This window comes from Acinetobacter sp. SWAC5, assembly GCF_003419885.1.
GTDB lineage: Bacteria > Pseudomonadota > Gammaproteobacteria > Pseudomonadales > Moraxellaceae > Acinetobacter > Acinetobacter cumulans.
Map to the genome: position 1 here is coordinate 57672 of NZ_QUWR01000003.1, position 115343 is coordinate 173014.

Consider the following 115343-nt stretch of genomic DNA (forward strand, 5'->3'; position numbering starts at 1 on the left):
AGACCTTCGCCACCGAAAGGTTGTACACCTACGACTGCACCCACAATATTACGGTTAATGTAAAGGTTTCCGACTTCTGCATGTGAAATGACGGTTTGAATCGTTTCATCAATACGAGTGTGTAAGCCCATGGTGAGGCCATAACCTTTAGCATTAATTTGCGTGAGTAGTTGATCAAGTTCGCCGTATTTGTACGTAATAACGTGTAATACAGGACCAAAAACTTCGCGTTTTAAATCATCGAGATTTGGAAGCTCAATTAGGGTAGGTGGTACAAAAGTGCCTTGCTGTAAATCCGTCTCGTCATTATTACGCATGATTTGATGAACTTTATGACCTTTGGTACGCATATTAGCAATATGCTGATCAATAATACCTTTTGCTTCACGATCAATCACAGGGCCAATATCTGTACTTAAGAGATAAGGTTGACCCACTTGAAGCTGTTTCATTGCACCTTTTAACATGGTGATCACAGTTTCAGCATTGTCTTCTTGTACACACAGTACACGAAGTGCAGAACAGCGTTGACCCGCACTGTCGTAAGCAGAATTCACCACATCTAACACAACTTGTTCGGTCAGTGCAGATGAATCGACGATCATGGCATTTTGGCCACCTGTTTCTGCAATTAACGGAACGGATTGGCCAGTTAGGCTTAAACGCTGAGCAACAGTTTTTTGTAAAATACGTGCGACTTCTGTTGAACCTGTGAACATGATGCCATTAATTCGTGCATCTGCACTTAACTTCGCACCGACAGTTTCACCGCGGCCAGGTAACAGTTGTAATACGGCTTTAGGTACACCAGCATCCCATAAAATTTGCACGGCTTGTGTTGCAATCAATGGGGTTTGTTCGGCAGGTTTTGCTATAACGGTATTACCTGTAACTAAGGCCGCTGCGATTTGACCACTGAAAATTGCCAGTGGGAAGTTCCACGGGCTAATACACAAGACTGTACCTAATGGTTCAATCTGTGTTGCAGGTTCAAGGTTCACCATTTGTGCTGCATAGTAACGCAAGAAATCTACAGCTTCACGTACTTCTGCAATGGCATTGGCATAGGTTTTACCACTTTCACGGCACAGTAAAACCATTAATGGCTGTAGCTGCGCTTCCATGCTGTCGGCTGCACGTTGTAAACATGCCGCGCGTTCATTTTTCGCTAAGTTTTTCCAAGCATCTTGAGCGGCAGTTGCAGAACTTAGTGCAATATCGACTTGTTCTAAGCTGGCTTCTGTTACATGACCAACTAAATCTAGATGATTTGCAGGATTTAAGATCGGAAGTGCAGTGCTTTCAGTTTCTGAATGTAAGTTTTCACCCATTGGTAATGCTTGCCATTCAACTTTACTAAGTTCTTGGGCTGTTAAATCGAGCGCCAATAAATCACGGTCATTGGCTAAGTCTAAGCCAGTAGAGTTGTTTCGCTTAGTACCATACAGATGAATTGGGTAAGGAATTGAAGGGTGCTTTAAGCCAGCTTGGCCTTCAAGTTTCGCTGAGTGTTCAATGGTTTGACGTGGATTTTCAATCAAATCATCAATTTTTAAAGTTTTGTCTGCAATTCGATTCACGAAAGAGGTATTTGCGCCATTTTCTAACAGGCGACGAACTAGGTACGCGAGTAGAGTTTCGTGGTTGCCAACAGGTGCATAAATACGGCAAGGAACACCCAGTTTATGGTCTTTTTTATCACCAACAACTTGTTTGTAGAGTGGTTCACCCATGCCATGTAAGCATTGGAATTCATATTGACCCACATAATATTTCGCAGGATCTGCCAATTGGTAGATTGTTGCTAAAGTTTGCGCATTATGGGTGGCAAATTGTGGGTAAATTTGATCAGGAGCTGCCAAAAGTTTACGTGCACAAGCAATATAAGACAAATCGGTATGTACTTTACGGGTAAATACAGGGTATTCATCCATACCATCAATTTGTGCTTTTTTAATTTCGCTGTCCCAATAAGCACCTTTAACCAAACGAATCATTAAGCGTTTATGGCTACGTTTGGCAAGATCAATGACATAGTCAACGACATAGAAACAGCGTTTTTGGTAGGCTTGAATCACAAAACCAATGCCTTTCCAATTGTTCAGCTTTGGTTCGAAGCAAAGGCGTTCAAGCATTTGTAATGAAATTTCTAAACGCTCTGTTTCTTCAGCATCAATATTTAAGCCAATGTCGTATTCTTTAGCCAATACAGCAAGGTTTAAAACTTTGGCATACAGTTCATCTTGTACACGGGCAATTTGCGAACGTTGGTAGCGTGGGTGTAATGCTGAAAGCTTAATGGAGATACCTGGGCCGTCATACACATTTTTATCTGCTGATGCTTTGCCAATGGCGTGAATGGCATTGGTGTAATCATCATAGTAGCGTTCTGCATCATGATCGGTTAGGGCTGCTTCACCGAGCATGTCGTATGAATATCGGAAACCCTTATCTTCAAGTGTTTCTGCATTTTTTAAGGCTTCATTAATGGTTTCACCTGTAACAAATTGCTCACCCATCATGCGCATTGCAACGTCAACAGCTTTACGAATGACGCCACGGCCACTACGTGCCAAAAGACTGGTCAGCATACCTGAGAGGCTATTGGCTTTTGGTGTTTCCATAAGCTTACCAGTAAGCATGAGCCCCCAAGCAGCAGCGTTCACAAACATCAAGTTACTTTGCCCAAGGTGATCTTTCCAGTTACCTTGGTTAATTTTGTCTTTAATTAACAAGTCACGTGTTGCTTTGTCTGGAATACGCAAAAGTGCTTCTGCAAGGCACATGAGTGCAATACCTTCTTGTGAAGATAAGGAAAACTCTTGTAATAAGCCTTGTACAATGCCTGCTTTACCAGACTCGCCTTTGTGCTCACGTAAACTATGGGCCAAATCAAAAGCCAGTTGATAAATTCGATCTGAAAGTTCTTGATCAATTTGGCTATGTGCCAATAAATTTTCAACACATTCACTTTCTGAGCGACGCCAAGCGTCGTTGATTTCAAGCTCAAATTCCGATTTTGAAGTGAAGTGAGTAATATAACCAGTTTGAGAATGATCAGTACTGATAGGAGAAGTTGCGTCTAACATTTTAGTCAACATCCTGTGACATAGAAAATTAAATTGAGTATTGGACTGGATTTAATTTATGATCACAGAAAATATGCAGCACAACTCACTATATTTGGTGTCATTTTTAGGGAATTATTCAGATGACAAACCCAATTATGCTATTAGACCGTACAGACATCAGAATATTGGATATTCTGCAAAAAGATGGTCGAATATCAAATATTAAATTGGCTGAAGCAGTCAACCTTTCACCTACAGCCGCTTTGGCTCGTGTGCAAAAGCTCACCAAAGATGGTTATATCTTGGGCTATGAGGCAAAGCTTAATTCGGACATGCTCAACAAAAGTTTTGTGGTGTTTGTAGAAATTTTACTCGATAAAACCACGCCTAATGCTTTGGAAGAGTTTTCCGATGCCGTGATTCATTATTCAGAAATTGTCGAATGCCACATGATTAGCGGTGGTTTTGATTTCGTAGTGAAAATACGCTGTGCCAATATGGAAGAGTTTCGAAAAATATCAGGGCAGGTGCTTTGGCAACTTCCAGGAGTTAAAGAAACTCGAAGCTATCCTGTGATGGAAGTGATTAAAGAAACCAGCCAAATTAGTATCAAACAACCTGTTAAAAAATCTTAATTTCATAATTTACAGTGAACAAAAAAGGGGCCGAAGCCCCTAAATTTGTATCGGTTTTTATTTTCCAGCTTTTAACTCTTGCATTTCTTTTTCATACAAATCATTGGCTTGATCGAAACGAGCGGTAACGTCTTTCGATGGTGCTTTGCTGAGTAAACTAAATACAATGATACTGATAGTTGCCAAGATAAATCCTGGAATAATTTCGTAAATGCCTGTCGCGGCCATCGTGTTTTTCCACACAATTACCGTTACCGCACCTACAACCATACCTGCAATTGCACCGTTTATAGTCATACGTCGCCAGAACAAAGACAAAATAATAAGTGGACCAAAAGCTGCACCAAACCCAGCCCAAGCATAAGCGACTAAGCCTAAAACCTTACTATTTGGGTTAAGCGCAAGTAAAATTGCAAGAATTGCAATGGCAATGACCATTAGACGGCCGACCCAAACCAATTCATTTTGAGAGGCATTTTTGCGGATGAAGGCTTTATAAATATCTTCTGTTAGGGTGCTTGAGCACACTAAAAGTTGGCAACTTAATGTACTCATTACGGCAGCTAAAATGGCAGCCAAAATCACGCCTGCAACCCACGGGTTAAACAAGATTTTAGTTAATTCCATGAAAATAGTTTCAGGGTTTGCAGTGACCATTGCGGACAGCGCAGGATTTGCATGGAAGTAAGCAATCCCGATATAGCCTACTGCGACTGCACCACCTAAGCAAAGAATCATCCATGTCATACCAATGCGACGTGCCGCAGGAATAGATTTTACTGAGTCAGCCGCCATAAAGCGTACTAAAATATGCGGTTGGCCAAAGTAACCTAAGCCCCATGCCATAGAAGATAAAATAGCAACAGTACTTAAATCTGAAATTAAATTATTCGCATGTGGACGCACAGATTCTACAATTGCACCAACATGTGCTGCATTATCACCAATGGCTATGTAAGTCATAATTGGTGCAAGAAGTAATGCAAAAATCATTAGGCCTGCTTGGAAGGTATCGGTCCAACTAATGGCAAGAAATCCACCAATACAGACATAACTAATCGTTGCGATAGCACCAATCCAAAGAGCAGTAGTGTAGTTCCAGCCAAATAAGCTTTCAAATAGACGGGCGCCAGCAACCATGCCTGAAGCACAGTAAATTGCAAAAAAGATTAAAATAACAACGGCTGAAATAATCCGCAGTACTTTTTTTGAATCGCCAAAACGACTAGTGAAATAATCAGGTAGGGTGAGTGCATTATGCTGAACTTCGGTGTGTACGCGTAGACGACCTGCCACCAAAAGCCAGTTTAGCCAAGCCCCAATAATAAGACCAATCGCAATCCATGCCTCGGATAAACCAGATAAGTAAATTGCACCAGGTAAACCCATTAAGAGCCAGCCACTCATATCTGAAGCACCAGCTGAAAGTGCGGTAACGACACTACCTAGGCTTCGTCCACCTAAAATATAATCGTCAAAGTTGGTTGTAGCCTTATATGCATACAATCCAATGCCAATCATTGCCATGATATAAAACATAAACGTGATTAGCGTAGGGTTTAGTTGGCTCATAGCTATGCCATCCTTTGTCTGTTCAATTAACCATCTTTCCTAAGATGAATTTTTGCTCGATATCACCGAGGTGCTGATTCAAACACAATTTAAAATTTACGCTCTGTTACATTTCGGTGAGTTTTATTATAACTTTGTGAAACTTATTGTAATTTTGGTTACAAAGTGAATAAAGGTGAATTTTTTTATTTTGATGCGTCACTCGTGTTATTTTGGGTTTAAATCTGCCGATTTTTGTGAGCTGATTTTTTATCAATTGGCTATATTTTTGAAAATAAAGGCAAAGGTTTTAGAGGGATGAGAATTAATTTACATAACTTTACATAGATTACCTAAAACAAACAATTGTAATAATATGTTTCATAATGAAGTAAAACGTCTGTGGTTTAACTAAGCCATCCTTATAGTATGGAAATTGCACACTTTTAGTGCATTTCATAAAGAGTATTTATTGTGGCAATGGTTCAGGTAGTTAAAACAAGAATAGAGCACGATTTGTTGGGACAAAAAGAAGTTTCAGCAGAAAGCTACTATGGTATTCATACATTAAGAGCGCTGGAAAACTTCCAGATCTCTTCTAGCAAAGTCGGTGAAAATCTCCCTTTCATTCGTGCTTTGGCGCAAGTGAAAAAAGCATCCGCACAAACCAACTTTAAATTTTCCAAAATCAGTCATGAGCTGAGTGAAGCAATTCAATTCGCATGTGATCAATTGATTGAACAACCTGCGCAGTGGAGCGCGTCATTTCCACTAGATGTCTATCAAGGTGGCGCAGGCACTTCAATTAATATGAATTGCAACGAAGTCATTGCAAACATTGCCTTGGAAAAATGTGGTTTTAACAAAGGTGAATATGCACATATCCACCCGAATGATCATGTGAATAAATCGCAATCTACCAATGATGTCTATCCGACAGCTTTGCGTTTGGCTGTTTTTTATCAGTTAGAACAATTATTGGCAGTGTTACAGCAAATTGTTGCGAGTATTCAAGCCAAGGCAAAAGAGTTCCAATATGTGGTGAAAATGGGGCGTACACAATTGCAAGATGCTGTTCCAATGACTTTGGGGCAAGAATTTCGTGCTTTTGCGACTTTATTAAAAGAGGATATGAAGTTAATTAATAATACCCGTCAGTTATTGTTAGAAATTAATTTGGGTGCTACTGCTATTGGTACAGGGGTAAATACGCCTAAAGGCTATGCGCATGAAACAGTGCAAGCGCTTAAAAAGATTACTGGTTTGCCTCTAGTTGGGGCAGAAGATTATGTTGAAGCAACCAGTGACTGCGGTGTATTTATTATATTGTCGAGTACATTAAAGCGTTTGGCAGTTAAGCTTTCAAAAATTTGTAATGATTTACGCCTACTCAGTTCTGGACCACGTACAGGTCTTGCAGAAATTCGGTTGCCTGAGCTACAAGCCGGCTCGTCTATTATGCCTGCAAAAATTAATCCTGTGATTCCAGAAGTTGTGAATCAAATTGCTTTTAAAGTCATTGGCAATGATTTGGCTGTCACTATGGCGGCTGAAGCGGGTCAGTTGCAGTTAAATGTTATGGAGCCTGTGATTGCTGTATCTATGAATGAATCGATTGATTTGCTATGCCGTGCAATTGAAACCTTAGATACGAAGTGTATTCAAGGGATTCAAGCGAATGAGCAGGCTTGTTATGATGCAGTCATGCGCAGTGTGGGTATCGTTACTTTATTAGACCCTATTTTGGGGCATGCTAAATGTGATGAAATTGGTAAGCAATGTATTGCAGAAAATAAAACCATTCAGCAAGTGGTACTGGAGCGTAATTTACTTAGCCAAGCACAATTGGATGAAATTTTTGCATTTAGCAATTTAGTGTCCGAAGTGGAATCTGGCCTCATTGATTTAGCTGCAGTTTCTTAATACTGCTATATGCTATATATAGTAGTAATAGAAAATGTATGGTATCACTTTAGCTATTGAATAGCGCTCTTTCAAAAATCAAAAAAAGATTTATGAAAGAGGTTTAAAATTTATCAGGCCATCACTTTAAATATGTATGAAGTGGTGGCTTTTTGCATCCTTATTTTATACGCGTCTGCATCATTGGGTAAGTATAATTGTACTCGGCCACGTGTTTAATGAAAATTTGGTTATTTTCTCGGCTTTTACTGAAGAGATTGTCAGGATAAGGTCACGCGAATAGCTAAAACATTTTAGAATATCCAAAATGTCATTCTTGGACAAACCAATATGTTGAATAAACTCACTGCCTTGTTTAAAAGCTCTGAGCCTACGGCAGAGCAACTTTTTAAAGAACAGCATCAAATACAATACGATGAAACACAGGGATATATAGTTGCGGGCGTGGTGTTGAATGAAGTGCTATCAGCAAGATTAAATTACTTTTCTAATCGTCGCGTGAGTTCATTTAATGATTTGGCGGCCGTCTACAATGCAGGCATGATTATTAATGAAAAAATTGACTTAGAAATTGCCCGTCAGAATTTTAATACTGAGCTCGGGAACACTGCCAAAAACTTGCAGGAATTTAAACAATTAATACGAGTACTTAGTGAATACTATCGTAACTTTTTACGCGAGCATAATAAAAAGGGTCGCTAAGATAAAGCGGACTTATATTCAGTTGTAAAGGCATGTAAAGCAATGCGATAAAACACATCATGTTGAAATGCATCGTGTTAAAATAACAGCCATGTTGTTTAGACGCTAAAGCTATATACATGTTCCAACAAGAAATTACTCAACTTAATTTAAAACAGCTTAAAGCAGGCGAAAAGCGCTGGATTGGCAATTTGCAGGGCTCTGCGACGGGTCTGCTTTTTAAAGAAATCGCACAACAGAATAATAAGCAACTGTTTGTTATTGTTGCGCGTAATAATCAGCATTTGGGGCAGTTGGAAAGCGAGCTTGAATTCTATGGCATAAAACCAACGATTTTCCCAGATTGGGAAATTCTCCCTTATGATCGCTTGTCGCCACATCAAGATATTGTTTCAGAGCGTTTAGCAATATTGTCCAATATGCCAAATTCTGGGGTGCTATTAATTTCAGCATCCACCTTGGCGCAGCGAGTTGCACCAAGCTCTTGGGTTTTAGGCGAACATTTTGATATTCAAGTCGGTCAAAAATTTGACTTAGAAAAACAAAAAACACGCTTAGTTCAAGCAGGCTATCACTTGGTCGATACGGTTTATGATCATGGTGAGTTTGCTGTGCGTGGCAGTATTATGGATATTTATGCGTCTGGGCAAAACTCCCCAATTCGTATTGATTTATTTGATGATGAGGTCGATACACTCAAATTCTTTGATCCAGAAACTCAGCGCACCACAGAAACTTTAAAAAACTTTACTGTACTTCCTGCAAAAGAATTTCCATTAAAAGAAGGTCGTGCTGTATTTCGTGATCGTTATGCAGAACAATTTCCAACGGCTAATCCTAAGAAGAATGCAATCTATCAAGATGTGTTGGACGGGATCGCATCACCAGGGCTTGAGTTTTATTTTCCTTTATTTTTTAGTGCAGAAGCGATTCAGACACAATCTAGTCTAACATCGTACTTACCAAAGAATGGCATTGTCATTACAGATTCGCATTTGGATGATGGCTTAATCCAATTTTGGACTGAAGTACAACGTCGTTATGAAGATCGTCGACATAATGTAGATCAACCCATTTTAGCGCCAGAGCATCTCTTTTTATCGCCTAACCAAGTGTTTGAGCAACTCAACCATTTTGGTCGTGTCATTGCTTCGCAAGATGTGTTTGATGACAAAGCTGGTGTGGTCAATATTATTGCAGAAGCTCCCCCGCGTTTAGCTGTAGATCCAAAACGTGAAAAGCCTTTTACGGAAGTTAAAAATTATATTGACCATGCCAATCATCCTGTTTTATTGGTGGCAGAAAGTGCAGGCCGACGTGAAACTTTAAAGGATGCGCTACGTCCAAGTCTTGGCAATATTCCAACTGTAGAAGGCTTTGAAGATTTTGTGACATCGATGCATGCTGTCGCAATAACCAATGCACCTTTGGAACGCGGTTTATTGCTGACAGATAAGCTCAGTGTGATTTCGGAAAATCAGCTGTATGAGCATCGCGTTGTACAACGCCGACGTAAACGCCAGCAAGAAGTTTCTGAAGAGTTTTTAATTCGTAGCTTAACTGAGCTGAATATTGGTGCGCCTGTTGTACATATTGATCATGGTGTTGGACGTTATGCAGGGCTGGTTACACTGAGTATTGATAATCAAGACCATGAATTTTTGCAGCTTGATTATGCCGATGCGGCCAAAGTGTATGTGCCCGTAACTAACTTGCATTTGATCAGCCGTTATAGTGGTGGTGACCCAGATTTGGCGCCATTACATAAGCTGGGAACGGATACGTGGAGCAAAGCAAAACGTAAAGCATTAGAGCAAATACATGATGTAGCTGCCGAGTTACTCCATATTCAAGCACGTCGCCAAGCTAAGCCTGGTTTTGGATTTGAGTTGGATCACAGTATGTATATGCAGTTTGCCAGTGGTTTTGCTTATGAAGAAACACTCGATCAGGCCAATGCAATTGAGGCAACCTTACACGACATGCAACTGGCAAAACCTATGGATCGATTGGTCTGTGGTGACGTTGGTTTTGGTAAAACTGAAGTGGCGATGCGGGCAGCTTTTGTTGCGGTCCAAAATAATAAACAAGTTGCGGTACTAGTTCCGACTACATTGCTCGCTCAACAGCATTATGAGTCATTCAAAGACCGTTTTGCAGATTGGCCTGTGCGAATAGAAGTATTGTCGCGTTTTGGTTCATCCAAAACACATACTAAAACTATAGAAGACTTAGCCGAAGGCAAAGTTGATATTGTGATTGGTACGCATAAAATTTTGCAAGAAAATGTGCAATTCCAGCAATTGGGTCTCATGATTGTGGATGAAGAGCACCGTTTTGGGGTGCGCGATAAAGAGCGCATCAAAGCAATGCGTGCAGATGTAGACATGCTGACTCTGACTGCTACGCCAATTCCTAGAACGCTGAATATGGCATTTAGTGGTATGCGTGATTTATCTATTATTGCGACGCCGCCTGCTCGACGTTTAGCGGTAAAAACTTTTGTGCAAGACCATACAGATGATGCAATTAAAGAAGCGATTTTGCGTGAATTGCTACGCGGTGGTCAGGTGTATTTTCTGCATAATGAAGTGGATACGATTGAACGCTGTGCAGAGACGATTCGTAATTTGGTTCCTGAAGCGCGTGTTGCAGTTGCACATGGTCAAATGCGTGAGCGTGAATTGGAGCAGGTCATGCAACAGTTCTATCATAAAGAATATAACGTATTAGTGTGCTCAACCATTATTGAGACAGGTATTGATGTTCCAAATGCCAATACGATTTTAATTGAACGTGCAGACAAGCTGGGTTTAGCCCAATTACACCAATTACGTGGCCGTGTAGGTCGTTCGCATCATCAAGCTTATGCTTATTTAATGGTGCCTTCGATTAAAGGCCTTAAGGGAGATGCTGAAAAGCGTTTAGATGCCATTAGTCGTGCCGCTAATTTAGGTGCGGGCTTTATGCTGGCCACTGAGGATTTGGAAATCCGTGGTGCAGGTGAATTATTGGGCGAACAGCAGAGTGGTTCAATGCAAGCCATAGGTTATAGCTTGTATATGGAAATGCTAGAAAAAGCGACCAAAGCCATTCAAAAAGGTAAGACCCCCAACTTTGATGCACCGTTATCACTTACTGCTGAAATTTCCCTACACATGCCAGCACTTATACCGGATGAATATTTAGGTGATGTCCATCAGCGCTTATTGTTTTATAAGCGTATTAGTAACACCGACTCTCGTGAAAAACTGGATAATATTCGTATGGAGTTGATTGATCGTTTTGGTCTTCCACCTCAGCCAGTCAAGCAACTATTTGCAGTACATCAAGTTCGTTTGAAAGCAGAGCAGTTAGGTATTACCAAAATTGATATTGGTGGACATGGCGGGCATATTGAGTTTGCGCCTGATACGCCTGTACAAGCGATGAGCATTATTCAAATGATGCAAAAGCATCCGACTTTCTTCCGTATGGAAGGTGGGCAACGCTTAAAAGTGATGGTGATGTTAGAGGAATTTGAAAAGCGCATCCAGTTTATAAACGATTTACTGGACAGTTTGTTGAAAGAGCTAAATTGATCACAGATACATTAAAATATTTATATGAATATTCTTCAAAAAATGCGAGTATGATATTTGTATGTACAAAGAAATACTTGATTTTTTGGAGAAATTTATTAAAGTTAAAAATGTGACTTGCTTCAAAGCAAATCAAAGTTATTTGTACTGAAACACATAGCCTATAATTTTCACACCCAATAGGATGTGATAGTATTAGCCATCATTCTAATTTTTGCATCATTTATAAAGATATGTTTAGTTTACATCCACAACTTGCTCAAGATACGTTTTATGTAGGCGACTTTCCACTGTCAACATGTCGTTTGATGAATGATATGCAATTTCCGTGGTTAATTCTTATACCGCGTGTTCCAGGCATCACAGAATTATATGAGCTGAGCCAAGCAGACCAGGAACAATTCCTACGAGAATCAAGCTGGTTGTCTAGCCAGTTATCTCGCGTATTTCGCGCAGATAAAATGAACGTGGCCGCATTAGGTAATATGGTTCCACAACTACATTTCCATCATGTTGTACGTTACCAAAATGATGTGGCATGGCCTAAACCAGTTTGGGGCACACCAGCTGTACCTTACAGCAATGAAGTACTTGCTCACATGCGTCAAACCCTAATGTTGGCATTGCGTGGTCAAGGTGATATGCCATTTGATTGGCGTATGGATTGAACACCACATTTCTAAATTAAGGAAAATGTGGCTATCTATGTCCGCAAGGAGTAACTGAGTGGCATTGTTAGACGAATGGATTAATAAAGAACCAAGACAGTTCGAGTATCTACATCGCTTGATGGGATACTTGATGCTGTCATTGGTGACCATTGTCTATCATTACACTCAACCCGATACGCATTATCAAATTTACATTCCGTTTTTCTTACTTGTTGTACTTTTAATTACGCCAAAATTTTCGCATTGGTTGATTTATCGTTTTAACAATAAAGTTAAGCGGAATGTGCTTTTTATCATCGATATTATTATTATTTCGGTGATGTTATCGGCAGTACATCTTAATTTGGTGCTGTCATTTTTAGCGCTTTTTGCACTACTATATACAGCAATAAATAACAAAATTTCCTTTTTGATGGTGTCTTTGGCCAGTCTGATTGGGATTTCAGTTTTCTATTTATGCACCATCTTTATATTTGATTTTCACGAGTACTTTGACAACACCAGTAGTGAACTGACGGTCGTTGGTTTCTTATGTTTGATTACTTATTTTGGCGTGGGAAGTTATTACCAAATGTCCCAAGTTCAATATATGGCCAACAAAAAGAATCATTATTATGATCAGATGAACCGCTATATGGAGTTTGCGAATCAGCTCAGTCGTTATGCGCCAGTACAACTGTGGCAATCGATTATGAAAGGCGAGTCTGAAGCTAAAATTGAATATAAGCGTAAGAAAATGACCATTTTCTTTTCGGATATTCAAGGCTTTACTGAACTATCAGAAACACTGATCCCAGATGATTTAGCCTTCTTGCTCAACGATTATTTAAGTCACATGACTGAAATTGCGAAGCAATATGAAGCAACTGTCGATAAGTTCATGGGTGATGCAATTCTCATCTTCTTTGGTGATCCACACAGTCAAGGTGTGGAGCAAGATGCCAAAGTATGTTTGGAAATGGCGATGGTTATGCGTCAGCAAATGAAATTGCTTCGTGAACGCTGGATCAAAATGGGTTATCCGCCGTTGCATATCCGCATGGGTATTTCTACAGGTTATTGCCACGTAGGGAACTATGGTGCAGCACATCGTATGGCTTATACGATTGTCGGGCGTGATGCAAACTTAGCGGCGCGTTTACAAAGTGCAGCAGAAGTCGATGAAATTTTAATTTCTGACGATACGCATAAGCTGATTAAAAATGATTATCTCTGTGCACCTAAAGCGCCAATTTACTTGAAAGGGATTCAAGGTCCGGTACGGACATGGCAGGTGATGGAGCGTTATACTTCGCAGAAAGTGGATTATCAACGCTGGTTTGATTATGAATATAAAGGCTTCCATTTACTGTTAAATTTAGATGAAGTACAAAATTTTGAGTATCCTGAGCTCATTCATGTACTTGAAAAAATGATTAAGCGAATTCAAACACAACAAAAAATGACAAACTCAGAAGGGATTGTGAAACTCAATCTTGAAGACGAAGTGATTGAAAAAATAGAAACCCATAGTTGAAAGGTGTGAGTTCACTGAGCTCATTTCGTCTGAAATCACACAATAAATAAGTAGATTCTTAAACTAAAAAAGACCGCTTTTGCGGTCTTTTTTATGCGATTCTGAAGTGACTAAGTTATCGATAACTTAGTGATTTTCAGATGCGTGGTTAATGGTGTATTTCGGAATTTCAACTTCCAAATCATCATTTTCAATTTTAACTTGGCAAGATAGGCGTGAATCTGGCTCTAAGCCCCAAGCGCGGTCGAGCAAGTCAGCTTCAATGTCATCCATTTCTTCAAGCCCATCAAAGCCTTTACGAACAACAACATGGCAAGTTGTACATGCTTTAGACATATCGCAAGCATGTTCAATTTTAATGCCATTGTCTAAAAGGCTTTGGCATAGGTTTGCATTTGACTCAACTTCAAACTCAGCGCCATTTGGGCAAATTGTTGCATGAGGCAATACTTTAATACGTGGCATAGTCTTAACCTGTAAATTAATTTGAGTTTGACCAGTCGTCGAGCTTTGTACCTTTAAGCGCAGTATCAATATGTTGATTCATACGTGCAGCCGCAAAGGCATCACTATGTATTTTAAGCTGTTCTACGGCGTGTTCAATAGCTTGAATCTCATTTGATTCAAGTTGTGTTTCTAATGCTTGTTTTGCGAGTAGGAGCGCATCTAAGTCAGGAGTAGCTAACAGCTGTTGATCTACTTTAAGTGCTTGAGTAAGTGCTTCTAATTCGCGTTGTGCTTCAATCTTAGTTTCATGCAAATGGCGCAGATGCTTATCTTCTTCAGCAAACTTGAAACCATCAAGAAGTAGACGCTCTGTATCTGTATCGGATAAACCATAAGATGGCTTGATATCAATTTGAGCGTGTACACCCGATGTAGTTTCTTTGGCAGAAACCGTGAGTAGGCCATCTGCATCCACTTGGAAAGTCACTTCAATGCGTGCTTGACCTGCAGTCATTGGTGGAATACCACGAAGCACAAAGCGCCCTAAGCTACGGCAATGCTCGACCAAATCACGTTCACCTTGTAATACATGAATCAACATGGCGGTTTGGCCATCTTGATAGGTCGTAAATTCTTGGCGACGTGCAACAGGAATGGCAGTATTACGAGAAATTAAACGTTCTACCAAACCACCCATGGTTTCTAGACCAAGTGAAAGAGGGGTTACATCTAATAGTAAAGAGCCATCTTTGGTGTTACCAATCAACTGATTGGCAGTAATCGATGCACCAATTGCTACAACTTCATCTGGGTTGATGGTACATAGCGGTTCTTTTTGGAACAGATTACGTACGGCATCTTGTACAGCGTATGAACGAGTTGAACCACCCACCAATACCACACTGTGAATATCGTCAAGTTCTAGTTTGGCATCGCGTAATACGCGTTTACAAACACTCATCGTTTTATCGAGCGCAACTTGAATGATGCTTTCAAAGTTAGCACGGTCAAGTAGAAGTTTTTGTTCGAGTAATTGCAGTTCTGCTGATGGTGCGTCAGTGAGTGCTTCTTTTGCTTTGCGTGCTGCAACAACAAAATGTGCGTATTCTGCATCATCAAGTGTATCAATATTTAGCTGTTTTTTTGCCCATTTAACAATCAAGCGGTCTAAGTCATCACCACCAAGGGCTGTGTGACCACCTGTTGCAAGTACTTCAAATACACCTTGAGAAAAACGTAAAATTGAAACGTCGAACGTACCACCACCTAAGTCATAAATGACATAGTTTTGGTCTTGCGCAAGGTTTGATTCTTGATCTAGGCCATAAGCGACAGCGGCTGCTGTGGGTTCGTTAAGTAAGCGTAATACATTGAGGCCTGCAAGTTGTGCTGCATCACGTGTTGCTTGACGTTGTGCTTCATCAAAATAAGCTGGAACAGTAATTACTGCGCCATTAATTGGATTTTGTAAACTTGCTTCAGCACGGTCTTTAAGTTGTTTTAAAATTTCTGCCGAAATTTCAACAGGGGTTTTACGACCTTGTGCTGTTTCAAATGCAGGCATTTGATTGTCTTCACCCACCAATGCATAAGGGTGTTGAAATTTAATATCCGCTTTTGAACGCCCCATAAAGCGTTTTACAGAGACAATCGTATTTTTAGGATCTGTCGTTAAGTATGCTTTGGCGTCATCACCATAAACTGTTGAATCTGTAGCATAGTGAACAATAGACGGAAGTAACACGCGACTGTGTTCGTCTTGTAGCACTTTTGCTTTACCTGAAAGTACAGAGGCAACGAGAGAATGCGTTGTGCCTAAATCAATACCAATTGCAATACGGTGTTCATGCGGTGCACTTGATTGACCAGGTTCTGCAATTTGCAAGAGAGCCATGTGTTACATCCTTTGAACGTTAAATATAAAAAAATTAAAAATCATCATCTAAATCAAAACTGTCATCATCTAAGAAGCGATCATCAGCTCTTTCGATATCAGCCATGACTTTTTGGAAAAAGCGCAACTTACGAACAGTATCGCGAGCTTCGCCCCAATCTTCATCGGCGTAGTCAATTTTGAATTCGCGAACTAAACCATCCATCCATTGTTGTACTTCAACACGTAAAGATTTTAGATCTTCTGAGCCTTGCGCATTGTCCAGTTGCTCACGAATTTCCATTGCATCTTGTAAAAACTCAAAATCACTGATGGATTGATCAAGATGATAGTCTTGTTTTTTTAGGCTGAGTAAATACGCTGCGCGACTATCTACTTGAGATAAGACTTTATAAGCTTGGTTGATTTCACTAGATTGAATCAATGCTTGGTCTTTATCTTCGGCTTTGTCTGGATGGAATTGTTGCTGCAAACTCAGGAATTGCGCTTTTAAAGCTGCTAAATCGATATCGAGTGCTGCGGGCAGATTGAACAGCTCAAAATGATTCATGGGAGATGTATTCCGCGATTGATGTGCAAAAAAATGTTGCATTAAATGCAATTAAAACAGTGATTTTACACTGTTTTAATGCATAAAGAAGGCATAAAGCTAAGATTAAACAGTGAAAGATTCACCGCAACCACATTCACCTTTTTTATTTGGGTTGTTAAATTCGAAGCCTTCATTCAGGCCATTTTTAACATAATCCATCTCTAAACCTTCGAGATAAACTAGGCTTTTTGGGTCTGTAAAAACTTTAACGCCAAACTGTTCAAAGACTTGGTCATGTTCATTTGTTTCATCAACAAACTCAAGAACATAAGCCAAACCTGAACAGCCTGAAGTTTTCACGCCAACGCGAATGCCTTCACCTTTACCACGATTTTTTAGGTAATTGCTAATATGAGCAGCCGCATTTTCAGTTAAGTGGATCATGAAAACTCCGTGATATCTATTTCAAAAACTTAGAAAATTAAGCTTTTGTTTTTTTGCTACGGTAGTCTTCTACAGCAGCTTTAATGGCATCTTCAGCAAGTACAGAACAGTGTACTTTTACTGGTGGTAGTGCAAGTTCAGTTGCGATGTCGATGTTTTTGATCGCTTGAGCTTCATCTAAGGTTTTGCCTTTTAGCCATTCAGTTACTAAAGAGCTAGATGCAATTGCAGAACCACAACCATAAGTTTTGAAACGTGCTTCTTCAATCACGCCGTTATCATCAACTTGAATTTGTAGACGCATAACGTCGCCACATGCTGGAGCACCAACCATGCCAGTACCAACATTTTCAGCGTTTTTGTCTAAAACACCAACATTACGAGGGTTTTCGTAATGATCAATTACTTTTTCGCTATAAGCCATGATGCTTCTCCAAACCTCGGGGTCAGCCTTTAAGATTTAATATGGGGGTGAAATAACATTAATCAATGAGATAGCCTTTAATTAAAAGCTATCTCACGAGGGTGAATCAGTGTTCAGCCCATTCAACAGTAGAAAGGTCGATACCTTCTTTGTACATATCCCAAAGTGGAGAAAGCTCACGCAATTTCTCAACAGCAGCGATAGTTACTTGTAACACGTGATCAATATCTTCTTCAGTTGTGTATTTACCAAAGCTGAAGCGGATAGAGCTGTGTGCTAATTCGTCTGAAAGACCTAAAGCACGTAGAACGTATGAAGGTTCTAATGTTGCTGAAGTACATGCTGAACCAGAAGATACAGCTGCGTCTTTCAATGACATCATTAACGATTCACCTTCAACAAAGTTGAAGCTTACGTTTAGATAGTTTGCTACGTTGTGTTCTGGATGACCGTTTAAGAACACTTGTTCTAAACCTTGTAAGCCATTCCAAAGCTTGTCACGAAGTACGCGTAGGCGAGTTTGTTCTGCTTGCAAGTTTTTGCCAGCAAGTTCAAATGCTTCACCCATACCCACGATTTGGTGAGTCGCTAGAGTACCAGAACGCATACCACGTTCATGACCGCCACCATGCATTTGTGCTTTTACGCGTACACGTGGTGAACGACGTACAAATAAAGCACCAATACCTTTAGGGCCATAAATTTTGTGCGCAGAGAAACTCATCAAGTCCACTTTTAAAGTTGAAAGATCAATTTCGACTTTACCTGCTGCTTGAGCAGCATCAACGTGGAAGTAAGTTTTATTTGCGCGAGTTAATTCACCAATTGCAGCAACGTCAGTCACAGTACCAATTTCGTTGTTTACCATCATAAGTGAAACAAGAATTGTATCTGGGCGAAGTGCGGCTTGAACCATTTCAGGTGTAATTAGACCTGTTTTTGCTTCTGGTTCAAGGTAAGTGATTTCAAAGCCTTCTTCTTCAAGCTCACGGCATGTATCTAAAATTGCTTTATGTTCAATTTTAGAGGTAATGATATGTTTGCCTTTAGATGCATAGAATTGAGCAACACCTTTAAGTGCAAGGTTGTCAGACTCAGTTGCACCAGAAGTCCATACGATTTCACGTGGATCAGCTTTAACAAGATTTGCAACTTGTTCACGTGCGTATTCAACTTTTTCTTCTGCTTGCCAGCCGTAAGCGTGCGAGCGAGAAGCAGCATTACCGAAAGTGCCATCAAATGTTAGGCACTCCATCATACGTTCAGCAACTTGAGGGTCTACAGGAGTTGTTGCTGCATAATCAAGATAAATAGGACGTTTCATGTCAAATACCTGTAACCGATAGAAGAGCTGAATCAAAGTTTGAAGAATTTTGGCGAATGGCAACGGTTTGTACGTTGTCACGAGCTACAAGGTCTGCAAGTGTGATTTTTGCGAGATAATCGGCAATGTGGTGGGAGAGTTCTTGCCATAAGTCGTGAGTTAAGCACATTGCACCATTTTGACAGTTGCCTTTATGGTCACAACGTGTTGCATCAACAGTTTCGTTTACAGCTTCAATGATTTCTAAAACTGTGATTTCTTCAGCACTACGAGCTAGGTGATAACCGCCGTTTGCACCGCGAATACTAGAAACTAAGCCGTGGCGTTTTAATTTCGCAAATAGCTGCTCTAAATATGCAACTGAAATTGTCTGGCGAGCCGCAATTTCTGCAAGAGTGATCGTTTGTTCAGTTGGCTGCAAAGCTAGATCAAGTAGAGCAGTCACTGCGTAACGACCGCGAGTTGTTAAGCGCATGATTCGATACACATGTTTAGACTAGATGTGTAGATTTTAAGAATCCTGACTAAAATAGTCAAGTTTTTTTAAGTACAGTTGAATGGTTTTATTTTTACTGCAAAATTATGCAGTTAAGCAGGCCAAACATTATACACTAGTAACACGATTAATAGAACAGTAATGATTGTAAAGATTAAATTAATCCGCTTTTGACGACGCTCAATACGTTTAATTCGATTTTTATATTGTTTTACTTCAACTTGTAATGTGTTGATTTTAGATCGTTGTTGATCAATTTTTTCTAAAAGCGGTGCGATACGCTTTTTAGACGCAGTAATATCTTGGTCATTTGGTGCTTCAGAAAGCCAGTGTTTCCAATCTGAAAGTAGTTTTGGTAGGCTAAATAATGAAAGCAAATCACGAAATTCGTCTTTTAATACGATATCGCCATCAATGCGCATCCCTTTAATGCTACGACGATTACCAAAAATAAAAATTTTGATTAAATCCATGAGGGTGGTGCGGACATCAAGATCAACAGCTTTTTCAGGTGCTTTTTCATCAAACAAAATACCATGGTCTGAAAATTGCACATAAAAATCAAAGTAAGGAATGTAACTGTTGATTTTAATCGCAATTTTTTGGTCTATAAACTTTTTAGCTTGAAGTGCCACAACGCGGTCATGTTTTAAAATAAAAGAGAAAACTGTTTCTAAAACAATTAGAGTCATTGTGAGGAGCAGATGAGTTTGATCTTTTCTCTGTTGCGCATCACTCATAAATAATCAATCCTTACCTGAAGAAAGCATCCTGCTTGTTAAATCTTTCAGGTGTAACAAAAACACGTGAATTAAGTTGCTTTGTAGAACAGTTTAGCAAATCTATCAAGTACTAAGTTTGTTAATATGGTATGAAATTGCAATTTGCTGTATACAATTGCATATAAAATAGCTAGGAGCGTCCTGATAGATGGATCAAATAAATATAGAAGAAGAAAAGCACGACGAGCAAGCTGAGCAAAATAGTGTTGAGACTAAGCGAACGAGGCATTCTAGCCGTAAATCAGTACTCGATTTTCGTAAGTATACCAAGCAAATTTGGCTCGCTGGTTTAGGTGCTTTTTCACGTGCTGAGGAAGAGGGAAATAAGTTATTTGACTCTTTAGTCAAGGTGGGGGAAGAGCTAGAATCTAAAACCACTGAAATTGCTGACCAAACCGTAGAGAAAGTTTCAGAGAAAGCCAAAGAGTCCGTAACAGATACAAAAGATAAAGTTGAAAAACTGCTCGACAATAGCGTTAATCACTCTTTAAACCGACTCGGCTTAATTACTCCAAAGGATTTACAGCATTTAGAAAAGCTTCTTTTACAATTACATGCAAAAGTTGATGCTTTGGCAGAAGAGCAGGCTCAAATAAAAGATCAATTAAAGAAAAAATAAGAGTACGATCCACATTATTTATTTATCAAGGATTTTTTCTCTCTTATTTTGCAAAAAAAGAGGATCAGAAGTATTGCCTTTACCCCCAAAGCATTGCTATAAAGGCGCTATGGCGAAATAAACTATTTTCTGGACCTTAAATAAACGATATTAAGAGGACGTAATTTTCATGAATAAATCAGAATTAATTGATGCAATTGCAGAAAAAGGGGGATTATCTAAGGCTGACGCAGGTAAAGCTTTGGATGCGACAATTGCTTCGATCACTGAAGCGCTAAAAGCTGGCGATACAGTAACTTTAGTTGGTTTCGGTACTTTCAATGTGAAAGAGCGTGCAGCACGTACTGGCCGTAACCCACAAACTGGTGCAACTTTAGAAATTAAAGCAAGCAAAGTACCAAGCTTTAAAGCTGGTAAAGGCTTGAAAGATTCAGTAGCGTAAGTTACTAATCTACTAAACGCGCCTCTTTGGCGCGTTTTTTTATGGATAAATGTGATTTATTCGCTCAACACATTCATTCAACTTTGGTTTTCAGTTAGAATCAGTCGCAAATAAAATATTGGATTACTTATGGAATCTTTTCGCAAAGTCATCAAGGGCTGGCTAGGCAAAGTTTTGCTCGTTTTGTTTTTAACCCCTTTAGCATTGGTTGGTATTGAGGGTTATTTTAGTGGCGGGTCAAAAGATGCTGTGAAATCCGTAAATGGAACAGACATTTCGCAAAAAGAATTAGAAAATGTCACGAAATCATTTAAAGATCAGTATTTAGCGTACGTAAATGGTGATGAAACTCTTTTAAATTTAGATTTCATCAACAATAAAGCGATGGATACACTGATTTCACGCCAGTTACTATTACAACAAGCTGAAAAATTGGGTATTAGCTTAAGTGATCAGCAATTAATCCAAATGATTCATCAACAGCCAAGTTTCCAAGAAAATGGTGTGTTTTCGGATGAGATGTTTGCTAAATATTTGGCTTCTATTGGTATGACGAATCGTCAATTTTTAGACAATTTACGTCAAGATCATGCACTTAAAATGCTATCGACGACTTTTACTGATAATCCATTGGTCAGTAAGGTTGATATCCAACAAATTGCAAATTTACAAACTGAACAGCGCAACATTCAGTTGGCGAGCATTCATTTAGATGAATACAAAAAAGCAGTTAAAGTGACTGATGCTGAAATTGCAGCTTATTTTGAAAAACATAAAGCTCAGTTTAAACAGCCAACTTCTGCTGATGTTGATTTTGTTGTTTTGAGCCCTGCTAATTTACCAGCAGTAAATACAGCGCCAAGTGAAGCTGAATTACAGCAAGCGTATAATGATTATGCTGAAAAACTGAAAAAAGATGCTCAGCCAATTGTGAAGCATATTTTGATTACAGCAGGTGATCGTACAGATGCTGAAGCAAAAGCTTTGGCTGTATCTGTAGCTGACAAAATTAAAGCAGGTTTAAGCTTTGATAAAGCGGCAGCACAGTTCTCGGAAGATCCTGCGTCTAAAGCACAAGGCGGTAAGCTTGCTGTATATAGTAAGGGCGCTTATGGTGATACCTTTGATCAAACTGTTGCAACTGCAAAAGTAGGTCAAGTTTCTGCACCTGTAAAAACGAAATTTGGTTATCACTTAATTGAAGTTGAAGGTGCGGTTGCAAGTGTACCTGCATTTGAAACACAAAAAGCACGTTTAGCAGAAGAATTACTTGTTGCTAAAAAAGCCAATGCTTTTGCTGATACGGTCAATACGTTAAATGACCAAGTGGTAAGTAGTGATGCACTTGATGTGATTTCGCAAGACGTTAAAGGCGTATCAGTTCAAACTGTTAAAGGTTTAACTTTAGCTTCGCGTCATCCGGTTTTAAGCGAAAATGCGACAAAATCTAAAATCTTTAATGATGATGTGAAAAACGGTGATCGTAACGTTTCGAGTAGCATTCAGTTAAGTAATGGCGATGTTGTTTGGTTGAAAGTACGTGATTATCATCAAGCTGGTGAGCAGTCTTTAAATGCTGTTAAGCCTTTGGTTAAAGCTAAACTGATTGAACAAAAAGCGTATGATGCTGTAAAAGCTAAAATTCAAACTGTATTAAATGAATTCAAAACAAAACCAGTAGCAGATGTTGTTAAAACAGGTTTGAGCTTTGAAAATGCAGGCACATTTACACGTGCAGATGGTCTACTAAAACGTGACTTGCAGCGCGCCGCATTTAGTGTGGCTGCGCCAAAAGCAGGTTTTTGGTCTGTAACGACAGCTAGTATGCCAAATGAATTGGTGGTGGTTGCGGTAACAAATGTGAATAAAAATGTGAGTGCAATTCCAGCTGAACAAGTGGCAGAGCTACAGAAGTTGTATCAACAACTTCGCGGTCAGCAAGAGTTTGATGATTACACTCGTTATTTGAAGGCACATGCCAAAATTAAATAAAATGTGATCAGCTTCATGTAAAAAACTAGCCTAAGGGCTGGTTTTTTTATTTATATTTCAAAGTTTTATAAAATGCATGTTAGTCTGCTGATGCGTAAAAAATTGCATTTATAAATACTGAATATATTTGGGGGAATAGAAAATGAAAATAAATAAGTTCAATCTGATTGAGCCAGCACAATTCAATTTGATTGATTTATTTGCATTGTATAAAAACTTCCTGAGCGCATTGCAAATACAATTAACTCCAACAACGCCAGAAATAATTGAAAGCCAAGCCTATTTGGTTGGGACTGCAGATCCTTATGCAACCGTCGTGCTTGTGGCAACTGATGTAGAATATCGTGTTCGGGCAGATGCGCATGGCAACTGGAATATCGAAAACCCAATGATCAATGGGGGCAGTTTAACGCTTTATGCTGTAAATTCATTTGGCTTGCGCTCAGAAGAGATTAGCATTGCTGTGATTCCAGCACCTGAAATTGTAACGGCACCTGCTGTGCCTGTAATTTTGGAGCAAGGCGCGTATTTAAGTGGGACTGCAGATGCAAATGTAACGATTGTGATTCATGCTGAGGGTGTGGAGTATCGTATACCAACTGATGCGGATGGCCATTGGAGCATTGAAAATCCAATTATCAATGGTGGCAGTTTAATGCTCTATGCTGAAAGTGACAGCGGGCTTCAATCTGAGCAGATTGGTCTGGCAATTTTAATGCCTGAAATACCGCAAATGCCAGAAATTCCTCAGGTAATGGTAAATGGCGATATTTTATCGGGTACAGCATCTGCCCAGCATAAAGTGATTGTAATTGTAAATGCGCAAGAGTACGTAACATATAGTGATGCATCTGGCCAGTGGGCTATGGATAATCCCATCAAACACGGTGGTTTTGCTTCAATTGTGACTGAAAATGAGCAGGGTGTACGTTCAGCTGAAATTCAAGTTGCAAAATTGGCTTTTTTTGAAAATGAAACCGAAGTGCAAATCACCGACATTTTACTTTTAGCAGAAAACGCTAACAGTAGTGAAGCACCCACATATTCAGATGATGTTGCGACAAGCGTAGATTTATCGGCACTTTTAACAGCCCATCAAGAGGATGTGCTTTATGCGGATCATGCAGTAGCGTCGAGCTCCGTACACTCTCAAAGTATTCCGTTGCATACTGCAACGACGTCAACTTTACTTGATGACGGACTCCAACAAAACAATTGGATTGGCTAGTAAAATGTGACTAAACCAGCTTTTGAGCTGGTTTTTTTTATGGCTGATTTTGGTCGGATAGCGACTTTTGGGCAAATGCTTTTTTATAGAGGATACGAATAAATCAAATATAGAAGAAAACGTGGAAAATATTGAAATGGAGATCAAGGCTATGAAGGCTTATTTGAGTGCTTTGCTGCTGTTTTTCATCAGTGGTTTATTGAATGCAGCTGAAATTAATTTTCAAAATATTTTACAGCAAGAACGCGTTTGGGTAGGACTAGAAAGTAAAACGCTAAAAGTGGGTGAGGTTGAATGGCGCTATAGTGAAGGCGGGAGTCGTTCTAAGCCAACCTTATTATTGTTACATGGACTGTCTGGTACACGAGATAATTGGAATCGTGTCGCACGTTATTTTACACCTTATTATCATGTGATTATTCCAGACTTACCAGCACATGGTGAAACCAAAACGCCAGAAAATTTTGATTTATCCATTCCAAACTTAACTGAAAAGTTGCGTCGTTTTGCAGATGTAGCACAATTTGACCCAAACTTGCATCTTGCTGGCCATTCAATGGGAGGTGCTATTGCAATGTTATATGCGACTCAATACCCAACAGAAGTGAAATCATTGCTTTTGGTGGATGCGGCAGGCGTGTATAGATCAGCCAATACGGCCTATCTTAAAAACCCAGAACAATTAAGAAATATTGTGGTAGAAAAGCCTGGTGATTTTGATCGATTGATGAACATTGCCATGCAAGCGCCTCCGTTTATTCCACAAGAGTTAAAGGTGGCGCAAGAAAAGCTTATGATTGCGCAGTCTAAAAATACCCATAAAATGGTTTCGACTTTGGTGGAAATGTCAAAACTCTATACGCCAGAATCTTTTGCGATGGCGACGCGAATGATTGATGCGCCCGTGATGATTATTTGGGGGCGAAATGATCAAGTAATTAATGTTGAGGTTGCACAGGAGTTACATGGCTTATTTAAAAAGAGTGAAGCACCTTTAATTTTAAATGGAGTGGGTCACATGCCGATCTTAGAGGCAGAGCAATTGGTGGCGCAGCCGTATTTGAAGTTTTTAAACACAGTTAAATAGCCTAAGCTAATTTGGATCTGTTGAAGTTCAGTATTTAAATAGGGTGCACATAGCAAATAAAAAAGCAGGATACGATCCTGCTTTTTTATAACGAATTACGCTTTTATTATTCGGCACGCACTTTGAGTTCATAACCTGTATATTTGCGAATATTAATTACACCTGTATCCATAATCAGGTATTGGCCTTTAATGCCGTGCAATTTGCCACGGACAATAGGGGTTTTATCTAGATTATGAGACTTCACTTTTTCAGGATATTGCTCAACAGGGTAGATAAACTGGCGTGGTTTTTCATTTTCTAAAACTTCAATTCCTTCATTGAATTCAAGTTTTTGACTAAACTCATCGCGAATGATTTGAATTTTAGGCGCAAATTCTTCGAGTAATTGTTCACGAATACCAATTAAATCAATTGGATCAGCTTCGCCCTTAAGGAGTTTACGCCAATCTGTTTTGTCGGCGACTTGCGTACCAAACATAATTTCAAGTTGGCCAGATAAGCGACGTGATCCCACTTTCATAATTGGGAGTGCTTGGGTTGCACCTTGGTCTAGCCAACGCGTTGGCATTTGGCCCAAACGTGTAATACCTACTTTAAGCGCGCTTGAATTGGCCAAATAGACGATATGGGGTTGAAAGCAGACGTCGTGCGCAAAGCTGTCTTCACGGCAAGTTCCTAGATGGTAATGGCATGTTTCTGGTTTCATAATACACATGTCACAAGACGCTTTGGTTTTAAAGCATTTAAAGCAATGACCTTGTGAATAGGACTTTGGTGTTTTTGAACCGCAAGAAACACAATAGATTTTACCTGTCCATTCGAGTTCAATTTCTTGACCCACATTGAATGGAAGCTCAATATCTGAACGATCTAATATGAATTTGTATTCAACATTTGCCTTGTGTATATGTTGATCAGTTACACTAAGGTCTTTAAGGCCTGCATGCATTTTATGGCAAATGCCTTGTAGTTCCATACAAAATACTCACTTTAAACTAAGGATGCAGTAAATGGCTGAACAGAATGTCATCACTTCAATGCTAGACGATTTATCCACCGAACAGCCCATTTCAACTGCATTATGTATTGGTCAGAATATTGAGCAATACGGTCATGATCATTTAATTTCTTGGCAATATTTTAACGTAACTGACTTTTTAAGTCTGCCTTTTACCCAACGTTTTGACTTGGGATTTGTCTTGCTCGATACAGAAGAATGGCTGGGTGTAAGTGAAACGCAAAAAAGCCAAATTTTAGTCAAACTACGCGATTTAATGGCAAAGCGGATTGTGGTGGTCAGTCGTTTACAAGATGAAAAAATGCTTCGCGCTTTGGGTTTTACGCAATTAATTGACAAGACCACTCATGAAAGTGATTTTGCGTTATGGCAGTTTAATATTTTGACCTATAAGCATGTACCAGATTGGTTTAATTCAAAATTTTGGGCAAACCCAGAAAACTGGAATAAGTTCCGTTGGTAAAATTATGACTCTGTTAGTAGGCTAAATAAAATTAACAAAGATCAACAATGTATGAAATAAAAGCGTCGTATGCTGTAGTGATAATTTTATTTGGACTATAAACATGACAAATTTAAGTAATATCGTGGAAATTCTAGCAAAGCAGGCATTAGGCGGGGCAAATAATCAACAGGATACAAACTCAGGCGTAGGTGGCTTGGGAGGTATTTTAGGATCTGTGCTCGGTCAATTGGGTGGTGCAACTAATCAGCAAAGCAATGCGCAAGGCGGGCTTGGAGGTATTCTTGGATCTGTCTTAGATCAATTAGGTGCAGGTCAACAGTCAACTGCAGGTGTGGGTGGTTCTAAGGCATCATCTTTATTAATTGCGGTATTGCCATTGGTACTTGCATGGATTCAAAAGCAAGGTGGCTTGCAAGGTGCTTTGGATAAACTCAGAGGGCAAGGCTTTAGCAGTCAAGTTGATGATTGGGTATCTACGGGCGAAGGTGATAACTTGGCTGTTAATCCACAGCAAGTTCAAAGTCTTTTTGATGACCAAGAAGTTGAGCAAGTTGCACAAGAAACTCAAATGCCAAAGCAAGATGTTTATAGTGCAATTTCTTCGGTATTACCGCAAATTATAGATGCTTTAACACCACAAGGTGAACAAACCAGTAAAACTGAGGCAAATGCCGACATTCAGCAAGTATTGGGCTTGGTCTCAGGCTTTCTTAAAAAATAAATAATTGTTTTGATCGTATTTTAGCTGCCCTTACGGATGGATGCTGTAGGGGCTTTTGATGCTAAATGATTGAAGACGAAGTATTCAGCCTTATGCATCAAGATCGAGTTTAAAAAGCTGATTCGCTTCGCAGATTTTTTTGGCTACGTAATGCGATCTTTTTAAACGGATCAGAATAATTTGCGATTGAAATTCGAGTTCGCCAAATTCAGGTTCAACTTGTACATAGTGGAGTTGACCAAATTCATCGCGTACGCGAGCTTGTGCTGAAAAACCTGGGCGGGCACTGCCACTGGAGATTGTTGCAAGGCGACCAAGTAGATTTACATTTGGGCGTTGATATTTACTTGGAATGACTTGATCCAAGCAATGAATCATAAAAACAGTAAAAAAGATGGCAATAATCAGCGCTGGTAGGGCCAAATAATACCAAGGGAAAAATTCTAGCTCTTGTGCATATATACACAATTGTAAAAAATATCCAGCAAGACTGAAGTTCATGAGTAAAAAGAACATAATCAGCATTTTAGAGAACTTAACATTCAAAATAGGTAAGTCATCGAGCTGTTTAGGGGATATTTTTTTGAGCAACATGCTAGGTCGAAGATTGAGATAGAAACCAATGGTTTCGGCCACACCAAGCAAAACCACAGCAATAAGACTTAAATGAAAGGGAATTAAGTCAATTTCTGTGAATAAGTTTGGCATGGCAAGACCTTTAGGTTTTATTCTTCGTTAAGATAGATTCCGCCATCAGAATGCACGTTAATATCTACTTTTTCAAGTGCTTGACCTTGGCACGGGCCAGATACACATTCACCAGTTTCAACTAAAAATAGAGCACCGTGTGTTGAGCATTCAATCATTTCTTGATCACGATCTAAGAATTGATTTTCCAAAAACTCAAGCTCTACTTGTAAATGTGGACAGAGATTTTGGTAGGCAAAAAAACCACCATCACGTTGTGTAATAAAAATAGTATCGCCATTTGGAAGCTCAAAAGAACGCGCTTCGCGCTCAGGCACATCCTCAGTCATGCAAATTTTATACATTAAGCACATTCCTTTTGAAAGCTATTTAATAGTGTTGCATAAGCATCATTGGCAAGACGTGGGCCAAATTGAGCAACAACTTCACTTGAGATTAAGATCGCAAGTTCGGCAGCAGTTTGAATATTAAAGTCAGCATTTAAAGCATATAAGAATGCGCCTGCAAAAGCATCACCAGCGCCATTGGTATCAACCGCATTAACTTTGCGACCTGCAACACTAAACGTTTCGCCAGCGTGGTGAATACGTGCACCTTGTGCGCCCATTGTAATGACAATGTCCTTACTTAATGCTTTAAGTGCCTCTAATGCTGCATCAATGCTCTCAGTACGCGTATACATTAAGGCTTCTTGCTCATTGCAGAGTAATAAGTCTACGCCGTTGCCTACAAGCTCATCGAGACCTTCACGTGCGTATTGAACCATTGCTGGATCAGACAATGTAAGGGCAATTTTCACATGATTGGCTTGTGCAATTTCACGTGCTTGTTTTACTGCTTTGCGTGCAGTTTCGCTAGTTGATAAATAGCCTTCTAGGTACAACCATTTCGCAGTGGTTAAAGGGCTGAAGTCAATTTGAGCTTCAGAAAGTTCAGCTGTGATACCGAGGTAAGTGTGCATTGTACGTTCGCTATCTTCACTGACGAGTACCATGCATGTACCTGTTGTGCCTTCACTGATTGATTTTTCAGTAGTAGCAATGCCTGCTTCATTGAGGCCTTTAAGATAAATTGAGCCTAAATCGTCATTGCCTACGCGGCAACCATAAAATGCAGAACCACCTAATGCGCTAAATGCAACTGTTGTGTTGGCTGCAGAACCACCAGAAGCTTGACCTTTATAGTCTTGGCTTGCTTGTAGGTTTTGGAAAAGCGTTGCTTGAGTTTGACCATCTGTAAGTTGCATGGTGCCTTTTTGCAAGTTTTGTTCAAGAAGGAAGTGATCAGAAACTTTAAATTCCTGGTCAATTAACGCATTACCAATTGCAAAAAGATCAACAGTTGCCATGTCTTTCGGTCACATCAAAAAAATGAAAACCTAAGTTTACACGAATGCTCAGGATTGCTGTAGTTTGTTGAATAAAATTCATTTTATGGGTTTTGGTTGAAAATTAGACAAAAACAGCGCATTTATAGGTTTTTTTAACGATTTATATTTTATTTGTAGTGCTTTGCTATTGATCAATTGTGATTTTTTTATTTTGATAGGTGCATTGGGTCATGCCATTCGTTTCGGGTGGTATGAATGATAAAAAACGATGAATTATAAGTGTGAGTATATGGAAATTAGTATTCGACAAGCCGATGGTTTGCCAGCGCAAATCGAGCAATTAGCAGCATTGGCACGACAAGAAGGCTATCAATTTATTTACAAACTTATAGAGGAATTCCAAAGCGGAAAAAATCGTTTTGATCAATCAGGTGAATTTTTACTCCTTGCGTATGATCAAGACCAGCTGATTGGTTGTGGTGGTTTAAACCAACAATGGGGAGACGCTGGTGTAGAAGACCGTATAGGTCGTGTACGACGTTTTTATGTGCATCCAAAGTATCGTCAATATGGCGTAGGTAAGGCGCTGTTGCAACATTTGGAAAAGCAAGCTAAGCCATTTTATTCAGCACTTTGCCTGAATACTGAGCAAAAGGGTGCTGCTGGCTTTTATCAAAAGCACAATTATGTGTTTGTCGAAAGTCATCCAAACTACAATTATTTTAAATATCTGATCGCATAATATCTGTTGGATGAATAAAAACCCTATCTAAATAGGGTTTTTTTATGAGTTATTATTTTATTATTCATCGTATTAGCCTCATGTGATTACCAAATAAGATTTAACTTTGAGTGTCATCTGCTGTCACTTTCTTTTAATCTGTTTTTAAGTTCTGCACCTAACAATAAACTTATGTTCTGTAGATGAAGCATCTAAACATGATTGCGACAAATGACACAGCGTATTCAAAAGAATTGCTTTCGAAAGTTCCACAAATTACAGCGTTGTTTTGGCTCACAAAAATCTTTGCGACAACCTTTGGCGAAACTGCGGGTGATGCGGTTTCAATGTCAATGAATTTAGGATATTTGGTCAGTACCTTTATCTTTGCTGCTATTTTTATTGCATTGGTGATTGCACAAATTCGGGCCAAAACCTATCAACCATTTTTGTATTGGGCGACCATTATTGCCAGTACTACTGTCGGTACGACTTTGGCTGATTTTGTCGATCGATCTTTAGGCATTGGTTATGTCGGTGGGAGTACTTTGCTATTGAGTTTGGTGCTCATTTCACTGTTTGTGTGGCATAAAGCTGAAGGCAGTATTTCTCCACATGCGGTTAATCATCCGCGTGCAGAATTGTTTTACTGGTTAACGATTACATTTTCACAAACACTGGGTACAGCCTTAGGAGACTGGTCTGCGGATAGTGCAGGCTTGGGCTATACCGGGGGAATTATGCTCTTTAGTGGTCTGATTATTTTTATATTAGCATTGTATCGTTTTACTTCGGTGTCGCGTACGCTACTGTTTTGGGCGGCTTTTGTATTAACGCGTCCCTTGGGTGCTGTGGTTGGCGACTTCTTAGATAAACCTATCAGTTCTGGTGGATTAGATTTAAGCCGATTTGGTGCCTCAGCGGTGTTGCTCATTGCAATTATCATTTGTGTGATATGGGCCAAAGCGCAGGATAAAAAAACGGTATCAACTTTATAGCAATTGCATTTCGACTGAAGTCAGTCATTTAAATTGTTTCAGTAGATGTCCGCGTAAAGGCTTTAAATTCTCCTCAATAGGAAGCATTTGGAAAGTAGACTAATTTGCTTGGAAAATTATCAATCAATGAGTCGTATTGATGTTTTTCAGGTTATACTCAGAACACTTAAAAAATGCTTTGAATTGAGGAGACCACATGACTGTAGATGTCACTGAAACCATTTCACAAACTGTACATCCTGCGTTTCAGTTGGTACGTCAACACCATGTTGAAGCCCTAGACATTTTAGTGTCTGAATATAAACATAAAGTGACTGGCGCAGTGCATTATCATTTGGCTGCCAATCATGACGAAAACGTATTTTTGGTGGCATTTCGCACCCAGCCTATGGATTCAAAAGGCGAAGCGCATATTTTAGAGCACACAGCTTTGTGTGGTTCAGAAAAATTTCCCGTACGCGATCCGTTCTTTTTAATGATCCGCCGTTCACTCAACACATTTATGAACGCATTTACGGCAGCGGATTGGACAGCATATCCATTTGCGACACAAAACAAAAAAGATTTCCAAAACTTACTTGAAGTGTATATGGATGCTGCCTTTGCAGCGAACTTAAATCCATTAGATTTCGCTCAAGAAGGTATTCGTATTGAGTTGGAAAATGGTGGCCCTGTATATAAGGGTGTGGTATTTAATGAAATGAAAGGGGCAATGAGCTCACCTTCAGATCAGCTTTATCATCAGCTCGCACATCATTTATTCCCAGAAACAACTTACCATTACAACTCTGGTGGCGATCCGAAAGACATTCCAGATTTGAGCTATGAAGAACTGGTAAATTTCTATAAATCGCATTATCACCCAAGTAATGCCGTATTTATGACCTTTGGTAATGAGTCCGCATATAACTTACAAGAACAGTTTGAAACTCTAGCTCTGTCTAAGTTTCAGCAAGGTGAGACTTTATACTCTAAAGCAGAACGCCGTTTAACTGCACCTGTAACAGTGACTGAAAGCTATGCAGTAGATGCAGAAGATTTAAAAGACAAAACGTATCACATCATTTCATGGTTATTACCAGAAGCCAGTGATATTAAATTGCGCTTGGGTATGCGTTTGGTTGAAGGAATTTTACTTGAAGATTCAGCTTCACCTTTACGTCATTATTTAGAAACTTGTGGTTATGCACAGTCTACTGGCCCAATTATGGGTGTAGATGATTCAAACTTTGAGATGACTTTCTACTGTGGTGTACAAGGTTCAAACCCTGAGCATGCAGAAGAATTTAAAGCTGGTGTATTTAAGGTCCTTGAGCAAGTTGCTTCTGCACCTGTAGATGCGCAAATGGTTGAAGCAATTTTGCATCAAATCGAATTGCACCAACGTGAAATTAATGGTGATGGTACACCATACGGCTTAAGCTTAATTTTGAATGGTTTAGGGAGTGCTATTCATCACTCTGACCCCGTACATGTATGGGATGTAGACACGGCCATTGAACAAGTGAAAGAAGAGTTGAAAGACCCAATGTGGCTTTCAAACTTGATCAAAACGCATCTGATTGATAATCAACACCGTGTGCAAATGACTTTGGTGCCTGATGCAGAAAAATCAGCTAAAGAAGCTGAAGCAGAAAAAGCACGCTTGGCAGCGATTGGTGCGCAATTAACAGATGAACAAAAAGCGGAAATTGTAGCGCAAACTGAAGCACTTAAAGTACGCCAAGATACACCTGATGATCTGAATCTTTTACCTAAAGTAGGTTTAGAAGATGTGCCAGCAGAATTGCAAATTGTGCAAGGTCAACTGCGTGAAATTATCAGCAATGGTTTAGATACGCCGTTGAATTTGTACCATGCTGGAACCAACGGTATTTATTACCAACAAGTGTTAGTGCAAATTCCACAAGACATCGTGCAGTCACCATATTTCAACTTACTGTCAATTTTGGTAGGTGAAGTTGGTGCGGGTGAATATGACTATCTTGAGTTGCAACAGCTACAAACAGCTGTCAGCGGCGGTCTTGGCATGGGTGCATCTTTACGCTCAAAACTAGACGATAAAAACCAAATTACAGCATGGTTAACGTTGACCACAAAGTCTTTGGTTAATAATTTAGACGCGATTCGTTTATTGAAAGTAGCCTTTGAACAACTACGTTTTGATGAAAAAGACCGCATTATTGAGTTATTACAACAACGTAAAACGCGTTGGCAGTCGCGTGTTTCGGGCGCTGGTCATAGCTATGCGATGCAAGTTGCGGGCCGTAACCACAGTGCTTTAGCACTACGTGATTATAATAATACGGGTTTAGGCGCACTCAATTGGTTAACAGAGCTTACAGCGAAAATCGAACAAGATGAAACTGCGTATGATGCACTCATTGCAGAATTGCAGTTGATTCATCATCGTATCTTAAAAGCACCTAAACAGTTCTTGTTGGTTTGTGAAGAGCATCAATCTGAACGCTTGGTTGAAGAAGTTCAAACCATTTGGGATAAGTTATCTATTGAACCAAATGATCGTGAACTGACTCAAGTTAAAGCAACTGTTACAGAAAACGATGAAGCTTGGTTAATTCAAGCCAATGTTCAATTCTGTTCAGCTGCTTATCCTGCTGTAGAAGTATCACACCCAGATGCGGCACCGTTAATGGTGTTAGCTGCTTATTTACGTAATGGTTTCTTACATAGTGCGATTCGTGAAAAAGGCGGTGCTTATGGTGGTGGTGCAAGCTATGACGGCAATGCTTGTTCATTCCGTTTCTATAGCTACCGTGACCCGCGCTTAGCAGAAACATTCCAAGACTTTGATGCCAGCATTGAGTGGTTGTTAAATGCACCGCAACAAGAACATCAGCTGGAAGAAGCAATTTTAGGTTTAATTGCGAGTATGGATAAACCAGGTTCGCCAGCAGGTGAAGCGATTACAGCGTGTTATTCATTGCTTCATAAGCGCACGCCTGCATATCGTAAGTTGCTTCGTACGCGCTTACTTGCAGTGAACTTAGATGATTTGAAGCGTGTCGCTACAACATATATTCAATCGCAAAAACCAACAAAGGCCGTGGTTGCACCTGTTGCGAAACGTGACATTTTGATGGAACTTGGTTTTGATATTAAACAAGTGAACTAAATAAATAAAACAAGAAGGGAACTTTATGACGCTTCGTAACTCTATGTGTAAGTCTTTACAGTATGGTGTTGCTTTTACTGCATGCGTGGTTGTAACCGCGCATGCTGATGTACAAACAACATCTGCGCCTCTGGCAAAAGATACGCCTAACCCAGCATCTGCACAGGCCTGTGTAGCATTAGATTCAAATGTTGAGCGTTTGACTTGCTACGATACTTTGTTTAGACCATTACCCACGGTAAATGCGCCTTCATTGGTTTCGGAACGTCAAGCGGCTCAGGAAATTAAACCTGAGGCGACGGCTAAGCTTAGCTTGAAAGAAAAAGTAAATAATGCATTGTCTGAGCATTTATTTGCAGTTGAAGCGCCGAAGTTATCTCCTGATTTGTCTTTATTAGATCGACGCTGGGAGCTTTCACCTGAGAGTAAGTTAGGTACATGGAATATTCGTGCATATCAACCTGTTTATTTATTGCCAGGCTTTTGGAGTTCAGATAAAAATGAACAACCGAACAGCCCAAATCCACTCAATAAAGTAACAGCAGCTGAAGAAACACGCTTAACCTCGATGGAAGCTAAATTCCAGTTGTCATTAAAAACCAAGGCTGTTGAAAACTTGTTTGGTGACAATGGCGATGTTTGGTTGGGTTATACGCAGTCATCTCGTTGGCAAGTTTATAACGAAGACGAATCTCGTCCATTTCGTGAAACCAATTATGAGCCTGAAGCCAGTATTGTATTTCGTACCAACTATGAATTACTGGGTTTAAATTGGCGCATGTTGGGCCTGACCTTTAACCATCAATCGAATGGTCGTTCTGACCCGTGGTCACGCAGCTGGAATCGTGTGATTTTAAATCTAGGTTTTGAGCGTGATAACTTTGCGCTGATGCTCCGTCCTTGGTATAGACTTGAAGAAGATATGCCAGATGACAATAACCCAGATATTAAAAATTATGTGGGCCGTGGTGATATGACTGCGTTTTATCGCTGGAATGATCACGAGTTTAGCTTAATGCTACGTCATTCATTAAAAGGTGGTGATGATTCACATGGTGCAATGCAGTTTGATTGGTCATTTCCAATCAGTGGTAAGTTACGTGGTACCGTACAATTATTTGATGGTTATGGCGAAAGCTTAATTGATTATAACCACCGCGCGACTTATGCCGGGGTGGGTGTATCTTTGATGAATTGGTACTAAATGATTTGATAATAGCGACTTAGCTATCACTTAAAAACCACGCCGAGGCGTGGTTTTTTATATGCGTGATTGAGGTTTTGGATTATGTGAATTATCCAATCTGAATTTCGGCTTGTGGATGTTTTAAGCGACTCTTTTTAGGGGTGGCAATTAAATAGGCCAAGGTTAATGGCCCTAAACGGCCAGCAAACATCAGTAGCATCAGCACCCACAGACTCGCAGGTTGCAAATCATCAGTAATCCCACGTGATAAGCCTACCGTACAGGCTGCTGAGACAGTTTCAAATAATAAATCCAAAAAGTTTTTATTTGGCTCAAGGAGCAATAAACTAAAAAAGCCAAGAAAAATCAGCATAACTGTAATAGAAACCACGGCAAATGCTTTAAATGATGTTACTTTAGATACCGAGTGATTGAACACGCGAAGTTCATCTTGGCGCCTTAAAAAAGTAATAACGCTGAGTATCATAATAATAAAAGTGCCAACTTTAATGCCACCCGCCGTACTGAGTGAACCCCCACCAATGAACATAAGAAGCATAGTTACCAATGCAGATGCATTGCTCATGTGCTCTAACGGTAAGCTATTGAAACCAGAAGAGCGGGGCACGGTCGCGTGGAACCAGGCATTAACCGCTTGATCGCCCAAACTCATGTGTGCCAAAGTTAGCGGATTATTGGCTTCTAAACCCCACATAATCAGAAAAGCCGTGATATTTAAACCTAAAATACTGCTTAAAATAAGTTTGCTGTTGGTGCTTAAGCTACGCCATTTTTTATTGCGTTTGATGTCCATCAGGACTAAAAAACCAACCCCGCCAATGATATACAGCATACTGATCGTAAAGGTAATAATGTATTGGTCGGCAAAACTCATTAAGCTATTAGGGAAGAGGGAAAATCCCCCATTGTTAAAGGCGGAAATACTGTAAAAGGCGGCATAGAAAAATGCTTGGGCAAAGTTGTAATCATCTAGCCATGCAATCGTTAAGACAATGGTGCCAATAGCTTCAAAAAATAAGGAGTAGAGTAAGACGCCTTTAATGGTGTAACTCACCTTACGTAAACTGGTTTCTCCAATGGTGTCTTGCGCTAAAATTTGCTGTTTTAAGCCAATTTTTGGAGAAAGGCTCATAACTGCTAATATGGCAAATGTCATAAAGCCTAAGCCACCACATTGAAGTAAAAGCATAATGATGACTTTGCCAAACACAGTATAAGCTTCACCGACATTCACAACCGATAATCCAGTAATCGTAACTGCCGAAGTTGCTGTAAATAAAGCATGTAACCAGCTTAGCTCTTGATGATGCGCAAAGGGAAGCTTCAGCAATAAGGTGCCAATACAAATTAGACTGAGAAAGCCCAATGCTAATATGCTGGGCGGACTAAGATTGAGCGTCTTGCGCTTTTTATTATGTAGTTTCATTCGGTTTTAAAGTGCTTTGCGAGTCGACGTAATGGTTCGAGTAAACCTTCAACAACTAAAATATCATTGGTTTGCAAAATCATATTTGGGTCAATGCTAAATAAAATCTCTGGACCGCGTTTATGCAGTAGCGTTCGGACTTCATTTTGATCCATTAACTGGTGAAAGCGCATGCCATTTTGAGCTTCCTTAAGTTGTACTTTAACAATGTAATGATCGTCATCTAAGACCATATAGCGACTAACCATTGGATAGCTTAGAGATTGCGCTACACGTACACCCATGTCTTCTTCAGGGTGAATAATTTTAGTCACACCCAAGTGGGTTAAAATCATGTGATGTGCTTTAGATTTGGCTTTCACCCAGATCTTTTTTAGCCCCATATTTTTAAGATGGAGCACGCATAAAATACTGGCTTCAATGTCTTCACCAATTGCCACCACAGCAGCATCACAGTTTTGTATATTTAATTCCTGTAGTACATGCTCATCTGTTGCATCGGCAATAACAGCATGTGTCAGTTGTTCGGAAATACTTTCGACGTATTTTTTGTTGCTGTCTATACCAATGACATCATGATGAAGTCCAATTAATTCCGTGGCAACAGTTGCGCCAAAACTACCCAAACCAATGACTGCAAATTGCGCCATATTCAGTCCTTTTTATTACGATCATATTTATTAACGATTCACTGCTGTTTGCATGAAGCAGATTCGTCTAAGCTTGTTCTCGATATAGTATCTTTTTCTGATCTGTCCAGCTATTCAGCTTACATGCTGTAAAGAAATAAAAGCAAAATACTGGACCACTCTGTAAGGAGCGGGAGATGAGTGCAACCTTGTATGAGTTAATACGTGTGGCATTTCCAGAATTAAAGGAGCTGCCTTTACCTGATGAACCAGAACTGTTTTCAAATTTTGAAGCATGGATAAATCAGCTTTACCCGAATTTAATGCGCTTAGATGGTTTAGATGTTCAGCAAAACGGAATTGCCGAATGTCATCGGCTTCAGCAATTGCAAATCGATTTAGATGAGTTAAAAAGTCATATACAAGATGAGATGTCGACTTTTTATAATATGTACGAAAGTTCAGATTTAGAAGAAGAGTACGAGGAAGATCAATTACATGCTTATGATTTTGAGTTTACTTATAAAGTCATTTTGAGCAATATCCAAATGTTTGTTGAGCCTTATGATTTGGCTGTGCTGGCTATTGAACAAGATCAACCGTATTGGATGTTGGTTCCAGAAAATGATGAATTAATTCAAAATATTATTCATCATTTTGGATTGGTATTTAGTGCATCTGAGCCAATGCTTCGCATCGATTAAATCAAGTTCTCTTGTATTATTTCACCATGGTTGTCTTTTGATGCGATTTAAAACAATTCTGTTCAGCTATTGTCATGAATCTTTCAAATTGCATAGTTATGCTCTGAATGTGTTAATTAAATGGCGCATTGCTGGCGCAAAGGCCTGTTAATCATTTGAAATGGTCAATTGTTCGACCACGTATTTAAGTGCCTTCACGATGAATGATAAAAAAATATATAAGATTCTGCAGGAATGGTTTCCAGAATTAGACTTTAAGAAAGTGCCAAAGGAAAGCCAACGACGCGATTTTGAACATTTTAAAGCATGGATGATGACTGAGAAAAATAAGGGTTACACCCGAACTTATTTAATGGCTTTACATCCCGAACATGCTTTAGAAAGTCATATTCATCAGGCAGCTGTTTTACAAGACTTGGCACTAGACTTGGAAAAAGCCCAATTTGAAATGATGCAGGCAGTTCAACCTACGCTTTATCATTATGAAAAAAACAAAGCAAATATTGGAAAGAATTACCAAGTTCAAGAGCAAGTGATCGAGATGATATTGTCTAAAATTTATGAGCGCTTAGACGCATATAATTTTCGGATGCTACTCATTTATGCGGATCAATATTATTGGATTGCAGTTCCAGCACATGCAGAAAAACTGAATAAATTTTGTAAAAAGTTTGAAAAGCAATTTAAAGCAGAACAATTGAAAATTGAGCTATTTTCAATGTCGGATTGTTTGCAATCTACTTAGGTTTGGCACAACTTAAGATTAGATATTTATAAAATGGCTTATGCAAAATTAGATGCCAACAAAATAAAAAAGCCTGCAATCATGCAGGCTTTTTTATACAAATCGGCTTATTTTAAGAAACGTTGGTAACCCAAGTTATTGGTGATTTCAGCATACGGATAAGTAATGCTTTCTAGTGTTTCAATTAAACCGTCTGGGTTTTGTTTAGCATCAGTTGCCTCCATACCCACCAGTACGCGACCTTCAGCAGCACCGTGGTTACGGTAATGGAAAAGCGTGATGTTGTGGGTAGGGCCAAGACGTTCCAAGAAAGTCAGTAGCGCACCTGGACGTTCAGGGAATTCAACACGGAATAGGCGTTCATTTTCGATATCTGCATGACCGCCAATTAAATAACGGATATGAAGCTTAGCGACTTCATCATCAGAAAGATCATCTACATCGTATTCAAACTTTAATGTTTCATAGATGTCATGACGTTCTTTTTCTCCACCTTTTAGGCTGATACCCACAAAGACTTGCGCCGCAGAAGAATCACTTGCACGGTAGTTGAATTCTGTGATGTTACGGCCTTGCAGTGCACGACAGAATTTAAGGAAAGAACCTTTTTCTTCTGGAATGGTTACAGCAAAGATTGCTTCTTTACGTTCACCGAGTTCTGTACGTTCTGCAATATAGCGTAAGCGGTCAAAGTTCATGTTTGCACCGCAAACAATTGACACCATATTTTTATCTTCTAGGCCATGCTCAGCAACATACTTTTTAATCCCTGCAAGCGCCATTGCACCAGATGGTTCAACAATGCTACGGCATTCATCAAAGGTATCCTTAATGGCTGCACAGATTTCATCTGTATTTACCAGTACAACTTCACGCTCAACAATTGGGCCTGAGTTATCTGATTTTTGTAGCTGAATGACTTCAAATGGCTTTTCACCAATTTGCGCAACGGCAGTACCGTCGGCAAATAAACCTACAGATGGAAGAATGACACGTTCATTGGCTTCGAACGCTGCTTTTAAACATGCAGATTCATCATATTCAACAGGAATAACTTTAACATGCGGTGCTACATCACCTAAGTAAGCTGCTACACCAGCAATTAGACCGCCACCGCCTACTGCAACGAATACGTAGTCGACATCACGCCATTGGCGTAAAATTTCGTTGGCGATTGTACCTTGACCTGCCATAACGAATTCATCGTCATAAGGCGGGATAAAGCTCATGCCTTCATCTTTTGCACGCTGGATTGCATATTTGTTTGCGACGTCAAAAGAGTCACCATGCAGTACTACTTCACCGCCTAAGCGTTTAACGGCTTGAACTTTAATATCAGGTGTTGTCTTTGGCATGACAATAATGGCGCGAATACCCAACTTTTTACCAGATAATGCCACGCCTTGAGCATGGTTACCTGCAGAAGCAGTAATAACGCCACGTTCTAACTGAGATTTCGGTAATTGACTGATACGGTTGTAGGCACCGCGCAATTTGAAAGAAAAGACAGGCTGCAAGTCTTCACGTTTAAAACGGATATTATTCTTGAGCTTTTCACTAATTCGTGGCGCTGCTTCGAGTGGGGTTTCGATTGCAACGTCATAGACCGTTGCCTGTAATATTTGTCGAACCAAACGAGACAGCATGTTAATTTTCCATCTAACAGTTTAAAATAGGCGTTCATTGTAACAAACACCCGTACATTTGGGCTGTAAAATCAGCAACAAATGTCAAAAAATAGTTGAGCCAAGTTATGAGTCTGTATGCTACCCAAGATGAAAAGAAACAAGCTGTCGCAAAAGCTGCGTTAAAGCATTTGCCAAAAGGCGGTATTTTGGGTGTTGGTACAGGAAGTACTGTGAACTTCCTTATTGAGTTATTGCCAGAACTTCAATTGGAAGCGGCTGTTGCGAGTTCTGAAGCAACTGCACAACGCCTTAAAAAATTAGGCATTGAAGTTGTAGATATGAACAGCGTAGGCGGTTTGGATGCCTACGTAGATGGCGCTGATGAAATTGACCGTCACATGCACATGATTAAAGGCGGCGGCGCTGCACTTACACGTGAAAAAATTGTTGCGTCTATTGCGAAAAAATTCGTATGTATCGTAGATGATTCAAAATGGGTAGATCAATTGGGCCGTGATTTCCCACTTCCTGTAGAAGTGATTCCAATGGCACGCTCTGCAGTTGCACGTAAAATCGTTTCTTTAGGTGGTGACCCTGTGTACCGTGAAGGCGTGGTAACGGATAACGGTAACGTGATTTTAGACGTACACAACTTAAATATCTTAAATGCTTTAGAGCTTGAAAAGACTTTGAATGACATTCCGGGTGTGGTGTGTAACGGTATTTTTGCTTTGAACAAAGCTGATATTGCTGTTGTAGCAACTGATAACGGTATTGAAGAGCGTACTGCTGTTTAATAGGCTAATATTTCCCTCTCCTTTTAGGAGAGGGTTAGGGAGAGATTTCTTTTTAATAGCTCCCTCATCCTAACCTTCTCCCAGAGGGAGAAGGGACTCCTAATATATTTTTGAAAACTATTTAAAATTCAATTTTATGCATTATTAATAAGCTTTTAAAAAGAATAAATGACACCAAACCTTCCTGAAATTCAAATCACTCGAAAATTACGTGCCACACGCTTAAGACTACGTGTAGAACCAACTCAAATTAAATTAACTGTTCCCCAGTTTTGCACGCAGCGCCAAGTTGAAGAATTTTTAAAACAATCAGAACAATGGATGATTGAAACATGGCAAAAACAGCAGGAAAAAGCAGGGCAAATTGATAAGATACTTCCAACTGAATTAAAACTCTTTAATTTAGAGCAGCCTTTACAGGTTGTATATCAAACTCAAAAACATTCATTTATCTTGGATGAAGAAAATCATCAACTATTCATCAGTGATCGACAGCCTGAATCTTATTTAAAGTCTTTTGTCATAGCGTATGCAAAGCAATATTTACCAACGTATTTGAACAAGCTAAGTAGTGAAACAGGACTGAGATTTAATCAATGCGCAGTTCGTCAGCCTAAAACCCGCTGGGGCAGCTGTTCTGCCAAGCATGACATTATGCTGAATAGCGGATTGGTACTTTTCCCATTGGAAATCACACGATATGTGGCTGTACATGAGTTAGCACATACTAAGCACTTTGATCACAGTTCAAACTTTTGGGCAGAAGTCCAAAAGCATGATGTTTATTTTCAGCAGCATCTGAAAATTTTAAAAACCACGGCCTTGCCATGGTGGTGGAATAAATAAATCGATTTTTTGAAGATAATGAATGATATCTATTAAGTATTTATACATATAAAAAATAGATTATTTATTTTTATAAAGGCAAACAGCCTTATTTTTAATTTTTTTATATATTTTCTTTTTTATTATTTAGATAAATGTAATTAGAGTATTTACTTTAATATTCTGATTAATTTGAAATCTATTTTTGCTTTAAATACAAGCAAATTATTTTGTAAAATGATAAACAAATCACGTTTTATGTATTGTTTTGTGAATTATTAATATTATTATGTGTGGCTATTGAGGTTGGGTATATTTTAATCACGTTTTTTTAAAAAAGTGATTTTTAGGATTAATTTGAGTACGGGTGTATTTAAATTTATTCAATTTATATATTTTCAATCACGTATTTTTTTCTCTCCCTCAGCGTTAATAATAGACGCTTAAAGTAATTATATATGGTTAGCCAAGATCGTAGCAGTCCCGCTACACGGTTGTATATTTCTGTTCGCGTTAAATTTGTGATCGCTTTCATTGGAGCCTGTCTGTGGACATGGTTTTCTTTATGGATGGCTGAAAATTGGATCCGTGATTTGAGCCAATTGATTGGGTCAGTTGCAGCGATATTCTTTATTTATGGTATTGCGATTATTCCTGGATTTATGAATTCCTTTGCTGCTTTAAGTTTGTTGATGGATAAAAGGCCTAAACGAAAAATCTTAGATGTTTATCCAAATATTACAATTTTGATTGCTGCATATAATGAAGAATCTTCTATTCTAGACACGCTTAAGAGTGTGGATCGACAGAATTATCTGGGTGGACTGCAAGTCATTGTGATTAATGACGGTTCTAAAGATCGTACTGCGCAACTGGTCAAACAGGCTGAAGCTCAGTATTCATGGCTGACTTTATTGGATTTAAACCAAAATGCAGGTAAGGCTCATGCCTTAAATGAGGGTTTGAAATTAGCCAAACATGATTTGGTGCTTACTGTTGATGCAGATTCCTACTTACACCGTATTGCTTTGCAATGCATTGTGGAGCGCTATGTTGCAGATCCGCCGAATACACGCGCTGTTGCAGGTAAAATTTTGGTACGAAATTCACGTCATAATTTACTGACAAAAACGCAAGAGTGGGATTATTTTTTGGGAATTGCTGCGACAAAACGCTTACAGTCTTTATATCAAGGTACGCTGGTGGCTCAAGGCGCATTTTCAATTTATGATCGTAATGCACTGGTTGAAGTGGGTGGCTGGCCTGAGTGTGTAGGTGAGGACATTGTACTTACTTGGGCATTGCTCAGAGCAGGTTACCGTATCGGACATTCGGAGGATGCCTGTGTATTTACCAATGCGCCGACGGAACTCAACGTGTTTGTTAAACAACGTCAGCGTTGGGCACGTGGCATGATGGAGGCTTTTATTAAGCATCCAGGTATTTTAATTAAGCCACGATTATCCACCTTCTTTATTCATTGGAATGTGCTTTTCCCGTGGTTGGATATTGCGTTTACCTTTGGTTTTATTCCTGGAATTATTCTGGCGTGTTTTGGTCATTTTTGGATAGTTGGTCCAATGACTTTGGCACTCTTACCTATGGCTTTTTTGTTGGGTTTTCTCAATTACAGTATTGAAAAACGTATGTTTAAAGCTATGGATCTTAAAATACGTAAAAACCTAATGGGTTTCTTTGTATATGTTTTGGCTTATAGTTTTTTGTTGCAACCAGCAAGCATTTTAGGCTACTTGGACGAAATTTTGAAAACACGTAAAAAATGGGGTACTAAATGAAATCTAATAATATAAATTTTGGTTTCTCATTATGCTTTTTGTGCTTACTTTCAACCGATGTGCAGGCAGGTGAGTCTTCAGCAACCCAACCCTCAGATTGGGCTGCGGGTACTGAGTTTTTCATTAGCCATGATAGTGAAGGTTTTGAAACAAAAAAATTATCAGCTGAAGTTTTTCCTCAATACACCAATGCAAATGATTATTTAGGCGCACGTTTTAGTGCCTATAATTATAAAATTGATGATTGGCAAAGTGATGCTTATAAAGTTTCAATTCTTGCTAAGAATGTAGAAGCGGCGACTGCAAATGGATGGACGCTCGAAGCTGGGGTGTTTGAACAAAATGACCATACCTTAGCCACCTTTGATGGTAGCTATCGTCAACCATTAACTAAAAGTACCGCAGTAGAAGTATTTGCCAATCGAGATTGGGTCGAAACACGACCAGCTTTAGAGCAAGGTATTCATTTTACTTATTTGGGTGGAGCGGTTGATCAACAAATAGGGCCACATGTTACCGTGGTTGGTTTGGCTGCAACACAGCTTTTCTCTGATGATAATCGCCGTGACCATGGTCGCTTAAAATTAATCTATCAGCCATCCTTAGAACATGGCTTAACTTTGCAGGCGCGATACCGTATGTATCGAAGTGATGCTGATGATGTTGCAGGCTTGTATTTTAATCCTAAAGATTATGAAGAAAGTATGCTGGCACTGGGGTGGCGTAAACGATTCAGTGGTTGGACGACGGGTATGACCGTTGGTTATGGCCGAGAAAAAGTGGCTGATGCACCGAGCCAATCAACAAAACTGCTTGAACTGAACATACAGAGCCCAATCCATCAAAACCAATTTGTGCGCTTAAATGCGGGTTATAGTAACAGTGCTTCATATTATGGCGTCGACTATAGCTATCGTTATTTAATGGGCGAATGGGTACTTAAGTTTTAACAATGCTGTCAAAAATTGAATTCACCTTTAGCTTGGCTTTTTAAGTTTAGGTAAAATGATAAAATTCAGCCAACAGCTCGGCAAAACTGTTCAGAAAATATTAACTTCCTGTCATACTACGACCTTATAAATGGATAGTTTAGATTTGAGGTAATGAGCGTGATTTCAGTTGGTATTGTCGGCGGTACAGGTTATACAGGCGTTGAATTACTCCGTATTTTACTGCGTCATCCAAACGCGGAAGTAAAAGTTTTAACTTCACGTACTGAAAATGGTCGCCGTGTCGATGACATGTTTCCAAGCTTACGTGGCCATACTGAACTCAAATATTCAGACCTTGATATCAATGCATTAAAAGCATGTGATGTTGTATTTTTTGCAACACCACATGGTGTAGCGATGAAACATGCTGCTGAATTAGTTGCAGCAAATACCAAAGTGATTGATTTGGCTGCTGACTTCCGTTTGCAAGATCTTGAACAGTTTGAAAAATGGTATGGTTTAGAGCACGCTTGCCCAGAAATTCTAAAAGATTCTGTTTACGGCCTGTCTGAGCTGAATCGTGAAAAAATTCAACAAGCTTCAGTGATTGGTAACCCAGGTTGCTATCCAACTACAGTGCAATTGGGTTTAGCACCTGTGCTCAAGGCTGAAGGATTAGTGAAACCTGAAAGTATTATTATTGATGCAAAATCTGGGGTTTCAGGTGCAGGTCGTAAAGCAAGTCTTGGCATGATCTATTCTGAAAATGCAGATAACTTTAAAGCATACGGTGTAGCGGGTCATCGTCATCACCCTGAAATTGTAGAAGCACTCGAAAATATTTCAGGTCAAAAAGGTGTGTTTAACGAAATTTTATTTGTACCTCATTTGGTGCCAATGATTCGTGGCATGCTCAGCACAATTTATATCGATTTAACGGATGCTGGCGCAACTGCAGATTTGCAAAACTTATATGAACAGTTCTATGCAAATGAACAGTTTGTAGATGTGATGCCATCGGGAAGTTCACCAGAAACACGTACAGTACGTGGCGCTAACCAATTACGTATTGCATTGTATAAACCACAGCCTAAGAAACTAGTAATTCTTGCAGTACAAGATAACTTAGTAAAAGGTGCTGCTGGTCAAGCAGTACAAAACATGAACTTAATGTTTAATTTTGCAGAAAATGCAGGGTTACAAGGCATTGGTTTATTACCATAAGAAACGCATTAAAACTTCACACACATTTAGATTTCGATTTAAATGTGTGTTTTGAATAAATCAAATAAGAGACGACGATGCCGAATACAGACTCTAATATCACGTCAGAACCGACTTCAAGTAACAACAAACCATTTTTGAAAAGTAATATGCCTTTGGTTGCAGGTGCTGCAATCATTGCGCTGAGCAGTGGTTTATTGGGTTATTCCGTTGGCCATCGTCAAGGCCTGACGGTGGTGGGCTATGATGCGGATGCGGAGCAATTGGTTGAAGTTGTGCAAAAGCAAAAAGCTGAATTGGCTGTGCTCCACAAATCACTCAATACTGCTGTGCAAGAGCGCGATATAGCAGTAAGCAATTCAAATGATTTAGGATTATCTGTAATTAAATCACGTGATGCACAAGAGCAAGCAGAAAATCTTGGTGTGTTATATCGTGAGGTATTACGCCAACGCGGTGGTATTGCATTGGCAGTCCAACACTTGGCTATTAAACCTTTACCTGAAAATGCTTTTGAATATCAACTGGATTTAATGCAGGTGAGTCCAAATAAAGCCAATGTTTCAGGTAGTGTGGAAATGCGCTTAATTCAAGGTACAGAAGTTCTGACTGTACCTATGGAAGACAAAAACTTCAATTTTGAAAACAATGAACGTTTAACGGGTCGATGGACTATGCCTAAAGGCTTTACCCCAAGTTTTATTGAGGTACGTTTAAATGGTTCAGGTAAACAAGTCACCCGTCGTTTCAGTTGGACAAAAGGCCCTGCAGTAGATAATCAAGCTGCATTCCTTTCCGAGATCCCACAAACTGAAGCAAACGTAAACTAAAGTGTGTAATAAAAAAAATATGCGAACAAATAAGCGTCAAATTAGCCTGTCGAGTATCAAAGACTCTTTTCATCAATCTGGATTGGTCGATTGGCATCTCAGCCCACGCTTGAGCAACGACGATTCGCATGAAGAAGGTGATTCAAATACTGCGGTAATGACTGCGCCGCCTCAATTTAAACGTCCACCGATGTACGCTGTCGTTTTAATGAACGATGATTACACCCCAATGGACTTTGTTATTGAAATTTTACAACAATACTTTGCAATGAATCTTGACCAAGCTACTCAAGTAATGCTAACTGTACATTATGAAGGAAAAGGTGTTGCAGGTGTTTATCCGCGAGACATCGCGGAGACTAAAGCGAACCAAGTCAATAATTACGCTCGGTCTCAAGGTCATCCATTACTTTGTCAGATTGAGTCCAAAGATTAAGGGGGTTGCATGCTCAGTCGTCAATTAGAAGTATCATTACGTTTGGCTGTCAGCATGGCTCGTCAAAAGAGACATGAGTTTTTGACGGTAGAACATTTATTATTGGCTTTACTTGATAATGACTCTGCTGTAAATGCATTAAAAGCATGCGGCGCAGACATTATTGTGCTTCGCAAAGAGTTAGAAGAATACGTCGAACAACACACCCCAAAATTGGGTGAAAATCAGGATCAAGCACCGCATCCTACGGAAAGCTTTGACCGTATTTTGCAACGTGCCATTTTTCATGTGCAATCTAGCGGTGGTGACCGTACTGTAGAAGGTGCGGATATTTTGGTGGCGATGTATTCTGAGCGTGATTCTTTTGCGGTGTATTTACTTAAACGCCATCAAATTAATCGTTTGACTCTGACTCAATACCTTTCTCATGGAACACGTAAAGAAGAAGTACAAGCTGAAGAAGAAGTAGAAGAGCTGGATGGCGAATCTGCAGCTTCTGCCAATGCTGGCCCATTAGAGCTTTACACCACCAATTTAAATCTAGAAGCGCAAAAGGGCAAAACTGACCCTTTAATTGGCCGTGAAAAAGAAATTGAACGCGCAGCTCAAATTCTATGCCGTCGCCGTAAAAACAACCCGCTGTTGGTGGGTGATCCCGGCGTAGGTAAAACGTCTATTGCAGAAGGTTTAGCTTGGCTCATTGTAAATGGTAAAGCGCCTAAGCCACTTGAGCATGCTGAAGTATTTAGTTTGGACATTGGTGCATTGGTTGCAGGAACCAAGTATCGTGGCGATTTTGAGAAGCGCTTAAAACAATTGTTAAATGCGCTAAAGAAAAAACCAGAAGCAGTGTTATTTATTGATGAAATTCACATGATCATTGGTGCGGGCTCAAGCATGGGTAGCACGATGGACGCATCGAATTTGATTAAGCCAGCACTTGCAAATGGTACTTTACGTTGCATCGGTTCAACAACTTTCCAAGAATACCGTCAGGTATTTGAAAAGGATCATGCTCTATCTCGTCGTTTCCAAAAAATTGATGTGAATGAGCCTTCAATTTCAGAAACGATTGATATTTTACGCGGTTTGAAATCTAAATTTGAAGAATTTCACCATGTGAAGTATGAAGATCAAGCTTTGGTTTCGGCGGTTGAATTATCTGCTAAATTTATTAATGACCGTTTCTTGCCAGATAAAGCCATCGATGTAATTGATGAAGCTGGTGCACAGCGCCGATTGAAGGCAGAGCAAGACGATACCGCAATTACGGTTGAAAATATCGAAGATATTGTGTCTAAAATTGCCCGTATTCCGCCAAAAACGGTATCTAAGGATGATAAATCAGTTCTTGAACATTTAGAGCGTGATTTGAAACGTGTGGTCTTTGGTCAAGATGAAGCGATTGAAGCCTTGTCTTCAGCAATTAAACTGTCACGTGCAGGCTTGAAGTCACCAGACAAACCCGTTGGTAGTTTTGTTTTTGCTGGCCCAACAGGCGTGGGTAAAACGGAAGTTACCAAGCAATTGGCTAAACTGCTAGGTGTAGAACTCGTACGTTTTGATATGTCTGAATACATGGAGCGTCACGCCGTATCTCGCTTAATTGGTGCGCCTCCAGGTTATGTTGGTTTTGACCAAGGCGGTTTACTGACGGATGCGATTCATAAAAATCCACACTGTGTATTGTTGTTAGATGAAATTGAAAAAGCACATCCAGACGTATTTAACTTATTGCTTCAAATTATGGATCATGGTGCGTTAACGGATAATAATGGACGTAAGTCTGATTTCCGTAATGTAGTGTTGGTGCTGACAACGAATATTGGTGCAGAAAGTATTTCTCGCGTCAGCATTGGCTTTATGGATCAAGACAACAGTAATGACAACCAAGATGCAATGAAAAAAGCATTCTCACCAGAGTTCCGTAACCGTTTGGATGGTGTGATTCAGTTCCGTGCATTGCCTACAACAGTCATTGAAAATGTGGTTGATAAGTTCTTAACTGAACTACAAGCACAGTTAGATGATAAAAAAGTGATGCTAGAGGTGGATCAAGATGCCCGTGAATGGATGGCTGAAAATGGTTATGATCGCCTGATGGGCGCTCGACCGATGCAACGTTTGATTCAAGAGCATTTGAAAAAACCACTTGCTGAAATGATTTTATTTGGTGAGTTAGCAGAGCATGGCGGTAACGTTGCCGTTTCTGTGAAGAAAGAAAATGGCAAAGCGATTGGCTTGAAACTTGAAGTATTTGAAGATCAAACCGCTGAACCAGCATAATTTCACAACTGATTTAAAATAACCCGTGTTCTCACGGGTTATTTTTTGACTATCCACATAATTGAAGGGCTTAACGTTTTGGATTTGCCATTTGCTAAAATATTAACGACATTCTTTTTGTTTTTAGTCACTGCTGTGATGGAAATATTAGGTTGTTATTTTCCTTATTTAATTTTGAATCAAAACAAAAGCCAATGGTTATGGGTTCCAACTGCTCTGGCTTTGGGGGCTTTTGTTTGGCTGTTGACTTTACATCCGGCTGCCTCCGGGCGTATTTATGCGGCCTATGGCGGTATTTATATTTTTACAGCGCTGCTGTGGCTGCGCTATGTAGATCAGGTGAGTTTAAGCCGTTGGGATTTGGCTGGCGGCGCAGTCGTGCTTGTTGGGGCGGCTTTAATTATTCTGCAGCCGCAGGGGCTCATCCGTTAGGCTTTGGAAGATTATATGAGGCATGAAATGGAGTGAATCTAAACAGGCTCAAACCATTTCACAATGCGATGAATATCCGCTTCAATACTTTGAATCTCTTGATCATTGGGTTTTGCAAGTACACATTGTCCTAATGCGGAATACCTTTTGATAGGGCACAGATAATGCCATTCTGCATAATGCATTTGGTTGCTTTTGTTGTTGTATATACTGTGTCCAAATGTGTCGATACTTCCATTTTCAAAGCGACTAAGGTTTATATAGTGTGTTTTGCAATTGGTTTGATCTGTTTGTGTTGACTCATAGTGCACTAGTTTTCCATTAATATAGAATATGTTGTATTCAAAACTTGGATATTCCTTGCAAGTGCTGACATTTTTGAGCTTGGCGCGAATGACATAATTTTCAAAATGCAATTGATCCAGCTGAGCTGTATATTTTCGTGCCTCATAGACTTCGTCCACATTTGGAATGCGGTGCTTTAATTCAGCGTTATGGTCACTGCTTTGAACATTATCTATCTGCCGAATGCCGCTGTTTTGCATATAACCAAAATAATGGTGATGACGGGCAAATTGATAAGGTGCAGGCTGGCCGTTGTTGATTAAGTCAGCATTAATATGTTGTTGTGTTTCATAGCCTTGTTTACTGAAGCTTAGAGTTCCGAGTAGGCCTTCATAAGCTGTGCCAATAGATATTGCCTGTTGCAGTATATTTCCTCCTCCATAAGTAAAAGGAGTCTGAATGACTAGCTGGCCTTCCATAACTGAGGGAGCATTATTTTTTGGATCAGACTTTGGTAGCGAGTAGTTGAAATTACTGAGCTTATACAGCCATCGGTGGTACTCAGGAATATGGAAAACAATACTGTGAGTGGTTGGATTTGCAGCGCCTTGAATGGGCACAGTGATGAAATTTCTATGCAAGCAAGGAAGCTGTAAAAAACTACATTTATCTATTGTGGCAGTCAGTCCAGGTATTGCAATGATGGCCTTATAACTGGCTTGGGCTTGTTGCGGCTGAAGAAAAATCTTCTGCACCTTTTCTGTGGTCATGGTTCCATAACTTGAATATAAATCTAATTTGATATCAAGGTATTGTTTATATTGGAATAATTGAATAAAAATAAATAAGAGGAATAGGGTGGCCAAACTTATTTTAAGTTTTTTATGATGCATTATTATCGTGAGCAGGCTTCTGAAATATTCAGGAATTGTTGCAGAAGCCTATCCATATAGCAAATAGGATATTTGCCGATGATTAAATACCGCAATCTTTTTGCTTTAATTCAAGTTTGTAGTGGTTTTTCTCTGAACTTAAATCGAACTCGACCAAATAGGGATTTCTTTTCTGATATTCATGCTCAAAGAAAATAGGGCAGTTCTGTATTAAATTTTTCTTAATGAGTTTCTGAACTTCTTTAGATCCAAGATCTTGCTCAAACTGTGCAAAATCAGGTGTGATAATCATGCCTTTAAGCTCAGTTTTTTTAGAAGTTAAGCTGAGCTGTTCAATAATAGTATTGTGGTCGATTTCGAGCGGCAGTGTTTTAGAATCTTCTGCACTTAATACACTGAGCAGTTCATCCAGCTGTTTGGGCTCTTGAATCTTAAAATTCTCATCAATAATCTGTTTTGACTGCAGGTATTGATCAAATTCAGATGCTTGAGTGTGGAAAAATGCAGAAGCTAAAACTGCAGACAGGCAAAAGCTCATTTTTTTTAGATGCATAAAAATGGTCGCTATTAGAATTTTAAAAGACCATTTGATTATATCCATGAAGCATAAAAAAAAGCACCCGAAGGCGCTTTTTATTCAACGAAAGGCTTAGTCTTTTTTAAGGTTTTCGTTAATTAAGAATTCAACCAGCGCTTTTTGAGCATGTAAGCGGTTTTCAGCTTCATCCCAAACCACTGCATTTTTGTGGTCGAGCATATTTTCTGAAATTTCTTCACCGCGGTGCGCAGGCAAGCAATGCATAAATAGGCAATCCGGATGCGCCAAGTCCATTAAACGTTCATTGACTTGGTAATCTGCAAATGCTTTTTCACGGATTTTTTGCTCTTCCTCTTGGCCCATACTTGCCCAAACATCAGTCACAATAAGATCTGCATTTACAGCAGCATCTTCAGCTGAGTTTACAAGCTCTACGCAGTGCGCAAATTCAGACAAAAATTGCTCTTGAGGTTCATAGCCTTTTGGTGAAGCAATTTTTAATTTAAAGCCCCACATGTGTGCAGCTTCAATATATGAATTGCACATGTTGTTGCCGTCACCAATCCAAGCAACTGTTTTACCTTCGATTGAACCACGGTGTTCAACAAAGGTTTGTACATCGGCAAGAAGTTGGCAAGGGTGGTGGTCATCTGTTAAAGCATTAATGACTGGAACTTTTGAGTAAGAAGCAAAACGTTCAACAATGTCATGGCCGAAAGTACGAATCATGACAATATCGAGCATGCTTGAAATAACACGTGCTGAATCTTCTACAGGTTCACCGCGACCCAATTGTGAATCACGTGATGAAAGGAAAATTGCACTACCACCAAACTGGCTCATACCAGCTTCAAACGATACACGCGTACGAGTGCTTGATTTTTCAAAAATCATGCCCATTACTTTGCCAACAAACGGTTGGAACACTTCATTGTTGTGCTGTTTGCGTTTCAGCTCAATACCACGTTGCACAATTTGGTTAAGTTCTAAAGTCGATAAATCGCGTAAAGTCAGAAAATGACGCAGAGCCATGATTACTCCACAATAATTGCTGAATCAAAAAATAAACAACAATTAGTTGTTGGTTGGTTAAAGAAAAAAAGGAGAATCAAGTACTCTATACCAAAAACCTGCAAAAATGCAAAAAAAACTAGGACTTTTGATGCCCATCTAAGAAGCGATCTACACAGTAATTTATGTAATTGATGTTTTCTTGATCAGTTTCTTCATTTGGTAGACCCATTAAAATTTTCCATTCTAAATTACGTAAGATACCAAAATAAAATTGTGCTGAAAAAAGCGGGTGCTCACAGACCAGTAAACCTTTCTGATGAGCAGTTTCCAGTGCTGTTGCAATCGCCAATTGAATTTGTTTTGGGCCGTGCTCATGGATATGTTGTGCAATATCAGGGTTGCGCTGACTTTGCTCAAGGACTAAACGCATAAATGCGGCTTTATCGGGTTGGTTCAAATGATGCTGAAAATTTAAAAGGGTTTGAACTAAATAATTGCGAAAGCTAGACAGCTCAGGATTAAATGGGACGCAAATATCTTTAAAAAATTGATCGCGCCGATAATCACAAATTGACTTAAACAAGCCTTCTTTATTGCCAAAATATTTATAAATGGATGCTTTTGAGCCACCTGCATGATTGACAATATCATCAAGTGAAACGGCATCATATCCATGTCGTAGAAATAGTTCAGCACCACTTTCTAAAAGTGCGACACATCGTTCATGACCACGTTTAGTTTGTGGTAAGTCGCGTGCGAGCGGTTCTAACTGAGCTAAATCTTGCATATTGGAAATAAATAGATCCACTAAAAATAACACTTGTAATTATAGCAAATCTTTGTACAAAGAGGGTGTAATCATCTGTATTGACTAAGCAATATACAGTCACGAAATAATATTATATCTTTCAAAAATATTTGACTAAAGTTATAGAGTAAAAATTCTAATTGGTCATAGCACACCAAATAATTATGGTTATACTCAAGCCTCAACAAATATAGAGACCTCTGTGGAAGGGAATATGACAGAACAAACGTCTGCAGGTTTAAGATTTAGACAAGCATTAGAAGTGGAAAAACCATTACAAATTATCGGCACAGTCAACGCTTATGCTGCAATGATGGCGAAACAGGTGGGTTATAAAGCCATCTATCTTTCGGGTGCTGGGGTTGCGAACTATTCTTATGGTTTACCTGACTTAGGTATGACCAGTCTGGATAACGTTTTAGAAGATGTCCGTCGTATTACAGAACGTGTAGACACACCGCTTTTGGTGGATATCGACACAGGTTGGGGTGGTGCATTTAATATTGCACGCAGTGTAAAGCAAATGATTGCTGCCGGTGCAGCCGCGGTTCATATTGAAGACCAAGTAGCACAAAAGCGCTGTGGACACCGTCCAAACAAAGAAATTGTGACGCAGCAGGAAATGGTCGACCGCATTAAGGCTGCTGTAGATGCAAAAACCGATTCAAACTTTGTGGTGATGGCGCGTACAGATGCTTTGCAAAAAGAAGGTCTGCAAGCAGTGATCGACCGTGCATGTGCATGTGTAGAAGCAGGTGCAGATGCGATCTTTGCTGAAGCCATGACTGACATTACCATGTACAAAACTGTCTGCGATGCAGTAGGTGTGCCTGTATTAGCCAATATTACAGAATTTGGTGATACCCCTTACTACACCAAAGAAGAACTTGCTGAGCAAGGGATTAGCATGGTGCTTTATCCATTGTCTCCGACACGTGCAATGCAAAAAGCAGCATTAGAAGTGATGCATGCCATCCGTAATGAGGGTACGCAAGTCAACGTGCTGGATAAAATGCAACAGCGTAAAGAACTTTATGAGTTCCTTGACTATCACACATTTGAAAATACATTAGATAAATTATTCACCGAAGGAAAATAAAAATGGCTGAAGGAAAAGTACTCACAGGTGCAGGACTGCGCGGACAAGTAGCGGGTAAAACGGCACTTTCAACTGTAGGCAAAAGTGGTGCGGGCTTAACCTATCGTGGTTATGACGTTCAAGACTTGGCAGAAAACTGTCAGTTTGAAGAAGTTGCGTACCTGATTTTCTTTGGTGAATTACCAACAACAGAACAGCTTGCAGCGTATAAAGCTAAACTGAAGTCACTACGTCAATTGCCACAGGCATTAAAAGAAGTATTAGAACGTATTCCTGCTGACTCACACCCAATGGATGTGATGCGTACAGGTGTTTCAATGTTAGGTAACCTTGAAACTGAAAAATCGTTTGAAGAGCAGCAAGATGTTGCAGACCGTATTCTTGCAACATTGCCTGCAATCATTTGCTACTGGTACCGTTTCAGCCATGACGGCGTACGTGTAGAAGAAAATACCGATGATGATTCAATCGGTGCTCAATTCCTGCATTTACTGCGTGGTGAAAAACCAAATGAATTGCATGAACAAGTGATGAACGTGTCACTTATTCTATATGCAGAGCATGAATTTAACGCTTCTACATTCACAGCGCGTGTATGTGCATCAACATTGTCAGATATGCATTCATGTATCACAGGTGCAATTGGTTCACTTCGTGGCCCATTACACGGCGGTGCAAACGAAGCAGCGATGGAAATGATTGAAAACTGGACGTCGCCAGAAGAAGCAGAACGTGAAATGCTTGGTAAACTTGAGCGTAAAGAAAAGATCATGGGCTTCGGTCATGCGATCTACAAAGACAATGATCCACGTAACGGCATCATTAAAATCTGGTCTGAACGCCTAGCAAAAGACGTTGGCGACACCGTACTTTATCCAGTATCCGTACGTTGTGAAGAAGTAATGTGGCGCGAGAAGAAATTATTCTGTAATGCAGACTTCTTCCATGCTTCTGCTTATCACTTCATGGATATTGCAACGAAACTATTCACGCCAATCTTTGTAATGTCACGTGTAACAGGCTGGGCAGCGCATGTGATGGAACAACGTGCAGATAACCGTATTATTCGCCCAAGTGCGGACTATACAGGCCCTGAACTGCGTAAAGTGGTGCCGATTACAGAGCGTTCCGCTGCATAAGTTTTAAATTTTAGTTTTCAAAAAGCCTCTTCGGAGGCTTTTTTGTATATTGAATTTTTTTAATTTAGATGAATAAGCTTATTTGAGGGGCTGTGTAATGAGTGTATCAACTTCTTGTGCGACCAGTTCCGTCAATTGTTCAAGGCGACTAAGTGGTTGTCCTGTTAAATAATATTGAAAGTTATAACACTGCTTTTGATATAAAATACTAATGAAAAATGTACCTTCGGGTTTGTCTACTGTGGCGCTTCCACCTGGCTTGAGCAAACCTGTACATGCCACAATTACATCTGCTTGCGTAAAGAGCAATTTTCCTTGCTGTGCCATTGCTTGAGTTACTTCAGCCGATTCAGCGGTATAACGTTCTATAAGCTGAGAGGATATGTTTAAAATAGACACTTTGATACTTGGGTCATAACTGACTAAACCACCTAATAAAATATCTGCGCCAGAATTTTTATAGATAGAAAATTGACTACTAAGATAACCTGAACTCGCACTTTCAATAAAGGCAATCGTTTTATGATTGTGCTCAAGGGTTTGGCAACATTGTATTAATTGAGTTTTAGGCATTTTTGAACTTTAAGTTTTTAATGTATTTTAGCAATAATGTTTAAATATTTGAAAGTATAGTAACTTTTTACTGAAACTTATTTCAATTTGGTGTTTATGGTTTAAATGATTAAAGTATGGGCAAATTTTGAAATTAAAGGTTTTACTTCACTCAAAACAGTGGTAAAAATAAAAATAAAGTGTGTTAAGAAAGTAGGATACATTGATGAAAACAACAGTAAAGTATGTCGTTTTAAAAAGCTTAGATTACCAATTAGGCACGCCACTTTTTCAAGAGGAATTAGAGGCAGACAGTCAGTATTTTGACCAAATTCCTGCAGAAATTTCATATCAAAATCACAAGTTCAAAGTCAAAAGCAAAGAGCTGAAGCGATTACAAATTGTGGAAGAGTTTGAAGATTCACAAACGATTATCGTAAAAGTTCTCGCTTTAAGCGAATAATGAAAAGCGATAAAAAAACTCCGAATATCGGAGTTTTTTTATCGCTATACTTTTGTCAGATAGAGGGTGAATACTTAAAAATAGAATTAATTTTAAAATGTGAAATTGTTTATAGATTACAAAAAGCATGTGATAAATAACTTATTGGTGTGAGAGTTCATGGTTTGGTGCACGATTTTAATTGTAATTAAATGTAATAAATGGTTAAAAAAAGATACAATTCACAGAATGTGTTGCGTAAAAACGTATAATTAATCCGATGTATTAGCAGTTTGAGTCATGAATATTCTAAAATTCATTAAAAGCTTTAATACTTCAGGTACTTACCTCATATTGTCAATTGTGATTTTAGCATTTTTGGTTGTTTATTTTTATGTGATAAATCCAGTATAGGATTCTTCTTTAAATATTTACTCCAGCTAAATGTGTTACCTGATGCTAGCCGGAGAAAAAAGAGCAATGTGATCATCACATTGCTCTTTTTTTATGTGAGTTACTAGGTACAGCGAGATGAGGTGACTTTTAAGCTTATTTAAAGCGCATTTTTTAACGATTTACGATGAGCTTTAACTTGTTTGGCATAGCGTTTACCTTGTTTTTTCATAGCACGATTATTGTTATAACCTGTAGGCCCAACATTGTAATAAGCCAAGGCCTTTTTGCTGTCGCCAGCTTGTTGAGTGTATTTGGATAGTATGTAAGTCCCACAGTTAATGTTGGTATTTTCATCAAATAAATCACCCATACAGGTGTTTTGCCAATAACGTGGAATAATTTGCGTCAGACCAACAGCACCTGCAGGTGAGCTTACATTCGTTCTATAAGATGATTCTTGGCGAATTAAGGCAGCCATTAATAATGGATCCATTTGATAGCGTTCGGCACTTTGAATAATCATTGGTGATACCCGATCAGCCGTAGGTGGTGCGACAGAATAAGCCCGTTGTATGCCTACAGATAATTTTTTTGCCCGTTTTTCTACAGATCCACCGCCAAGAGAAGAGCAACCAGCAAGTGTGCTTAAGCTTAGAAAAAGTACCGCGGACTTCAGCATGTTTTGCTGAGCAGAAAAAGTTTGGCAAAAATTGAAAAATCTATTGGCGTACATAAAAGTCCTATTTTAGGGGATTACAAATTAAGCTAGTAATCATTATCAATTACATCCATGTTAGGTCAAGCACATAACAGCATGATTCTGATTGCAAAATGTTACTCAGTAAAAACTGTCAGATCATCTGCTCTTTTTACAAAACCAACGAACGTAGTGCATTCATCACAGATTTTTATCAGCATAGCTGATGATGAAATAACGGCTATAGCACGTGTATATAAGGCGACGATAGCGCATTAAAATATGTCTTTTGCCATCCAAATTTCACATGCATGGCTGTGTCCTGTAGCGCCCATTGGAGCCTTTAGATGTGAAAATCCCAATTTTTCATATAGTTTGACTGCTTGCCATAAGCTTGAAGTCGTTTCCAAATAACAGATTTGAAAATGATGTAATTTTGCGAATTCAAATGCGGTTGCCAAAATCTTTTTGGCAAAGCCTAGACCACGTAAAGAAACATCGAAATACATTTTTTGTATTTCAAGTACATTGGGGTCACCCTGAAGCGGTGAGATACCACCACCACCTAAAACCTGATCATCTTCATTAACCACCACCCAATATTGTGCATTCTTTTGGCTATAGACCTGATATAAATCATCTAAAATAGGGTCGGCAACAGCAAATCCAGATTCAGGTGCTAATCCAAATTCTTGTGAAACTTTGCGAATTAGGGTTGCAATTTGTAGATTATCTTTTTGTTGAATGGGGCGAATGTGATACATAAATATAAGATAAAAAAAGAGATGATTTTTTATAGCAAAAAAATCATCTCTTGTGTCTTTTTGAAGAAAAAATAGCAAGAATATTCTACTACTTCAGTTCACTTGACGTTTTTCCTAGCTCACGGCGAGCAATAATGAGTTGTTGGATTTGTTGTGTACCTTCAAAAATATCAAGGATTTTTGAATCACGTGCCCATTTTTCGAGGAGTTCATCTTCGTTATAGCCCACACACGTTGCCAGTTCGACGCATTTTAAAGTGATTTCATTGGCTATACGGCCTGCTTTGGCTTTAGAAATAGATGCTTCACGTGAGTTTGGAATTTTGTTATCTGCCATCCACGCGGCCTTAATCATTAGGAGTCGAGCAGCTTCCCATTCAGCTTCCATGCGGTAAATTTGCGCAGCGATGTTTGAGCTTTGTAGGTAGGGCGTTGCATAAGTAGGATCAATTGAATCTTTAAATATTTCTTTAATACGCTCCAAAGACGCTTTTGCACAACCAATAGCCATAGCTGCAACTAAAGGGCGAGTGTTATCAAAAGTTTCCATCACACCAGCAAAACCTTTGGCTACATCTATTTCGGCATTGCCTAATAGGTTGGCGGCAGGGACACGACAGTCAATAAAGCTAATTGCTGCGGTATCTGAAGCTTTAATGCCGAGCTTATGCTCTAGTCGGTCAATATTCATGCCCGGAGTGCCTTTTTCAACCACAAAGGATTTAATTGCAGCACGTCCTAATTTTTTATCTAAGGTCGCCCACACGACAACTGCATCTGCACGTTCTCCACTGGTCACAAAGATTTTTTCGCCATTTAGGATGTAATGATCGCCATCCAAAGTTGCGGTTGTACGAATGGCAGCCGAGTCCGAACCACAGCTAGGTTCTGTAATCGCCATGGCCGCCCACACACCCTCAAATCGTTTAAGTTGTTCGTCATTTGCCACAGCAGCAATAGCAGAATTTCCTAAGCCTTGACGGGGCATAGAGAGTAATAGGCCTGTATCGCCATAGCACATTTCAACAACACTCAGTGCTGTTGACATATTTACGCCATTTTTATTGCCTGTTTGTGTATCGCCACGTTTATTCACTGCGGCACCAGCGTTCAGTCCATCACCACTTTGGTTCATCCCATCGACCAAAGATGACAACATGTCGAGCTCTTTCGGATAGGCATGTTCTGCTTTATCGTATTTACGTGAAATTGGGCGTAGCACATTTAAAGCAACTTCATGTGCTTGATCAATGAGCATTTTAAATTTTTTAGGATTTTGTAAATTCATAACGGTGTCCTTGTCTTATCTTTTATACATGTAGGCCAGATTGCATGATGGCTACGGCACGTAAATCACGATACCAACGCTCTACAGGATGCTCTTTGGTAAAACCATGACCCCCTAAAATTTGCACACTATCCGTACCTATTTTCATTGATTTTTCGGCACACAGTAGACGCGCTAAATATGCTTCACGATGGAAAGGCTGCCCTGATTCTGCAAGGCTAGCTGCATTCAGTAACAGCATGCGCATAGCATCAATTTCAATGGCCATATCGGCAATCATAAATGCGACACTTTGACGATGAGAAATAGCCTCACCAAAAGCTGTACGCTCATTGGCATATTGAATGCAATATTCTTTGGCTGCAGTGCATGTACCAATCGCAAGTGCACACCACATTAAATTGCCCAAATCTAAAAATGAGCTGTAATTAAAGTCTCGGTCAGACAGACGCTCAGCAGGGGTATTTTTAAAATATAAAGTCACGGTTTCTGCTGGTTTTAAGCCCATTGCAGATGATTTTTTAAACTGAATAGAGGAGTGGCGAGGTACCACAAAAACTTCGGGTTGACCATTGAGCATGGCATTGACCAGTAAAATATCCGCAGATTCACCTAAGAGGACAGCTGTTTTTTCGCCACTAATACGATATTGGCCATTATGGTCGGTTGCTTGGGTTTTAAGTTCAAATGGATTAAAGGCAGGTGTGTTCTCTTGCACAGCAAAACTGGCTTTAAGTTCTGGATCTGTACTAAAAGCAGTGAGATATTTGGCTTGAATATCCGCTGTTCCCCATTGCGTGAGCGCATTAATGGCACTAAAACTAGAGAGGAGTCCAGCACATAAACTAAAATCTCCATGTGCAAGTTGCTCTGCAATCAGTAGATTGGTCACAATATTTTTTTCAGTTGCAACACCACCGAGGCTTTCTGGTAAAGCATAAAAATTTAAGCCTAGCTCTGCACTATGTTGCCATAGTTGTTGTGGAAATAATTCGTCATGATTTGCTTGCGTAGCTAGAGGTCGTAGAACCTCACTGGCAAATTGCTTCATGGCATCACAGATCATGGTTTGCTCTTCACTCAAACTTAAATCAAAAAGTGATTTTTGTTGATTGGATAAGCGCTGTTTGCTGAGATTAGGCTGAGGTTTAAAAATTTTTTGTGTTTGGTTCAGTGTTTTGAATCCAGCTTTTGAACCTTGATAAAGTGATTTTTCTACAAACTTTCGAAGTTTTAGTTGGTCTAATACTTCACTGCCTGCAATTTTTGTAATGAGTGATAACCCAAATCCTTGGGCTTTATTTACCATGTTGGTCATACGGATTATTCCTTAGCGCAAATTTATGCTGACATTTGCAGTTTAAAAAAACTATGTCAGTTTTGACATTGTTTATTGGCTAAGATAAACGGTAAATAGAATCTAGATTTTGTATTTAATATGTTGATTTTTAATAATTTAATAATTATTTTAAAATTTTATTTTTTGGATAAATTGGCTTGAATGACACTGTATCATTCAAGCCTGAATTTTTATTGATATTTTTGGATCATATTGCGAACATTGGTTTTTGCTTCAATCACCGTCATAAAAGTATATGCACCAATGAATTTACGGCTTATAAACATAAATTCTTTGGGTGGAATACTAAAGTAGCGCGATGCCATAGACTTAGATGCACGTTGCATCACACGACTATGTAATTGGCTCTTTTTCCAATCGTAGCGTAAGTGTTCATCCATCACGCCAGCAGGCAAGTCTGGGTTATTTAACGGGCTACTAAAAGCCTCTGTTGCCAGTAAAAATACTTTGGCCATATCTGGTTTAATACTCAGAGGCATGGCATCAAAGAACTCATAGCCTGTCATCGCATTCACCATTTCTGAGGCATCATGATGGTATCCAGCTTCAATTAAATTACGCGCAACTTTCAATAGATTGGCATCAAATTGACGAATCGCACCAAAGTCAAGTAACACAATTTTATCTTGTACTGTTGCACCATCACCTAAGCGAACCAAATAATTACCAAAATTTGGATCAGTTTGCATTTCACCCCATTCGAATATTTCACGAACTGCAATTTCAAGTGAGGCTTCACCTAAAGCATTACGTCGTTCTTGAGGAAGCGATAGCATAACAGGGCTGTTAATTGGCACACCGCGTTCAAAAGTCATGCATAGCACTTGGCCAGTACAGTAATCATCAATAATCTGTGGCACTGCATAGCGCGGGTCTTCTTTTAAACGAGCACCAAAACGTCGAGTAGTATCTGCCTCAATTTTATAGTTCACTTCACGATGCATCATTTCACGAACTTCTTCAAACCATTGGTCGAACTCACGTGTTTGAGGCACCATTCGTGTCAGCTTAAGCATGTTCTTAAATAAGTTCATATCTGAATCAATAGCGTCTGCAACACCAGGATATTGAACTTTTAACACTAACTCTAAGCCATCGGATTTACGGGTTGCGCGATGGACTTGCGCCAAAGACGCAGTACCTAATGGCTCATGATCAATTGTGAGATCGTTTAATTTTGAACCTAATTGTGCTTCAAGTTGCGCTTTGATGGCAGGCCATGCCAAAGCAACAGTTTGGTTATTCAGTGTATTTAAGGCCTGAGTAATTTCTTCAGGTAAAAAATGTTCGCCATATAAAGCCATCATTTGGCCTATTTTAACAATAGAGCCTTTGAGTTTGCCAATTTCTGCGACCAGATACTCAGCTTGTTCTTTCATCGCTTTTTTGCGTTTACGTTCTTTTTCTTCTTCACTTGAGAACATTGTGCTTGCACTTGAGGCAGCCCAGCGCGTACCAGCCAGTAAAGAGGCTTTCGCAATCGATAAGCGTCGATCCATGGAGGAGGTTTTCAATTGTTTAAGCTTATCGTTCTGATCTGACATTTAAACTTAATCCTGTTCAACAGTTCGCAGAAAAATTCATTGTAGCGAATCTTACATGGTCTGCACGTATTAAAAAAGTTCAACATGCTGAATTTACAGTGTAGTTATGCAACTGAAAATTCTAAAATAAGAGAATAAAAGGCTTTAGACCCTGAATTTAATTTTGACATCAAATTTTTGTTGCAGTTCATTACGATGCAATTCGATGTGCTGTGTAATGAGTTGCTGAATTGAAGGTTCCGTAAAACCTTTGGCATAGCCTTTAATCAGAATAATGCTGGGAAGACTAAAAAATAATGATTTTGCGTCCTCAAGACTGGCATTTTCAAAGATACCTAAATCATTTAGAAGGCGTTGAAAAAACACTTTTTCTTCATGAACACGAGGCGTATGTGCATCATCCCAGTAATTTTGACGCATTGCCATTAGGTTATTGTGCTTGTAGCTCATGTTTCATCAAATGTAGTGAACTTAGTGTATGTAATATGAAGTTAAATTTTTAATTTTCAATCACGCTTTGTTAAAGCATTTAAAATACAAATCTAAGATGATATAAATGCAGAATAATTTTATATAAATATTTGTTTGTGTATTGGGGATGGGATAATGAAGAAGCGCTTAATACAGGGTTTGTTTATTACATGTGCTGGTTTTTCAGTGAATGCATTTGCATTAGGTTACACAGCCGATTTTGAAGCGTGTATGAGAAAAGCTCAAAGCCAATCTGATGGTATTAATACTTGTCAGATTAAAGAATACAAAGCGCAAAATAAACGCGTGAAACACTTGTATAAATTAACACTAAAAACAACCGCAGAAAACGAACAAGCGCTAGTAAAACAGTCTCAAGATGTTTGGCTACAGCGTCGAGATCATGCATGTAATATTCAAAATAAAAAAGCAAAAGCATTTTCTATTTCAAATTCTAGTTGTGCACTCCAAATGACAATGTCTCATGCTGATATGATGGAAGTCCGTTTGAACAATAAAAATATGAAGTGATTTTTGCAAAAAAACCATGAAAACTAAGGTATCATAAGGCGTTTTAAAAAATATGACCTTGGAGACGCCTTAAGTGGATCGACCGACTATTAGCCCTGAACATTTGCAGGAAGCTGCTGAAAATTTATCCACCATTCGAGATTACATTCGTTTTGGTGTAACAGCATTACGTCAATACGATGCACATTTAGGTCAAGGTACAGAAGACTATTTCGCTGAAAGCTCTGCATTGGTTTTACAGACCTTATCATTAGATTGGAATGCCGACGCTGAAATTTTAGATGCGAAAGTTTTGCCGAGCGAAGCTGCTGAATTTTTAGCTTTACTTGAACGTCGTATTAACGAAAAAGTGCCAACTTCATACTTACTCAATTTGGCATATTTTTATGGCAAACCATTCTATGTTGATGAGCGTGTGCTTATTCCACGTTCTCCAATTGCAGAGCTGATTGAAAACCGTTTTGCACCGTACTGCTTGGGTGAAAATGGGCAGATGGGCGAGGCTGTAAATAACTTGCCAGAAAACCCAAATCCTAAAACACCGCAACGTATTTTAGATATGTGTACTGGGTCTGGCTGTATTGCAATTGCTTTAGCTTATGCTTATCCAGATGCAGAAGTAGATGCAACAGATATTTCTAAAGAAGCACTTGAAGTGGCTTCGATTAATGCAGAACATCATAATAAACAGTACCAAGTGGCTTTGCTTGAATCTGACTTATTTGCAAAAATCCCAGCAGAAAATCAATACGATTTAATCGTATCAAATCCACCTTATGTGGATGCTGAAGATATGGCTGATTTACCAGATGAATTCCATCATGAGCCTGAACTTGCATTAGCAGCAGGGCAAGATGGTTTGGATCTTGTGCGTAAAATGTTGGCACAAGCAGCGGATTACCTCACGGAAGATGGCTTGATCGTAATTGAAGTGGGTAACTCTGAATGGGCAATGCGTCAAAACTTCAATACCGTTGACTTTTACTGGTTGCAGTTCCAAAAAGGCGGTACAGGCATCTTTGCTTTGACTGCGGAACAGTGCCGTACATTCCGCGATTTATTCATTCAATCTATTCAAGCATAAGGAGTCGTTTGACATGGCAGGTAATAGTATAGGGCAACTGTTCCGTGTAACGACTTGTGGTGAATCTCACGGCGTTGGCCTTATGGCCATCGTTGATGGTGTGCCACCGGGTATTGAATTAACTGAAGCTGATTTACAAAAAGATTTAGACCGACGTAAGCCGGGCACATCTAAATTTGCAACTCAGCGCAAAGAACCAGATGAAGTGGAAATTATTTCGGGTGTGTTTGAGGGTAAAACCACTGGCACTTCAATTGGTTTGCTCATTCGCAATACGGACCAAAAATCGAAAGATTATGGCAATATTGCACAAACCTTCCGCCCAGGTCATGCAGACTATACCTATACCCATAAGTATGGTTTCCGTGATTACCGTGGTGGTGGACGTTCAAGTGCACGTGAAACTGCAATGCGCGTGGCTGCTGGTGCGATTGCTAAAAAATTCTTGCTTGAAAAATTTGGTATTGAAATCCGTGGCCATGTAACACAAATTGGAACTGAAAAAGCTGAAAAATTGGATTGGAATGAAGTTCCAAATAATCCATTTTTCTGCGGTGATGCTGATGCAGTCCCTCGTTTCGAAGCTTTGGTAACATCGCTTCGTGAACAAGGTGCCAGCTGTGGCGCGAAACTTGAGATCATTGCGACTCAAGTGCCTGTAGGTTGGGGCGAACCTGTATTTGATCGATTAGATGCAGATATTGCCCATGCCATGATGTCTATTAATGCTGTAAAAGGTGTTGAAATTGGCGACGGTTTTGCTGTTGCTGAGCAATTTGGGCATGAAACACGTGATGAACTGACGACTGATGGTTTCTTGGCAAATCATGCCGGCGGTATTTTAGGTGGTATTTCAAGCGGTCAAGATATTCGTGTATCTATTGCTTTGAAACCAACAGCATCGATTACTACGCCTGGTAAAACCATTACGATTAATCGTGAAGACACAGATGTTTTAACTAAAGGTCGTCATGACCCTTGCGTGGGCGTTCGCGCTACACCTATTGCAGAAGCGATGCTTGCAATTGTGCTCATGGATCATTTCATGCGTCATAGAGCGCAAAATGCTGATGTAGTCGCACCATTTGAACCTATTTAAATATGCGCTTCTAAAAAACCAGACTTCGGTCTGGTTTTTTTAATTTAAATATAGATTAAAAATCAATTCACGATATATTGCTACTCAGTCGTATCAATAAAAATACTAAAAATCATTGTCTAATATAATTATATGCAGGCCCATAATGAATACATTTCGTCGTGCAGAATCGAACGATATTCAGAATTTAGTTGTTTTAATTAATCAAGCCTATCGTGAAAATCTTGGGCGGAGTTGGACCAATGAACAGCATATTATTCAAGGTCAGCGTATACAGCCACAACAGTTGGAAAGTTTATTAACTGATCCACATTTTGAATTATGGGTATGTGAAAAATCTACAGATGATCTTTCGAAACAACACAATATGCTTTTAGGTTGTATTGGCTTAACACATGACCAAGATGATGTAAGCCAGTTAGAAATAGGAACATTTGCGGTGCAACCAGACTATCAAAATCAGGGTTTAGGCCGTCAATTTTTAACGTTTATAGAGCAACATATCCATCAGAGGTATAGTGAAGTTCACACTATAAATATGTATGTATTAAATGTTCGTCACTCTTTGATTGCATTTTATGAACGAGCAGGCTATCAGCAGAGTGGATATACGGAAGTTTATCCTACGGATCTTGATGTGGGTATTCCTGCTGTAGAGGTTCATTTAATTCATTTACAAAAAAATCTCTTAGAATAAACCAGGTCTGTTTGATTCAATTTTAAAGATGAAATGATGATATATAAAAATAACAGTGAGCAAAAAAAAAGCGTATCCGAAGATACGCAAATGTCTGATTAAAAGACACAAAGTGGAGAGTTTTAAGCCGCTATTGGTTATTAGTAAGCACGACGGAATAAACGGAATGCATCAGATTGTTTATTTGGGCTAAGCATATCGCGTGTGATATCACCTTGGTTGGTACTAATCACTACTTGGATATTCTTGGCTTGATTGATTTGACTAAACAAATTACTCGGAACTTCGGCATTATTTGTAGACTCATAAATGCCTGAATTATTAATATTACGTGTAGTTGTTGCGCCAATGGTGCTAAATGAGCGCGTTTTACCATCTACAATAAAAGTAAATTCTTTTAAATCATACTGCTGTCGATCATATAAATGGAATGAAACATTGTATTGACCTTGATTTTTATTCCAATCAATATCTAGTTCAGGACAAACTTCATTGCTATTACAAGTTAATTGCCCACGAGTATTTACACGAGTAATGTCATTTTTAGAGTTATCAACATTGCTATCACCTTTAATCAGGGAAGCAGGGTTGTTATCTTTAGATTTGCCAGTTGGAATTGCAATACACCCAGAGAGTAAAGCTGTTACAAGTGCTAATCCTAGTAAATTTTTCATTTTGAGTTCCAAAACAATGTAATTTTTATAGAGCGATTATTTGAATCTATAAAAATAATCACATATTTTTTATAAAAAGTAAAATAAATCACACTTTTCAATAATAATTGTATTAATCAAATAACTAAATTGATGATTTATTAAATTTTATTAAATTTTATTAAATTATATCGTCGTAAATATGTTGATTTTTATGGCACTTTGGAGAGAATTGTGTTCAACATTGCCATATCAAAGCAGTATTTTTTGAGAGTTATTATATTATTTAAACTCTAAGTTTCTTATTTTATTGGATAAATTTATTTTTTCTTGATCTATTTTATATGCATTAGTGGTTTTTGAGAGCTGAGCCGGTGTTTTTTGTCCTAAAAAATATTGGATACGTTCACTATTTGCACCTGAAGGATGAGGGAATCCATCTAAAATTTGCCCTTCATTTAAATAGCCTAAGCTAGAAAGGTAATGTAAAACCTGCGCAACACTTAAACCCATGGGTATATATACAGCACTAGAGGAAAGTTGTTGAATCTCAGGGATCAAAAAACTATGAATATGTTGCTGTAAAAATTCATTTCTTAGCATATTAGGCGTAGAACCATTATAGTTTTGCCCTTTATTTAAAATGCAGTGTCTAAGTGCAGAAGTACTATGTAGCAAGTGTTGATTTTTTTCAAATAGTTGCTGTGAAGTTTCAATCCCAAGTTTATGTTGTAGCCCTACATAATCTAGCATTTGTACAATATTGCGGCGCATTGGGCCACGAAATGCGCTTTCTGCTTTTATCTTTTGCAACAACGTTGCAGGGGGAATATTGCTTTCTAAACCTGTTTTTGCGACCTCAATTGCATGTTGCCACTGGGCTTTACCTGGGCAAATCCCTACAAAGATCACTTGAGCCATTGAATTGATTGCTTCAAATGGGGCGTAATAGCTACTTAAATGACCTGATTGCCCAATTTTGAGATGATCTTGTAGATAAAGTTGCTCCAATGTATGGCTTCGAATGGTGCTGGCAAAATCAGAAAATTGGTCGTTTGAGATCATCGAATATAAAAGTATATTAGGTTGAGTCGTTAATTTATCGATTATTTGATTAAATAATCAAGGGCTTAGCATATTAAACTGGCCTTCTATACAAATAATGAACAAATTATGTGCTTTTAATACTTTTCGTTGGTACATAAATTGCTCATATTAAGATTACAAATTGCTGTAGGAGAGAAACGTAATATAGACGTTCGCCGAAGGAGCAAGGCCTCAGGAAACTCTCAGGCAAAAGGACTGCAGCAATTCAATATCTGGAGAGAAGCGAACAATAAAAAAGCGCTCACCGAAGGAGGAAGGTTTGTATGGCATGTGGCTGTATAAGCTGAAGCTCTCAGGTCGTCATCATCATGACGGAAGACAGATGAGGCACCCAATTTAAAGTGTAGAACATACATTTTAAGGAGGCATTATGTGTCATATTGCAGTCGTTGGAGCAGGTATTACTGGGGTAACAACAGCCTATGAGTTAGCCTTACTTGGCTATCATGTTACAGTGATAGATAAGCACTTATATCCAGCTATGGAAACTTCTTTTGCGAATGGAGGACAGCTTTCAGCTTGCAATGCAGAGGTTTGGAATCAAAAAGCTACAGTGCTTAAAGGCATAAAATGGATGTCACAAAAGTCTGCACCATTATTGCTTAATCCAAGTTTTAGTATTCATAAATATGCATGGCTGATGGAGTTTTTGGGGAATATTAAACACTATAAAGAAAATACCCAAGAGACGGTAAGGTTGGCACTTTTGGCTCGGCAACGTTTGTTTGAAATTGCAGAAAAAGAAAACATTGATTTCAACTTGGAAAAGCGAGGGATTCTACATTTTTATCATAATCAAGCAGATTATGATGTGGCGATTGGTGTGAATGACATGCTATGCCAAGGTGGTTTAGAACGCTATGCCGTAAGTAATGATGAAATCAAGCAGATTGAGCCAGCCTTAACTGGGGATTATTATGCGGGTTTTTATTGCCCAGGCGATGCCACAGGAGATATTCATAAATTTACCACTGGGCTGGCTGAGGTTACCCGTAAGCATGGTGTGAACTATAAATTTGGTTATGAAGTCACATCTATTCAGCATCATCAAAGTGGTGTGAGTTTAGCTTTAAAGGCGAGTGACGAAAATATGGAAGGCTCAGATGCTGAGCCAACGACATTAGAGTTTGATGCCTTGGTGGTATGTGGTGGTGTTGGAAGCTATCAATTGGCAGAAATGTTGGGTGACCGCGTAAACGTTTATCCAGTAAAGGGTTATTCCATTACCGTTGAACTGAGGGACGAAGCCAGCCAGAAACATGCACCTTGGGTAAGTTTACTTGATGAAAGTGCAAAAATTGTGACTTCTCGATTGGGCGCAGATCGCTTAAGAGTAGCGGGCACAGCAGAATTTAATGGTTATAATCGAGATATACGTTCTGATCGAATTCAGCCTCTGGTCGATTGGGTAAATCGTAATTTTGAACTCTCGACAGAGTTTTCTGTGCCATGGGCGGGGTTAAGACCGATGATGCCCAATATGATGCCAATCGTAAATCGAGGCAAGCGTGAAAGGGTGTTTTATAACACTGGGCATGGGCATTTGGGTTGGACGCTTTCAGCGGCAACGGCAGCCATGATTAGTCAGCAAGTGGCACATAGTCATCCTATTTAAATGCGCGATGAGACCTTTTAATTGAAATGAAGGGGATATAGAGGGATCTTGATTGCAAAACCATCTATATTTTTATAGCGATGGTAATGTGATGAGATCACTTTATATCCTTAATTTTTTCTAGGTGCAGAAGTTGCCTTTACATTAATCATAGAGGCGATAAATCCCTACGAATCGTTCACATCCTTGTTGTTTGCTCTGCACGGAAAGGATTGCTTTGCTGTAGCTGAACTGATATTTACAATCATGTTCATTGTCTAAAATATCGTTTTTTTGATCTGGTGTAGTATAGGCTAGAAAGGGGATGATTTGTGTTTCAGCACGATTATTGGGATTACGATAAGACAAGCCTTCAATTTTAATACGATCTTTACTGAGTTGATGAACTTTAAGCTGGGTGAATGGTTGTGCGAATGTCCCGTGTTCAAACTTTAAATAATGCTGTGTTAGGCTTTGATTGAGTGAAACAAAAATATTGAGATCATCAGCGCGTAGCTCAAATTGTTGCTTATAACAATCGATACTTTTACATTGTTGTAATCGATTTTGCCAAATGTACTGCGTATCTTGAATGATACTTAAAGGCGCATCAGTGACTAAACTGGCCGTTAGATATAAATTGTCAAGTTTTTCACGTTGTGTGCTAAATGCTTCAGAGCACACTTTTTTGAGCGATGTTGTAGCTGGTATGCATTGAATTGCTTCAGCAAATGCCATAGGCGTGCAAAAATAGCCAAGGATGATGGCTAATCTAAAGTTTTTGATGATTTTTTTATCAGTTTTCAACAGCATGATCGCTTATACTTTCATTACGTTGCGCTTGACCTAACTATAGCGAAATAGAAAGCGTGAATACAAGATTCCAATCGTTTATTTCTAAGGAAACATAAGGTGGTTGCACAAATTCGTATCGGTCAGGGCCTAGATGTACATGCCTTTGAAGAAGGTAGCTTTGTTACATTGGCAGGCGTTCAAATTCCACATACACATGGTTTAAAGGCACACTCAGATGGTGATGTTGTGCTTCATGCCTTGTGTGATGCATTGTTAGGTGCATTGGCACTTGGAGATATTGGTCAGCATTTTCCAGACACAGATCCAAACTTTAAAGGTGCGGATAGTCGTGTATTACTGAAACATGTCTATCAATTGATATTAGATCGTGGTTATGTACTGAATAATGCGGATATTACGGTCGCTTGCGAACGCCCAAAATTAGCCAAGCATAATTTGACTATGCGTCAAAGCATTGCAGATGTATTAAATGTAGATGTAACACAAATCAGCGTAAAGGCAACGACCACTGAACAGTTAGGTTTCACTGGTCGTCAAGAAGGGATTTTATCCACCGCAACGGTGTTAATTTCTCACGCAAAATGATCTGGATGGATCATTGAGTACTGTAACTCTTGGGTTGATTTTCGACCTTGGAGTTGCACAGTTACAGCATGAATGAGTCCTGTCCACGTTGCATTAGGTTCCCAAATTTGATGCAAATATTCCTGCGCAGTTGGCATATCAATATTCATATAAAATTGGCGATATAAATACATCAGGCAACTGGCGCTAAAATTATCTGTGCAATGAACCCACACCATTTGTTCTTGTACCAAATGATCAATCATATCCAGTACCAATAAACATTGTGCGTCAGAAGGCGTATCTAGTGAAATTGGAATTTGAATGTAGTTGAGTCCCAGATCTAAACACAAATGATCTTCTTGTGGTAGATGGTTTGGCGCATCACTCAGTGCAAGGTTGATTACAGTGGTTACACCATATTCTTTAATGTGTTTGAGTTCTGCTTCTGAAGGTTGTCCTGAGCTAAATAAATGTTCATGAACAAACTGGAAGTGATCAATTTGAGTCAAACTATTTTCAATATCATTCATACGCTGTATTTAAAGTTCTAATCCCTTTTTACTATAGAGTAAAAACGCCATCTTGACGATGGCGTTTTGGATGACTTAGCGGTTTGGGAGCAACTCTTTAAGGGCTGCATCCATTTCCAATAAGACTTTTTCGGTGGTATCCCAATCAATACAACCATCTGTAACGGATTTACCATACTCAAGATCGCATAAATTAGTTGGAATATCTTGGCGACCACCTTTTAAATGACTTTCAACCATAATACCTACGATTGATTTATTACCGTCTTGAATTTGTTCAGTAATATTTTTAAGTACTAAAGGCTGTAAGTACGGGTCTTTATTTGAGTTGGCATGGCTGGCATCAATCATGATTTTGCCACTTACTTTCGCTTTAGCTAAAGCAGCTTCTGCTTCCGCAACTGAACCTGCATCATAGTTTGGTTTACCATTACCACCACGCAATACTACATGTGCATAAGGGTTACCTTTGGTATTGATGACAGACACTTGACCATCTTCATTTAAGCCAAGGAAACTATGACCATGTTTTACGGATTGCATTGCATTGGTTGCCACAGTGAGGCCACCATCTGTACCGTTTTTAAAGCCTACAGGTGATGAAAGGCCAGATGACATTTCACGGTGAGTTTGGCTCTCAGTGGTACGTGCACCAATTGCAGACCAAGAAATTAAGTCTTGGTAATATTGTGGTGAGTTTGGATCGAGAGCTTCTGTAGCACAAGGTAAACCTTTTTCATTTAATTCGAGAAGTAATTGACGGCCTAAGCGTAAACCTTTCTCAATATTAAATGAGTCATTCATATCTGGGTCGTTGATTAAGCCTTTCCAACCGACTGTTGTACGTGGTTTTTCAAAATACACGCGCATCACGATATAAAGCGTATCTTTAACTTTTTCACTTAATACTTTAAGGCGATCTGCATATTCATGTGCCGCTTTAGTATCGTGAATAGAGCAAGGGCCAATCACCACAAATAAGCGTTTGTCTTGACCATCTAAAATATTACGAACAGTTTCACGGCCTTGTAACACGGTCTGATATGCTGTTTCAGTCAGTGGCAGTTCTGATTTTAATTGTGCTGGTGTTACGAGAGTCTGAATGCTTTTTACATTCACGTCATCGATATCGTTTTGGGTAATAGAATTTGACTGTAAAGTATTCATTGCCGTCACTGGTTGTTCATACAAAAAGGTTGTTTCATGAACTGAATATAACATGAATGTACAGCTTCATTGTTATAAAAAAGATCAATAGGTCGGTTAAAAAAAAGTGATGAATCGTATGAGAAATTTAAACATTCACAGTTTTAATTTCTGCATGCGATGTACTTTGAATCATCATCGCTGTTTCAGGTTTTGCTTTAACTGGATTGATCATAAAATTTACACCCAGTGCAAACAGGGTAATGCCCAAGATCTTACGAATCAGTTTTTCTGGTAAACGTGAACTAATAAGCGTACCTACGATAATCGCTGGGATTGAGCCACACAGCAACCAACCTAATAGATGGAAATCGACGTTGCCTGATGTCATGTGTCCCATACCTGCAACAAAAGTCAGTAAAACTGCATGAACAACGTCTGAGCCAATAATGCGAATCATGGGTAAATTTGGAAACATGAGCACTAAGGCCATAATACCAAATGCACCAGCACCTACAGATGAAAGTGTAACGAAGATACCGAGCACAATCCCCATAATGACAATATAAAGACGCTTATTTTTGGCTTGAAAATTGACATTTTCTAAATCGGAGGTCATATCGTCTTGGGTATTGGCCTGACGGAATTTATTAAAGAAACGTTCAATATGGCCACGAAACATAATAGATAGGCCAGTCAAAGTCAGCATAAAGCCAAGTACTGTTGTGAGTACAGCTTTATAGCTACTTGATTGACTTAAGTAGGTGTCGAGTACCCAGTGTGTTGCAAAAGATGCTGGAATACTACCAACAGCAAGCCAAATGACGATTGGCCATACAATATTAAGTTTTTTGGCATGTACTAAAGAGCCACAAAATTTTGAAATTGCGGCATAAAGTAAGTCTGTACCAATGGCAATGTGAGGTTCTATTCGAAATAGGCTGATTAAAATTGGAGTCATCAGTGAGCCACCGCCTACGCCAGTAATACCGACACAGAAACCAACTAAAACACCAGCCATAATAAATTCTAAAGGACCAAACATGTTTATATGCCATAATCAAAAAACGTGCTTATCTTATGACTTTTAAATATAAGCTGTTGTCTTGATTACTGATTTGCTTATGCAAAAAAAAGATAAAGCTACACGTGTAAAGCAAAAGGTCATTGGTAAAGCATTTATTTTGGAACTGAGTGAGACCGATGTCTTATTTTGAACCAAGAAGCCAGAGCCATATACAGCATATTTATGAGGAGAAGCATGCGGATGATGTGCGTGGATTGATACTGTGCTTGAAGCCACTGTTGCTGCTGTTGCGTTGTAGCATGGATGTGCCGCGCCGTAGCGGTGTGGTCAGTAACTAAACTCATCGCTTGAATAAAGACTTCTTTCTTTGAGCCTTTAGACAGCTGAAATGTTGTGCTGAGATAAATAAATTGCACGGATTGTATGTTGAGTTGCTGATGATGTGCTGCCGATTCACATAGTTGTTTGATTTCTGGTATTTGCCATGTACAACGTGCAAGGTATTTTTTATAGCCTTGTTGCAACACGATATTTTGTGTTTTCCCCAGATTGATTTGATTTTCAGGCTTTTTAAGCGCGAGATGTTCAATTTTTGTAGGCAACCACACGCTTGGTATGATTAAAAACGTGATTGCTTGAAGCAGAGCAGAAGCAATGACGAAGAGCGCAAAATACTTGAGTGTAAGTTGCCAGATTTGGCGTGCAGGCTGAATCAGCTCCTGATGTAACCATGTAGTTATTTTAGACAAAAGATTTCCTTTGTGCTCAATGAGATGGCGTATTGCGCTGTGCAACTTCATTTATAAAGAAATGTTTATGTTAGAATCAAGCACAATAATGATTTAGATAGACAAAGGATTAAATCTTGCAAAATCGGAAACTTAAAATTGGCATCGTTGTTGGGGAAGTGTCTGGCGATACCTTGGGCGCTAAACTAATCCGCCGTTTTCGTGAGCAAGGGATCGATGCAGAGTTTGAAGGCATTGGTGGCCCGCAAATGATTGCAGAAGGCTTTAAAAGTTATTATCCGATGGATATTTTATCGGTGATGGGGATTGTTGAAGTTTTAAAAGATATTAAAAAGTTATTTGCAGTTCGCGACGGTTTAGTCGAAACATGGAGTAAAAATCCTGTTGATGTTTTTATTGGCATTGACGCACCAGATTTTAATTTACGTTTATCTAAAAGTTTAAAGCAAAAGCAGCTACCGATTAAAACTGTGCAGTACGTTAGCCCTTCAGTGTGGGCATGGCGACAAGGGCGTGTGCATGGTATTAAAGCCAGCATTGATTTGGTGCTGTGCTTATTTCCATTTGAAAAAGCATTTTATAAAAAATGGGATGTGCCAGCCGCATTTGTGGGACATCCACTTGCTAGCCAATTGCCTTTACAAAACCCGATTGCCGAAGCTAAGGCAGAGTTGGGCTTAGCGCAAAATCAAAAGCATATTGCACTTTTGCCTGGGAGTCGTCGTGGTGAAATTGAGCGCTTAGGACCGTTGGTACTTGATGCTGCACAAATTTTAATGCACAAACACCCAGATTATGAGTTTTTAATTCCAGCGATTAATGATGCACGTAAACAGCAAATTGAAGCCTTACTAGAAAAATATCCAGCGCCTCTTAAAGCAAAAATTCATTTGTTGGAAAATACAGATACTGAATCTAAAATTGGTCGTCAGGTGATGAATGCATCAAATATTGTCGCTTTAGCCTCCGGGACAGCGACCTTAGAAGCAATGCTGCTACACCGACCAATGGTCACTTTCTATCAGTTAAATACTCTCACGTATTGGATCGCCAAGCTATTGGTTAAAATACCGTATTATTCACTGCCGAATATTATTGCGGGTAAAAAAGTCATTCAGGAATTGATTCAAAAAGATGCAACAGCAGCAAAACTAGCAACTGAAATTGAACGCTTGATGGATATAGAAACAGCACAAATTCAAGCAATGCAACATATTACGATGCATAAACAGCTTTTGTCTGGTAACAGTGAAGACCCTGTTGCTGCAATTTTATCGATGTTAGAAACTGCTTGATTAAGAGTGAGAAACTATACAAATTAGGATAGTCAGAAACATAAGAGTTTATAATGTACCAATTACATCCGAGTCTTAGGCTACAAAAATTATTTAAAGATCAGCCTTATCAAGGCTGTTGTCCTATTGATGCTAAATATTTGTTTATAGGTTTAGATGCAAACTATTCAGCGGATATTGAGAAACAGGATGTATTCCCATTTCTTCTTCAATATCACCAGAATGGAGTCGAGTTTTGGCGAAAATATAATATGCATCATCCATTCTTGCATAAAAATTATAAAGGTGATGGGAAAAAGTATCATCAATCATTTGCCAAAATTGGATTAACATGTGAACTTGCAAATGAAATTTCATTTATTGAATTGTTGCATGTACCGACTGTTGGTAGAAATATGCTAACAATTGATGATTTGAATGAGCAACATTTAGATTATATTAACTGTGCAATATTTTCGAATAAGAAAAAAGCAGTTTTTATTTCTAACTCAGTATTTATGTTAATGAGAAAAAGTAAAAAATTTAATTGGTTAAGTGATCCTAAATCAATCCATAGTCATCATTTGCAAGTCTTTTATGATGAAAATACTGTGGTTTATAAGCATTTTCATTTTTCTAATTATGGGAAATTTCAAGCACGAAAAGAAATCGAAGCTAAAGAAATTTATAATATTATTCAGTCAACTAGTTCATTATAACCTTGTGTGCTTTACTCTATACTGACTTGGCGTGAGTTCATAAGAGCGTTTAAAACTTTGGCTAAAAGCAGTTTCGGATGAATAGCCGACACGATGTGCAATTTGTTGTATAGATAAATCACCATGGCGTAAATGTTGTGATGCCAAGCGGAGTCGATGTTGCTGTAAATAAGCCAAAGGTGTTTCGCCAATAATTTGAGTGAATAAATTGGCAAATTTAGAGCGTGACATACAGCATTGTTCAGCCAAACTTTCTACTGTCCAAGCAAATTCAGGTTGCCCATGTATGGCAGCCAAAGCATTAGAAAGTTCAACATGTGTGAGGGCATTTAACCAATTTTGTGAATCACTTAACTGTGCAATGTGATCACGCACACATTCAATAAATAAAATACTCACCAAATGATCGAGAATTTTGTCACGACCAGGTCGAATTTGATTGGCCTCAACGGCAAGAAATTGTAAGCCAATCTGCAACCATTCTGGGGCTGTGCTACTTAAAATATGATGAATATGTAAATAGTGGGGCAGTGCATTAAATAAAGGCTTGGCCATAATACTGTCTACACGACCACGAATGGCTAAAATTAAACTTTCTTCATGTTTAGGGTGTTGTTCAGATTTAAGGTGAATGGTCTTTTGGTGCTTTTCATCAAAAAGTGGATGAATATCGGTAGCATCTTGAAATACTGCATTTTTGGATGCGGTACATAAGTGAGGAAGACCTGATGGGACTAAAAGTAAATCACCTGATTCGAGCATAATTTGCTTGTCTGCAATATGTAATACACATTGGCCGTGCATCATAATATAGGCCACCATTGCGCCATGCTCTTGATGCTGGAAGGCCCAATTATTTTGGGCTTTCAAATAGATATATTCAGAATGATTTAAATGTATATCATCGAAAATTTTACTTAAAGCGTCCATGTGCTTTGTTTTTCTTTCCTATTTCTTTTTGCTTTATCATCCAAACATAACAGAAAGAGTGTCTGTAGGTCATTATTTATCAAATTAAGCCAAAGACTTTGGCATAGGTTTTTTGGACGCTCAAGACTTTTGTTACGGCCTTATTTCTACAAAGATAAAGACAGTAAAAGAAATAAGGAAATTTGCCAGATGAATGCGCCTCTACAACTCACGTCAGAGAACACAATACTTCGTACAGGACGTCAACTCGACAAAAAAAGATTTGGTTGGTTACTTAGCCCAGGTTTACCTGTCATTGGGATGGGGATTGTGGCAGGTTATCATTTTGGTCCTAAAGCAACCAAAAAAGTGTTTGCACTGGGAGGACCTTTATTACTGCATGTGATTATTCCAACGATTGATGCTTTGGTTGGCTCAGATGACAACAATCCAAGTGATGAAGACATTAAGCAGTTGGTGCAAGACCCATATTATGACCGTATTGTAAAAGTATTTATTCCATTACAAATGGCTGCCAATGTGTTTGCTGGCTATGTGGTTACACGTAAAAATGTTTCTTTGCTGGATCAAGTCCTACTTGGGATTTCGATGGGAGCAATTAATGGTGTAGCTGTAAATACAGCACATGAACTTTGCCACCGTCCTAACAAAAAAGATCATTACTGGTCACATGCAACATTGATGCCTTTGGCGTATAACCACTTTCGTATTGAGCATCCGTATGGGCACCATAAACGTGCAGCGACGCCTGAAGATCCTGCTTCATCTAAAATGGGTGAAACCTTTTATGAATTTTGGCCACGAACTGTTTTTGGTGGCATAAAGTCGGCTGTTGAAATTGAAAGAAATCGTTTAAAACGTAAAGGCTTATCTTTCTTTAGTAAAGAAAATGAGTTATTTCATGGCTGGGCAATGAGTGCTGGCTTTCATGGCACAATGTTGTCTTTATTTGGTAAAAAAGTTGCGCCGTATTTGGCTACACAAGCATTTTATGGTGTTAGCCTATTTGAAGTGATTAACTATATTGAACATTATGGTTTGAAACGCACCCAAAAAGAAGAGGGCTCTTATGCTCGAACTATGCCTGAACATAGTTGGAATAATAACAACATTGTGACAAATTTATTTTTGTACCAATTGCAGCGTCATTCAGATCATCATGCTTATCCAACACGACCGTTCCAAGCCTTACGTCATTTTGATGAAGCGCCTGAGCTACCAAGTGGTTATGCAACTATGCTTATACCTGCATTGATTCCTTCTTTGTGGTTTAAGATGATGGATAAACGTGTCTATGACCATTATGAAGGGGATTTGACCAAGGCCAATATTCACCCAAAACGCCGTGATCGAATCTTCAAAAAGTTTGGCTTAAGCCTATCCTAAAACATTAATACGCTCTTAAAATTTCGATAAAACCCATACACAAGTATGGGTTTTATGTTTTTGAATAGGTTTAGATTTGGATCGGTCATTGTATGGAAGTTGTATCGGCATATAATAAGGCACTGTTTAAAAAGCATCAGAATATCTATGACTCCAGCAACTAAACTACTAAAAGCACAAAAAATTGAATTTTCTATTCATGAATATGAGCATGATCCAGATGCGAAAAGCTTTGGTTTAGAAGCTGCAGAAAAGCTTGGTTTACAGGTAGAAGAAGTGTTTAAAACGCTTATGGTTACCGATGAAAAAAACTATTTTGTGGCTGTGTTACCTGTGAATCATCAACTGAACTTAAAAAAAGTGGCTTCGGCTTTTGGCTGTAAAAAGCTTAAAATGGCAGACCCTAAAGATGCTGAACGACTCACGGGTTATTTGGTCGGGGGGATTAGTCCTGTTGGGCAAAAGAAAAGACTAAAAACAGTGATTGATGCAAGTGCTGAAACATTAGCTAAAATTTATGTGAGTGGCGGGAAGCGTGGTTTAGACATTGGCTTAAAACCGCAAGATTTAGCCAAAGTGTTGGGTGCAGACTTTGTCGATGTTTTAGATCAATAACAGCTTTATTCTCATACTTATGATATGCAGAGCACAATATGAACAATATTGTGCTTTTTTTACGAGGTTCATTTTTATTGTTATAAAAATATAATTATTACAAATAGATAAATTTTATTTATTTTTCTTATGGGGAGGGATTACGCTTAGAAAATGATAAAAACAATCGTAAATGAGAATATTATCATTTAGTCCCATGCCAATATTTCTAATACTTTTCAGCAGAAATATTCATATTAAAAAATAAATAACTAAAAAACAGTTTATTACAGCAAAAAATCGAATTTGTTAGCAAAAATTCACAAAAGTGCAAATGTTAACAATAATGATTATCATTAATATGTTTTTGAGCGTTGGCCAGCGCAGTCACAAAATTTGTGCATTAAAAGAAACATAAATATATGAAAGGCTCAAATTGAGTTTAAAAACAGAGGATATGGTCAGATGAAAGCGCTTGCTAGTCGCTTGGCGATGCAGCATCTTGTCAATGCATACTCACAAGAAACGGGTAAATCAATTTTACTCGAGAAGTATCAACAAAATTCATCTCAACTGACGTTTAGCCAAGGCTTGACGTTATTGGTATTGCCATTAGATGCAATACAGTCTCAGCTGTTGGTGCCGCTCTCCTATGTGAGTACAGTAGGACGTCATCGTATAGCTACGTTGCCCAAAGTAAGGAGTAAGGGGCAATTTCAAAATATGAGCTGTGTGGCTATGGTGGCCTTACTTTTAGAAGAGCTTGTAATGACATCACGTGTAGGTGATGCGCAAGAAGAAGTGCAACCCTGTCAAACAACACGTTTAGATCCTGCATCATTGTTGGAGCGTTGGATTGAAAGTCGAGATGCACTTACGCAGTTTTTAACCCTGCGTCAGCATGAATTTGACGATTTTATTCAGCTCGAACAAAGTTTTATAGAAACTGAACAGGCCTTAATTTTAGGACATAGCATGCATCCTGCACCCAAAAGTAGAGTGGGTTTTGTGCATGAAGACTGGACAAATTTCTCACCAGAAGCCAAGTCACAGACCCCAATGCATTATTGGTTGGTCGCACCAGACTATATTGCAGAAGGGAATGCTCTCAATACGTCTATTTCGAGTGAATTGAAACAGCATTTATACAAACATTTAAGTAATACAGATTATGCATGCTTAGAAAAATATCCACATTATAAATTATTGCCATTACATCCTTGGCAAGCACGCTATTTGCAGTGTAAGCCGTGGTTTAAGCAATTAAAGGCGCAAGATCAAATCATCGATTTAGGTGAGCGTGCTTGGGCATTTTCACCGACAACTTCAGTACGAACTTTGGCAAGTTTTGATGCGCCTTGGATGTTGAAGCCATCGTTATCTGTCATGATTACCAACTCGATCCGCGTGAATTTAGCCAAAGAATGCTACCGGGGCGAAATGACACATCAACTATGGCACAGTACTTTAGGGCAGAAAATATTAGCGCAATGCCCAACTTTAAAAGCATTGAATGATCCAGCTTGGATTGCACTAAAACAGCAAGATGAAATCATCAATGAAACGATCTGCATTTTTAGAGATCAGCCCTTTGATAAGACGCAACAAGTAAGCTGTATTGCATCCTTATGTCAGGATCATCCAAGCCAAGCACAAAATCGTTTTGACACGTTATTTGCCTATTTGCATCAGCAAAATCCAGCACAAGATCGAGGCCAAATTGCGCTGTATTGGTTCCAAAAGTTCCTCGATATTTCTTTAAAGCCGTTGATGCATGTGTATCACCAATATGGCATGGCATTTGAGTCACATCAGCAAAATGTGTTACTTGAACTGGAACATGGCTTACCTAAATATTTGTGGCTTCGCGACAATCAAGGTTTTTATTACATTCAAGAGCGGGCAAAGGAAGTACTATCGCTATTTCCAGATTTAGCCGATAAGGCCCACGCTGTAGGCTCGCAAGAATTTGTAGATGAACGTTTTAGTTATTATTTCTTTGGTAATACCTTATTTGGTTTGATTAATGCCATTGGTGCAACGGGGTGGATTAAGGAACAACAGCTATTAGATGAATTACAGCAGCGATTATTGGTTTTATTTGCGCAATATCCTGAAAGTAGCCTATTACATGTTTTGCTTTACCAAGAGACTCTACCGTACAAAGCGAATCTTTTAACGCGTTTACATGAGCTTGATGAGCTCATTGCACCTGTAGAACAACAGTCGGTGTATGTTCAATTGAACAATCCTTTGCAACTTAAACAAAAGGATGCACGCTATGCTTGATTTTATAGGAATTGGATTAGGGCCATTTAATTTAAGTTTGGCTAGCTTATTACAAGATAAAACCAATTTGAAATATCGCTTTTTTGAACAAAAAGCGCAGTTTGATTGGCATGCGGGGATGCAGTTATCAGATACCGTTTTGCAAGTACCATTTATGGCCGATTTGGTGTCGATGGTTGATCCGACCAGTCCTTATAGTTTTTTAAATTATTTAAAAGCACAGCAACGTTTATATAAGTTTTATTTTCTTGAACGTTCGCAAATTCCACGACGTGAATATAACCATTATTGCCAATGGGTCGCAGATCAGCTCAGCAATATTCAATATCAATCGAGTGTCAAAGCTATTTATGCCAAAGAGCATGGTTTTGAAGTTGTGGTCGAGCAAGATGGTGTATTACAACATTTTCTATGCCGTCATTTGGTGATTGGTTCAGGGAATGTACCTCATTTACCTGTGTGCTTGCAGAGCTTGCAACAACAGTATCCTGAACAATGTTTACACTCGGCTTCGTACCTCAGCCAGAGTGGTCAGCAGCGTAGTGGTAATGTGGTGGTGTTGGGTTCAGGTCAATCTGCTGCCGAAGTTTTTATGGACTTGTTTGATCAGCAGCATGCGCAAGAGCGTCAGCCAAGATCTACTCGTCAAGCATTGCCTTATAAGTTGCACTGGCTTACACGGTCTAATGGGTTTTTCCCAATGGAATATGCACCGCTTGGCTTGGAGCACTTTAGTCCAGATTATACCGAGCATTTTTATCAACTCAGTGCAGCGCAAAAAGCGGATCAATTGAAACAACAAGCATTGTTGTATAAGGGCATTAGTGCACAAACGATTCGTGAAATTTACCAAAAACTGTATCACCGCAGTATTGGTACACGAGAGCAAATGACGCACTTACATGCGCAATCACATTTAAAGCATGCAGAGTATGTGCAAGGCAAAATTCAATTGCATTTCCAACATACCGTCACAGAGCAACAGTTTGTTTTACAGGCTGATTGTGTTGTAGCAGCAACAGGTTATGTCAGTCCAGAATTTGAATTTTTAAGATACCTAAAACCCTTAATTCATACCGATGAACAAGGGCGTTGGAAAGTGCATCGTGACTACCGGTTGTCACATGATGCTCTAGGCGAAATTTACGTACAAAACCAAGAGTTGCATACACATGGTGTGGGTACACCCGACTTAGGTTTAGGTGCATGTCGCGCGGCCCATATTGCCAATCAATTAGTAGGATATGAGCTGTATGAAATGAGCGACCAAGCTCAGTGTTTTCAGCACTTTCGGCCTGAAAAAAACCCAGAGTTAAGTCTGGTGTCTACAGCGCATCAAACGGTGCCGATGCAGGAGCAATTTTGCATTCAAAAGTTGAACGATCAGACACAACGCTTTGAATTAAAAGGGCTAAAAACACAGAAAAATAATGTATTTGAGTATATATCATGAAATTTGCAAAGTTACAGATTGGTCAAAAAGAGTGGCGCCGTGCAGGCCAGCAATTAATAGAAATGGCGATTGCTGAATTTTTATATGAAGAAATGATGAGCGTCACGAAAATAGCACCAAGGACCTACCATTTGGTGTTAAACGGACAGGTTTATCAGTTTAAAGGTGAGCAATATTTGCTTGGGCATTGGCAGATTGAAACAGGTTCAGTTCGCGAGTTTTCAATCAATCAACCAGATGATCCTGATTTAAATACTGAGCCAGCATGGAATTTACATGCATTTATACAGGCTTTTGCCATTCAAGCGAATGTAAAGCCGTTTACTCAAGCCTATTTAATGAAAGAGATGAACAATACGTGGTTGGCAGAAGCGCATGTGATGCTTGAGCACCGTCTGCCAAGTACAGCGGTACTCACAGAGCCTCACTATAAAATTGAAGGTATGCTGCGCGGTCACCCTTGGTTAATTATGAGTAAGGGGCGTATGGGCTTTGGTTATGATGACTATGTGACCAGTGCCCCCGAGCTTTCACCACAAGTTAAAGTGCTGTGGTTGGCGGTTCACCGTGATTTAGCACAGTTTCGTGCAACAGCAGAATGGCAAGCCAGTCGTTTATATGAATATGAGTTGAGTGCATCTGAACGAAATCATTTTGAAGAGATCTTATTTCAGCGTGGTTTATCGACAGCAGATTATTTCCTCATTCCAGTACATGCATGGCAATGGCACCAATGGTTGGTGGCGACTTATGCTCATGAAATCGTGTCACAGCGCATAATTGAGTTGGATATTGGGCAAGACCAATATGTTCCGATGCAATCCATTCGAACTTTATGCAATATCAGTCAGCCTCAACGTCACTACGTCAAACTCCCTGTCAGTATTTTAAATACGGCGGTTTATCGTGGCTTACCATCGAAACGTAATTTAGCTGCGCCAGCACTCACGGCATGGTTAAAGCAAATTCAGCAACAAGATCCTGATTTAAAAGTTTCTGGTGTAGAGTTCTTGGGCGAAATTGCCACATTGACCATACAGCAGCCTTGCTATGACCAAATTGAAGGCGCGCCATATCAATTTAAAGAGTTATTTGGTTGTTTGTGGCGCGAAAGTGTAGACCCGTGCATTGGCGTAGGTCAGTCTGCGCTGTCTCAAGCTGCGCTTTTGCATCGTGATGCCAATGGTGAATCTATTTTAAAAGTGTTAATTGACGCTTCAGGTTTAAGTCCATTGCAATGGTTAAAGCGCTTTGCTGAAGTCAGTGTTCATCCATTGCTAATTTGTCTTTATAAATATGGTTTGGCTTTTTCACCACATGGTGAAAATACCATGCTGATTCACCGTCAGGGTGTACCTGAAAAAATGGTACTCAAAGACTTTATTGATGATGTGAATCTGGTGGATGAAGATTTTGCCGAGCTGGCCAATTTACCTGCTGAAGCACAAATATTACTGCGCCATAGTGCCTTAGAACTCAGTCATTTTATCTTCACAGGGCTGTTTATGGTGCATTACCGTTATATCTGTAATGTATTTTTGCAAGATTTTCCTTCGCACAGCGAACTTGAGTTTTGGCAAACCATATCTGATGTGATTGCTGCATTTCATCAGGCGCACCCTGAATGGGCTGAACGTATTGAAAAATTTGCAATGTTTAGACCTGAATACGACAAAATTTGCCTCAATCGCGTGCGTTTATTTACCACCAGTTATAACGATGAGGCAAAACGCCCAGTTCCAGTTTTTCTAGACCCAATTGCAAATCCTGTAAGCCCACAAACATTAGCGCAGTGGGCAACACAGATTACATCGAATAAAGCTCAACCATCTGTGTCAGCAAAGCAACAGCCAGCTATTTCATAACATTTAAGACATTTTTTAGGACGAAAATAATGACTACTTTATCGCGTCAACTGCCTGATTTTTATGAATACCATGAGAATGAGACGCAATTCTATTTACGACAAATGCGATATCCAGAAGATATGGCTTTGGTACATAAATGGATGCATGAGCCGCATGTCATTCCACAGTGGCAACTGAACAAATCTGAACTTGAGCTACAGGTCTATTATGAAAAAGCCTTGGCGGATGATCATCACCGAATATTGATTGTTGGTGTGAATGGGCAGGATGTGGGCTATACCGAAATTTATGAAGGTAAGCGCGACCGCTTGGGGCGCTATTACGACGGGGATGACACAGATTTAGGCTGGCATTTGTTATTTGGTGAAAAGTCTGCATTTGGTCAGGGATATTTAAGACCCGTGATGCGAATGTTGGGTTTTTATATCTTTGAACATGCACCATCCACAAAAATTGTGGGTGAGCCAGACCATACGGTGAAACCTTATGCAGTTGTAGTAGAAGAGCTTTGTTATGAGGCACAGCGATTAATTCCAATGCCTGAAAAAACCGCCATGCTGTATTACTGCTTCAAAGATAAGTTCTATCAAAAATTTGGCGGTTATTTGACTGCATCTCAGCAAGCTCAAAAGAAGATACAGCCTGTAGCGCAGACTGAGGCCATGTTATGAGCTATGCCTCCACACATATCCAAATTATGGACATGCGCTTTTCAGCGCATGTTTCTACCGAAGAGTTTGAGCTATGGCTGAGTCAGGTAGAGCGCTTTTTTCTAAAGCAACAACATTTTGTTTTGGTCATGCAAACTGAGCCTGTGACTGAGTTTCCAGAGCAATATAGACAGCTACAAGCCACATGGTACAAGCGCTATAAGCAAGATTTTTTCCAATACTGTTTGGGATTGGTACGCATTGCACAAGATCCAGCAGATCAGCAACGTTTAAATGCACCGTCTTTACATGCAGCATGGCGTGTACCGTATTACGTCACTTTAGACCGTACAGATGCGTTGCAATGGGCTGTTCAGAGGTGGCTATGTTAAATGCAAAACAACAAGCAACAGGTCAGGGGCTTACAGCATTGAGCTTGGGTATTGTGATTGTGTTGTATTTGGCTCATGCGCTACCCCTGTATTTTTATAATGTGGCGTTGCCTGCAATCTTGAGGCACCAAGGTGTCGATTTACGTTGGATTGGCATGCTGTCTTTGCTGTATCTGCCGTGGGCCTTTAAGTTTTTTTGGGCGCCATATATAGATCGCTTTTATATTCAAAAATTAGGCAAACGAAAAACATGGTTGTTTGTGACCCAAATTGCCTTAGTTTTAGGTGTATTGGCCTTGGCCATGACGCAATTTTCCTATGGTTTAGGGGTATTTGTCATCGTTGGGCTATGGATCTCCACCTTTGCTGCTACGCAAGACATTGCCATTGATGGTTATACCGTAGAAAGCTTTAAAGATGCCGATTACCGTTTTGGCAGTATGGCACAAAGTATTGGTGTTGCATTGGGGAGCATGATTGGTGGGGCTGCTACGCTTTGGCTGTATCAATACTATGGCTGGCAATATGCATTGACCAGTTTGGCTGTGTTGACGGCACTGACCATGCTAGCGATATTTTTTATACAAGAAAAATCTACAATATCGACAACTGCAGAAGCATTCGTTGACACCCGTCCTAGTTTAAAACGTGCTTTTAAACGCCCAGAAATATTGTGGGCTTTGGCCTTAATCTTGTGTTATCGCGTGGTAGAAGCACCAGCAATGGCCATGCTTAATCCGATGCTCATCGACCAACAATGGTCACTCTCACAAATTGGCGTATTGATGTCTGTGATTGGGGCGGGTGTGGGCTTGTTGGCGGCTGTCAGTGCTGCCTTCCTACTAAAAAAAATCCCCTCAACCCAATTACTCATTTGGGCTGCATGGTGTCGTACGGCGCTTTATGCCGTTATGGGCTTTGCCATTGTTTTAGGTTGGTTCCAGCAGTGGCATTTATTCTTGGCGCTTTGCGTTGTGCTGATGCTGGCCATTCGTTATATCGCCATGACAGCGCTGTATGCCTACTTCATGCAAAGCGCATCTAAAGCCCAAGCAGGCACAGATTTCACCATTTTAGTGTGCTTCGAATTGCTGGTGTATTTCATTGGCGGAGCTTTTTCAGGCTTTTTGGCCAAAGCACTTGGTTATGGTCATTTCTATTTGGTTTTGGCTATTGGATCTGTGCTTAGCGTGTTACTGAGCCAACTCATAATTTCACAAATAAAAAAACACAAACTTCGTCAAAAAAATACTGTGTCACACAGTGAGGAAAACCCATGAAACGCTTTTTTGTTCCAATGCAATTGACCTGCTTGAGTCTTGCTGTATGTACACAGCTATATGCTGCCGACATCAACAGTACGGAAAATACCTCAACTGAGCCCTCAACCACTAAAATGGAAACCATCGTGGTAACTGCAACACGTTCAGCCAAAAATATTGCTGATATTGCAGGAACGGTTTATAGCATTCCACGTCAAGAAATTGAAAAACAATCGAATGCGGGTAAAAGTACCTCAGACATCTTGGGCGTATTAATTCCATCTTTAACAGCAGGTTCAGGTACAACATCTAACTATGGCATGACCATGCGTGGCCGTGTCGTGCAATATATGATTGATGGCGTACCACAAACGGGTTATCGAGATTTATCACGTCAGTTAAACAGCATTAGCCCTGCCATGATTGAGCGTATTGAAGTGGTTTCAGGAGCCAGCAGTATTTATGGTTCAGGCGCAACTGGCGGTATTATTAATATTATTACGCGCCGTGGTGGTGATGAACCCTTAAGTTTTGAAACCAAATTAGGTGTGACTTCAGGCAATAATATTAAATCTGATGCCATGGCTTATGAAGTTTCACAAGTGATGAATTTTAATCAGGGCGATGTGAAAGGGACTTTAGGTGCAAGCTATGCCAAGCGTGGTGAATTTCAAGACAGTCATGGTAAGCGAATTGGCCCTGAAGTTGCACAGACCGATCGCCAAGACACAGATACGCTAGATTTAAATGGTCGCGTGTCTTGGAAAATTGCTGATGGGCAAAATTTAAGTTTTGGTGCAAATTATTTTCACGATGAACAAGACAGTGAATATGGGCCAGATTATGGGTCAAATTTAGCCGTTTTATTACAAGGGCAAACACCTTCCTTGCATGCTGTTAAAGGCTTACAGTTGGATGAACAACCTCTAACAGAGCGTTATGGCTTTAATACGCAATACGAAAATCAAGACTTTTTGGGCCACCATCTGAATGTAGAAGCATATTACCGCAATGAAGTTGCACGCTTTTATCCGTCTGTAAATAGTTTTGATCATCCTTCACTCAAAACCTTTTTGGTGAGTCAGTCGGAAAGTGAAATGGAGGTATTGGGGGCACGTGTTGCCTTACAAAAAGACTTTGATGTCGCAAATAAAACATTAGGCCTTACTTATGGTGTGGACTATGAAAATGAAAAAGACAGTGCAACTTTTCGCCGTTATGACCTCAATACTTTCCAGCAAAGTAATGGCCTAAACTTTAAAGCACAGGGCAAATATGGTTTTGGGCCAGATGTTGAAACCAGTAAAATTGGTGCTTTCGTACAAGCTCAAATGGATGTAACAGACCGAATTGGTGTACAAGCAGGCGTGCGTCAAGAATATGTAGAAAGTAAAGTTGCAGCTTCTACGCCGTATTCAGAACAAGTGGTCGCCAATGATGTGCCAGGCTATCAGGCCAAAACCCTCAATGGCGGTAAAATTGACCACGATGCAACCTTATTTAATTTGGGTGCGGTCTATCATTTAACAGACGAGCAACAGCTGTTTGCTAATTTTTCACAAGGGGCTAATTTACCCGATGTACAGCGTATGCTCCGTGATGTGCCTGCTGGTTTTGAGGTAAGCAACAAAAGTATTCAGCCAATTAAAGTCAATAGTTATGAAGTGGGATGGCGTAAACAGTCTGCAACAGGGTTAAATGCAGGGCTGTCGGCTTTTTATAATGACTCTAATAAATCGATTAAATTTGGACAGCCAAATTTTACCATTGATGTCGTTGATACGGATGAGCGCGTTTATGGCCTAGAAGGCAATATGAGTTATCAGTTACAGCCTGATTGGACAGTAGGGGGAACTCTGGCTTATACACGCGGCCAGTTTAAAAATACCACAGGTGCTTGGCAAGAACTGGACGCTATCCGTGTAGCTCCTTTAAAAGGGACAGTTTTTTCTGAATGGCAATTTGATCATGACATGAGCTTACGTGTGCAAGCACTTGCAGTAGGGGGGACAGATAAAGCGAAAAAAGATGCTGAAAAATATGGTTCACGTGCACCAGCAGAAATTAAAGGTTTTAGCACGATGGATGTGATTTTTAATACCAAAGCTGGGCCAGGTAACTTAGGTTTAGGTGTATATAATGTATGGAACAATGACTATAAATCTGTATATAGCCAGTCTGTATCTACGGTATATGGCCCAATTTCGAGCTTGCCTGCACAAGGGCGAACCTATGGTTTGAGTTATAGTTTGAAATATTAAAACTCACACAATCTTTCCGCTTTATGCAGTGCATCGTAAAAAGGTAGCGCAAGCTGCCTTTTTTGCTTTATAAACATGTCAGCCGTATGAGTTATAAAACAATGAAGCAAAATAATAAGATTTTTATTGCCGCAAGCCTTGCCAATGGCGCAAGTTTTTCCATGATTTTACCCTTACTTGCACCACTGGTTCGTAAGTTACAGCTGTCGGAGCTTCAAGCGGGTGCCATGGTGTCTATAGGTGCGCTCCTCATGGCGTGTGCTGCAATTTATATCAGTAAAAATCAAACAAAGTTTTCAATTTATCAATTGCTGAGCATTGGTTTTATTGGCATGGCAGTCACGTGGGGACTGTTTAGTGGTGTGCTCATGTATGGGCTTACGGCGCAAATATCCGTAATGTTGCTATTTACCTTACTCATGTTGGCGCGCGCCAGTACAGGGGTATTTATGGCAATGCCACAAATTGCGCTACAAACCCATGTTATGACCAGTTATGAAGAAGAACAGCTACGCTCAAAAACTATGTCAAAATTTGGTGCGCTCAATAGCGTAGGTGTGGTATTTGGGCCATTTTTGACCACATTACTGTTGGCATGGGGCATGATGACACCACTTTGGGCTGCTATTGCGATTTTGAGCATTATTAGTGTGGTGATTGTTGTGTTATTTGACCAGCAAAAGCCAAAGGATGCCAGTTCAGAAAACTCAATCAGCCTTGAATCTACAAGTACTTTGGCTCAACAGAGCAAGAGTTTAGATTCAGATGAAGTACTGACAGAGGGGAAAAACTTTAGTTTAAAGCGCTCAATGGCATGGCTGGTACTCGGGTTTAGTTTGTACTTGGCTATCGTTACGGTTAATTTAACCGCTGGCTTTTATATTCAAGACCACTTTAAAACCAGTGTTTTACAAGGTGCGACATATTTTTCTCAATGCTCGTTACTGGTGGGAATTTCGCTGGTGGTGATGCAAGTGCTGATTTCTAAAAAGCTCAAATGGTCTGTATATACCTTACTTTGGGTGGGCTTGGTTGCAATGAGTATCGCACTTTGGATATCTGTCAGCACAGAACATTTGAGAGTATTCCAACTGGCCTATGTGCTTTATGGTGTGTCGGTAGCGTGTTTAATCCCTGCTTTTACTACAGGTGCTGCGCAAACTGCACCTAAACATCAGCAGGCTAAAGTGGCTAGTTGGTGTACGGCTACACAAGCTTTAAGTTTTGTAATCGGGCCAATTCTAAGCACTGGCTTATACCAATGGCATACGTCTTATCCGTATTATTTTTTAATGCTCACGATGTTTGCACTCATGGTGTTTTTTGCATTCAAGCAAATCAGTCCCGAAAAAACAGCTGAATTGGCCCGTTAAATTGACTAGTTAAATTTATCAATTTTTATGCTGGAACTTAAGTCTGCATAGTTACATCAATATTTATGTTTTAAGCCAATCACGATCAAGTAGCAAGCTATTGAGATTTGTCTGATTGGCTGATTCATGTTAAGTGAAGATTTGTTTTAGCCTATTTTTTTCGCGTTGATTCGTTATTTATACTGCTGAATATTGATCTCTTTTTATGTGCTTAAGCTGGAAAAGCTGTAGAAGATAGAATTATTTTGACTGTACGGCTCCGATGTTATTTTGTGCTTATTCTCCATTTATCGCTTGTTGAGATTACATAAGCACATTAGAGCGCTAAAGAAAAAACAACAAAAAATAGTAAGCTTTAAATATTTTGGATCAAAAAATAATCAAATTTGTTTCCATATTTATATTTTAGCCTTTCTTGGTGCGAGCTCAGCTAGCATAGGTAGGTGCATTAATTTATAAATTAGGGGAATAAATGTTTAAATTTCATGGAAAAAATATTTTTGCTGCCATTTTTGATATGGATGGAACAATGTTTGATACTGAGCGGCTTCGGTTTCAAACATTGAAACAGGCATCTCAAGAACTGCATGGCGAGGCATTTTCAGATGCTTATTTAATGGCTTGTTTAGGGCTGAGTGCCAAAAGTGCAGAAGAATTGGCTCATCAAGAATATGGGGAATCAATTCCTTATGCAGACATTCGTCAAAGAGCTGATCAATTGGAATTGGAGTATGTTCGTACGAACGGTGTACCCATTAAATTAGGGTTGGTTCAAGTTTTAGAACGCTTACGTAAATCTGGCCTACGTATGGCGGTAGCCACATCTAGTCGCCGTGCAATTGCAGAAGAATATTTGATTAATGCAGGCGTATATAAATTTTTTGATGTGTTGGTTTGTGGAGATGAAGTACAGCAAGGTAAGCCACATCCAGAAATATTTTTGAAGGCGGCTGAGCAGTTAAATGTCGAAGCAAATGCAAGTCTAATGTTTGAAGACTCTGCCAATGGTATTCGTTCAGCGCGTCATGCAAACGGCATTACCATCTTATTAAAAGACATTAAGACACCGAATGCTGAAATGATGCGTAATGCAGATTTTTATTATGATGATATGTATGCGTTTTTTGATGATTTAGACCAATATGTCGATCATTTGTTGATGCCAGAATTACAAACGGCTTTCCCGCAAACCATTAATTTATTAAGCGTAGGCATCCATGGATTTGGGGCGATTGGTGGGGGCTATCTTGCGCAAGTTTTTTCACATTGGGATGGCTATACGCGGCCAAAGCGTATTTATGCGACCACACGTAATCCACTGTATCAATCTGCGGTAAATGCCTTTGGTGCATATAGTATTCGTTATGGTGAAATGTCTTATGATGAGCGAATTGATAATATACAAGTGATTGATGCTGGCAATCTTGAGCAGATGCAAGAGATGTATACGGAATCGACTATGGTGGCAGTATGTTTGCCTGAATCTGCCTTAGCTCAAGAAGCCAAAACCATTGCACAGGGGCTTATGGCGCGTCATGTTGCATTTGAACAACAAGAGCTTCCGCTGACGTTTTTAATTATTTTAAATAAAATTGGTGCGAAAGCGCTGTTCATGCAACTGGTTCATCGGGCGTTGCTAGACATTACCGATGCAGAGATTGCAAATAAGATTATGTGCCAGCATTATTTCTGCGATACGGTGGTGAATCGTATGGTGTCTAAGCTAAGTGATCAAAACCTATATCGCCAGCTTAAAATTAAACATGGCATTTTTCAGCAACAGCAAGTGGACGCTGAGGACGACGCACAACAGCATTGGGATGATGCGACGCAATTAACGCTCGAGCAAGAACAGCAAGCGACGACTTATATAGATCACTTACGCCGTAATTTACAACCCAGCCATGCATTACAAAATATGGATTTGATTCTATTTCATGCAGAACTCAATATGCCTTTATATGTCGAAAATAACAGTCCTTTGCTACGTAAAATGCGTCAAATGATTTTAGTGGACGACATACAAGACATTCAGCGCATTAAAAATCGTTTATGGAATGGTGTGCATGCGATGACTGCATGGTATGGCAGTGTATTGGGCTATGAAACCATTGGACTTGCGATGGCAGATGAGCGAGTCAGTTTGTTTTGCCAGTCACTGCTTAAAGAAGTGACAGCGGGTCTAAATAGCAGTATGCCAAATTATCATCATGATTTAGCAGAACTGGCTCAGGCATTTTTAAGGTCTTGCCAAAATGCATTTAAAGACCCATGTGCGCGTGTGGCACGAGATCCTTTACGTAAGCTCAGTGCGCAAGAGCGTGTACTCGGTTCAGTGCAAACGAATCTTGAGTATGGTTTGCCCACAAGTGCTTTAGAACAAGGTGTTGTATTGGGTGCGATGTATGCCGTACAACAACTGCAATATTCCCAAGAAGATGTGCGGCTATTTTTACAAAAGCAGTTTGCTTTGATCGAGGCAGATCCAAAGCTGGTACAGCAAAGCTTTCATGCGATTGATAGCGTTTTACAGAACCAATTAGCGCAACATGATTTTTAGATTGATCATCTAAATTTACGGCTTTAGGCAAATAGAGTAAAAATGCAGACGATTTATGAACGATTGAGTGTGAGCTGAGAAATATTCAGCTTAAGATGAATATTGCTAATCCAATTGAGTGTGTTTAAGCATGGTTTTCATGCCTAAACATGGTTAAAGTAAGTCACCAATTTTTATTGTGAATTGTCTGTGTTTCTCCAGCCGAATATGCCTGTCATTGCGACGCTACAACAAGATTATCCTGAATGGCATTTAGGGCGCACAGAGTTTTCATTATGGTATCTTGAAATACATGCCCCAGCGCTTTTGGCGTATTTATCACAATTACGTCAGCAATTTGCCGATATATTATTACAACCCAATACGCGCCAATTTCATATTACGCTATATATTTGTGGGTTTTGGAACGCTCAGCACAGTGCGAGTGATAATTTTAGCGTACAACAATTACAAGAACATCAGCACCAATTACAACAATTGAAATTACAGAAATTTCGACTCAAAACTAGCCATATCAACAGCTTTGAAAGCGCATTATTTGTAGAAATTGAAGATCCAGATCAGGTCCTAACACAAATCCGGCAGGCGCTGAATCTCTGCTCTAATGAAATCGCACCTTTAGATTATTGTCCACATATTACTTTAGGTCTGTATGGGCATCAGTTAAATAGCAATGAAGTTTTAGCGCGAGTAGCAGAAGTGCCAAAGCAAAGCTTTGAATTTGAGGTGGATGCCTTAACATTTGGTACCTATCATGCCCAGCAATTACAAGCTGAGTTAATGGCTCAACACTATTTTCACTTAGGTTCTCTATGATTCAATTGATATTGGGTGGTGCACGCTCGGGTAAAAGCCGTCTAGCTGAACGTACTGCACAGCAAGCAAATAAAAGTGTGACTTATATAGCGACTGCGCAAGCATGGGATGATGAAATGGCTGAGCGTATTGCACATCATCAAGCACAGCGACCTTCAACTTGGCGGGTAGTTGAAGAGCCTTTGCAGTTGGCGGCCTGTTTGCAAACATTAGATCAAGCTGGACAAGTTATTTTGGTCGATTGTTTGACTTTATGGATGAGTAATTTGCTCATGCAAGATGAGCAAACGCAATGCCAAGTAGTCGAATGTCAAAAGTTATTAGATGTGCTACCGACCTTAAAATCGGACATTATTTTGGTGAGTAATGAAACCGGACTTGGTGTTGTGCCGATGGGGCAAATCAGCCGTAAGTTTGTTGATGAAACAGGGCGTTTGCACCAGCAATTGGGCCAAATTGCAGATAAAGTTGTATTTTGTGTGGCAGGTTTTCCCATGATTTTAAAAGGAGATAAAGAATGAGTTGGTGGTTAAGTGCATGTAAAGTGCCTAGTGAAAATGCAAAACAACAAGCAGAAGCAAGGCAGCTTCAATTAACCAAACCTACAGGTTCTTTATCTGAATTAGAACGCACGGCAGTGTTATTGGCAACGCTTCAAGATACAGCACAACCATCTATAGAACGACCATGGATTTGTATATTTGCAGGTGATCATGGCGTGATGGAAGAAAATATTTCAGCCTATCCACAAGCCGTTACTCGCCAAATGCTACAAAACTTCACATCTGGTGGCGCCTGCATTAGCGTGATTGCTAAAGAATACAATGCCAATTTACAGGTGATTGATTGTGGTTCTGTGGGTGAGGCTTACGACTATGCAGGAGTAGAGCGCCACTGCATTATGCAAGGCACGGCAAATTTTGCACATCAAGCTGCCATGACAGAAGAGCAGTGCGAACAGGCCATGCAATTGGGCTATCTGAGTGCCGAAAAAGCCTTTGCTACGCAGGCGTCTATTTATGTCGCGGGTGAGATGGGTATTGGGAATACGTGTTCTGCATCTGCTGTGGCGTGTTTTTTATTAAATGAATCTGCAGAAAAACTCACAGGTGTAGGCACAGGAATTCGTGCAGAGCAATTGGCGCATAAAAAACACGTGATCGATCAAGCTTTGGCATTACATCAAGAATATGTACAACAGGATGCATTTAAAGCTTTGGCTGCAGTGGGTGGCTTAGAAATTGCTGCGATGACAGGTGCATATATTCGTTGTGCACAATTAGGTCTGCCTATTGTCGTTGATGGCTTTATTAGTACAGTTTCGGCATTGGTTGCAGTACGTTTAAATCCACAAGTGCGTGAATGGATGCTATTTGGCCATCAATCTGCCGAATATGGCCACCGCCGTTTATTAGAGGAATTACAAGCTGAACCGTTATTAAAACTGAATTTACGTTTGGGTGAAGGCAGTGGTGCAGGTGCAGCACTTGGCCTAATTAAGCTGGCGTGCAGTTTGCATAATAACATGGCCACATTTGCAGAAGCTGCTGTCATCGGTGATAAGGTCTAATGTCAAGTCAGTCTGACATTGCAACTGATGTGCTGCATTTAGATGTGATGCGTCATGGTGAAACTGAGTTGAGCCACACTTTACGTGGCTCAACCGATGATGCGTTGACTGAAAATGGCTGGCAGCAGATGCAGCAAACACTACGCAATGCGATTGAGACGGGGCAAAGTTGGGATGTTGTTTTCAGCTCACCGCTACAGCGTTGTCAGCGTTTTGCACAGTCTGTTGCAAGGCAACTCAATTTAGATGTGCATTGCTTAGCACAATTGCAAGAAATGCATTTTGGCGACTGGGAAGGGCAAAGCACGCAGTTTTTATATGAAACTGTGCCTGATCAGCTGGAAAAATTTTGGTTGCAACCGACTGAATTTAGCCCGCCCAATGCAGAAACTTTGGCACAATTTGATGCACGTGTGACTCAAGCAATCGTGCAGATGATGGCTTATATGCAAGAAAACAAGCTCAAAAAGGCCTTGGTGATTAGCCATGGTGGCATCATTAAACTACTCAAATGTAAAGCGCTCAAGCTACCGATGAATGATTTATTGAAGATGACTGCAGAATTAGCACAGCTCAATCATTTTTGTGGTACACGTGCTACAGATTTGATGTATCTGCACATCGAGGAGTAGCCCTTATGATGCCATTTTGGATTGCACTCCAATTTCTGACCACATTTCCCTTACAGCTGAAAGCCATGCCAAGCAAACAGCAAAATGGGCAGTCGGTATTATTTTATCCGCTAATTGGATTCATCATTGGGGTAATTCTCTGTGCTGTAGCCCTATTATTACAGGTTATTCCTGCCATATTATCGGCAAGTCTTATTTTAGTATTGTGGATCTGGCTAACAGGTGGCTTACATTTAGACGGATTGGCCGATACTGCCGATGCATGGGTGGGTGGCTTTGGTGATGCAGAACGTACACTGAAAATTATGAAAGACCCTGCATGCGGGCCGATTGGTGTACTCAGCTTAATCATTATTTGCCTATTAAAATGGTCTGCGCTGTACTTATTAATCCAAAAGCAACTATATAGTGCTTTGCTACTATTTCCAGTTTTAGGCCGTTTGGCGCCGATGTTTTTGTTTTTAAGCACAGACTATGTACGCGAAAAAGGCTTGGGTAGCTCAATGGCTTCATATATCCCTAAAAAGCTAGCCATTACTATTATGGTCTTGCTTGTGCTGTCATCCTTATATTTTTCAGTTTTAGGTCTTGTTGCTGTTTTAGTCACAGCTTTTAGTTTGCTTTATTTGCGTCGTAAATTTAAGCAACGTATTGGTGGCATTACGGGGGATACTGTAGGCGCGAGCATTGAAATCTGTGAATGTGTCAGTCTATTGGCTTTCGTGTTGGGGAGCTATTATCTACTGGCATAACGTTTAAAGCTAAGTAGGGCAAATTTATTCTGCATATATTAAAAAAGCCTCTGATGAACAGAGGCTTTTTTTTGACACAAAACTTAAGCTTGATTAGAAGTTATAGCCAATATTTAGACCATAACCTACAGCATGGTTATTGCTAAAACGGCCAGCTTCAGTATGTGCACCTGTGACCGCATCTGCATCACCTAACCAGAAGTATTTAACACCTGCACCAATAAAGTAATTTTTTGCAGGGTTATAACGTACCCCTGTACCTACAGACCAGTAACCTTCAGTTGGTCCAAGAGTAGTTACAGGATTACCTGCGCCAGAATCCCAACCTACAGAAAGGTTTGCACCCCATTTATCGTTAAACTTACGGCCTACACCTGCATTCACAGAAATTTGATCGTCTTTATAGTCAATAAGATTGTAGCCATTTGGTTTACCAACCAGCGGGCCTGTGGCTTGGCTCACTTGACCTAATTTAAAAGGACGTACAACAAAATTAGACCAGTTCACCCAGCGAATATTTGCAAAGGCAATGGTGTTGGCCATAATCCCTGTTTGCAAGTCTAAGTTAACTGACTGTGGTGTAGAAAAGGTAAAAGTATCAATAGGGTTAGTACTTAAATTGAGTAAACCGGCTGTCTCGTAAGGTTTTAATGCAATACGTGCATAATTAATTTGCTCTTTCGCATCAATTTTATGTTCGACTTCAGAGCGATAGGTTAAAGATGCTTTTAAGGCAATTTCAGGAATTTGATAAGCAACACCTGCTAGCCAGCCCCATGAATAGTCATTTCCTGTTTCTAAGTTATAGCCATCTAAAACAGAAAATAATGAGCCACGTAATTTCACATCACCATTTACAGACTGGTAAACAGGGCCAGCATAGAGGTTCCAGTTTTCATTAGGCTGATAGCCCATAAGCAAAGATAGACTTTGTGTTTTAACGGTAACTTCTGTACCACCAGAAATACCTAATGGTGCAACATTCGCGCCAGAGACAAACGCATTTTCGCCTTCATATTTGGCATCTGCACCATAAGGTTGGTCGTACAACAAACCTAAAGAAATATGATCTGTAGCTTGAACTTTTAAGGCTGCAGTTGGGAAATAATAATCACCCGCCATATCATTGGCAGCCTTCCCATTTTTGTCCTGCCCCGAAACAGAAGGATCAAGCACGGAAATACCAGCATCAAAGTAATTACCTGGCTGTAAAAAGGCAGAAATAGATTGACCAGAACGGTCTAAACCACCTGCAAAAGCCATAGGGCTAACACATGCACTGAGTAAAATGGCAGATTGAAGCGTTGTAAGTTTCATAGCAGACAGGTCAGGGAGATGACGATGTAGAAAAAAATTGATGGAAAAATAACATAATATTAAAAAAAGTACAGATGTATATAAAATAATAATTAATCAAAATATGAATAAAAATCAATCTTTTGTGTTTATATTTATTTGTTTTATATGTGTTTTTATAAAAACACAGCAGTCCTTCTGTAATAGGCTGTTTGTTCTAAAAATACACATGTATACAAAATAGCTGAATTTCAACCTTATAATGACAAGATGTATTGCCATGCACAATCATGCTATAAAATAATGGTATGCATACCAACAGTATGCATACGCGTATAAGACTTAAGTTGCTAAGGGTTCAAATTCATGAAATGGGAAGAAATTGGTAATCAACCTTGTTCCATCGCTAGGGCATTATCAGTTCTGGGCGACCGCTGGACTTTACTGATTATTCGCAATTCATTTTTGGGCATGCATCGATTTGATGATTTTCAAGAAAATCTAGGTTTAACTCGCCATGTACTTTCTGACCGTTTAAAGCGTTTGGTTGAGCATCAAATTTTAGTAAAAACGCCGTATATGGATCGGCAGGAGCGTTTTGAATATCGACTTACTGAAAAAGGCTTAGAGCTTTATCCACTCTTAATGGCCATGAATACGTGGGCTGATAAATGGATGGATGAAGGGTTAGGCTCACCGGTTCAGTACGTCCATAAGCGTTGTGGGCAGGTTTTTAAACCGATGATGGTCTGTTCAGAATGTGGTGAGCTACTACATGCGAAACAGGTCAAAGCAGTATTTACGGAAGCATATTATACAAAGCTGAATCAGCTCAATCAGGTTGTATAAAAGCGCCAATTGGCGCTTTTGGGAAAGGTAAAATTAACGGTACGAGACTATAGGCAATTTGCAGGTTTGGGTACACCCGCTAAACGGCTAAGATGTCGTGCCACTAAGCCAGTATTAAACTTTTCTTGCAAGATTGCATTATTAATGTCTGGACTCACGGTTTTCATCAGAAATTTGATGAGTGGGCGTGTTGCAGGAGAATGCCCAAATTGTTGGTAAAATTGACGCACAGCTTGCAAAACTTCAAAGTGCCAAGCCGTCAATTCTAAATCTAAAGATTTAGCCAGCTCTTGTGCAACCTGTTCATTCCAAATGCTGTAATCGACTAAATGGCCATCTTGGTCCAAGGCTAAATTCATTTTAAATAACCACTTATTTTAAGGTTACCACACGGGTATATTGAAGGCATAGTGTTGCAAATTGAGCGTAGTTCAATACAGCTAAATGCTCCAAAGCGCTATCAGCTGGTATTAATGCTTTCTCGGTGTCTAAAATCGCACATGAAAAATTTGCTAGCGTGGGCTGTGCCACATGCATGACAGCATCACCCATTAGTACCACACGATCTGTTGATGTTGCCATTTGTTGCAATTTTTCTAATACGGAGAGCGAATTCGCGTAGCTGGATTGAACTAAAAATAATGTAGATGTATTCATTGCATTATTCCTTACCAATACAAAACATGGTCAAATTGCTGAATGAGCGTTGCATTGAGTTCAACAAACTCAAGCTCTTGTTCTGTTGTTTGTACCCAACGTTGGCTTTGGTTTTTAGTTTCAACTAAAACTGGTGTTAAGTCGTAAAATTCAAAGCTTTCCACCATATTGGATGCAACTTTAAATGCATGCTTTATTTGATTAAATTCTATATCTGAAGCCAGTAAACTTAAGGCAGCATCTTGTAATAGTACTTTGACTTCACAGCCAAAAGTAGCCAAAACCATCGTTGCAGAAAGGCTTTCATGCACCTGCAAACTACTTAAGTTGGCTTGGGTTAATATAACGAGTACTTTTTTCACACGATAAACCTTTTATATACAGCAAATTAAGCCAGTAACATTCATTAAAATTGAATTAAACGCTCTGAAGACTGAACTGCATCTGCGAGTTCACCTAATCCAACCAACTCAAAACCTTCAGCCAAATTGTAATGCTGAATATGATGACGCTTGGCATTTTCTTCATCACTAATGCCACGTGCAAGTGCTGCACTTACACACACAGGTAAGCGAATTTCGAGCTTTTGCCATTCTTTAGTTAAATTACGTTGGTCATCGGGCACCCATTGCAATGTATTAGCAACAGCGACACCATCTTGATAGAAAAAAACTCGAAAAGCTTCATTTTTCAAATGTAATGCTTGTGCTAAACCTAAAGCATGCCATGCATGTATAGATGTTGGAGAGGAGGTAATTAGTAATAAGGTACTCATACTTTCACTGCAAAAATTAGTTGCAACAGCAACTGAATTTAGACGTTAGAAGAAAAAGGCATTATACAATAATTTCAGGTGCCATAATTTTAATGATCTCGTTATAGGCTAGATTAAATTATCCTGTCTTTTAAGAATGAATATTTTAAATGCTAAGAGATCAACTCAATGATTGGATAATCACTCAAAACACATTACAGACAATTTACTATTGGTGCTCCTTAAATCGATTCTCGTATACAACTTTAGTCAATTGTTTTTAGTTGCGCCTAATAGTCAACTTGCTTAATGCTCAATTAAGTAGCTCATAAAATAACGGGTGAAAAAAATAAAATTCTTCATCAAAAATGATGGTTTAGTATGACCTAAGAAATTTGTGCCGAGCTTGATCATGAAAAATTAAACTATTTTATTGTTGCTTAAGGGAACCGCAGCTTGAGCATTTCTCAAATGTATTGTGTAGAAGTATAAGGAGCTATTTAAAGTCATGAATCAACTCAATATAAAGATATATTTGACCAGTGTTAAACCATGGAAAAGAACATAAAATCTTCGCTATAAACTGCTGTAGTTTCTAATTAATCTTTAAGGTGTTTTAGTTTGGCTTGCTTATCTTGAAGCAGTTTTTTTTAATAAAATATTGTATTTAGAGTAGAGGTAGTGTGCCAATTTATTCAACTGATAGTTAGATGGATTTTATATGAGTAATTACTCTAAATAATTACTTAAGAAACCTGAATTATTGTTAAAAATACTTAATAAATAATAGTTTAGATATAATTTTTTGTTGTATTAATATTTGGTTGTGTTAGTTTTTTGTTGAACATAATAAGATGAAACTTCGATGATTTACTCAACCCCGGTAATCCCCCCCAAGTTAGTAGTTGAAAAATATATAACTTTGTAGCTGAATTTGACGGACTAGATACCAAAAGTCGATTTATGCAACTTTCCATTTTTTTTAAAGCACTTCATGAAGGCGTAGAGTCAGGTTTTCAGGCACATAGATCATTAGAATTTCAAGGTATATTTAACAACATTGAAAAAAGTATTTTTGCAAATGCAGCACCTGAATTTTTTGATAAGAAAAATTTTTTAGAGTGGGTTGTAAGAGAAATAAAAACTGAACCTTAGAAGAAGCAAAAAATTATGTCGTAGTGGCCAAGTGCTATTTTTTGTATTGAATAGGGTTCATTCAAAAGTCAAAAAATGATCATGAGTTGGTACTTAAATGACCAATGAAAGTCCTTTCTCCCTTTGGAATGAAGAGTAAGCTCCGCAAAAGGATGAGGAGGTTTTAAGTATAAAAAACCTCTCCCTTTCGAATCAGTACTTCCAATTTTTTAAAGGAGAGGGAACTTACATCATGAATGTTCATAGTTCAAAAAATGATTTATTAAAGAAGTCTAATGTATTTAAAATAGATAAAGCATACATAGAATTAGAAATTTGGATTACTGATATGGCATGAGTAAAATTTAAAATACTAGTTTAGAGTACGCCATGCACTCCTTAATAGAACTACAATCAATAGATCTCTTTCATAAATCAAAAAACGATCTTCTTTTTGGTTAATATTTGCACTCCGGATTTCTTAGCATTCGTGCATAATCTGCGGATGAAATACATCGATTCAAACAAGCTTTCTGATCCTCAGTTCAAGCGATACACAGGCATCTCATGGTCAACTTTCTATTTGATGGTTGAGCAATTGAAGAAACATGTCCCTGCCAAAGGCAGACCGCCCAAGTTAAGCCTGGAAGACCAGGTTCTGCTCTGTCTAAGCTATTGGCGGGAATACCGAACCTTATTTCATGTGGCAACTAGTTATGGCGTGTCAGAGCCCACAGCCTCAAGAATTGTCCGTCATGTTGAAGACTGCCTGATTCGGTCCAATCTCTTTAATTTACCCAAAGATTTACCCGAGGGCGAAGGCATCGATTGGAATGTTGTGATCGTGGATGCCACAGAAATTCCAATCCAAAGGCCTAAAAAAACAGAAGAAAAGCTATAGCGGCAAGAAAAAGACCCACACTTTCAAAGTACAGGCCATCATTCATTATCAAACTCAAAAAATCCTGAGTTTATGTACGAGTCGTGGTGCCGTACATGATTTCGAACTCTTCAAACGTAACTTGAATCAGATTCCTGCAGGTGCATTTATCCTTGCGGATAAGGGTTATCAGGGAATTTATACAGTGTATCCAAATAGCTTGTTGCCATTAAAAGCAAAGAAGCGCTGTAAACTGGATTCCGAACTAAAAATCTATAATCAGGAAATCAATAAAAGAAGAATTGGAATTGAGCATGTATTTGGCAGTTTGAAAACCTTCAAAATTCTTGCTGAGCGATATCGCAATCGAGGCAAAAGACTAGCATTAAGATTCAATCTAATTGCTGGAATTTATAACTTGGAGCTGAGTGAAAAATGACTTATGAAAGAAATCTAATGCAATGAGCATATATAAAAGATATTCCCCAACCCCAGATGCTTGATCAAGTCTGTAATGATAGGCAATAAAGAGTAGAATGATAATTCCAATGATATGAAGCATTGTGATTTATAAAATTTTAATAAGTATCAAAAATATAATAAGTATTGGGTTGAGAAAATGCAAAAATTTGTGGTCATGATTACAGATAAATTTTAAGCATAGTTGAATTTTATTCAAAAGAGACTGAGTTAAAGTTTCTTTCTTAGTGGTATAAGTGAATGATTAAAATAAAAAATGTATGAGAAAGATTGATTGATTTAGTAAAAATTAGACTGCTTTTTTAGGTGTGTTTTTATAATTCTGGCTATATTCAACATACAGTTGGTATTCATAACAACAACAAATGACTTTTTTTTAAACAGTAATATATAACTATAATTTTCTTGAATATTCGCCAGCTCAAGAGAAATTGTGAGCTGGCTTATTTGGTTTAGAGATCTGTGGATCTGTTACACAGAGCATCAAAATAATTCAAATAAAACATAGCTTACTGATTCAGAAGTGGAGTTGATAAAGAATGATTTTAGTCACGGGTGGTTTAGGCTTTATAGGCTCACATATTGCTTTAAGTCTTTTAGCGCAAGGACAAGAAGTCATTATTGTTGATAATTTATCGAATGCGAATTTACAAATTTTAGAGCGCTTGGAATTTATTTCTGGCATGTATGTGCCCTTTGTTAAAATTGATATCCGCAATACACCTGCCTTAAATAAAGTGTTTGAGCAGTATTCCGTGAGTGCTGTAGTTCATGCTGCTGGGTTTAAGTCACTCGAAGAATCTGTGCTTAAACCTCTGGAATACTATAACGATAATGTAAGCTGTATTATGAGTTTAATGCGTGCTATGCAACGCACAGGTGTGCGTACTTTAGTACATTTATCAAGCTTAGCTGTATATGGTAAATCGTCTGCGCAATTAAAAGAGGATATGGATTTTCACTATGCGTATCCAAATCCCTATATTAAATCGCAGCAAATGGTTGAAGAAATTATACGTGATACCGCTCGTACAGACAGTGAATGGAAAATTGCGATATTGCGCTTATCGAATATTGCAGGTGCCTTAGAGCAAGGTATTTTAGGTGAGTTTGTAATGCCTTTACCTAAAAATATTGTGCCTTTAGCGATGCAAGCTGGTGCCATGCAACGTGATTTTATTGAGCTACGTAAGCATGCTAACACAGATGATAAAACCAATGAGCGAAGTTTTTTACATGTTTTAGATGCCTGCCATGCGATTAGTAAAAGCTTGGAATGGCTGAGCCAACAGCAACAGGTATGTGAAGCCTTTAATATTGCGGGTGAGTTAATATCTATCCAAAAACTATTAGATGAAATTGCAGAAGTGACACAAACCACCATTCAAACAGTGGAGTCGAGTTACTATCCAAATGAAGAGTTAGACCGTTTAGGTGCAGATATAAGTAAAGCAGAAGCAGTATTAGGCTGGAAACCCGTGCGAAATTTGCAGCAAATGCTTAAAGATGAGTGGAATTTTTATCAGCAAATTCTACGTGGGCAATAACGTTAATTCCCCTACGTTCAAAACATGAAATGAATATGGTGATGTGACATATATTTTTACGATCAAGAGGATTGTAAAAAGCGTGATAATTGATATTGATTCTTATTTACAATTGTTTGGGGATTTCATACACTCAAATCAGCCATAGCAAAGTATTGTTTAATTAGCTAAAGCCAAGGTCTTAAACAAGGAAATAGGGTTGTAACATGCAAACACGTATTGAACATGACACGATGGGTGAGGTTGAAGTACCAAGCGAAGCAATGTGGGGAGCGCAAACACAGCGTAGCCTACAAAATTTTAAAATTGGTGCAGAACACTTACCTCGACCAATGATTCGTGCGATGGGATTGGTAAAAAAAGCAGCGACATTAACCAATGCAGAGTTGAATCAAATTCCACAGGACTTGGCACAATATATTGTGGGTGCAGCTGAAGAAGTGATGGCTGGGCAGTGGGATTCACAATTCCCTTTAGTAGTTTGGCAAACAGGTTCTGGCACGCAAAGTAATATGAACTGCAATGAAGTTATTGCGAATATTGCGAATCAAAAGCTGGGGAATCCATTAGGTTCACAAAAGCCAGTTCATCCAAACGATCATGTGAATCGTGCACAATCAACAAATGACTCATTCCCAACCGCCATTCATGTAGCAGCAAGTTTACAAATCAATGAACTCCTTATTCCTGCAGTCACTCAATTACGCAACACCTTGCAGGCAAAATCTGAAGAATTTGCAGATATTGTAAAAATTGGCCGTACACATTTACAAGACGCGACACCACTGACATTGGGTCAAGAGTTTAGTGGCTATGTGTCACAGTTAGACCATGGATTAAAACGTTTACATCAAGCTCTAGAAGGTTTGTACGAATTACCATTAGGTGGCACAGCTGTAGGTACAGGCTTAAATGCGCATCCAGATTATGCCGTGAAAGCTGCAGAGCAATTGGCAAGTTTAACGGGTTTGGCATTTGTGACTGCGCCAAATAAATTTGAGGCATTAGCAGGGCGAGATGCTGCCGTTTTTGCATCAGGTGCCTTAAAAACATTAGCAGCCAGTTTAAATAAAATTGCCAATGATGTTCGTTGGTTAGCAAGTGGCCCTCGCTGTGGTTTTGGTGAGTTGAGAATTCCTGAAAATGAACCTGGTTCAAGCATTATGCCAGGTAAAGTAAACCCAACTCAAAGTGAGGCAATGACTATGGTTGTCGCACAAGTAATGGGGAATGACACCACAATAAATATTGCAGGTGCTTCAGGTAACTTTGAATTAAACGTGTTTATGCCTGTTATTGCATTTAATTTATTACAATCTATTCAGTTGTTGGGTGATGCTTGTAATAGCTTTAATGACCATTGTGCAGTAGGGATTGAGCCAAACCGAGAAAAAATTGATCATTTCTTACATGATTCACTTATGTTAGTCACGGCTTTAAACCCAGTTATTGGTTATGAAAATGCAGCTAAAGTGGCTAAAACGGCTTATAAAGAAGGTAAAACTTTAAAGCAAGTTGCAGTTGAGTTAGGGCTTGTGACTAAACAACAGTTTGATGAAGTTGTACGACCAGAACAAATGGTTTCACCTAATACTCAATAAGTGCAGAAGGCTTTTAGCCTGTATAAGAAAATCCACGTATAACCACTGATAATTGATCGTTTAGGTCTTTTATTGGTGGTTTTTTTATGCGATGAGTTTTTGATTTAATCACCATCAGCAATTGATCCAGAAAAGGCTGGCAATTGCTTTACAGTTAAATGGATACACTGTTTAATCTGCTGAAATGTTTATTTAAAATTTGATGTAAAATGCCTAAACAAACTCGATTTCTCTGCATAGGTGGATTTCTGAATGGAACTCAAGTAAAAGACCAAGGTGAAAGCTTTACTTGTGTAGAAAATGGTAAGTCAATTACTTACTTTAAAAAAGAAATTTTTAACCAAGATGCATGGGATCATGACTACTATGTGTGTGAAACCACAACAGATACGCAAGCGCGTAACTGGGTTTTTGATATTCAATAATTCTATATTTGTTAAATTTTAGATACTAAAAAGCCCCTATGGTTAAGGGGCTAGTCGTATCACTCGCGTGATACTCATATAAGGCTCATCTCATACTGCTTATATTAAAGCATATATTTCAAAAATTACAGCTTATAAAACTACTTTGCTGTGTTGCTCACTCATAACATGCTATATATACTGATATCGCATATTTAATGCATGACATTAATTGAATATAAGATAATATAAAATGAAAGAATATAAAGTTGTTATTTATCAGGAAGGTATGCTGGGCTCTTTGCTTTTAGGCTCTTCAAAGGTTGATCCTGTAAAGTTTACAAATTTTTTAAACCAAAATGCACAACAAGGTTGGGCTGTCATTACTATGGAAAAAGACATCCGTCGCATGTTGCTGTTTTGGAAACGTGAGGCTTATGTTGTCATACTGGAGCGTGAGCGATGAAATATGGTGTTTTTAGTGCATTAATCATTTCTGTCTTGTGGGGCATTTTGGCCATTGCTCAACTGTGGTTTTCGCCATTAAGTTCTGAAATATTTACTAAAGTAACCATTTCAGCGGGTATTTTAGTCGCGATTATTGTACTGAGCACTATTGTAATCCGTGAATTCCTTACAGATCAAAAGCTAAGAAAAGATGGATTTATAGATTAATTTGATTTGTGCATCTGCTCTACAAAGTCCATTTAAATAATTAAATGGACTTTTTTTGAGTCATTATATTGTGTATTTCATTTCGACATGAAGGCTCAGGTTTTGCGTTGATGCCTTACGAAGCTATTAATAATTGCTTAGCGATCACAGGCCAAAGGTTTTGATGCGACTTTTTAAACATCAGCATGTGACCAATCATTTTATGATTATAGCTGGCTGGTTTAAGCTCAATCATATCGGTATGGGCATTTGGGTAGAGGCGGAGTAAGTCTCTTACATTGGCTTCCGTGGCAATTTCATCATCAGATGACCAAAGTACTGTAATTGGAGTATGTACTTTTGAGTGAAAGTCTTCATGAATGGTTTTGCCGACAGCATTAAGAATATAACCAGGCTTTGAACAGAATTGTGCCCATTCACGCGCAACATCTTTGGGTAAGTTTTCACCCATGCCAATTGCATTGGTTGGGCCATAGCCTAAGGTTAAACGAGCAAGTGGAAAAATACCTTTAAACATTATTGGTGCAAGTATTTTTGTGCGTCCTTTTAAGCCTTTGATATGACCACTTGAGCCAGACACCGCAACAACTTTGGCCACTTTATGATGGTTGGCATTAACTCCCATAAGCTGACCACCCGCACTATGGCCGAGTAAATAGACCTGTTGAGCATGGGTTTTATTTAACAGCACATCTATCGCGGCAGGAATATCTAATTCACCCCATTGAACAATACTGGCTGTTGAGTCCTTGAGTTGACCGTGTAGTGATTCGCCAATGCCTCTAAAATCGAATACCATGACATCAAAACCTTGTTCGCTCAACCATGTCGCAAAGCTATGATAAAACTGTTTGGTAATACCTGTAGCTGGGCAGATTAAAACTGGTAAATTTTGCTTTTCTTTGTTGGTATGTGCATAAAAACGTGCAGCCAATTGATAGCCATCTTTACATACAATAGGAAGTGCTTCAAATTCAGACATGATGAAGGTATTTATAAAAAAACAAGTCATGATTTAATTTACACGAGTTCTAAAAAGAAACTTGCTAAAAGAGTGACTTTAAAGTCAGTTGGAAGACCATAAAGTAAAATAAGGAAAATTAAATGGATCATTTATTAATATCAGTTTCAGTGCAATGCGCCATTGTATTTAGTGGGCTGTTTTTATGGGTAGGCATGCTTACTGGTGTATGGAAGTATTGGCAAATCCGTCATTCGATACAGGCTAGAGCGCACTATTATGTAGATATCGCGCATCGTAGTAGTTTGTTATATGCACCTGCGTCGCTTATTTTGGCTGTGTTGGCCTATTTTTCGCAGTTCCCTGAGTGGGTGAATTTGCTATGCGTTTGGGTTAATTTAGTTTTTTTTAGTTTCTCTATTTTAAGTTATATCTTACACGGGGTTTTACAGGACACCACAAATCAATTTAAAACGCCTCATCGTTTAGGCTCAAAATGGACTGTGCCGACTTGGTGCATGAGTTTGGCTATGTTATTGCTGGTGATAGGGGAATTGGGGGCAACTTTATTATTAATTTTAGGTACGCTTATGCGCTTTCTCAGCTGAACTTATGTGTTTAAAGGGGATGGTGGGAATGAAATATTTTAGGGAAAGATATTGTTTTTATTATTTGTATATTTTGATTGAAGATGGATGACGGAGTCATCCACCTTTCAATCTTTGAAATATTGAGAAGAAGTATTACGACGGTATTTTTGGTCTACAACAGCCCAAACAAAAAAAGCACACGAGACGATAATTGCATACATGAAATATTCTGGCTTTAAGTTGCCATGAATCATCCCTTGTATTAATAACGTCAACATGAGGGCAAAAGTTGTGCTGACAAACGTCACCATGTTCTTATTTGCCTTTAGAGCGTTAATGAAGAATTGCTTGTTGAAATGTATAGATAACATCTCCATCCCTCCTTTTTTGTTGTTGGTACTAAAACCTTAATGTTTTAGTCTGGATTTCAATTACAGTTTTACTGTGATTTTGAGTGTATTTCAAGCACTAATGTCATTATTTTGTCATATTGACATGTTAAGTCATGAAATTTGTGTATGTGGTGGAATTGTTTAAATATCCAACAGTGTTTAGCACATGCATTTAAAAAAAATAAGTACTTTAACGAAGTTGAATATTTCCAAAGACCTGCAGTTTTGCATGGTTTAAAACAGTGCAAAATAGCGGGGTTATAGCTTAATAAAGCAAAATATGGACCAGTTTTGTAGGTCTTAGATTGAATGGATTAAGAGATCGCTTAAACTTGAAATAATATTCAAAATGAAGAAAGTCAGGCAGTGTATCAAAGTTAAAAATAAATAAGTACGTGTTTTTGTTCGGCTTATGTTGTACTAAAGTGTCGTTATTCGTGGTGTTTCGTTATCAATAAGTTTGGTTTGATGCATTAGTCAGTTGGTGCATCACAGCATGAAGCATAGAAATGATGCTAGATAAGCCTGAGTCAAAGATAACATTGCAGAAGTGTATGGGAAGACGAATAAAAGCATATTTGGATAAAATATGACATTTATAGGTCATTGTTAAAATCTAATTTTGGGTAAAAATTTGATTTTATTCCATTAAAGTAAGAAAGCTTAGTTTTTTACTTTATCAATCACAAATGCAATGATAAGAACAATGACTGATGGGATTAGCCATGCAAGATTCTGTTCATTTAAAGGTAGATTTTGTAGAAAAGCAGGTAGTTGTTCTGAGAAGCCAGCAACTTTAATACCATCAACAATACCAAATAAGAATGCTACGCCAGTTACAGGAACAATAATTCGAGAAGGATTGTTGAAAAATTTACCACAGAAACTTAATAAAATAACGGCAATTGCAGGTGGGTAAATTGCACTTAATACTGGTACAGACACCGCAATTAACTTAGTTAAACCTAAGTTTGAAATGACTAATGAAAAGCCAATCAAAATTAATACAAATACTTTATATGGAATTTTAGTTAATTCTGAAAAGTATTCAGCACATGCACAAGTTAGGCCAATAGCAGTTACCATACATGCAATAAAGATCATTGCAGAAAGGAAATAAGCACCCATATCACCAAAAGCGTGTTGAACGTATGCATGCAGGATCACTGCACCATTTGTTGCATTTGGAGCGATATCATGGCTACTCATGCCTAATTTAAATAAGCTAATGTAGACGAGTGTTAGACCAATACCTGAGATAATGCTAGCAATAACGGCATATTTGGTAATCAGTTTGCTATCCGACACACCGCGTGATGTGATGGCTTTAACAATTACAATACCAAAAACTAAAGCACCTAAAGTGTCCATGGTTAAATAACCATTCACAATCCCTTCAGATACAGGGCTTGCTACATAGTTACCTACCGCAGGCGGGATGATGCCAGCTGGAATAAAGAATGCAGAAACACCTAAAACCACTAAACCTAAAATTTTAAGCGGTGAAAGGAAATAGCCCACAGTGTCCAAAATTTTATTTGGATACAAAGAAACAATGGTCACTAAAGCAAAATAAATGATGCTATAAATCATCAAAGTATTTGAAGAGTTGCCAAAGTAAGCGGAGAAACCAATTTCATAAGAAACAGTTGCAGTACGTGGTGTTGCAAATAAAGGCCCTACTGCTAAGTAACAAACAACAGTCAGTAAAATACTGGCTGCTTTACCTAGGGGAGAACTTAAAATTTGAATCGAACCATTTACACGAGATAAAGCAATAATAGTGATTACAGGTAGGCCAACGGCTGTGATTAAAAAACCAAAAGCGGCTAACCATACATGTTCACCGGCTTGCTGTGCCACAATCGGTGGAAAGATAATGTTACCAGCGCCAATAAATAGGGCAAAGGTCATAAAACCTAAGGCAACAATATCTCTAGTACGGAGATTTGTCATAAGTAAAAGGGAGATGGGCTAGCCAATAGAAGTCGGTAATTTTAAAGCAGGTAAAATTTGATTTGCAAAATATTTTATTTTATTGATGAATATTTTTTATAATATCCAATATTAATATATTGAAAGATCAAATGTTGTTTAATTTATCCGTTTGATTGCGTGAAATATATTTAAAAATAAGAGAAATTAAGCAGACTTGAATATTGTTTAAAAAAATTAATGCCCTATGTATTTTTTGTTTATAAAACAGGCAATTTTAGCGTTACTTGCTATGGATTGACAGTTCAAAACCATGTATTAAAAACAAAATGCTGTAAAAAGGTCTATACTCTATTGTATCGAATTTGAGGATGATGTAATGAAAGCTTCCAGTATCACGATTAAAACCGAGCAGGATTTAGAAAAATTACGTATTTCAGGACGTTTAGCTGCGCAAGTTTTAGCAATGATTGGGGAGCATGTGAAGCCAGGCGTAACAACAGAGTATTTAGATGACCTGTGTAACGATTTCATTGTAAATACTTTAAAGGTTATTCCTGCCAATGTTGGCTATTATGGCTATACCAAAACAACCTGTATTTCTCCAAATGAAATGGTGTGTCATGGTATTCCATCTGCTGAAACGATCTTAAAAGACGGCGATATTATTAATATTGATGTTGCGATTATTAAAGATGGCTATTTTGGTGACACCAGCCGAATGTACTATGTAGGTCAAATTAAACCTGAAGCAAAACGCTTGGTCGAAACGACATACGAAGCGATGGTTGCTGGTATTCATGCTGTTAAAGCTGGTGCAACATTGGGCGACGTAGGTTATGCCATTCAATCTGTTGCACACCGTGAAGGTTATTCTGTGGTGCGTGAGTATTGCGGTCATGGTATTGGTAAGGTTTACCATGAGCAACCAAGTGTGTTGCATTATGGTCAGCAAGGCCAAGGTGTAGTGCTTAAAACAGGTATGGTGTTTACGATTGAACCTATGATTAATGCCGGTAAAGCCAGAACCAAAGAGCTTAAAGATGGCTGGGGTGTGGTGACGGCAGATAAATCATTGTCTGCACAGTGGGAACACATGGTTGCAGTAACTGATGATGGATTTGAATTGTTGTCTCCATGGCCTGAAGGTTATGGAACATATCCAGAAATCTAAGTATCTCATAGGCTTAACAATAGTGGCAGTTATGTATAAATTTTAGACTTTGGTCTAAAATTTATACTGAAATACTACTTTAATAGATATTAGCGATAAATCTTTTTTAAAAATTAATTTAAAAACAAAGAGATCAGTTTCGTTCCAAGTCTTTTTTAGTGTTAAAAAGGATTTATTGTTGTGTGTATTTTGGTCTATTATTGTTTTAAGAAATTAGCTGTAGTTTCTGATTTCAAGCTTACCCTACACATAGGGTAAGCTTTTTTTTGCGCTGAACTTTATCAATGCTTGCTACAAAGTAAATAAAGTACCCGAGTAATTTATTCATATATAGCGATGATTAGTGTTTGCTAAGTTGAGCAACTAAATAATCAATAAATACACGCACAGCTGGTAATAAGCCTCTACGTGAAGGGTAAACTACATGAAATGTACCGTGTGGCGCTTTCCATGTAGGCAGTACTCGTACCAATGCACCCGAGTTTAAATGTGTTTTTACAACACTGTCAGGCAATAAAGCAATACCACAATCTTGTCGAGCAAGCTCGGCCAACATACTGAGATCTGAGCCTAATACTGTCGGATTAACCCGAATTTTAATTTGTTGGTTTTCTTCATTGTGGAGCACAATATTTTGATCCAAATGCTCATCGGACATACTTAAAATATGATGTTGTGATAATTCGCTTGGGTGTTTTAAGTTGCCGTGTTCATTTAAATAAGCTTGGCTGGCAAAGAGATGTTGCTCAATGGTTTCAAATTTACGTAAGACCAAGTTAGGATCATCATCTAAGTTATCTCGTACGCGTAAGGCCAAATCAAAACCTTCATTAATAATATCCACCCGACGGTTTGTCACAATCATTTGAACTTTAATTTCAGGATATTTTTTTAAAAACTTAGGCAATATGCGCGCGATTTCATTTTGTGCAATGGAAACTGGGGTACTTAACTTAATGACACCACGTGGTTCTGTACTTAAATGATCAACTAGGTCATGGGCAGCTTGTGCTGCATTCATCATGACTTGGGCATGACGATATATGTTCATGCCAATATCAGTCACTGCAAAATGCCGTGAGCTACGTTGAATCAGTCGAACCCCTAAGCGTTCTTCAAGGTTGTATACACGTCGACTGAGTTTAGATTTTAGAATATCTGTGGCACGTTCTGCTGCACTAAAACCGCCATGTTCGACCACTTGGGCAAAACAATAAAAATCATCCAAATCACTCAGCATTTATATATTTCCATTTATGCAACAATTTAGACTATTAAAAATGATCGTTGCAAAAAAAGTCAATTGCATTTTGGCAAAGTTTACAAAGAGCTTATCTCAGCTTTATTTCTTATGCTGTAAATATGTTGATTAGGTAAATAATGGATTAGGCTAAGCATCATGCGCATGTAAAAACCGCCCAATTTCAGAGGCAAATTTTAGAGGTTCACTTAAGAGCGGTGTATGCCCGGATTTTTTAAAAATGACTTGTTGCGCCTGCGGTATGGTGTTTGCAATTTGCTGTTGACCTTCGGCTGGGTAGAGCTTTGATTCGGCACCAATAAAAAAAGTCACAGGGCACGTGAGTTGTGTCAGTGCTTCTCGGTAATCTTCTTGATGCTCAAGATAATTATGTATATACCAAGACAAATAATCTAAGCGTTGTATGGGTAATACGTGTGCTTGCAAGCGTGGATATTTCAGGGCTTGCTTAATTAAAAAGGGTGCAATTTTGCTACCAGCTTGTAAATCTATAAATGCTAACCAACTATTTAATAGGTGTTGACGATCTGCACTCTTTAAATCATGCATGGCTTTGGCATCAGGGTTTGCTTTAAGCACCTGTGAGATTTGCTGTAAAATTTCGATAAACTGTGTATGTTTTTCGCCAAATAACCCAAAAGGCCAACTTTGATCAGCGCTTATTTTGGGTGTTTGATCAATATGTAAATATTGCTGAATAGAGCGGTGGAATTGACCATATTG

General features: G+C 39.1%; 112 protein-coding genes and 1 riboswitch (2 of these 113 cut by a window edge). Of the genes, 66 read left to right on the forward strand and 46 right to left on the reverse strand.

Annotated features, from left to right (window positions below; translation table 11 throughout):
* Positions 1–3089: the 5' portion of a trifunctional transcriptional regulator/proline dehydrogenase/L-glutamate gamma-semialdehyde dehydrogenase gene (gene putA / locus DYI81_RS03100; protein ID WP_117006680.1), read on the reverse strand. Its footprint begins 658 nt before the window's first position; only the first 3089 of its 3747 coding nucleotides appear in the window; its start codon is at positions 3087–3089; its stop codon lies beyond the left edge, outside the window.
* Between the two features lie 122 nt (positions 3090–3211).
* Between putA and DYI81_RS03105 the strand changes: the two genes are divergently transcribed.
* Positions 3212–3706, forward strand: coding sequence for a winged helix-turn-helix transcriptional regulator (locus DYI81_RS03105; RefSeq protein ID WP_106984781.1), 495 nt, complete (start codon positions 3212–3214; stop codon positions 3704–3706).
* Positions 3707–3763: 57 nt separating this feature from the next.
* On the opposite strand, the gene putP is transcribed toward DYI81_RS03105, so the two are convergent.
* A complete protein-coding gene (gene putP / locus DYI81_RS03110; RefSeq protein ID WP_117006681.1) occupies positions 3764–5278 on the reverse strand; it encodes a sodium/proline symporter PutP in 1515 nt (504 codons plus the stop codon).
* A gap of 459 nt (positions 5279–5737) precedes the next feature.
* Between putP and aspA the strand changes: the two genes are divergently transcribed.
* From aspA to DYI81_RS03135, 5 genes are all read left to right on the forward strand, one after another.
* On the forward strand, positions 5738–7180 hold the full coding sequence (gene aspA, locus DYI81_RS03115) for an aspartate ammonia-lyase (RefSeq protein ID WP_106984779.1): 1443 nt from the start codon (positions 5738–5740) through the stop codon (positions 7178–7180).
* Positions 7181–7510: 330 nt separating this feature from the next.
* Positions 7511–7882 (forward strand): hypothetical protein, encoded by a 372-nt coding sequence (locus DYI81_RS03120; protein WP_106984778.1) that lies wholly within the window; start codon positions 7511–7513, stop codon positions 7880–7882.
* 119 nt (positions 7883–8001) lie between these two features.
* The gene (gene mfd / locus DYI81_RS03125) at positions 8002–11463 is read left to right on the forward strand and encodes a transcription-repair coupling factor (RefSeq protein WP_117006682.1); all 3462 of its coding nucleotides are present in this window, start codon (positions 8002–8004) and stop codon (positions 11461–11463) included.
* A 233-nt stretch (positions 11464–11696) separates the two neighbouring features.
* Positions 11697–12131 carry an HIT family protein gene (locus DYI81_RS03130; protein ID WP_106984776.1) on the forward strand — a complete coding sequence of 145 codons (435 nt, stop codon included), beginning with the start codon at positions 11697–11699 and terminating at the stop codon, positions 12129–12131.
* A 121-nt stretch (positions 12132–12252) separates the two neighbouring features.
* Positions 12253–13650, forward strand: a complete 1398-nt coding sequence (locus DYI81_RS03135) for an adenylate/guanylate cyclase domain-containing protein (protein WP_117006759.1) — start codon at positions 12253–12255, stop codon at positions 13648–13650.
* Positions 13651–13776: 126 nt separating this feature from the next.
* On the opposite strand, the gene fdx is transcribed toward DYI81_RS03135, so the two are convergent.
* The 8 genes from fdx to DYI81_RS03175 all read right to left on the reverse strand — a co-directional run bounded on the left by fdx (position 13777) and on the right by DYI81_RS03175 (position 19951).
* Positions 13777–14115 (reverse strand): ISC system 2Fe-2S type ferredoxin, encoded by a 339-nt coding sequence (gene fdx, locus DYI81_RS03140; protein ID WP_106984775.1) that lies wholly within the window; start codon positions 14113–14115, stop codon positions 13777–13779.
* Between the two features lie 16 nt (positions 14116–14131).
* On the reverse strand, positions 14132–15991 hold the full coding sequence (gene hscA, locus DYI81_RS03145) for a Fe-S protein assembly chaperone HscA (protein ID WP_106984774.1): 1860 nt from the start codon (positions 15989–15991) through the stop codon (positions 14132–14134).
* A 34-nt stretch (positions 15992–16025) separates the two neighbouring features.
* Positions 16026–16541, reverse strand: a complete 516-nt coding sequence (gene hscB, locus DYI81_RS03150; RefSeq protein WP_117006683.1) for a Fe-S protein assembly co-chaperone HscB — start codon at positions 16539–16541, stop codon at positions 16026–16028.
* A gap of 105 nt (positions 16542–16646) precedes the next feature.
* Positions 16647–16967 carry an iron-sulfur cluster assembly protein IscA gene (gene iscA / locus DYI81_RS03155; protein WP_106984772.1) on the reverse strand — a complete coding sequence of 107 codons (321 nt, stop codon included), beginning with the start codon at positions 16965–16967 and terminating at the stop codon, positions 16647–16649.
* Between the two features lie 37 nt (positions 16968–17004).
* Positions 17005–17391, reverse strand: coding sequence for a Fe-S cluster assembly scaffold IscU (iscU, locus tag DYI81_RS03160; RefSeq protein WP_005010233.1), 387 nt, complete (start codon positions 17389–17391; stop codon positions 17005–17007).
* A 106-nt stretch (positions 17392–17497) separates the two neighbouring features.
* Positions 17498–18715 (reverse strand): IscS subfamily cysteine desulfurase, encoded by a 1218-nt coding sequence (locus DYI81_RS03165; protein WP_106984771.1) that lies wholly within the window; start codon positions 18713–18715, stop codon positions 17498–17500.
* Between the two features lies 1 nt (position 18716).
* Positions 18717–19190 (reverse strand): Rrf2 family transcriptional regulator, encoded by a 474-nt coding sequence (locus tag DYI81_RS03170; RefSeq protein WP_106984839.1) that lies wholly within the window; start codon positions 19188–19190, stop codon positions 18717–18719.
* A gap of 113 nt (positions 19191–19303) precedes the next feature.
* A complete protein-coding gene (locus DYI81_RS03175) occupies positions 19304–19951 on the reverse strand; it encodes a hypothetical protein (RefSeq protein WP_117006684.1) in 648 nt (215 codons plus the stop codon).
* Positions 19952–20141: 190 nt separating this feature from the next.
* Between DYI81_RS03175 and DYI81_RS03180 the strand changes: the two genes are divergently transcribed.
* The 5 genes from DYI81_RS03180 (at position 20142) to DYI81_RS03200 (ending at position 25361) form a co-directional block, all read left to right on the forward strand.
* Positions 20142–20612, forward strand: coding sequence for a phasin family protein (locus DYI81_RS03180; RefSeq protein WP_106984769.1), 471 nt, complete (start codon positions 20142–20144; stop codon positions 20610–20612).
* Positions 20613–20781: 169 nt separating this feature from the next.
* Positions 20782–21054 (forward strand): HU family DNA-binding protein, encoded by a 273-nt coding sequence (locus DYI81_RS03185; RefSeq protein WP_106984768.1) that lies wholly within the window; start codon positions 20782–20784, stop codon positions 21052–21054.
* A gap of 129 nt (positions 21055–21183) precedes the next feature.
* Complete coding sequence (locus DYI81_RS03190; protein WP_117006685.1) at positions 21184–23046, forward strand: SurA N-terminal domain-containing protein; 1863 nt, start codon at positions 21184–21186, stop codon at positions 23044–23046.
* A gap of 142 nt (positions 23047–23188) precedes the next feature.
* Positions 23189–24274: a hypothetical protein gene (locus DYI81_RS03195; RefSeq protein ID WP_117006686.1), complete on the forward strand. Its 1086-nt coding sequence runs from the start codon at positions 23189–23191 to the stop codon at positions 24272–24274.
* A 151-nt stretch (positions 24275–24425) separates the two neighbouring features.
* Positions 24426–25361: an alpha/beta hydrolase gene (locus tag DYI81_RS03200; RefSeq protein WP_240627338.1), complete on the forward strand. Its 936-nt coding sequence runs from the start codon at positions 24426–24428 to the stop codon at positions 25359–25361.
* 106 nt (positions 25362–25467) lie between these two features.
* Here DYI81_RS03200 and DYI81_RS03205 read toward each other — a convergent pair whose 3' ends face one another.
* A complete protein-coding gene (locus DYI81_RS03205) occupies positions 25468–26340 on the reverse strand; it encodes a DUF2797 domain-containing protein (protein WP_117006687.1) in 873 nt (290 codons plus the stop codon).
* A gap of 34 nt (positions 26341–26374) precedes the next feature.
* Here DYI81_RS03205 and DYI81_RS03210 point away from each other — a divergent pair, with 34 nt between their 5' ends.
* Both DYI81_RS03210 and DYI81_RS03215 read left to right on the forward strand, forming a co-directional pair.
* Entirely contained in the window at positions 26375–26845 is a 471-nt protein-coding gene (locus tag DYI81_RS03210) for a DUF6231 family protein (protein WP_106984764.1), read from the forward strand.
* 103 nt (positions 26846–26948) lie between these two features.
* On the forward strand, positions 26949–27569 hold the full coding sequence (locus DYI81_RS03215) for a YidB family protein (protein ID WP_117006688.1): 621 nt from the start codon (positions 26949–26951) through the stop codon (positions 27567–27569).
* Between the two features lie 90 nt (positions 27570–27659).
* On the opposite strand, the gene DYI81_RS03220 is transcribed toward DYI81_RS03215, so the two are convergent.
* The 3 genes from DYI81_RS03220 to DYI81_RS03230 are packed head-to-tail and all read right to left on the reverse strand — an operon-like array spanning position 27660 to position 29625.
* Positions 27660–28277, reverse strand: coding sequence for an OB-fold-containig protein (locus DYI81_RS03220; RefSeq protein ID WP_117006689.1), 618 nt, complete (start codon positions 28275–28277; stop codon positions 27660–27662).
* A 17-nt stretch (positions 28278–28294) separates the two neighbouring features.
* Positions 28295–28606 (reverse strand): Rieske (2Fe-2S) protein, encoded by a 312-nt coding sequence (locus tag DYI81_RS03225; protein ID WP_171356301.1) that lies wholly within the window; start codon positions 28604–28606, stop codon positions 28295–28297.
* Between the two features lie 14 nt (positions 28607–28620).
* On the reverse strand, positions 28621–29625 hold the full coding sequence (locus DYI81_RS03230; protein WP_117006690.1) for an adenosine kinase: 1005 nt from the start codon (positions 29623–29625) through the stop codon (positions 28621–28623).
* A gap of 271 nt (positions 29626–29896) precedes the next feature.
* Here DYI81_RS03230 and DYI81_RS03235 point away from each other — a divergent pair, with 271 nt between their 5' ends.
* The 4 genes from DYI81_RS03235 (at position 29897) to DYI81_RS03250 (ending at position 35666) form a co-directional block, all read left to right on the forward strand.
* Entirely contained in the window at positions 29897–30349 is a 453-nt protein-coding gene (locus DYI81_RS03235; RefSeq protein WP_106984759.1) for a GNAT family N-acetyltransferase, read from the forward strand.
* 197 nt (positions 30350–30546) lie between these two features.
* Positions 30547–31326: a hypothetical protein gene (locus DYI81_RS03240; RefSeq protein ID WP_117006691.1), complete on the forward strand. Its 780-nt coding sequence runs from the start codon at positions 30547–30549 to the stop codon at positions 31324–31326.
* Positions 31327–31522: 196 nt separating this feature from the next.
* The gene (locus DYI81_RS03245) at positions 31523–34462 is read left to right on the forward strand and encodes an insulinase family protein (RefSeq protein WP_117006692.1); all 2940 of its coding nucleotides are present in this window, start codon (positions 31523–31525) and stop codon (positions 34460–34462) included.
* A gap of 43 nt (positions 34463–34505) precedes the next feature.
* Complete coding sequence (locus DYI81_RS03250) at positions 34506–35666, forward strand: phospholipase A (RefSeq protein ID WP_117006761.1); 1161 nt, start codon at positions 34506–34508, stop codon at positions 35664–35666.
* Between the two features lie 91 nt (positions 35667–35757).
* On the opposite strand, the gene DYI81_RS03255 is transcribed toward DYI81_RS03250, so the two are convergent.
* Positions 35758–37095: a TrkH family potassium uptake protein gene (locus DYI81_RS03255; protein WP_106984755.1), complete on the reverse strand. Its 1338-nt coding sequence runs from the start codon at positions 37093–37095 to the stop codon at positions 35758–35760.
* On the reverse strand, positions 37092–37745 hold the full coding sequence (locus DYI81_RS03260) for a TrkA family potassium uptake protein (protein ID WP_106984754.1): 654 nt from the start codon (positions 37743–37745) through the stop codon (positions 37092–37094). Before DYI81_RS03260 ends, DYI81_RS03255 begins: the two co-directional genes overlap by 4 nt.
* Positions 37746–37921: 176 nt before the next feature.
* Between DYI81_RS03260 and DYI81_RS03265 the strand changes: the two genes are divergently transcribed.
* Both DYI81_RS03265 and DYI81_RS03270 read left to right on the forward strand, forming a co-directional pair.
* The gene (locus DYI81_RS03265; protein WP_117006693.1) at positions 37922–38428 is read left to right on the forward strand and encodes a hypothetical protein; all 507 of its coding nucleotides are present in this window, start codon (positions 37922–37924) and stop codon (positions 38426–38428) included.
* A 199-nt stretch (positions 38429–38627) separates the two neighbouring features.
* Complete coding sequence (locus tag DYI81_RS03270) at positions 38628–39173, forward strand: hypothetical protein (protein ID WP_106984752.1); 546 nt, start codon at positions 38628–38630, stop codon at positions 39171–39173.
* Between the two features lie 107 nt (positions 39174–39280).
* Here DYI81_RS03270 and ilvA read toward each other — a convergent pair whose 3' ends face one another.
* Positions 39281–40819 carry a threonine ammonia-lyase, biosynthetic gene (gene ilvA / locus DYI81_RS03275; protein WP_117006694.1) on the reverse strand — a complete coding sequence of 513 codons (1539 nt, stop codon included), beginning with the start codon at positions 40817–40819 and terminating at the stop codon, positions 39281–39283.
* A 107-nt stretch (positions 40820–40926) separates the two neighbouring features.
* On the opposite strand from ilvA, the gene rpiA reads away from it, so the two are divergent.
* The 9 genes from rpiA (at position 40927) to DYI81_RS03320 (ending at position 50359) form a co-directional block, all read left to right on the forward strand.
* The gene (gene rpiA / locus DYI81_RS03280) at positions 40927–41598 is read left to right on the forward strand and encodes a ribose-5-phosphate isomerase RpiA (RefSeq protein WP_106984750.1); all 672 of its coding nucleotides are present in this window, start codon (positions 40927–40929) and stop codon (positions 41596–41598) included.
* A 168-nt stretch (positions 41599–41766) separates the two neighbouring features.
* Entirely contained in the window at positions 41767–42444 is a 678-nt protein-coding gene (locus DYI81_RS03285; protein ID WP_117006695.1) for a SprT family zinc-dependent metalloprotease, read from the forward strand.
* 437 nt (positions 42445–42881) lie between these two features.
* Entirely contained in the window at positions 42882–44219 is a 1338-nt protein-coding gene (locus DYI81_RS03290; RefSeq protein WP_228198706.1) for a glycosyltransferase, read from the forward strand.
* Positions 44216–45169, forward strand: coding sequence for a hypothetical protein (locus DYI81_RS03295; protein WP_117006696.1), 954 nt, complete (start codon positions 44216–44218; stop codon positions 45167–45169). The genes DYI81_RS03290 and DYI81_RS03295 overlap by 4 nt, the downstream gene beginning before the upstream one ends.
* 153 nt (positions 45170–45322) lie before the next feature.
* Positions 45323–46375, forward strand: a complete 1053-nt coding sequence (argC, locus tag DYI81_RS03300; RefSeq protein ID WP_171356298.1) for an N-acetyl-gamma-glutamyl-phosphate reductase — start codon at positions 45323–45325, stop codon at positions 46373–46375.
* A gap of 77 nt (positions 46376–46452) precedes the next feature.
* Positions 46453–47205, forward strand: coding sequence for a DUF6776 family protein (locus tag DYI81_RS03305; RefSeq protein WP_117006697.1), 753 nt, complete (start codon positions 46453–46455; stop codon positions 47203–47205).
* Positions 47206–47224: 19 nt separating this feature from the next.
* A complete protein-coding gene (clpS, locus tag DYI81_RS03310) occupies positions 47225–47641 on the forward strand; it encodes an ATP-dependent Clp protease adapter ClpS (protein ID WP_117006698.1) in 417 nt (138 codons plus the stop codon).
* Positions 47642–47650: 9 nt separating this feature from the next.
* Complete coding sequence (gene clpA / locus DYI81_RS03315) at positions 47651–49927, forward strand: ATP-dependent Clp protease ATP-binding subunit ClpA (protein ID WP_106984937.1); 2277 nt, start codon at positions 47651–47653, stop codon at positions 49925–49927.
* A 78-nt stretch (positions 49928–50005) separates the two neighbouring features.
* Positions 50006–50359: a YnfA family protein gene (locus DYI81_RS03320; RefSeq protein ID WP_117006699.1), complete on the forward strand. Its 354-nt coding sequence runs from the start codon at positions 50006–50008 to the stop codon at positions 50357–50359.
* Positions 50360–50397: 38 nt separating this feature from the next.
* On the opposite strand, the gene DYI81_RS03325 is transcribed toward DYI81_RS03320, so the two are convergent.
* The 4 genes from DYI81_RS03325 to DYI81_RS03340 all read right to left on the reverse strand — a co-directional run bounded on the left by DYI81_RS03325 (position 50398) and on the right by DYI81_RS03340 (position 53876).
* A complete protein-coding gene (locus tag DYI81_RS03325) occupies positions 50398–51537 on the reverse strand; it encodes a hypothetical protein (RefSeq protein ID WP_117006700.1) in 1140 nt (379 codons plus the stop codon).
* Positions 51538–51619: 82 nt separating this feature from the next.
* Positions 51620–52075 carry a hypothetical protein gene (locus DYI81_RS03330; RefSeq protein WP_228198705.1) on the reverse strand — a complete coding sequence of 152 codons (456 nt, stop codon included), beginning with the start codon at positions 52073–52075 and terminating at the stop codon, positions 51620–51622.
* A gap of 111 nt (positions 52076–52186) precedes the next feature.
* A complete protein-coding gene (argF, locus tag DYI81_RS03335; RefSeq protein ID WP_117006702.1) occupies positions 52187–53107 on the reverse strand; it encodes an ornithine carbamoyltransferase in 921 nt (306 codons plus the stop codon).
* A 118-nt stretch (positions 53108–53225) separates the two neighbouring features.
* Positions 53226–53876, reverse strand: a complete 651-nt coding sequence (locus DYI81_RS03340) for a TetR/AcrR family transcriptional regulator (protein WP_117006703.1) — start codon at positions 53874–53876, stop codon at positions 53226–53228.
* 235 nt (positions 53877–54111) lie between these two features.
* Between DYI81_RS03340 and prpB the strand changes: the two genes are divergently transcribed.
* The gene (prpB, locus tag DYI81_RS03345) at positions 54112–54996 is read left to right on the forward strand and encodes a methylisocitrate lyase (protein WP_117006704.1); all 885 of its coding nucleotides are present in this window, start codon (positions 54112–54114) and stop codon (positions 54994–54996) included.
* Between the two features lie 2 nt (positions 54997–54998).
* Positions 54999–56135, forward strand: a complete 1137-nt coding sequence (prpC, locus tag DYI81_RS03350) for a 2-methylcitrate synthase (RefSeq protein WP_117006705.1) — start codon at positions 54999–55001, stop codon at positions 56133–56135.
* A gap of 78 nt (positions 56136–56213) precedes the next feature.
* On the opposite strand, the gene DYI81_RS03355 is transcribed toward prpC, so the two are convergent.
* The gene (locus DYI81_RS03355) at positions 56214–56708 is read right to left on the reverse strand and encodes a CinA family protein (RefSeq protein ID WP_117006706.1); all 495 of its coding nucleotides are present in this window, start codon (positions 56706–56708) and stop codon (positions 56214–56216) included.
* A gap of 205 nt (positions 56709–56913) precedes the next feature.
* Here DYI81_RS03355 and DYI81_RS03360 point away from each other — a divergent pair, with 205 nt between their 5' ends.
* Positions 56914–57150, forward strand: coding sequence for a hypothetical protein (locus DYI81_RS03360; protein ID WP_106984944.1), 237 nt, complete (start codon positions 56914–56916; stop codon positions 57148–57150).
* A gap of 532 nt (positions 57151–57682) precedes the next feature.
* Here the strand turns inward: DYI81_RS03360 and DYI81_RS03365 are convergent.
* The 6 genes from DYI81_RS03365 to DYI81_RS03390 all read right to left on the reverse strand — a co-directional run bounded on the left by DYI81_RS03365 (position 57683) and on the right by DYI81_RS03390 (position 63628).
* The gene (locus tag DYI81_RS03365) at positions 57683–58204 is read right to left on the reverse strand and encodes a transglycosylase SLT domain-containing protein (protein WP_228198704.1); all 522 of its coding nucleotides are present in this window, start codon (positions 58202–58204) and stop codon (positions 57683–57685) included.
* A gap of 293 nt (positions 58205–58497) precedes the next feature.
* Positions 58498–58986, reverse strand: coding sequence for a GNAT family N-acetyltransferase (locus DYI81_RS03370; RefSeq protein WP_106984946.1), 489 nt, complete (start codon positions 58984–58986; stop codon positions 58498–58500).
* An 88-nt stretch (positions 58987–59074) separates the two neighbouring features.
* On the reverse strand, positions 59075–60274 hold the full coding sequence (locus DYI81_RS03375; RefSeq protein WP_117006708.1) for an acyl-CoA dehydrogenase family protein: 1200 nt from the start codon (positions 60272–60274) through the stop codon (positions 59075–59077).
* A 22-nt stretch (positions 60275–60296) separates the two neighbouring features.
* Entirely contained in the window at positions 60297–61592 is a 1296-nt protein-coding gene (locus DYI81_RS03380) for an acyl-CoA dehydrogenase family protein (protein WP_117006709.1), read from the reverse strand.
* 212 nt (positions 61593–61804) lie between these two features.
* Positions 61805–63178: an AarF/ABC1/UbiB kinase family protein gene (locus tag DYI81_RS03385; protein WP_117006710.1), complete on the reverse strand. Its 1374-nt coding sequence runs from the start codon at positions 63176–63178 to the stop codon at positions 61805–61807.
* A 144-nt stretch (positions 63179–63322) separates the two neighbouring features.
* Positions 63323–63628: a hypothetical protein gene (locus tag DYI81_RS03390; RefSeq protein WP_117006711.1), complete on the reverse strand. Its 306-nt coding sequence runs from the start codon at positions 63626–63628 to the stop codon at positions 63323–63325.
* Positions 63629–63784: 156 nt separating this feature from the next.
* On the opposite strand from DYI81_RS03390, the gene DYI81_RS03395 reads away from it, so the two are divergent.
* From DYI81_RS03395 to DYI81_RS03410, 4 genes are all read left to right on the forward strand, one after another.
* Positions 63785–64180 carry a lysozyme inhibitor LprI family protein gene (locus tag DYI81_RS03395; RefSeq protein ID WP_117006712.1) on the forward strand — a complete coding sequence of 132 codons (396 nt, stop codon included), beginning with the start codon at positions 63785–63787 and terminating at the stop codon, positions 64178–64180.
* A gap of 73 nt (positions 64181–64253) precedes the next feature.
* A complete protein-coding gene (prmB, locus tag DYI81_RS03400) occupies positions 64254–65264 on the forward strand; it encodes a 50S ribosomal protein L3 N(5)-glutamine methyltransferase (RefSeq protein ID WP_117006713.1) in 1011 nt (336 codons plus the stop codon).
* Between the two features lie 13 nt (positions 65265–65277).
* Positions 65278–66363, forward strand: a complete 1086-nt coding sequence (gene aroC, locus DYI81_RS03405) for a chorismate synthase (protein WP_117006714.1) — start codon at positions 65278–65280, stop codon at positions 66361–66363.
* Positions 66364–66508: 145 nt separating this feature from the next.
* Positions 66509–67060, forward strand: coding sequence for a GNAT family N-acetyltransferase (locus DYI81_RS03410; RefSeq protein WP_117006715.1), 552 nt, complete (start codon positions 66509–66511; stop codon positions 67058–67060).
* Positions 67061–67200: 140 nt separating this feature from the next.
* Here the strand turns inward: DYI81_RS03410 and DYI81_RS03415 are convergent, their stop codons facing one another.
* Both DYI81_RS03415 and DYI81_RS03420 read right to left on the reverse strand, forming a co-directional pair.
* The gene (locus DYI81_RS03415) at positions 67201–67734 is read right to left on the reverse strand and encodes a hypothetical protein (RefSeq protein ID WP_117006716.1); all 534 of its coding nucleotides are present in this window, start codon (positions 67732–67734) and stop codon (positions 67201–67203) included.
* A gap of 261 nt (positions 67735–67995) precedes the next feature.
* Positions 67996–68778, reverse strand: coding sequence for a hypothetical protein (locus DYI81_RS03420; RefSeq protein ID WP_117006717.1), 783 nt, complete (start codon positions 68776–68778; stop codon positions 67996–67998).
* A gap of 159 nt (positions 68779–68937) precedes the next feature.
* Positions 68938–69028, forward strand: a riboswitch (glycine riboswitch).
* 162 nt (positions 69029–69190) lie between these two features.
* On the opposite strand from DYI81_RS03420, the gene DYI81_RS03425 reads away from it, so the two are divergent.
* Positions 69191–70435 carry a D-amino acid dehydrogenase gene (locus tag DYI81_RS03425; RefSeq protein WP_106984957.1) on the forward strand — a complete coding sequence of 415 codons (1245 nt, stop codon included), beginning with the start codon at positions 69191–69193 and terminating at the stop codon, positions 70433–70435.
* 144 nt (positions 70436–70579) lie between these two features.
* On the opposite strand, the gene DYI81_RS03430 is transcribed toward DYI81_RS03425, so the two are convergent.
* Complete coding sequence (locus DYI81_RS03430; RefSeq protein WP_106984958.1) at positions 70580–71227, reverse strand: hypothetical protein; 648 nt, start codon at positions 71225–71227, stop codon at positions 70580–70582.
* Positions 71228–71326: 99 nt separating this feature from the next.
* Here DYI81_RS03430 and ispF point away from each other — a divergent pair, with 99 nt between their 5' ends.
* Positions 71327–71815 carry a 2-C-methyl-D-erythritol 2,4-cyclodiphosphate synthase gene (gene ispF, locus DYI81_RS03435; protein ID WP_106984959.1) on the forward strand — a complete coding sequence of 163 codons (489 nt, stop codon included), beginning with the start codon at positions 71327–71329 and terminating at the stop codon, positions 71813–71815.
* Here ispF and DYI81_RS03440 read toward each other — a convergent pair.
* The 4 genes from DYI81_RS03440 to DYI81_RS03455 form a co-directional block, all read right to left on the reverse strand.
* A complete protein-coding gene (locus DYI81_RS03440) occupies positions 71803–72327 on the reverse strand; it encodes a protein tyrosine phosphatase family protein (protein WP_106984960.1) in 525 nt (174 codons plus the stop codon). The genes ispF and DYI81_RS03440 overlap by 13 nt on opposite strands.
* 75 nt (positions 72328–72402) lie before the next feature.
* Complete coding sequence (locus DYI81_RS03445) at positions 72403–73494, reverse strand: 3-deoxy-7-phosphoheptulonate synthase (RefSeq protein WP_165382478.1); 1092 nt, start codon at positions 73492–73494, stop codon at positions 72403–72405.
* 127 nt (positions 73495–73621) lie between these two features.
* Positions 73622–74518 (reverse strand): sulfite exporter TauE/SafE family protein, encoded by an 897-nt coding sequence (locus tag DYI81_RS03450; protein WP_117006718.1) that lies wholly within the window; start codon positions 74516–74518, stop codon positions 73622–73624.
* Between the two features lie 134 nt (positions 74519–74652).
* Entirely contained in the window at positions 74653–75249 is a 597-nt protein-coding gene (locus tag DYI81_RS03455) for a hypothetical protein (protein WP_130125644.1), read from the reverse strand.
* Positions 75250–75365: 116 nt separating this feature from the next.
* On the opposite strand from DYI81_RS03455, the gene lpxB reads away from it, so the two are divergent.
* Together lpxB and DYI81_RS03465 are read left to right on the forward strand one after the other, a co-directional pair.
* Positions 75366–76544 carry a lipid-A-disaccharide synthase gene (gene lpxB / locus DYI81_RS03460; protein WP_117006720.1) on the forward strand — a complete coding sequence of 393 codons (1179 nt, stop codon included), beginning with the start codon at positions 75366–75368 and terminating at the stop codon, positions 76542–76544.
* 53 nt (positions 76545–76597) lie between these two features.
* Positions 76598–77242: a hypothetical protein gene (locus DYI81_RS03465; RefSeq protein ID WP_117006721.1), complete on the forward strand. Its 645-nt coding sequence runs from the start codon at positions 76598–76600 to the stop codon at positions 77240–77242.
* Here DYI81_RS03465 and DYI81_RS03470 read toward each other — a convergent pair.
* The gene (locus DYI81_RS03470; RefSeq protein ID WP_117006722.1) at positions 77237–78172 is read right to left on the reverse strand and encodes an AraC family transcriptional regulator; all 936 of its coding nucleotides are present in this window, start codon (positions 78170–78172) and stop codon (positions 77237–77239) included. The genes DYI81_RS03465 and DYI81_RS03470 overlap by 6 nt on opposite strands.
* A gap of 189 nt (positions 78173–78361) precedes the next feature.
* On the opposite strand from DYI81_RS03470, the gene DYI81_RS03475 reads away from it, so the two are divergent.
* From DYI81_RS03475 to DYI81_RS03550, 16 genes are all read left to right on the forward strand, one after another.
* Complete coding sequence (locus DYI81_RS03475) at positions 78362–79558, forward strand: alkane 1-monooxygenase (RefSeq protein ID WP_117006723.1); 1197 nt, start codon at positions 78362–78364, stop codon at positions 79556–79558.
* A 147-nt stretch (positions 79559–79705) separates the two neighbouring features.
* Positions 79706–80173 carry a Cys-tRNA(Pro) deacylase gene (gene ybaK, locus DYI81_RS03480; protein ID WP_117006724.1) on the forward strand — a complete coding sequence of 156 codons (468 nt, stop codon included), beginning with the start codon at positions 79706–79708 and terminating at the stop codon, positions 80171–80173.
* A 444-nt stretch (positions 80174–80617) separates the two neighbouring features.
* Entirely contained in the window at positions 80618–82441 is a 1824-nt protein-coding gene (locus DYI81_RS03485; RefSeq protein WP_117006725.1) for an IucA/IucC family protein, read from the forward strand.
* Positions 82434–83894 (forward strand): SidA/IucD/PvdA family monooxygenase, encoded by a 1461-nt coding sequence (locus DYI81_RS03490; protein ID WP_117006726.1) that lies wholly within the window; start codon positions 82434–82436, stop codon positions 83892–83894. The genes DYI81_RS03485 and DYI81_RS03490 overlap by 8 nt, the downstream gene beginning before the upstream one ends.
* Positions 83891–85759 (forward strand): IucA/IucC family protein, encoded by a 1869-nt coding sequence (locus DYI81_RS03495; RefSeq protein ID WP_117006727.1) that lies wholly within the window; start codon positions 83891–83893, stop codon positions 85757–85759. Before DYI81_RS03490 ends, DYI81_RS03495 begins: the two co-directional genes overlap by 4 nt.
* Positions 85760–85788: 29 nt before the next feature.
* The gene (locus tag DYI81_RS03500; RefSeq protein ID WP_117006728.1) at positions 85789–86433 is read left to right on the forward strand and encodes a GNAT family N-acetyltransferase; all 645 of its coding nucleotides are present in this window, start codon (positions 85789–85791) and stop codon (positions 86431–86433) included.
* Entirely contained in the window at positions 86430–86804 is a 375-nt protein-coding gene (locus tag DYI81_RS03505; RefSeq protein WP_106984973.1) for a hypothetical protein, read from the forward strand. Before DYI81_RS03500 ends, DYI81_RS03505 begins: the two co-directional genes overlap by 4 nt.
* Positions 86798–88084 carry an MFS transporter gene (locus DYI81_RS03510; protein ID WP_117006729.1) on the forward strand — a complete coding sequence of 429 codons (1287 nt, stop codon included), beginning with the start codon at positions 86798–86800 and terminating at the stop codon, positions 88082–88084. Before DYI81_RS03505 ends, DYI81_RS03510 begins: the two co-directional genes overlap by 7 nt.
* Entirely contained in the window at positions 88081–90327 is a 2247-nt protein-coding gene (locus DYI81_RS03515; RefSeq protein ID WP_117006730.1) for a TonB-dependent receptor, read from the forward strand. The genes DYI81_RS03510 and DYI81_RS03515 overlap by 4 nt, the downstream gene beginning before the upstream one ends.
* 101 nt (positions 90328–90428) lie before the next feature.
* On the forward strand, positions 90429–91700 hold the full coding sequence (locus DYI81_RS03520; protein WP_106984976.1) for an MFS transporter: 1272 nt from the start codon (positions 90429–90431) through the stop codon (positions 91698–91700).
* Between the two features lie 472 nt (positions 91701–92172).
* Positions 92173–94260, forward strand: a complete 2088-nt coding sequence (locus DYI81_RS03525) for an HAD-IA family hydrolase (protein ID WP_117006731.1) — start codon at positions 92173–92175, stop codon at positions 94258–94260.
* Positions 94261–94449: 189 nt separating this feature from the next.
* Positions 94450–95076, forward strand: a complete 627-nt coding sequence (locus DYI81_RS03530) for a 2'-5' RNA ligase family protein (protein WP_227865774.1) — start codon at positions 94450–94452, stop codon at positions 95074–95076.
* Positions 95073–95597, forward strand: coding sequence for a bifunctional adenosylcobinamide kinase/adenosylcobinamide-phosphate guanylyltransferase (cobU, locus tag DYI81_RS03535; RefSeq protein ID WP_106984979.1), 525 nt, complete (start codon positions 95073–95075; stop codon positions 95595–95597). Before DYI81_RS03530 ends, cobU begins: the two co-directional genes overlap by 4 nt.
* Positions 95594–96646 (forward strand): nicotinate-nucleotide--dimethylbenzimidazole phosphoribosyltransferase, encoded by a 1053-nt coding sequence (gene cobT, locus DYI81_RS03540; RefSeq protein ID WP_117006732.1) that lies wholly within the window; start codon positions 95594–95596, stop codon positions 96644–96646. The genes cobU and cobT overlap by 4 nt, the downstream gene beginning before the upstream one ends.
* A 29-nt stretch (positions 96647–96675) precedes the next feature.
* Complete coding sequence (locus DYI81_RS03545; RefSeq protein WP_117006764.1) at positions 96676–97278, forward strand: histidine phosphatase family protein; 603 nt, start codon at positions 96676–96678, stop codon at positions 97276–97278.
* Positions 97279–97283: 5 nt separating this feature from the next.
* Positions 97284–98030: an adenosylcobinamide-GDP ribazoletransferase gene (locus tag DYI81_RS03550; protein ID WP_117006733.1), complete on the forward strand. Its 747-nt coding sequence runs from the start codon at positions 97284–97286 to the stop codon at positions 98028–98030.
* A 93-nt stretch (positions 98031–98123) separates the two neighbouring features.
* Here the strand turns inward: DYI81_RS03550 and DYI81_RS03555 are convergent, their stop codons facing one another.
* Positions 98124–99347: an outer membrane protein transport protein gene (locus DYI81_RS03555; protein WP_117006734.1), complete on the reverse strand. Its 1224-nt coding sequence runs from the start codon at positions 99345–99347 to the stop codon at positions 98124–98126.
* A 345-nt stretch (positions 99348–99692) separates the two neighbouring features.
* Between DYI81_RS03555 and DYI81_RS03560 the strand changes: the two genes are divergently transcribed.
* Positions 99693–100175, forward strand: coding sequence for a helix-turn-helix domain-containing protein (locus DYI81_RS03560; protein ID WP_106984983.1), 483 nt, complete (start codon positions 99693–99695; stop codon positions 100173–100175).
* Positions 100176–100222: 47 nt separating this feature from the next.
* Here DYI81_RS03560 and DYI81_RS03565 read toward each other — a convergent pair whose 3' ends face one another.
* The 4 genes from DYI81_RS03565 to tusD are packed head-to-tail and all read right to left on the reverse strand — an operon-like array spanning position 100223 to position 101607.
* Complete coding sequence (locus tag DYI81_RS03565; RefSeq protein ID WP_106984984.1) at positions 100223–100534, reverse strand: TusE/DsrC/DsvC family sulfur relay protein; 312 nt, start codon at positions 100532–100534, stop codon at positions 100223–100225.
* 13 nt (positions 100535–100547) lie between these two features.
* Positions 100548–100832: a hypothetical protein gene (locus DYI81_RS03570; protein WP_117006735.1), complete on the reverse strand. Its 285-nt coding sequence runs from the start codon at positions 100830–100832 to the stop codon at positions 100548–100550.
* Positions 100833–100843: 11 nt separating this feature from the next.
* The gene (locus DYI81_RS03575; protein ID WP_106984986.1) at positions 100844–101194 is read right to left on the reverse strand and encodes a hypothetical protein; all 351 of its coding nucleotides are present in this window, start codon (positions 101192–101194) and stop codon (positions 100844–100846) included.
* Positions 101195–101238: 44 nt separating this feature from the next.
* Positions 101239–101607: a sulfurtransferase complex subunit TusD gene (gene tusD / locus DYI81_RS03580; RefSeq protein ID WP_117006736.1), complete on the reverse strand. Its 369-nt coding sequence runs from the start codon at positions 101605–101607 to the stop codon at positions 101239–101241.
* 942 nt (positions 101608–102549) lie between these two features.
* Here tusD and DYI81_RS03585 point away from each other — a divergent pair.
* The 8 genes from DYI81_RS03585 to DYI81_RS03620 all read left to right on the forward strand — a co-directional run bounded on the left by DYI81_RS03585 (position 102550) and on the right by DYI81_RS03620 (position 108307).
* On the forward strand, positions 102550–102741 hold the full coding sequence (locus tag DYI81_RS03585; RefSeq protein ID WP_106984988.1) for a hypothetical protein: 192 nt from the start codon (positions 102550–102552) through the stop codon (positions 102739–102741).
* A gap of 484 nt (positions 102742–103225) precedes the next feature.
* Complete coding sequence (locus tag DYI81_RS03590; RefSeq protein ID WP_071851480.1) at positions 103226–103621, forward strand: transposase family protein; 396 nt, start codon at positions 103226–103228, stop codon at positions 103619–103621.
* Positions 103569–104039, forward strand: a complete 471-nt coding sequence (locus tag DYI81_RS03595; protein ID WP_039254797.1) for an IS5/IS1182 family transposase — start codon at positions 103569–103571, stop codon at positions 104037–104039. Before DYI81_RS03590 ends, DYI81_RS03595 begins: the two co-directional genes overlap by 53 nt.
* 580 nt (positions 104040–104619) lie before the next feature.
* Entirely contained in the window at positions 104620–105627 is a 1008-nt protein-coding gene (locus tag DYI81_RS03600; RefSeq protein WP_106984989.1) for an NAD-dependent epimerase/dehydratase family protein, read from the forward strand.
* Between the two features lie 206 nt (positions 105628–105833).
* Complete coding sequence (gene fumC, locus DYI81_RS03605; protein ID WP_117006738.1) at positions 105834–107228, forward strand: class II fumarate hydratase; 1395 nt, start codon at positions 105834–105836, stop codon at positions 107226–107228.
* Between the two features lie 209 nt (positions 107229–107437).
* On the forward strand, positions 107438–107653 hold the full coding sequence (locus DYI81_RS03610) for a hypothetical protein (protein WP_106984991.1): 216 nt from the start codon (positions 107438–107440) through the stop codon (positions 107651–107653).
* Positions 107654–107885: 232 nt separating this feature from the next.
* Entirely contained in the window at positions 107886–108098 is a 213-nt protein-coding gene (locus DYI81_RS03615) for a DUF4177 domain-containing protein (RefSeq protein ID WP_106984992.1), read from the forward strand.
* Positions 108095–108307: a hypothetical protein gene (locus DYI81_RS03620; RefSeq protein ID WP_106984993.1), complete on the forward strand. Its 213-nt coding sequence runs from the start codon at positions 108095–108097 to the stop codon at positions 108305–108307. The genes DYI81_RS03615 and DYI81_RS03620 overlap by 4 nt, the downstream gene beginning before the upstream one ends.
* A 115-nt stretch (positions 108308–108422) precedes the next feature.
* Here the strand turns inward: DYI81_RS03620 and DYI81_RS03625 are convergent, their stop codons facing one another.
* Positions 108423–109289: an alpha/beta fold hydrolase gene (locus tag DYI81_RS03625; RefSeq protein WP_106985031.1), complete on the reverse strand. Its 867-nt coding sequence runs from the start codon at positions 109287–109289 to the stop codon at positions 108423–108425.
* Between the two features lie 122 nt (positions 109290–109411).
* Between DYI81_RS03625 and DYI81_RS03630 the strand changes: the two genes are divergently transcribed.
* Positions 109412–109876, forward strand: coding sequence for a hypothetical protein (locus tag DYI81_RS03630; RefSeq protein WP_106984994.1), 465 nt, complete (start codon positions 109412–109414; stop codon positions 109874–109876).
* A gap of 107 nt (positions 109877–109983) precedes the next feature.
* On the opposite strand, the gene DYI81_RS03635 is transcribed toward DYI81_RS03630, so the two are convergent.
* Both DYI81_RS03635 and brnQ read right to left on the reverse strand, forming a co-directional pair.
* A complete protein-coding gene (locus tag DYI81_RS03635; protein ID WP_106984995.1) occupies positions 109984–110229 on the reverse strand; it encodes a hypothetical protein in 246 nt (81 codons plus the stop codon).
* 684 nt (positions 110230–110913) lie between these two features.
* Positions 110914–112206, reverse strand: coding sequence for a branched-chain amino acid transport system II carrier protein (gene brnQ, locus DYI81_RS03640; protein ID WP_117006739.1), 1293 nt, complete (start codon positions 112204–112206; stop codon positions 110914–110916).
* Positions 112207–112564: 358 nt separating this feature from the next.
* On the opposite strand from brnQ, the gene map reads away from it, so the two are divergent.
* Positions 112565–113359 carry a type I methionyl aminopeptidase gene (gene map / locus DYI81_RS03645; protein WP_106984997.1) on the forward strand — a complete coding sequence of 265 codons (795 nt, stop codon included), beginning with the start codon at positions 112565–112567 and terminating at the stop codon, positions 113357–113359.
* Between the two features lie 340 nt (positions 113360–113699).
* On the opposite strand, the gene DYI81_RS03650 is transcribed toward map, so the two are convergent.
* Both DYI81_RS03650 and DYI81_RS03655 read right to left on the reverse strand, forming a co-directional pair.
* Positions 113700–114599: a LysR substrate-binding domain-containing protein gene (locus DYI81_RS03650; protein ID WP_117006740.1), complete on the reverse strand. Its 900-nt coding sequence runs from the start codon at positions 114597–114599 to the stop codon at positions 113700–113702.
* Between the two features lie 150 nt (positions 114600–114749).
* Positions 114750–115343, reverse strand: the 3' portion of a protein-coding gene (locus DYI81_RS03655) for an alpha/beta hydrolase (RefSeq protein WP_117006741.1). Its footprint extends 318 nt past the window's final position; 594 of the gene's 912 nt are visible here — the last part of the coding sequence; its start codon lies off the right edge, out of view; its stop codon occupies positions 114750–114752.

What these genes read in the sequence shown, in the direction of transcription:
- DYI81_RS03240 (WP_117006691.1), top strand. Translation starts at nt 30,547, where the DNA reads ATGATTGCGACAAATGACACAGCGTATTCAAAAGAATTGCTTTCGAAA.
- DYI81_RS03390 (WP_117006711.1), bottom strand. Translation starts at nt 63,628, where the DNA reads ATGAGCTACAAGCACAATAACCTAATGGCAATGCGTCAAAATTACTGG.
- tusD (WP_117006736.1), bottom strand. Translation starts at nt 101,607, where the DNA reads ATGAGTACCTTATTACTAATTACCTCCTCTCCAACATCTATACATGCA.
- fdx (WP_106984775.1), bottom strand. Translation starts at nt 14,115, where the DNA reads ATGCCACGTATTAAAGTATTGCCTCATGCAACAATTTGCCCAAATGGC.
- cobT (WP_117006732.1), top strand. Translation starts at nt 95,594, where the DNA reads ATGAGTTGGTGGTTAAGTGCATGTAAAGTGCCTAGTGAAAATGCAAAA.
- DYI81_RS03215 (WP_117006688.1), top strand. Translation starts at nt 26,949, where the DNA reads ATGACAAATTTAAGTAATATCGTGGAAATTCTAGCAAAGCAGGCATTA.
- DYI81_RS03600 (WP_106984989.1), top strand. Translation starts at nt 104,620, where the DNA reads ATGATTTTAGTCACGGGTGGTTTAGGCTTTATAGGCTCACATATTGCT.
- DYI81_RS03230 (WP_117006690.1), bottom strand. Translation starts at nt 29,625, where the DNA reads ATGGCAACTGTTGATCTTTTTGCAATTGGTAATGCGTTAATTGACCAG.
- DYI81_RS03505 (WP_106984973.1), top strand. Translation starts at nt 86,430, where the DNA reads ATGAGCTATGCCTCCACACATATCCAAATTATGGACATGCGCTTTTCA.
- DYI81_RS03325 (WP_117006700.1), bottom strand. Translation starts at nt 51,537, where the DNA reads ATGCATCATAAAAAACTTAAAATAAGTTTGGCCACCCTATTCCTCTTA.
- DYI81_RS03170 (WP_106984839.1), bottom strand. Translation starts at nt 19,190, where the DNA reads ATGCGCTTAACAACTCGCGGTCGTTACGCAGTGACTGCTCTACTTGAT.
- DYI81_RS03260 (WP_106984754.1), bottom strand. Translation starts at nt 37,745, where the DNA reads ATGGCGCAATTTGCAGTCATTGGTTTGGGTAGTTTTGGCGCAACTGTT.
- DYI81_RS03650 (WP_117006740.1), bottom strand. Translation starts at nt 114,599, where the DNA reads ATGCTGAGTGATTTGGATGATTTTTATTGTTTTGCCCAAGTGGTCGAA.
- argC (WP_171356298.1), top strand. Translation starts at nt 45,323, where the DNA reads ATGAGCGTGATTTCAGTTGGTATTGTCGGCGGTACAGGTTATACAGGC.
- prpB (WP_117006704.1), top strand. Translation starts at nt 54,112, where the DNA reads ATGACAGAACAAACGTCTGCAGGTTTAAGATTTAGACAAGCATTAGAA.
- DYI81_RS03295 (WP_117006696.1), top strand. Translation starts at nt 44,216, where the DNA reads ATGAAATCTAATAATATAAATTTTGGTTTCTCATTATGCTTTTTGTGC.
- clpA (WP_106984937.1), top strand. Translation starts at nt 47,651, where the DNA reads ATGCTCAGTCGTCAATTAGAAGTATCATTACGTTTGGCTGTCAGCATG.
- DYI81_RS03470 (WP_117006722.1), bottom strand. Translation starts at nt 78,172, where the DNA reads ATGGACGCTTTAAGTAAAATTTTCGATGATATACATTTAAATCATTCT.
- DYI81_RS03440 (WP_106984960.1), bottom strand. Translation starts at nt 72,327, where the DNA reads ATGAATGATATTGAAAATAGTTTGACTCAAATTGATCACTTCCAGTTT.
- DYI81_RS03420 (WP_117006717.1), bottom strand. Translation starts at nt 68,778, where the DNA reads ATGATCTCAAACGACCAATTTTCTGATTTTGCCAGCACCATTCGAAGC.
- DYI81_RS03120 (WP_106984778.1), top strand. Translation starts at nt 7,511, where the DNA reads ATGTTGAATAAACTCACTGCCTTGTTTAAAAGCTCTGAGCCTACGGCA.
- map (WP_106984997.1), top strand. Translation starts at nt 112,565, where the DNA reads ATGAAAGCTTCCAGTATCACGATTAAAACCGAGCAGGATTTAGAAAAA.
- DYI81_RS03285 (WP_117006695.1), top strand. Translation starts at nt 41,767, where the DNA reads ATGACACCAAACCTTCCTGAAATTCAAATCACTCGAAAATTACGTGCC.
- mfd (WP_117006682.1), top strand. Translation starts at nt 8,002, where the DNA reads ATGTTCCAACAAGAAATTACTCAACTTAATTTAAAACAGCTTAAAGCA.
- ilvA (WP_117006694.1), bottom strand. Translation starts at nt 40,819, where the DNA reads ATGCTGTCTCGTTTGGTTCGACAAATATTACAGGCAACGGTCTATGAC.
- DYI81_RS03370 (WP_106984946.1), bottom strand. Translation starts at nt 58,986, where the DNA reads ATGTATCACATTCGCCCCATTCAACAAAAAGATAATCTACAAATTGCA.
- DYI81_RS03555 (WP_117006734.1), bottom strand. Translation starts at nt 99,347, where the DNA reads ATGAAACTTACAACGCTTCAATCTGCCATTTTACTCAGTGCATGTGTT.
- DYI81_RS03225 (WP_171356301.1), bottom strand. Translation starts at nt 28,606, where the DNA reads ATGACTGAGGATGTGCCTGAGCGCGAAGCGCGTTCTTTTGAGCTTCCA.
- DYI81_RS03550 (WP_117006733.1), top strand. Translation starts at nt 97,284, where the DNA reads ATGATGCCATTTTGGATTGCACTCCAATTTCTGACCACATTTCCCTTA.
- DYI81_RS03465 (WP_117006721.1), top strand. Translation starts at nt 76,598, where the DNA reads ATGTACCAATTACATCCGAGTCTTAGGCTACAAAAATTATTTAAAGAT.
- DYI81_RS03245 (WP_117006692.1), top strand. Translation starts at nt 31,523, where the DNA reads ATGACTGTAGATGTCACTGAAACCATTTCACAAACTGTACATCCTGCG.
- DYI81_RS03475 (WP_117006723.1), top strand. Translation starts at nt 78,362, where the DNA reads ATGAATGCGCCTCTACAACTCACGTCAGAGAACACAATACTTCGTACA.
- DYI81_RS03610 (WP_106984991.1), top strand. Translation starts at nt 107,438, where the DNA reads ATGCCTAAACAAACTCGATTTCTCTGCATAGGTGGATTTCTGAATGGA.
- brnQ (WP_117006739.1), bottom strand. Translation starts at nt 112,206, where the DNA reads ATGACAAATCTCCGTACTAGAGATATTGTTGCCTTAGGTTTTATGACC.
- DYI81_RS03625 (WP_106985031.1), bottom strand. Translation starts at nt 109,289, where the DNA reads ATGTCTGAATTTGAAGCACTTCCTATTGTATGTAAAGATGGCTATCAA.
- DYI81_RS03445 (WP_165382478.1), bottom strand. Translation starts at nt 73,494, where the DNA reads ATGAATACTTTACAGTCAAATTCTATTACCCAAAACGATATCGATGAC.
- DYI81_RS03185 (WP_106984768.1), top strand. Translation starts at nt 20,782, where the DNA reads ATGAATAAATCAGAATTAATTGATGCAATTGCAGAAAAAGGGGGATTA.
- DYI81_RS03270 (WP_106984752.1), top strand. Translation starts at nt 38,628, where the DNA reads ATGAATGATAAAAAAATATATAAGATTCTGCAGGAATGGTTTCCAGAA.
- DYI81_RS03365 (WP_228198704.1), bottom strand. Translation starts at nt 58,204, where the DNA reads ATGCTGAAGTCCGCGGTACTTTTTCTAAGCTTAAGCACACTTGCTGGT.
- DYI81_RS03525 (WP_117006731.1), top strand. Translation starts at nt 92,173, where the DNA reads ATGTTTAAATTTCATGGAAAAAATATTTTTGCTGCCATTTTTGATATG.
- DYI81_RS03385 (WP_117006710.1), bottom strand. Translation starts at nt 63,178, where the DNA reads ATGTCAGATCAGAACGATAAGCTTAAACAATTGAAAACCTCCTCCATG.
- DYI81_RS03200 (WP_240627338.1), top strand. Translation starts at nt 24,426, where the DNA reads ATGAAGGCTTATTTGAGTGCTTTGCTGCTGTTTTTCATCAGTGGTTTA.
- DYI81_RS03330 (WP_228198705.1), bottom strand. Translation starts at nt 52,075, where the DNA reads ATGAGCTTTTGCCTGTCTGCAGTTTTAGCTTCTGCATTTTTCCACACT.
- DYI81_RS03190 (WP_117006685.1), top strand. Translation starts at nt 21,184, where the DNA reads ATGGAATCTTTTCGCAAAGTCATCAAGGGCTGGCTAGGCAAAGTTTTG.
- DYI81_RS03635 (WP_106984995.1), bottom strand. Translation starts at nt 110,229, where the DNA reads ATGTTATCTATACATTTCAACAAGCAATTCTTCATTAACGCTCTAAAG.
- DYI81_RS03595 (WP_039254797.1), top strand. Translation starts at nt 103,569, where the DNA reads ATGCCACAGAAATTCCAATCCAAAGGCCTAAAAAAACAGAAGAAAAGC.
- DYI81_RS03615 (WP_106984992.1), top strand. Translation starts at nt 107,886, where the DNA reads ATGAAAGAATATAAAGTTGTTATTTATCAGGAAGGTATGCTGGGCTCT.
- putP (WP_117006681.1), bottom strand. Translation starts at nt 5,278, where the DNA reads ATGAGCCAACTAAACCCTACGCTAATCACGTTTATGTTTTATATCATG.
- DYI81_RS03305 (WP_117006697.1), top strand. Translation starts at nt 46,453, where the DNA reads ATGCCGAATACAGACTCTAATATCACGTCAGAACCGACTTCAAGTAAC.
- DYI81_RS03590 (WP_071851480.1), top strand. Translation starts at nt 103,226, where the DNA reads ATGAAATACATCGATTCAAACAAGCTTTCTGATCCTCAGTTCAAGCGA.
- DYI81_RS03510 (WP_117006729.1), top strand. Translation starts at nt 86,798, where the DNA reads ATGTTAAATGCAAAACAACAAGCAACAGGTCAGGGGCTTACAGCATTG.
- DYI81_RS03380 (WP_117006709.1), bottom strand. Translation starts at nt 61,592, where the DNA reads ATGACCAACATGGTAAATAAAGCCCAAGGATTTGGGTTATCACTCATT.
- DYI81_RS03340 (WP_117006703.1), bottom strand. Translation starts at nt 53,876, where the DNA reads ATGCAAGATTTAGCTCAGTTAGAACCGCTCGCACGCGACTTACCACAA.
- DYI81_RS03495 (WP_117006727.1), top strand. Translation starts at nt 83,891, where the DNA reads ATGAAATTTGCAAAGTTACAGATTGGTCAAAAAGAGTGGCGCCGTGCA.
- prpC (WP_117006705.1), top strand. Translation starts at nt 54,999, where the DNA reads ATGGCTGAAGGAAAAGTACTCACAGGTGCAGGACTGCGCGGACAAGTA.
- DYI81_RS03205 (WP_117006687.1), bottom strand. Translation starts at nt 26,340, where the DNA reads ATGGAACTACAAGGCATTTGCCATAAAATGCATGCAGGCCTTAAAGAC.
- DYI81_RS03430 (WP_106984958.1), bottom strand. Translation starts at nt 71,227, where the DNA reads ATGCTGTTGAAAACTGATAAAAAAATCATCAAAAACTTTAGATTAGCC.
- cobU (WP_106984979.1), top strand. Translation starts at nt 95,073, where the DNA reads ATGATTCAATTGATATTGGGTGGTGCACGCTCGGGTAAAAGCCGTCTA.
- DYI81_RS03560 (WP_106984983.1), top strand. Translation starts at nt 99,693, where the DNA reads ATGAAATGGGAAGAAATTGGTAATCAACCTTGTTCCATCGCTAGGGCA.
- DYI81_RS03395 (WP_117006712.1), top strand. Translation starts at nt 63,785, where the DNA reads ATGAAGAAGCGCTTAATACAGGGTTTGTTTATTACATGTGCTGGTTTT.
- DYI81_RS03360 (WP_106984944.1), top strand. Translation starts at nt 56,914, where the DNA reads ATGAAAACAACAGTAAAGTATGTCGTTTTAAAAAGCTTAGATTACCAA.
- DYI81_RS03265 (WP_117006693.1), top strand. Translation starts at nt 37,922, where the DNA reads ATGAGTGCAACCTTGTATGAGTTAATACGTGTGGCATTTCCAGAATTA.
- hscB (WP_117006683.1), bottom strand. Translation starts at nt 16,541, where the DNA reads ATGAATCATTTTGAGCTGTTCAATCTGCCCGCAGCACTCGATATCGAT.
- DYI81_RS03515 (WP_117006730.1), top strand. Translation starts at nt 88,081, where the DNA reads ATGAAACGCTTTTTTGTTCCAATGCAATTGACCTGCTTGAGTCTTGCT.
- DYI81_RS03585 (WP_106984988.1), top strand. Translation starts at nt 102,550, where the DNA reads ATGCAACTTTCCATTTTTTTTAAAGCACTTCATGAAGGCGTAGAGTCA.
- DYI81_RS03195 (WP_117006686.1), top strand. Translation starts at nt 23,189, where the DNA reads ATGAAAATAAATAAGTTCAATCTGATTGAGCCAGCACAATTCAATTTG.
- DYI81_RS03570 (WP_117006735.1), bottom strand. Translation starts at nt 100,832, where the DNA reads ATGAATACATCTACATTATTTTTAGTTCAATCCAGCTACGCGAATTCG.
- DYI81_RS03255 (WP_106984755.1), bottom strand. Translation starts at nt 37,095, where the DNA reads ATGAAACTACATAATAAAAAGCGCAAGACGCTCAATCTTAGTCCGCCC.
- DYI81_RS03135 (WP_117006759.1), top strand. Translation starts at nt 12,253, where the DNA reads ATGGGATACTTGATGCTGTCATTGGTGACCATTGTCTATCATTACACT.
- argF (WP_117006702.1), bottom strand. Translation starts at nt 53,107, where the DNA reads ATGGCTCTGCGTCATTTTCTGACTTTACGCGATTTATCGACTTTAGAA.
- DYI81_RS03210 (WP_106984764.1), top strand. Translation starts at nt 26,375, where the DNA reads ATGGCTGAACAGAATGTCATCACTTCAATGCTAGACGATTTATCCACC.
- rpiA (WP_106984750.1), top strand. Translation starts at nt 40,927, where the DNA reads ATGAGTCTGTATGCTACCCAAGATGAAAAGAAACAAGCTGTCGCAAAA.
- DYI81_RS03520 (WP_106984976.1), top strand. Translation starts at nt 90,429, where the DNA reads ATGAAGCAAAATAATAAGATTTTTATTGCCGCAAGCCTTGCCAATGGC.
- DYI81_RS03220 (WP_117006689.1), bottom strand. Translation starts at nt 28,277, where the DNA reads ATGCCAAACTTATTCACAGAAATTGACTTAATTCCCTTTCATTTAAGT.
- DYI81_RS03565 (WP_106984984.1), bottom strand. Translation starts at nt 100,534, where the DNA reads ATGAATTTAGCCTTGGACCAAGATGGCCATTTAGTCGATTACAGCATT.
- fumC (WP_117006738.1), top strand. Translation starts at nt 105,834, where the DNA reads ATGCAAACACGTATTGAACATGACACGATGGGTGAGGTTGAAGTACCA.
- DYI81_RS03630 (WP_106984994.1), top strand. Translation starts at nt 109,412, where the DNA reads ATGGATCATTTATTAATATCAGTTTCAGTGCAATGCGCCATTGTATTT.
- DYI81_RS03375 (WP_117006708.1), bottom strand. Translation starts at nt 60,274, where the DNA reads ATGAATTTACAAAATCCTAAAAAATTTAAAATGCTCATTGATCAAGCA.
- DYI81_RS03620 (WP_106984993.1), top strand. Translation starts at nt 108,095, where the DNA reads ATGAAATATGGTGTTTTTAGTGCATTAATCATTTCTGTCTTGTGGGGC.
- iscU (WP_005010233.1), bottom strand. Translation starts at nt 17,391, where the DNA reads ATGGCTTATAGCGAAAAAGTAATTGATCATTACGAAAACCCTCGTAAT.
- DYI81_RS03105 (WP_106984781.1), top strand. Translation starts at nt 3,212, where the DNA reads ATGACAAACCCAATTATGCTATTAGACCGTACAGACATCAGAATATTG.
- DYI81_RS03450 (WP_117006718.1), bottom strand. Translation starts at nt 74,518, where the DNA reads ATGTTTGGTCCTTTAGAATTTATTATGGCTGGTGTTTTAGTTGGTTTC.
- aroC (WP_117006714.1), top strand. Translation starts at nt 65,278, where the DNA reads ATGGCAGGTAATAGTATAGGGCAACTGTTCCGTGTAACGACTTGTGGT.
- DYI81_RS03175 (WP_117006684.1), bottom strand. Translation starts at nt 19,951, where the DNA reads ATGAGTGATGCGCAACAGAGAAAAGATCAAACTCATCTGCTCCTCACA.
- DYI81_RS03290 (WP_228198706.1), top strand. Translation starts at nt 42,882, where the DNA reads ATGGTTAGCCAAGATCGTAGCAGTCCCGCTACACGGTTGTATATTTCT.
- DYI81_RS03410 (WP_117006715.1), top strand. Translation starts at nt 66,509, where the DNA reads ATGAATACATTTCGTCGTGCAGAATCGAACGATATTCAGAATTTAGTT.
- clpS (WP_117006698.1), top strand. Translation starts at nt 47,225, where the DNA reads ATGCGAACAAATAAGCGTCAAATTAGCCTGTCGAGTATCAAAGACTCT.
- DYI81_RS03355 (WP_117006706.1), bottom strand. Translation starts at nt 56,708, where the DNA reads ATGCCTAAAACTCAATTAATACAATGTTGCCAAACCCTTGAGCACAAT.
- DYI81_RS03180 (WP_106984769.1), top strand. Translation starts at nt 20,142, where the DNA reads ATGGATCAAATAAATATAGAAGAAGAAAAGCACGACGAGCAAGCTGAG.
- DYI81_RS03235 (WP_106984759.1), top strand. Translation starts at nt 29,897, where the DNA reads ATGGAAATTAGTATTCGACAAGCCGATGGTTTGCCAGCGCAAATCGAG.
- DYI81_RS03425 (WP_106984957.1), top strand. Translation starts at nt 69,191, where the DNA reads ATGTGTCATATTGCAGTCGTTGGAGCAGGTATTACTGGGGTAACAACA.
- DYI81_RS03500 (WP_117006728.1), top strand. Translation starts at nt 85,789, where the DNA reads ATGACTACTTTATCGCGTCAACTGCCTGATTTTTATGAATACCATGAG.
- DYI81_RS03490 (WP_117006726.1), top strand. Translation starts at nt 82,434, where the DNA reads ATGCTTGATTTTATAGGAATTGGATTAGGGCCATTTAATTTAAGTTTG.
- DYI81_RS03165 (WP_106984771.1), bottom strand. Translation starts at nt 18,715, where the DNA reads ATGAAACGTCCTATTTATCTTGATTATGCAGCAACAACTCCTGTAGAC.
- DYI81_RS03415 (WP_117006716.1), bottom strand. Translation starts at nt 67,734, where the DNA reads ATGAAAAATTTACTAGGATTAGCACTTGTAACAGCTTTACTCTCTGGG.
- DYI81_RS03250 (WP_117006761.1), top strand. Translation starts at nt 34,506, where the DNA reads ATGTGTAAGTCTTTACAGTATGGTGTTGCTTTTACTGCATGCGTGGTT.
- DYI81_RS03130 (WP_106984776.1), top strand. Translation starts at nt 11,697, where the DNA reads ATGTTTAGTTTACATCCACAACTTGCTCAAGATACGTTTTATGTAGGC.
- hscA (WP_106984774.1), bottom strand. Translation starts at nt 15,991, where the DNA reads ATGGCTCTCTTGCAAATTGCAGAACCTGGTCAATCAAGTGCACCGCAT.
- DYI81_RS03485 (WP_117006725.1), top strand. Translation starts at nt 80,618, where the DNA reads ATGAAAGCGCTTGCTAGTCGCTTGGCGATGCAGCATCTTGTCAATGCA.
- aspA (WP_106984779.1), top strand. Translation starts at nt 5,738, where the DNA reads ATGGTTCAGGTAGTTAAAACAAGAATAGAGCACGATTTGTTGGGACAA.
- iscA (WP_106984772.1), bottom strand. Translation starts at nt 16,967, where the DNA reads ATGATCCACTTAACTGAAAATGCGGCTGCTCATATTAGCAATTACCTA.
- ybaK (WP_117006724.1), top strand. Translation starts at nt 79,706, where the DNA reads ATGACTCCAGCAACTAAACTACTAAAAGCACAAAAAATTGAATTTTCT.